Origin of the sequence: Streptomyces sp. NPDC001604 (assembly GCF_042893475.1) — a bacterium.
In the GTDB taxonomy this organism is placed as follows: Bacteria; Actinomycetota; Actinomycetes; order Streptomycetales; family Streptomycetaceae; genus Streptomyces.
This window is the reverse complement of record NZ_JBIAUY010000016.1, coordinates 1-111332: the sequence shown is the minus strand read 5'-3', so window position 1 is coordinate 111332 and position 111332 is coordinate 1. Positions and strand designations below refer to the sequence as shown.

108 protein-coding genes, 4 pseudogenes and 1 riboswitch (1 of these 113 running past the window's edge) are annotated in these 111332 nt (G+C 70.9%); of the genes and pseudogenes, 58 read left to right on the top strand and 54 right to left on the bottom strand.

What is annotated here, in order from left to right:
* On the top strand, nt 1-365 hold the end of the coding sequence (locus ACFY1E_RS34445) for a hypothetical protein (RefSeq protein WP_389083060.1). The gene continues 799 nt to the left of window position 1, outside the view; the window shows 365 of its 1164 coding nt (coding positions 800-1164); its start codon lies beyond the left edge, outside the window; the stop codon is at nt 363-365.
* Between the two features lie 36 nt (nt 366-401).
* On the opposite strand, the gene ACFY1E_RS34440 is transcribed toward ACFY1E_RS34445, so the two are convergent.
* On the bottom strand, nt 402-1631 hold the full coding sequence (locus ACFY1E_RS34440; RefSeq protein WP_389083058.1) for an MFS transporter: 1230 nt from the start codon (nt 1629-1631) through the stop codon (nt 402-404).
* Nucleotides 1632-1765: 134 nt separating this feature from the next.
* Between ACFY1E_RS34440 and ACFY1E_RS34435 the strand changes: the two genes are divergently transcribed.
* The 8 genes and pseudogenes from ACFY1E_RS34435 to ACFY1E_RS34400 all read left to right on the top strand — a co-directional run bounded on the left by ACFY1E_RS34435 (nt 1766) and on the right by ACFY1E_RS34400 (nt 9120).
* A complete protein-coding gene (locus tag ACFY1E_RS34435; RefSeq protein WP_389083055.1) occupies nt 1766-2359 on the top strand; it encodes a TIGR03086 family metal-binding protein in 594 nt (197 codons plus the stop codon).
* 84 nt (nt 2360-2443) lie between these two features.
* The gene (locus ACFY1E_RS34430) at nt 2444-3196 is read left to right on the top strand and encodes an MBL fold metallo-hydrolase (protein WP_389083053.1); all 753 of its coding nucleotides are present in this window, start codon (nt 2444-2446) and stop codon (nt 3194-3196) included.
* Between the two features lie 159 nt (nt 3197-3355).
* On the top strand, nt 3356-4084 hold the full coding sequence (locus ACFY1E_RS34425; protein WP_389083050.1) for a GntR family transcriptional regulator: 729 nt from the start codon (nt 3356-3358) through the stop codon (nt 4082-4084).
* Nucleotides 4081-4992 (top strand): dihydrodipicolinate synthase family protein, encoded by a 912-nt coding sequence (locus ACFY1E_RS34420; protein ID WP_389083048.1) that lies wholly within the window; start codon nt 4081-4083, stop codon nt 4990-4992. The genes ACFY1E_RS34425 and ACFY1E_RS34420 overlap by 4 nt, the downstream gene beginning before the upstream one ends.
* Entirely contained in the window at nt 4989-6719 is a 1731-nt protein-coding gene (gene araD / locus ACFY1E_RS34415) for an L-arabinonate dehydratase (RefSeq protein WP_389083045.1), read from the top strand. The genes ACFY1E_RS34420 and araD overlap by 4 nt, the downstream gene beginning before the upstream one ends.
* Nucleotides 6720-6791: 72 nt before the next feature.
* Nucleotides 6792-7008, top strand: a pseudogene (locus ACFY1E_RS34410) (hypothetical protein); the annotation flags it as partial.
* Nucleotides 7005-8165, top strand: a complete 1161-nt coding sequence (locus tag ACFY1E_RS34405; protein WP_389083043.1) for a Gfo/Idh/MocA family protein — start codon at nt 7005-7007, stop codon at nt 8163-8165. The pseudogene ACFY1E_RS34410 and the gene ACFY1E_RS34405, both read left to right, overlap by 4 nt.
* A gap of 157 nt (nt 8166-8322) precedes the next feature.
* Complete coding sequence (locus ACFY1E_RS34400; RefSeq protein WP_389083040.1) at nt 8323-9120, top strand: HAD family acid phosphatase; 798 nt, start codon at nt 8323-8325, stop codon at nt 9118-9120.
* An 87-nt stretch (nt 9121-9207) separates the two neighbouring features.
* On the opposite strand, the pseudogene ACFY1E_RS34395 reads toward ACFY1E_RS34400, so the two are convergent.
* The 3 genes and pseudogenes from ACFY1E_RS34395 to ACFY1E_RS34385 form a co-directional block, all read right to left on the bottom strand.
* Nucleotides 9208-9449 (bottom strand): annotated as a pseudogene (locus ACFY1E_RS34395) (polysaccharide lyase family protein); the annotation flags it as partial.
* Between the two features lie 44 nt (nt 9450-9493).
* Nucleotides 9494-10333 (bottom strand): hypothetical protein, encoded by an 840-nt coding sequence (locus ACFY1E_RS34390; protein WP_389083038.1) that lies wholly within the window; start codon nt 10331-10333, stop codon nt 9494-9496.
* Nucleotides 10330-10896, bottom strand: coding sequence for a SigE family RNA polymerase sigma factor (locus tag ACFY1E_RS34385; protein ID WP_389083035.1), 567 nt, complete (start codon nt 10894-10896; stop codon nt 10330-10332). Before ACFY1E_RS34385 ends, ACFY1E_RS34390 begins: the two co-directional genes overlap by 4 nt.
* 239 nt (nt 10897-11135) lie before the next feature.
* Here ACFY1E_RS34385 and ACFY1E_RS34380 point away from each other — a divergent pair, with 239 nt between their 5' ends.
* Complete coding sequence (locus tag ACFY1E_RS34380) at nt 11136-12587, top strand: NCS2 family permease (protein ID WP_389083033.1); 1452 nt, start codon at nt 11136-11138, stop codon at nt 12585-12587.
* A gap of 10 nt (nt 12588-12597) precedes the next feature.
* Here the strand turns inward: ACFY1E_RS34380 and ACFY1E_RS34375 are convergent, their stop codons facing one another.
* The 3 genes from ACFY1E_RS34375 to ACFY1E_RS34365 all read right to left on the bottom strand — a co-directional run bounded on the left by ACFY1E_RS34375 (nt 12598) and on the right by ACFY1E_RS34365 (nt 15392).
* Nucleotides 12598-14049, bottom strand: coding sequence for a peptidoglycan D,D-transpeptidase FtsI family protein (locus ACFY1E_RS34375; RefSeq protein ID WP_389083031.1), 1452 nt, complete (start codon nt 14047-14049; stop codon nt 12598-12600).
* 65 nt (nt 14050-14114) lie between these two features.
* Entirely contained in the window at nt 14115-14600 is a 486-nt protein-coding gene (locus ACFY1E_RS34370) for a GNAT family N-acetyltransferase (protein WP_389083028.1), read from the bottom strand.
* An 18-nt stretch (nt 14601-14618) separates the two neighbouring features.
* A complete protein-coding gene (locus ACFY1E_RS34365; protein WP_115908899.1) occupies nt 14619-15392 on the bottom strand; it encodes an IclR family transcriptional regulator in 774 nt (257 codons plus the stop codon).
* Nucleotides 15393-15556: 164 nt separating this feature from the next.
* Here ACFY1E_RS34365 and ACFY1E_RS34360 point away from each other — a divergent pair, with 164 nt between their 5' ends.
* Nucleotides 15557-17086, top strand: a complete 1530-nt coding sequence (locus tag ACFY1E_RS34360) for an aldehyde dehydrogenase (NADP(+)) (protein WP_389083025.1) — start codon at nt 15557-15559, stop codon at nt 17084-17086.
* Nucleotides 17087-17124: 38 nt separating this feature from the next.
* Nucleotides 17125-17733 carry a DUF1349 domain-containing protein gene (locus tag ACFY1E_RS34355; RefSeq protein ID WP_389083023.1) on the top strand — a complete coding sequence of 203 codons (609 nt, stop codon included), beginning with the start codon at nt 17125-17127 and terminating at the stop codon, nt 17731-17733.
* Nucleotides 17734-17817: 84 nt separating this feature from the next.
* Here the strand turns inward: ACFY1E_RS34355 and ACFY1E_RS34350 are convergent, their stop codons facing one another.
* Complete coding sequence (locus ACFY1E_RS34350) at nt 17818-19185, bottom strand: MFS transporter (protein WP_389083020.1); 1368 nt, start codon at nt 19183-19185, stop codon at nt 17818-17820.
* 70 nt (nt 19186-19255) lie between these two features.
* Here ACFY1E_RS34350 and ACFY1E_RS34345 point away from each other — a divergent pair, with 70 nt between their 5' ends.
* The 4 genes from ACFY1E_RS34345 to ACFY1E_RS34330 all read left to right on the top strand — a co-directional run bounded on the left by ACFY1E_RS34345 (nt 19256) and on the right by ACFY1E_RS34330 (nt 22689).
* The gene (locus tag ACFY1E_RS34345) at nt 19256-20251 is read left to right on the top strand and encodes a GlxA family transcriptional regulator (RefSeq protein WP_389083018.1); all 996 of its coding nucleotides are present in this window, start codon (nt 19256-19258) and stop codon (nt 20249-20251) included.
* Nucleotides 20248-20754: a GNAT family N-acetyltransferase gene (locus ACFY1E_RS34340; RefSeq protein WP_389083015.1), complete on the top strand. Its 507-nt coding sequence runs from the start codon at nt 20248-20250 to the stop codon at nt 20752-20754. Before ACFY1E_RS34345 ends, ACFY1E_RS34340 begins: the two co-directional genes overlap by 4 nt.
* A 69-nt stretch (nt 20755-20823) precedes the next feature.
* Complete coding sequence (locus tag ACFY1E_RS34335) at nt 20824-21540, top strand: DsbA family oxidoreductase (protein ID WP_389083013.1); 717 nt, start codon at nt 20824-20826, stop codon at nt 21538-21540.
* Between the two features lie 99 nt (nt 21541-21639).
* Entirely contained in the window at nt 21640-22689 is a 1050-nt protein-coding gene (locus ACFY1E_RS34330) for an aminotransferase class V-fold PLP-dependent enzyme (protein WP_389083010.1), read from the top strand.
* 90 nt (nt 22690-22779) lie between these two features.
* Here the strand turns inward: ACFY1E_RS34330 and thpD are convergent, their stop codons facing one another.
* The 5 genes from thpD to ACFY1E_RS34305 all read right to left on the bottom strand — a co-directional run bounded on the left by thpD (nt 22780) and on the right by ACFY1E_RS34305 (nt 27580).
* Nucleotides 22780-23667, bottom strand: coding sequence for an ectoine hydroxylase (gene thpD, locus ACFY1E_RS34325; protein WP_389083008.1), 888 nt, complete (start codon nt 23665-23667; stop codon nt 22780-22782).
* A 7-nt stretch (nt 23668-23674) separates the two neighbouring features.
* Nucleotides 23675-24085, bottom strand: coding sequence for an ectoine synthase (locus ACFY1E_RS34320; protein WP_030933607.1), 411 nt, complete (start codon nt 24083-24085; stop codon nt 23675-23677).
* 30 nt (nt 24086-24115) lie between these two features.
* Entirely contained in the window at nt 24116-25387 is a 1272-nt protein-coding gene (ectB, locus tag ACFY1E_RS34315; protein ID WP_389083005.1) for a diaminobutyrate--2-oxoglutarate transaminase, read from the bottom strand.
* 115 nt (nt 25388-25502) lie between these two features.
* On the bottom strand, nt 25503-26009 hold the full coding sequence (gene ectA / locus ACFY1E_RS34310; RefSeq protein ID WP_389083002.1) for a diaminobutyrate acetyltransferase: 507 nt from the start codon (nt 26007-26009) through the stop codon (nt 25503-25505).
* Nucleotides 26010-26479: 470 nt separating this feature from the next.
* Nucleotides 26480-27580 (bottom strand): pyridoxal-phosphate-dependent aminotransferase family protein, encoded by a 1101-nt coding sequence (locus ACFY1E_RS34305; RefSeq protein WP_389083000.1) that lies wholly within the window; start codon nt 27578-27580, stop codon nt 26480-26482.
* Nucleotides 27581-27769: 189 nt separating this feature from the next.
* Here ACFY1E_RS34305 and ACFY1E_RS34300 point away from each other — a divergent pair, with 189 nt between their 5' ends.
* From ACFY1E_RS34300 to ACFY1E_RS34280, 5 genes are all read left to right on the top strand, one after another.
* Complete coding sequence (locus tag ACFY1E_RS34300) at nt 27770-28627, top strand: transporter substrate-binding domain-containing protein (protein WP_389082997.1); 858 nt, start codon at nt 27770-27772, stop codon at nt 28625-28627.
* Nucleotides 28628-28630: 3 nt separating this feature from the next.
* Complete coding sequence (locus tag ACFY1E_RS34295) at nt 28631-29467, top strand: amino acid ABC transporter permease (protein WP_389082995.1); 837 nt, start codon at nt 28631-28633, stop codon at nt 29465-29467.
* Nucleotides 29464-30255, top strand: coding sequence for an amino acid ABC transporter ATP-binding protein (locus ACFY1E_RS34290; RefSeq protein ID WP_389082992.1), 792 nt, complete (start codon nt 29464-29466; stop codon nt 30253-30255). The genes ACFY1E_RS34295 and ACFY1E_RS34290 overlap by 4 nt, the downstream gene beginning before the upstream one ends.
* Nucleotides 30256-30276: 21 nt before the next feature.
* Entirely contained in the window at nt 30277-31368 is a 1092-nt protein-coding gene (locus tag ACFY1E_RS34285; protein ID WP_389082990.1) for an amidohydrolase family protein, read from the top strand.
* 187 nt (nt 31369-31555) lie between these two features.
* Nucleotides 31556-32482 carry an SCO1860 family LAETG-anchored protein gene (locus tag ACFY1E_RS34280; RefSeq protein ID WP_389082987.1) on the top strand — a complete coding sequence of 309 codons (927 nt, stop codon included), beginning with the start codon at nt 31556-31558 and terminating at the stop codon, nt 32480-32482.
* A 77-nt stretch (nt 32483-32559) separates the two neighbouring features.
* Here ACFY1E_RS34280 and cobC read toward each other — a convergent pair whose 3' ends face one another.
* The 6 genes from cobC to cobM are packed head-to-tail and all read right to left on the bottom strand — an operon-like array spanning nt 32560 to nt 38859.
* A complete protein-coding gene (gene cobC / locus ACFY1E_RS34275) occupies nt 32560-33618 on the bottom strand; it encodes an Rv2231c family pyridoxal phosphate-dependent protein CobC (RefSeq protein ID WP_389082985.1) in 1059 nt (352 codons plus the stop codon).
* The gene (locus ACFY1E_RS34270; RefSeq protein ID WP_389082982.1) at nt 33608-34534 is read right to left on the bottom strand and encodes a sirohydrochlorin chelatase; all 927 of its coding nucleotides are present in this window, start codon (nt 34532-34534) and stop codon (nt 33608-33610) included. Before ACFY1E_RS34270 ends, cobC begins: the two co-directional genes overlap by 11 nt.
* Complete coding sequence (locus tag ACFY1E_RS34265; RefSeq protein WP_389082980.1) at nt 34531-35121, bottom strand: precorrin-8X methylmutase; 591 nt, start codon at nt 35119-35121, stop codon at nt 34531-34533. Before ACFY1E_RS34265 ends, ACFY1E_RS34270 begins: the two co-directional genes overlap by 4 nt.
* Complete coding sequence (gene cobJ, locus ACFY1E_RS34260) at nt 35118-36809, bottom strand: precorrin-3B C(17)-methyltransferase (RefSeq protein ID WP_389082978.1); 1692 nt, start codon at nt 36807-36809, stop codon at nt 35118-35120. The genes ACFY1E_RS34265 and cobJ overlap by 4 nt, the downstream gene beginning before the upstream one ends.
* Entirely contained in the window at nt 36806-38044 is a 1239-nt protein-coding gene (gene cbiE, locus ACFY1E_RS34255) for a precorrin-6y C5,15-methyltransferase (decarboxylating) subunit CbiE (protein ID WP_389082976.1), read from the bottom strand. Before cbiE ends, cobJ begins: the two co-directional genes overlap by 4 nt.
* Nucleotides 38041-38859, bottom strand: coding sequence for a precorrin-4 C(11)-methyltransferase (gene cobM / locus ACFY1E_RS34250; RefSeq protein ID WP_389082974.1), 819 nt, complete (start codon nt 38857-38859; stop codon nt 38041-38043). The genes cbiE and cobM overlap by 4 nt, the downstream gene beginning before the upstream one ends.
* Before the next feature lie 118 nt (nt 38860-38977).
* On the opposite strand from cobM, the gene ACFY1E_RS34245 reads away from it, so the two are divergent.
* A complete protein-coding gene (locus ACFY1E_RS34245) occupies nt 38978-39706 on the top strand; it encodes a ZIP family metal transporter (RefSeq protein WP_389082972.1) in 729 nt (242 codons plus the stop codon).
* Nucleotides 39707-39717: 11 nt separating this feature from the next.
* Here ACFY1E_RS34245 and cobI read toward each other — a convergent pair whose 3' ends face one another.
* The 10 genes from cobI to ACFY1E_RS34195 form a co-directional block, all read right to left on the bottom strand.
* Nucleotides 39718-40473 carry a precorrin-2 C(20)-methyltransferase gene (gene cobI / locus ACFY1E_RS34240; RefSeq protein ID WP_389082970.1) on the bottom strand — a complete coding sequence of 252 codons (756 nt, stop codon included), beginning with the start codon at nt 40471-40473 and terminating at the stop codon, nt 39718-39720.
* Nucleotides 40458-41987 (bottom strand): cobyrinate a,c-diamide synthase, encoded by a 1530-nt coding sequence (locus ACFY1E_RS34235; protein ID WP_389082967.1) that lies wholly within the window; start codon nt 41985-41987, stop codon nt 40458-40460. The genes cobI and ACFY1E_RS34235 overlap by 16 nt, the downstream gene beginning before the upstream one ends.
* Nucleotides 41950-42549: a cob(I)yrinic acid a,c-diamide adenosyltransferase gene (cobO, locus tag ACFY1E_RS34230; RefSeq protein WP_389082965.1), complete on the bottom strand. Its 600-nt coding sequence runs from the start codon at nt 42547-42549 to the stop codon at nt 41950-41952. The genes ACFY1E_RS34235 and cobO overlap by 38 nt, the downstream gene beginning before the upstream one ends.
* The gene (locus ACFY1E_RS34225; protein WP_389082963.1) at nt 42549-44552 is read right to left on the bottom strand and encodes a putative cobaltochelatase; all 2004 of its coding nucleotides are present in this window, start codon (nt 44550-44552) and stop codon (nt 42549-42551) included. The genes cobO and ACFY1E_RS34225 overlap by 1 nt, the downstream gene beginning before the upstream one ends.
* Complete coding sequence (gene cobN / locus ACFY1E_RS34220; protein ID WP_389082961.1) at nt 44549-48202, bottom strand: cobaltochelatase subunit CobN; 3654 nt, start codon at nt 48200-48202, stop codon at nt 44549-44551. The genes ACFY1E_RS34225 and cobN overlap by 4 nt, the downstream gene beginning before the upstream one ends.
* Nucleotides 48199-49710 (bottom strand): cobyric acid synthase, encoded by a 1512-nt coding sequence (locus ACFY1E_RS34215; protein WP_389082958.1) that lies wholly within the window; start codon nt 49708-49710, stop codon nt 48199-48201. The genes cobN and ACFY1E_RS34215 overlap by 4 nt, the downstream gene beginning before the upstream one ends.
* A complete protein-coding gene (locus ACFY1E_RS34210) occupies nt 49707-50768 on the bottom strand; it encodes a cobalamin biosynthesis protein (protein ID WP_389082956.1) in 1062 nt (353 codons plus the stop codon). The genes ACFY1E_RS34215 and ACFY1E_RS34210 overlap by 4 nt, the downstream gene beginning before the upstream one ends.
* A gap of 105 nt (nt 50769-50873) precedes the next feature.
* A riboswitch (cobalamin riboswitch) is annotated at nt 50874-51016 on the bottom strand.
* 150 nt (nt 51017-51166) lie between these two features.
* Nucleotides 51167-51394: a hypothetical protein gene (locus ACFY1E_RS34205; protein WP_115908926.1), complete on the bottom strand. Its 228-nt coding sequence runs from the start codon at nt 51392-51394 to the stop codon at nt 51167-51169.
* Between the two features lie 34 nt (nt 51395-51428).
* On the bottom strand, nt 51429-52688 hold the full coding sequence (locus ACFY1E_RS34200) for an anion permease (protein WP_389082954.1): 1260 nt from the start codon (nt 52686-52688) through the stop codon (nt 51429-51431).
* A 153-nt stretch (nt 52689-52841) separates the two neighbouring features.
* A complete protein-coding gene (locus ACFY1E_RS34195) occupies nt 52842-53591 on the bottom strand; it encodes a lysozyme (protein ID WP_389082951.1) in 750 nt (249 codons plus the stop codon).
* Between the two features lie 196 nt (nt 53592-53787).
* Here ACFY1E_RS34195 and ACFY1E_RS34190 point away from each other — a divergent pair, with 196 nt between their 5' ends.
* From ACFY1E_RS34190 to ACFY1E_RS34160, 7 genes are all read left to right on the top strand, one after another.
* The gene (locus tag ACFY1E_RS34190; RefSeq protein ID WP_389082949.1) at nt 53788-54519 is read left to right on the top strand and encodes a class II aldolase/adducin family protein; all 732 of its coding nucleotides are present in this window, start codon (nt 53788-53790) and stop codon (nt 54517-54519) included.
* A gap of 109 nt (nt 54520-54628) precedes the next feature.
* Nucleotides 54629-55747, top strand: a complete 1119-nt coding sequence (locus tag ACFY1E_RS34185; RefSeq protein WP_389082946.1) for an alpha/beta hydrolase family protein — start codon at nt 54629-54631, stop codon at nt 55745-55747.
* 674 nt (nt 55748-56421) lie between these two features.
* Nucleotides 56422-57672, top strand: a complete 1251-nt coding sequence (locus ACFY1E_RS34180) for a hypothetical protein (protein ID WP_389082943.1) — start codon at nt 56422-56424, stop codon at nt 57670-57672.
* 143 nt (nt 57673-57815) lie between these two features.
* A complete protein-coding gene (locus ACFY1E_RS34175; RefSeq protein ID WP_389082941.1) occupies nt 57816-57989 on the top strand; it encodes a hypothetical protein in 174 nt (57 codons plus the stop codon).
* 90 nt (nt 57990-58079) lie between these two features.
* Nucleotides 58080-59678 (top strand): ribosomal protection-like ABC-F family protein, encoded by a 1599-nt coding sequence (gene abc-f / locus ACFY1E_RS34170; protein ID WP_389082938.1) that lies wholly within the window; start codon nt 58080-58082, stop codon nt 59676-59678.
* A gap of 361 nt (nt 59679-60039) precedes the next feature.
* A complete protein-coding gene (locus tag ACFY1E_RS34165; RefSeq protein ID WP_004002281.1) occupies nt 60040-60261 on the top strand; it encodes a helix-turn-helix domain-containing protein in 222 nt (73 codons plus the stop codon).
* A 130-nt stretch (nt 60262-60391) separates the two neighbouring features.
* Nucleotides 60392-61195: an enoyl-CoA hydratase/isomerase family protein gene (locus ACFY1E_RS34160; RefSeq protein ID WP_389082936.1), complete on the top strand. Its 804-nt coding sequence runs from the start codon at nt 60392-60394 to the stop codon at nt 61193-61195.
* 111 nt (nt 61196-61306) lie between these two features.
* Here the strand turns inward: ACFY1E_RS34160 and ACFY1E_RS34155 are convergent, their stop codons facing one another.
* On the bottom strand, nt 61307-62020 hold the full coding sequence (locus ACFY1E_RS34155) for a nucleopolyhedrovirus P10 family protein (RefSeq protein ID WP_389082933.1): 714 nt from the start codon (nt 62018-62020) through the stop codon (nt 61307-61309).
* 88 nt (nt 62021-62108) lie between these two features.
* Between ACFY1E_RS34155 and ACFY1E_RS34150 the strand changes: the two genes are divergently transcribed.
* The 5 genes from ACFY1E_RS34150 to amaP are packed head-to-tail and all read left to right on the top strand — an operon-like array spanning nt 62109 to nt 64482.
* Complete coding sequence (locus ACFY1E_RS34150) at nt 62109-62606, top strand: Asp23/Gls24 family envelope stress response protein (RefSeq protein WP_389082931.1); 498 nt, start codon at nt 62109-62111, stop codon at nt 62604-62606.
* A 43-nt stretch (nt 62607-62649) separates the two neighbouring features.
* Nucleotides 62650-62835, top strand: coding sequence for a hypothetical protein (locus ACFY1E_RS34145; RefSeq protein WP_389082928.1), 186 nt, complete (start codon nt 62650-62652; stop codon nt 62833-62835).
* The gene (locus ACFY1E_RS34140) at nt 62832-63251 is read left to right on the top strand and encodes an Asp23/Gls24 family envelope stress response protein (protein ID WP_389082926.1); all 420 of its coding nucleotides are present in this window, start codon (nt 62832-62834) and stop codon (nt 63249-63251) included. The genes ACFY1E_RS34145 and ACFY1E_RS34140 overlap by 4 nt, the downstream gene beginning before the upstream one ends.
* Nucleotides 63248-63898, top strand: a complete 651-nt coding sequence (locus ACFY1E_RS34135; RefSeq protein WP_389082923.1) for a DUF6286 domain-containing protein — start codon at nt 63248-63250, stop codon at nt 63896-63898. Before ACFY1E_RS34140 ends, ACFY1E_RS34135 begins: the two co-directional genes overlap by 4 nt.
* Nucleotides 63899-63903: 5 nt before the next feature.
* Complete coding sequence (gene amaP / locus ACFY1E_RS34130; protein WP_389082921.1) at nt 63904-64482, top strand: alkaline shock response membrane anchor protein AmaP; 579 nt, start codon at nt 63904-63906, stop codon at nt 64480-64482.
* Between the two features lie 30 nt (nt 64483-64512).
* Here amaP and ACFY1E_RS34125 read toward each other — a convergent pair whose 3' ends face one another.
* The 5 genes from ACFY1E_RS34125 to ACFY1E_RS34105 all read right to left on the bottom strand — a co-directional run bounded on the left by ACFY1E_RS34125 (nt 64513) and on the right by ACFY1E_RS34105 (nt 69275).
* Nucleotides 64513-65268, bottom strand: coding sequence for an SDR family oxidoreductase (locus ACFY1E_RS34125; RefSeq protein WP_389082918.1), 756 nt, complete (start codon nt 65266-65268; stop codon nt 64513-64515).
* A 5-nt stretch (nt 65269-65273) separates the two neighbouring features.
* Nucleotides 65274-67061 carry a glycoside hydrolase family 15 protein gene (locus tag ACFY1E_RS34120; RefSeq protein WP_389082916.1) on the bottom strand — a complete coding sequence of 596 codons (1788 nt, stop codon included), beginning with the start codon at nt 67059-67061 and terminating at the stop codon, nt 65274-65276.
* Nucleotides 67062-67130: 69 nt separating this feature from the next.
* Complete coding sequence (locus ACFY1E_RS34115) at nt 67131-67922, bottom strand: SURF1 family protein (RefSeq protein WP_389082914.1); 792 nt, start codon at nt 67920-67922, stop codon at nt 67131-67133.
* 49 nt (nt 67923-67971) lie between these two features.
* Nucleotides 67972-68205, bottom strand: a complete 234-nt coding sequence (locus ACFY1E_RS34110; protein ID WP_351481643.1) for a hypothetical protein — start codon at nt 68203-68205, stop codon at nt 67972-67974.
* Nucleotides 68206-68285: 80 nt separating this feature from the next.
* Nucleotides 68286-69275, bottom strand: coding sequence for a DEDDh family exonuclease (locus ACFY1E_RS34105; protein WP_389082912.1), 990 nt, complete (start codon nt 69273-69275; stop codon nt 68286-68288).
* A gap of 181 nt (nt 69276-69456) precedes the next feature.
* Here ACFY1E_RS34105 and ACFY1E_RS34100 point away from each other — a divergent pair, with 181 nt between their 5' ends.
* The 5 genes and pseudogenes from ACFY1E_RS34100 (at nt 69457) to ACFY1E_RS34080 (ending at nt 72634) form a co-directional block, all read left to right on the top strand.
* Entirely contained in the window at nt 69457-70254 is a 798-nt protein-coding gene (locus ACFY1E_RS34100) for an acetoacetate decarboxylase family protein (protein ID WP_389082910.1), read from the top strand.
* A pseudogene (locus ACFY1E_RS34095) lies at nt 70251-70463 on the top strand (SDR family NAD(P)-dependent oxidoreductase); the annotation flags it as partial. The gene ACFY1E_RS34100 and the pseudogene ACFY1E_RS34095, both read left to right, overlap by 4 nt.
* 6 nt (nt 70464-70469) lie before the next feature.
* Nucleotides 70470-70724: pseudogene (locus tag ACFY1E_RS34090) on the top strand (amidohydrolase); the annotation flags it as partial.
* A gap of 24 nt (nt 70725-70748) precedes the next feature.
* On the top strand, nt 70749-71462 hold the full coding sequence (locus tag ACFY1E_RS34085; protein WP_389082907.1) for a VIT family protein: 714 nt from the start codon (nt 70749-70751) through the stop codon (nt 71460-71462).
* Nucleotides 71463-71587: 125 nt separating this feature from the next.
* On the top strand, nt 71588-72634 hold the full coding sequence (locus ACFY1E_RS34080) for a zinc-dependent alcohol dehydrogenase family protein (RefSeq protein WP_389082905.1): 1047 nt from the start codon (nt 71588-71590) through the stop codon (nt 72632-72634).
* A 3-nt stretch (nt 72635-72637) separates the two neighbouring features.
* Here ACFY1E_RS34080 and ACFY1E_RS34075 read toward each other — a convergent pair whose 3' ends face one another.
* From ACFY1E_RS34075 to ACFY1E_RS34060, 4 genes are all read right to left on the bottom strand, one after another.
* Nucleotides 72638-73642 carry a CopD family protein gene (locus ACFY1E_RS34075; RefSeq protein ID WP_389083339.1) on the bottom strand — a complete coding sequence of 335 codons (1005 nt, stop codon included), beginning with the start codon at nt 73640-73642 and terminating at the stop codon, nt 72638-72640.
* Nucleotides 73643-73748: 106 nt separating this feature from the next.
* Nucleotides 73749-75113, bottom strand: coding sequence for a CoA transferase (locus ACFY1E_RS34070; RefSeq protein WP_389082902.1), 1365 nt, complete (start codon nt 75111-75113; stop codon nt 73749-73751).
* 84 nt (nt 75114-75197) lie between these two features.
* Nucleotides 75198-76721, bottom strand: a complete 1524-nt coding sequence (locus tag ACFY1E_RS34065) for a S8 family serine peptidase (protein WP_389082899.1) — start codon at nt 76719-76721, stop codon at nt 75198-75200.
* A gap of 108 nt (nt 76722-76829) precedes the next feature.
* Complete coding sequence (locus tag ACFY1E_RS34060; protein ID WP_389082897.1) at nt 76830-78356, bottom strand: S8 family serine peptidase; 1527 nt, start codon at nt 78354-78356, stop codon at nt 76830-76832.
* A 252-nt stretch (nt 78357-78608) separates the two neighbouring features.
* Here ACFY1E_RS34060 and ACFY1E_RS34055 point away from each other — a divergent pair, with 252 nt between their 5' ends.
* From ACFY1E_RS34055 to moaA, 3 genes are all read left to right on the top strand, one after another.
* On the top strand, nt 78609-78965 hold the full coding sequence (locus ACFY1E_RS34055) for a DUF485 domain-containing protein (RefSeq protein WP_351481623.1): 357 nt from the start codon (nt 78609-78611) through the stop codon (nt 78963-78965).
* Nucleotides 78962-80587: a cation acetate symporter gene (locus ACFY1E_RS34050; protein ID WP_389082894.1), complete on the top strand. Its 1626-nt coding sequence runs from the start codon at nt 78962-78964 to the stop codon at nt 80585-80587. The genes ACFY1E_RS34055 and ACFY1E_RS34050 overlap by 4 nt, the downstream gene beginning before the upstream one ends.
* A 179-nt stretch (nt 80588-80766) precedes the next feature.
* Entirely contained in the window at nt 80767-81756 is a 990-nt protein-coding gene (moaA, locus tag ACFY1E_RS34045) for a GTP 3',8-cyclase MoaA (protein WP_389082892.1), read from the top strand.
* On the opposite strand, the gene ACFY1E_RS34040 is transcribed toward moaA, so the two are convergent.
* Together ACFY1E_RS34040 and ACFY1E_RS34035 are read right to left on the bottom strand one after the other, a co-directional pair.
* Nucleotides 81753-81971, bottom strand: a complete 219-nt coding sequence (locus ACFY1E_RS34040; protein ID WP_389082890.1) for a hypothetical protein — start codon at nt 81969-81971, stop codon at nt 81753-81755. The two genes, moaA and ACFY1E_RS34040, sit on opposite strands and share 4 nt — an antisense overlap.
* Nucleotides 81972-82208: 237 nt before the next feature.
* Entirely contained in the window at nt 82209-82607 is a 399-nt protein-coding gene (locus ACFY1E_RS34035) for a DUF3099 domain-containing protein (RefSeq protein ID WP_389083337.1), read from the bottom strand.
* Nucleotides 82608-82853: 246 nt separating this feature from the next.
* On the opposite strand from ACFY1E_RS34035, the gene ACFY1E_RS34030 reads away from it, so the two are divergent.
* Nucleotides 82854-83132, top strand: a complete 279-nt coding sequence (locus ACFY1E_RS34030; RefSeq protein ID WP_351481612.1) for a GlsB/YeaQ/YmgE family stress response membrane protein — start codon at nt 82854-82856, stop codon at nt 83130-83132.
* A gap of 114 nt (nt 83133-83246) precedes the next feature.
* Here the strand turns inward: ACFY1E_RS34030 and tyrS are convergent, their stop codons facing one another.
* The 3 genes from tyrS to ACFY1E_RS34015 are packed head-to-tail and all read right to left on the bottom strand — an operon-like array spanning nt 83247 to nt 87486.
* Complete coding sequence (tyrS, locus tag ACFY1E_RS34025) at nt 83247-84515, bottom strand: tyrosine--tRNA ligase (RefSeq protein ID WP_389082887.1); 1269 nt, start codon at nt 84513-84515, stop codon at nt 83247-83249.
* Between the two features lie 56 nt (nt 84516-84571).
* Nucleotides 84572-85966, bottom strand: a complete 1395-nt coding sequence (locus ACFY1E_RS34020; RefSeq protein ID WP_389082884.1) for a metallopeptidase TldD-related protein — start codon at nt 85964-85966, stop codon at nt 84572-84574.
* Nucleotides 85963-87486 carry a TldD/PmbA family protein gene (locus tag ACFY1E_RS34015; protein ID WP_389082881.1) on the bottom strand — a complete coding sequence of 508 codons (1524 nt, stop codon included), beginning with the start codon at nt 87484-87486 and terminating at the stop codon, nt 85963-85965. The genes ACFY1E_RS34020 and ACFY1E_RS34015 overlap by 4 nt, the downstream gene beginning before the upstream one ends.
* Nucleotides 87487-87742: 256 nt before the next feature.
* On the opposite strand from ACFY1E_RS34015, the gene fabG reads away from it, so the two are divergent.
* From fabG to ACFY1E_RS34000, 3 genes are all read left to right on the top strand, one after another.
* On the top strand, nt 87743-88462 hold the full coding sequence (gene fabG / locus ACFY1E_RS34010) for a 3-oxoacyl-[acyl-carrier-protein] reductase (protein ID WP_344403694.1): 720 nt from the start codon (nt 87743-87745) through the stop codon (nt 88460-88462).
* A gap of 5 nt (nt 88463-88467) precedes the next feature.
* Nucleotides 88468-89235, top strand: coding sequence for an enoyl-ACP reductase FabI (fabI, locus tag ACFY1E_RS34005; RefSeq protein ID WP_389082879.1), 768 nt, complete (start codon nt 88468-88470; stop codon nt 89233-89235).
* A 192-nt stretch (nt 89236-89427) separates the two neighbouring features.
* On the top strand, nt 89428-89775 hold the full coding sequence (locus ACFY1E_RS34000; RefSeq protein WP_389082877.1) for a hypothetical protein: 348 nt from the start codon (nt 89428-89430) through the stop codon (nt 89773-89775).
* Here ACFY1E_RS34000 and ACFY1E_RS33995 read toward each other — a convergent pair.
* The gene (locus ACFY1E_RS33995) at nt 89756-90445 is read right to left on the bottom strand and encodes a FadR/GntR family transcriptional regulator (protein ID WP_389082874.1); all 690 of its coding nucleotides are present in this window, start codon (nt 90443-90445) and stop codon (nt 89756-89758) included. The genes ACFY1E_RS34000 and ACFY1E_RS33995 overlap by 20 nt on opposite strands.
* Nucleotides 90446-90515: 70 nt before the next feature.
* Between ACFY1E_RS33995 and ACFY1E_RS33990 the strand changes: the two genes are divergently transcribed.
* The 4 genes from ACFY1E_RS33990 to ACFY1E_RS33975 all read left to right on the top strand — a co-directional run bounded on the left by ACFY1E_RS33990 (nt 90516) and on the right by ACFY1E_RS33975 (nt 92943).
* Nucleotides 90516-91814 carry a CynX/NimT family MFS transporter gene (locus tag ACFY1E_RS33990; RefSeq protein ID WP_389082872.1) on the top strand — a complete coding sequence of 433 codons (1299 nt, stop codon included), beginning with the start codon at nt 90516-90518 and terminating at the stop codon, nt 91812-91814.
* A gap of 43 nt (nt 91815-91857) precedes the next feature.
* Nucleotides 91858-91974 carry an SGM_5486 family transporter-associated protein gene (locus tag ACFY1E_RS33985; protein WP_097262240.1) on the top strand — a complete coding sequence of 39 codons (117 nt, stop codon included), beginning with the start codon at nt 91858-91860 and terminating at the stop codon, nt 91972-91974.
* Between the two features lie 178 nt (nt 91975-92152).
* A complete protein-coding gene (locus tag ACFY1E_RS33980; protein WP_030947837.1) occupies nt 92153-92359 on the top strand; it encodes a hypothetical protein in 207 nt (68 codons plus the stop codon).
* Between the two features lie 65 nt (nt 92360-92424).
* Entirely contained in the window at nt 92425-92943 is a 519-nt protein-coding gene (locus ACFY1E_RS33975) for a SixA phosphatase family protein (protein WP_389082870.1), read from the top strand.
* Between the two features lie 109 nt (nt 92944-93052).
* On the opposite strand, the gene serB is transcribed toward ACFY1E_RS33975, so the two are convergent.
* Together serB and ACFY1E_RS33965 are read right to left on the bottom strand one after the other, a co-directional pair.
* Nucleotides 93053-94267, bottom strand: a complete 1215-nt coding sequence (gene serB / locus ACFY1E_RS33970; protein ID WP_389082868.1) for a phosphoserine phosphatase SerB — start codon at nt 94265-94267, stop codon at nt 93053-93055.
* 483 nt (nt 94268-94750) lie between these two features.
* Nucleotides 94751-96550, bottom strand: coding sequence for a streptophobe family protein (locus ACFY1E_RS33965; RefSeq protein ID WP_389082866.1), 1800 nt, complete (start codon nt 96548-96550; stop codon nt 94751-94753).
* 241 nt (nt 96551-96791) lie between these two features.
* On the opposite strand from ACFY1E_RS33965, the gene ACFY1E_RS33960 reads away from it, so the two are divergent.
* Nucleotides 96792-99308 (top strand): FHA domain-containing protein, encoded by a 2517-nt coding sequence (locus ACFY1E_RS33960; protein WP_389082864.1) that lies wholly within the window; start codon nt 96792-96794, stop codon nt 99306-99308.
* A gap of 95 nt (nt 99309-99403) precedes the next feature.
* Here ACFY1E_RS33960 and ACFY1E_RS33955 read toward each other — a convergent pair whose 3' ends face one another.
* The 3 genes from ACFY1E_RS33955 to ACFY1E_RS33945 all read right to left on the bottom strand — a co-directional run bounded on the left by ACFY1E_RS33955 (nt 99404) and on the right by ACFY1E_RS33945 (nt 102224).
* Entirely contained in the window at nt 99404-100144 is a 741-nt protein-coding gene (locus ACFY1E_RS33955; RefSeq protein ID WP_389082861.1) for a transglycosylase SLT domain-containing protein, read from the bottom strand.
* A 341-nt stretch (nt 100145-100485) separates the two neighbouring features.
* The gene (locus ACFY1E_RS33950; RefSeq protein WP_389082859.1) at nt 100486-101529 is read right to left on the bottom strand and encodes an S-adenosylmethionine:tRNA ribosyltransferase-isomerase; all 1044 of its coding nucleotides are present in this window, start codon (nt 101527-101529) and stop codon (nt 100486-100488) included.
* Nucleotides 101526-102224, bottom strand: a complete 699-nt coding sequence (locus ACFY1E_RS33945) for an SDR family NAD(P)-dependent oxidoreductase (protein ID WP_389082857.1) — start codon at nt 102222-102224, stop codon at nt 101526-101528. The genes ACFY1E_RS33950 and ACFY1E_RS33945 overlap by 4 nt, the downstream gene beginning before the upstream one ends.
* A gap of 226 nt (nt 102225-102450) precedes the next feature.
* Here ACFY1E_RS33945 and ACFY1E_RS33940 point away from each other — a divergent pair, with 226 nt between their 5' ends.
* The 3 genes from ACFY1E_RS33940 to ACFY1E_RS33930 all read left to right on the top strand — a co-directional run bounded on the left by ACFY1E_RS33940 (nt 102451) and on the right by ACFY1E_RS33930 (nt 104648).
* Nucleotides 102451-103596 (top strand): GAF domain-containing sensor histidine kinase, encoded by a 1146-nt coding sequence (locus ACFY1E_RS33940; RefSeq protein WP_389082855.1) that lies wholly within the window; start codon nt 102451-102453, stop codon nt 103594-103596.
* Complete coding sequence (locus ACFY1E_RS33935; protein WP_389082852.1) at nt 103589-104230, top strand: response regulator; 642 nt, start codon at nt 103589-103591, stop codon at nt 104228-104230. The genes ACFY1E_RS33940 and ACFY1E_RS33935 overlap by 8 nt, the downstream gene beginning before the upstream one ends.
* A 169-nt stretch (nt 104231-104399) precedes the next feature.
* Nucleotides 104400-104648, top strand: a complete 249-nt coding sequence (locus ACFY1E_RS33930; protein ID WP_365844201.1) for a chaplin — start codon at nt 104400-104402, stop codon at nt 104646-104648.
* Between the two features lie 172 nt (nt 104649-104820).
* On the opposite strand, the gene ACFY1E_RS33925 is transcribed toward ACFY1E_RS33930, so the two are convergent.
* Nucleotides 104821-105609: a hypothetical protein gene (locus ACFY1E_RS33925; protein ID WP_389082850.1), complete on the bottom strand. Its 789-nt coding sequence runs from the start codon at nt 105607-105609 to the stop codon at nt 104821-104823.
* 141 nt (nt 105610-105750) lie between these two features.
* Between ACFY1E_RS33925 and ACFY1E_RS33920 the strand changes: the two genes are divergently transcribed.
* The 3 genes from ACFY1E_RS33920 (at nt 105751) to ACFY1E_RS33910 (ending at nt 108143) form a co-directional block, all read left to right on the top strand.
* Entirely contained in the window at nt 105751-106542 is a 792-nt protein-coding gene (locus tag ACFY1E_RS33920; RefSeq protein WP_389082847.1) for an ABC transporter ATP-binding protein, read from the top strand.
* Between the two features lie 93 nt (nt 106543-106635).
* Nucleotides 106636-107067: an NfeD family protein gene (locus tag ACFY1E_RS33915; RefSeq protein ID WP_389082845.1), complete on the top strand. Its 432-nt coding sequence runs from the start codon at nt 106636-106638 to the stop codon at nt 107065-107067.
* 131 nt (nt 107068-107198) lie between these two features.
* A complete protein-coding gene (locus tag ACFY1E_RS33910; RefSeq protein ID WP_115908977.1) occupies nt 107199-108143 on the top strand; it encodes an SPFH domain-containing protein in 945 nt (314 codons plus the stop codon).
* Nucleotides 108144-108207: 64 nt separating this feature from the next.
* Here the strand turns inward: ACFY1E_RS33910 and ACFY1E_RS33905 are convergent, their stop codons facing one another.
* The 3 genes from ACFY1E_RS33905 to ACFY1E_RS33895 all read right to left on the bottom strand — a co-directional run bounded on the left by ACFY1E_RS33905 (nt 108208) and on the right by ACFY1E_RS33895 (nt 110223).
* Nucleotides 108208-108714 (bottom strand): HNH endonuclease, encoded by a 507-nt coding sequence (locus tag ACFY1E_RS33905; protein WP_389082842.1) that lies wholly within the window; start codon nt 108712-108714, stop codon nt 108208-108210.
* A gap of 144 nt (nt 108715-108858) precedes the next feature.
* The gene (locus ACFY1E_RS33900; RefSeq protein WP_389082840.1) at nt 108859-109398 is read right to left on the bottom strand and encodes a YbhB/YbcL family Raf kinase inhibitor-like protein; all 540 of its coding nucleotides are present in this window, start codon (nt 109396-109398) and stop codon (nt 108859-108861) included.
* Nucleotides 109399-109440: 42 nt separating this feature from the next.
* The gene (locus tag ACFY1E_RS33895; RefSeq protein WP_389082838.1) at nt 109441-110223 is read right to left on the bottom strand and encodes a sporulation protein; all 783 of its coding nucleotides are present in this window, start codon (nt 110221-110223) and stop codon (nt 109441-109443) included.
* A gap of 137 nt (nt 110224-110360) precedes the next feature.
* Between ACFY1E_RS33895 and ACFY1E_RS33890 the strand changes: the two genes are divergently transcribed.
* A complete protein-coding gene (locus tag ACFY1E_RS33890) occupies nt 110361-111002 on the top strand; it encodes a DNA-3-methyladenine glycosylase (RefSeq protein ID WP_389082836.1) in 642 nt (213 codons plus the stop codon).
* The last annotated feature ends 330 nt before the right edge of the window (nt 111003-111332 follow it).

The window sequence follows — 111332 nt, the reverse complement described above, 5'->3', positions numbered from 1 at the left end:
GGGCGGTGCGCGCGGCGGCCCCCGACGGCTTCCAGGTCCTGCTGCACGCCGACCCCGTGACGTACCACGTCGGAGCCAATCCCGGCGTGGACCCCGCCCACATCCTCTCCGTCGCGGACGGCGTGGTCGTACCGTGCGCGGGCGGCACGGACCTGCTGACACCGTTCGCCGAGCGGGGCAGGGCAGGGGCCGTCATCGCCGCCAACTTCCCCGTGGTCTCCGGAATGGGCGGCAGCCCGGCCACGCTGGCCGCGGACGCGGCGCAGGCAGCACGCCAGGGAGCGACCGAACTGCGGCTGTACCACGCGGGGTTGGCGTCGGACGGCGACTTGGAGGCGGTGCGGTCGGCTCTCGCCACGCGCTGAGGGGGCCGGTCCGCGGGCGGGTGAACTGCGGCTGCGTCACGCGGGGTTGGCGTTGGAGCGTGTCCTGGAAGCGGCGTGGTCGGTGCTTGTCGGGCGTCGGAGGAGTCGGACGGCCGTGGGCAGCAGAGTTGCACCCAGGGCTACTTGGAGGAGGCGGTAGTCCGTGAGTTCGACCAGGGCTGCCCCTGTGGCCAGACCGAGCACGTTCGGTGTGAAGAGGAGTGTGTTGGCCGTGGCGGCCGTGCGGCCCAGCAGGGCGTTCGGTGTCTCGTGCTGTACTGCGGTCAGTGCGGCGATCAGGACGCAGGGGAGCCCTGCTCCGATCGCCGCGCTGCACAGCAGGGCCACCGGGTCCGAGGGGATGGCCCGGGCGGCGGTCGCGACGCCCGTGAGGGCGATCCCGTAGGCCGCGAAGCGGTGTCCGCCCAGGTGGCGCAGGGTCGGGCCGGAGACCAGGCCGACGGCCACCGAGCCGACGCCCTGCACGGCGTACAGGACACCTGCGTAGGCAGGGGAGTGGCCGAGGCCGTCGATGACGGCGTAGAGCAGTGCTCCGGACAGGCCCGCGCAGAACATCGTGGTGCCGCCCGCCAGGACGAGGGGGCGCAGTCGGGCGTGCTTCCGGAGGTACCTGACGCCCTCCGCGGTCCCTCCCCGGTGGCCGGGCGATCGCGGGTTCTCTTCGCGGACCCGCAGCAGGGCGTACAGGCCCGTGGCCAGCACGAACGTGACGGCGTCCAGCAGGGCGACGCCCGGGCCGCCGTACTCTGCGAAGAGGGCCGCGCCCGCGAGTGGGGCGACCAGCTTCATGCCCTCGGTCGCCGTCATGCGCAGCCCGTTGAAGTCGCCCAGCAGGGACGGGTCGACCGCTGCCGCGACGAGGGCCGACTCGGCCGCGTCATGGACGACGCCCGCGGCGCTGTACATGAACAGAACCGTGTACAGCAGCCACAGCCGGCTCGGGGAGTCGACGGTGAAGAGGGTGAGCAGGAGGGCGGCCGGCAGCAGGTTCGCGCCGATCAGCAGGGGTTTGCGACGGAGCCGGTCGGCGAGGGTGCCGAGCAGGGGACCGGCGAGCGTGGGCGCCCACATGGCGAGCAGGCACAGCGCGGCCAGTCCGTCGGAGCCGGTCAGCTCCTTGACCCATACGCCGGACGCCAGCCACAGCGCCGACGTCCCGAAGCCGGAGATCACCACACCGGCGAGATACAGGCCCGCCCTGCGGTCACGCAGGACCCGCACGATCGCCCATGTCGATGTCGTCATGCCTGGCCATGGTGGGTCTAAGGCCCCCGGCCGGGTATGAGGCAAGTGCCCTACAAATGCCTTGACCGGGCTGCGATGAGTTTCGGGGACGTGGTCGGTCCACATCGACGAGACACGACTGTGAGGAGCAGTGCATGAGTGACACGACCCTCGACCTCGGACCCCAGACCAGCGTCATCGCGCGGCTCGCGGAGGGCGTGAGCGACGAGCAACTGGCGGATCCGACGCCCTGCCCCGACTGCGCGGTGCGCAACATGCTGGGCCATCTGCTCGGACTGTCCGTCGCCTTTCGCGACGCGGCCCGCAAGGACCTGGGCGTCACGACCGACACCAACCCCGGCGCCGCCGCCCCGGACCTCGCCCCCGACTGGCGCGAGGCCCTGCCCAAGGTCCTCGACGAACTGGCCGAGGCCTGGCGCGACCCGGCCGCCCGGACCGGTATGACCAGGGCCGGCGGCATCGACCTGCCCGGCGAGGTCGCCGCTGCCGTCGCCGTCGACGAACTGGTCATCCACGGCTGGGACCTGGCCCGCGCCACCGGCCAGGACTACACCCCCGACCCGGCCGCACTCCAGGCCTCCCACGACTTCCTGCTGGCCGCGGCCAACGACCCGAGCCGGGGCGGCGGCATCTTCGGGCCCGTGGTGCCCGTACCGCCGGATGCTCCGCTGCTCGACCGGGCGGTGGGGCTCAGCGGGCGCGACCCCGGGTGGGTGCCCACGCCGTGACGGGCGGGGCGGGAGCGAGCCGGCCGCGGGTGCGCCTGCCGTGAACAAGGGGCGGGGCGTACGAGCGGACCGTACGCTCCCCGCATGCCCTTCACCCTCACCGTCCTCGGCACCGCCTCCCCGCACCCGCAGCCCGGCCACCCCTGCTCCGGGTATCTCCTGCGCGGTGGGGGCGCCGAAGTGTGGGTCGATGCCGGGCCCGGCACCTTTGCCGAATTGCAGCGGCACACGGACCCGGCCCGCCTGAGCGCCATCTGGATCTCGCATCTGCACGCGGACCACAGCGCCGATCTGCTGTCGGCGGTCTACGGACTCGCGTACGGCGGACTCACCCCGCCCGCGCCCATTCCGGTCCACGCACCCGGCGACTGCGCCCAGCGCCTCGCCGGGTTCTTCGGACGCCCCGATGCCGGATTCCTCAGCGGCATCCTCGACTTCCGTACCTTGTACGACGGCCACATCGCCCGCTACGGGGACCTGCTCCTCACCTCCCGTGCCGTCGCCCACGACGTCGAGGCGTACGGACTGCGGGCCGAGTGCGAGGGGCGCGTGCTCGCCTACTCCGGGGACAGCGGACCGTGTGCCGTGCTGGGCCAACTCGCCGCCGACGCCGACCTGTTCCTGTGCGAGGTCGACATCGACGCCCATCGCGGAGGCGCACAGGTGCACTTGACCCCTGAGGACGCCGGCGAAACGGCCCGCGCGGCCGCCGCGAGCCGACTGCTCGTCACCCACGTCGGACCCACTCTGACCCGCGAGTCGGCGACGAAACGGGCCGCCGCCGCCTTCGGCGGCCACACCGCCACGGCCCGCGGGGGCGAGACCATCACCGTCTGAACCACCGAACCCCGCAACCCCGACTTCCTTTGTCAGAAGCATTGACGAAGCATGCGCCCCCTCCTACCTTCAACGCGTCGTACTTCATATCTCATATATGAGACGCGATACGCGACATCAGATACCCGAGATCTGATACGTGACTTCCGAGAGGCGCGCATGACCTCTGTGCCCACGCCGATCCCGTCCCGCACGCAGTACGTGCTGGACGCGATCAAACACCGCATCCTCACCGGGCAGTTGACGCCGGGCCAGGCCCTGGTGGAGACCGAGCTCGCCGCACAGTTCGGGGTGTCCAAGACGCCCGTGCGCGAGGCGCTCAAGACCCTCGCCGGTACCGGTCTCGTCGTGATGAGCCAGTACAAGGGCGTCACGGTGCGCATGGTGGACGCGGACATGGCGCGCGAGGTCTACGACGTGCGGCTGCTGCTGGAGCCCGAGGCGCTCCGGCGTGCGGTGCGGCGAGGGGCCTCACTCGACGCCGCACGCACGGCGCTGGCCAGGGCAGACGAGGCCGCCGACGCCGCCGAACGGTCCCTCGCCAACCGGGAGTTCCACCGCGCGCTGTACCTGCCCTGCGGCAACCCCCTGCTCGGCCGCATGCTCGACGAGGTCCGCGACCAGGCGGCCCTCGTCTCCGCGGTGGCCTGGGCGGCCTCGCCCTCCTGGGAGCGGGAGGCCGGCGAGCACCGGGAGATCCTTCGGCTCGCCCTGGAGGGCGACGCCGACGGCGCGGTCCGCGCCCTGCACGCCCATATCGCGTCCTTCGTCGAGCGAGCGTTCCCCCAGGCAACCGACCAGGTCACGAACCAGGCAGCGGACCAGACATCGGACCAGGCAGCGAACCATTTAAAGAACCAGGTAAAGAACCAGGAAGGCACCGCATGAGCAGCGCGACGTTCGAGGCGCAACGGGCTGCCCTGGCCGACGTGGTGGCGATCCCGGTGACTCCGTTCGCCGCGGACGGCACCGTCGACCAGGGCGCCCACCGGGTCCTGCTGCGTCGGCTGCTCGAAAGCGGGATCCGCATCCTCACCCCCAACGGAAACACCGGCGAGTTCTACGCGCTCGCCCCCGAAGAGCGTCGTCTCGTCACCGAGTTGACCATCGAGGAGACCGGCGACCGCGCCGCGGTCCTCGTCGGCCTCGGCCACGACGTGCCCACCGCCGTCGCCTCCGCCCGGCACGCCCGTGAGCACGGCGCCCAGATGGTGATGGTCCATCAGCCCGTCCATCCGTACGTCTCCCCGGGCGGCTGGGTCGACTACCACCGCGCCATCGCCGAAGCCGTCCCCGAGCTGGGCGTCGTCCCCTACATCCGCAACGCCCAACTGGCCGGCGCCCGCCTCGCCGAACTCGCCGACGCCTGCCCGAACGTCATCGGCGTCAAGTACGCCGTCCCCGACGCCGTCAAGTTCGCCGCCTTCGCACGGGACGCGGGGCTCGACCGCTTCGTGTGGGTCGCCGGTCTCGCCGAGCCCTATGCGCCCTCGTACTTCTCCGCGGGCGCCACCGGCTTCACCTCCGGACTCGTGAACGTCGCCCCGTCCGTCTCGCTGAACATGATCGAAGCGCTTCGATCCGGCGACTACCCGGGCGCCATGAAGGTCTGGGAGCAGATCCGCCGCTTCGAGGAACTCCGGTCCGCGAACGGCTCCGCCGACAACGTCACCGTCGTCAAGGAGGCCCTCGCCTCCCTCGGTCTGTGCCGCCGCGACGTCCGCCCGCCGAGCAGCACCCTTTCCGAGGACGCGCGCGCCGAGGTCGCCGCCATGGCCGCCGGATGGTCGACATGACCGACAGAATGCGTCCCGAGGAACTCAGAAGCCACCAGTGGTACGGCACCGAGGGCCGGCTGCGCACCTGGTCGCACAACGCCCGGATGCGCCAGCTGGGTTACGAGGCGGAGGAGTACCGGGGCCGCCCTGTGATCGCCGTCCTCAACACCTGGTCCGACATCAACCCCTGCCACGTCCATCTGCGCGAGCGGGCCGAGGCGGTCAAGCGCGGCGTGTGGCAGGCGGGCGGCTTCCCGCTGGAGTTCCCGGTCGCCACGCTCTCGGAGACCTACCAGAAGCCGACCCCCATGCTCTACCGCAACCTGCTCGCGATGGAGACGGAGGAGCTGCTGCGGTCGTATCCGGTGGACGCGGCGGTGCTGCTCGGCGGCTGTGACAAGTCGACCCCGGCGCTGCTCATGGGTGCCGCCTCGGCCGACGTACCGTCGATCTTCGTGCCCGCCGGACCGATGCTGCCGGGGCACTGGCGCGGTGAGACCCTCGGCTCCGGCACCGACATGTGGAAGTACTGGGACGAGCACCGCGCGGGCAACCTGACGGACTGCGAACTGCGGGAGCTGCAGGGCGGGTTGGCGCGTTCGCCCGGTCACTGCATGACCATGGGTACCGCCTCCACGATGACCGCGGCCGCCGAGGCCCTCGGCATGACCCTGCCGGGCGCCTCCTCGATCCCGGCCGTCGACTCCGGGCACGAGCGGATGGCGGCAGCCTCCGGGCGCCGTGCCGTGGACCTCGCCTGGACCGGGCTCAGGCCGTCCGGGATCCTCACCCCCGAGGCCTTCGAGGACGCCGTCACCACGGTGCTCGGACTCGGCGGCTCCACCAATGCGGTCATCCATCTGATCGCGATGGCGGGCCGCTGCCAAGTGCCCCTCACCCTCGACGACTTCGACCGCATCGCGCGGACCGTGCCGGTACTGGCCAACGTCCGTCCCGGCGGACAGACGTACCTCATGGAGGACTTCTACTTCGCCGGCGGCCTGCCCGCCTTCCTCTCGCGGATCACCGACCTGCTGCACCTGGACCGGCCGACGGTCAACGGCACTCTGGGCGAGCAGATCAAGGGCGCCGTCGTCCATGACGACGACGTCATCCGCACCCGCGAGAACCCGGTCGCCGCCGAGGGCGGAGTCGCCGTCCTGCGCGGCAACCTCTGCCCCGACGGCGCCGTCATCAAGCACATCGCCGCCGAGAGCCACCTGCTCGAGCACACCGGTCCCGCGGTCGTCTTCGACGACTACAAGACCCTGCAACGCACCATCAACGACCCGGAGTTGAACATCACTGCCGACAGCGTGCTGGTGCTGCGCAACGCCGGCCCCAAGGGCGGCCCCGGCATGCCCGAGTACGGCATGCTGCCGATCCCCGACCCCCTGCTCAAGCAGGGGGTACGGGACATGGTCCGCATCTCGGACGCCCGGATGAGCGGTACGAGCTACGGCGCGTGCGTACTGCACGTGGCGCCCGAGTCGTACATCGGCGGCCCGCTGGCCCTCGTCCGCACCGGTGACCTCATCACCCTCGACGTCGAGGCACGCACCCTCCATCTCCAGGTGGACGACGAGGAGCTGGAGCGGAGGAAGGCGGCCTGGACGCCCCCGCCCACCCGCTACGAACGCGGCTACGGCGCCCTGTACAACGACCAGATCACCCAGGCAGACACCGGCTGCGACTTCAAGTTCCTGTCCAGCCCGGGCGAGGTCCCAGACCCGTACGCAAGCTGAAGCGCCCCGAAAGGGGCGCGGGGAACTGCGCGACAAGCCACAGCGCACCGGCGCCGCCACGCAACCGAAAGAGGCAACAGCGATTCGGCGACGGGCGACCGCGGCAAGCTGCAGGTGACCCTGCACCACACCCAGTCCGAGTCCGTCGTGCAGTGCGCACCACGCGTCCGCTTCGGGTAGGCGCACGGCCGGCGTCGGCTGGACGCCTACCCTGCACACAGAGATCGACAGCGTCGAGGCGGCCGACCGAGAGCTGGCGCGCGGCGCGGGCGCAGGGAGGATCCCATGAGCACCGTAGACATCGTCCTGGCGGGTGCGCGCGGCCACGGCCGCTGGCACCTGGACAACATCCGCCGGCTCCAGGACAAGGGGATCGTACGGCTGGCAGGCATCTGCGAGCTGACCCCGCTGACCGCGGACGAGATCCCCGACGGCCTCGGCACGCCCGAGCAGTCCGCCGACTTCGGCGCACTCCTCGACTCCACCGGCGCCCGGATCGCCGTGATCTGCACACCCATCCCCACCCACACCGACCTGGCGCTCACGGCCGCCCGCAGGGGTGTGCACCTGCTCCTTGAGAAGCCGCCCGCGCCGTCGTACGCCGAGTTCCGGCGGATGGCCGACGGGGTCGCCGAGGCGGGCGTGGTCTGCCAGATCGGCTTCCAGTCGCTGGGCTCGCACGCCGTCCCCGCCATCCTCGGGATGGTCGCCGAGGGTGCCGTCGGCGAGCTCGTCGGGATCGGAGGGGCCGGTGCCTGGGTGCGCCCCGAGGCCTACTACCGTCGGGCGCCCTGGGCGGGCAAACGGCGCCTGAACGGCGTCGACGTCATCGACGGCGTGCTCACCAACCCCCTCGCGCACGCCGTGGCCACGGCGCTCGCCGTCAACGGCACCACACGCGCCGAGGACGTCACCGGCATCGAGCTCGAACTGCTGCGCGCCAACGACATCGAGTCCGACGACACCTCCTGCGTCCGGATCACCACCGCACCGGGCCGCAAGGTCACCGTCGCCGCGACCCTGTGCGCCGAGCGGGACGACGAGCCGTATGTCGTCGTGCACGGCACCCGCGGCCGGATCACCTACTGGTACAAGCAGGACCGCGTCCTGCTCCAGCGCGCCGGCCGCGGCCCCGAGGAGTACGAGTACGGCAGCACCGACCTGCTGGAGAACCTGGTCGACCACCTCACCGACGGCGCCGAGCTCCTGGTGACCCCGGACGCGACGGGCGCCTTCATGAGGGTCGTTGAAGCGATTCGGCAGGCCCCCGACCCGGCTCCGCTGCCGGCCGGGGCCTGGCACCTGGTCCCCGACGAGGGCCGCAGGGTCGTGCCGGGCATCGACGGACTCGTCGCGGCCGCTGCCGACACCCTCTCCCTCTACTCCGAACTCGGCGCCACCTGGGCCTCACCGAAAGAGGTGAGCACCGGGCCGGCACGTTCCTGACGACGGGGAGCACCAGGATCGGGGCGACGATGAACTGAGCCGTACCGATCCGGAACCCTTCCGTCCAGGGCGCTTGACCCGTTTTTTGCCTGAGGAAGAGGTCTCGATCAGGCAACGGGCCTCGCGCCCGCCGGGGTGACGCGCGTAGAAACCTGTCATGCATAAGCCACTGCGTATCGCGGCGATCGCCGCAGCGTGTGCCCTCGCCGGCGGCGCCCTCTACGGCGCCGGTGCGGCCACGGCCGGCCAGTCCACGGCCAACTCCACCCACGAGCCGTACAACATCGGTCTCCTGGTGAAGGACATCGACACCTACTACGGCACGACGGCCGACGCCAACGGCGTGTACCAGGCGTCTCCTGACAGCCCGTACGCCCAGGATCTGGCGCACATCGACGCCGCCGCCAGGAAGTACATAGACCGGGCCGCCCGCAAGGCGCACCACAAGGGCGAGAAGCCCGCGGTCGTCTTCGACATCGACGACACGCTGCTGCTCAGCCTCGACTACGAGAAGCGCTACAACTACACGTACAACCCGACCACCTGGGCCGACTACGTGAACAAGGCCGACCGCCCGGGCGTGTTCGGCAGCGCCGAGCTGGTCCGGTACGCCGAGTCCAAGGGCGTCGAGGTCTTCTACAACTCGGGCCTGAGCGAGGCGCAGCGCACCGCCGCCGTCGCGAACCTGAAGAAGATCGGCGCCGATGTGAACCTCGACGCCGACCACATGTTCCTCAAGGACAAGGCGAACCCGCCGGCCTATCTGAGCGCCTGCGCCACGCCGGGCACCTGGACCTGCACGACCGTGCAGTACAAGTCCGGCACCCGCAAGCACATCGAGGACGACCTCGGCTACGAGATCGTCGCCGACTTCGGCGACCAGTACTCGGACCTGGACGGCGGCTACGCCGGCCGCACCTACAAGCTGCCGAACCCGACGTACTTCGTCAGCTGAGCCCGTTCCCGTACGCGCGAAACGCCCCGCCGGTCGTCACCGGCGGGGCGTTCTTCTGCTGACCGAGGGGGGCTCAGGTCAGCAGGTCTGGGAGGTGTCCGTCTTCCATGCACTGTTAGGGACGTCGAAAGTGAAGGTGTGGTTGTTTCCACGGTACGAACCCGTGGTGAGGGAACGAGTCGAGGGCTGTGTGGGTGCTGTGGGAATGGCCGAGGCCCAGTCGTTCACGGTCACCCGCGGCCTTCCGCCTGCGAACGCGTCCGTCGCCCCACCCGCAGCGTGCGCGCCGCCGCGGCCTGCGCCTTGGCCGGCTTGAAGCAGACCAGGATGCGCGTCAGCTGGGCGATTTTTTGCGCGAGTGCGAAAGGCGTGGCTACGAGCCGCCCGCGTCGCCGGTGCGGGCCGCGAAGTCGCCACCGACCGCACGCTGGGTTCCGCCCGCCGTGGCGGTGATCGCATAGGTGTCGTGCTTGGCGTCCCGGCCGCCGCGCTGGTGGTTGTACTGCCCCGCGAACACCCACTCGCCCGTGGGGAGCGTACGGCCCGCCTTGAGCGTCCAGGTGTAGACGAGGAAGCCGTTATGCTCGCCGACCGTGAGGTCGAAGTCCTGCTCGGGCAGCGAGCGCCAGGCCCCGGTCGAGCTGACCCCGCCGGTCTGGGCGACCTTCAACTGCACGGTCACGGCGGTCAGTTGCTCGCTGGTCTTGAGTGTGATGTTGCTCTGCGCCCAGAAGTCGTTGCTGTGCGGGTCCACCGAGCCTTCCGACCACAGCGGGCCGTCGCTCTGGCCGACGCCGGGCGTCGGTACGGAGGCGGAGGGCTTGCCGGCAGGGGTGTTGCTCGGCTCGTGGGACGGCCGGGGCGTGTTCGGCGTCCGGGCCACCGGTGGGACCGGCGCACGACTCGTCGCATCGGGGGACGGCGTGGGCGTCGGGGAGACCGAGACGGTCTGCCGCTGCGGGGGAGTGTCGTCCCTCACCGCGGAGGCCACCGCGTAACCGCCGACCGCGAGCATGCCCGCGACCGCGGCCGTGGCACTCACCACCCGGGCCCAGCCCCACACCGGCGGACGGGTCGCCCGGTGGTCGGGGCGGCCGTGCTCGCTCATGCCCCGCTCGATCCGCGCCAGGATCCTGGCCCGGTCCGGGTGGTGTGCCTCGGCCGTCTCGTGCAGCCGGGCGCGCAGCTCGTCGTGCACGTCCTGCTGCCTCATCGGTCCGTTCCTCCACTCTCGCCGCCGCGCGCCATCGCCGCGTGCACCCTCTGCGGTACGCCCCGGGAACCGAGGATCTTCTGCAGCTCGGCCATCCCCTTGGACGTCTGGGACTTAACCGTACCCACGGAAACACCCAGAGCGAGAGCGGTGTCCTTCTCCGACAGGTCGAACGCGTGCCGAAGCACCACACACGCCCGTTTCCTGAACGGCAGCCTGCGCAGTGCCTCCTGGACGTCGACAAGGCCTGCTATGTCGGGATTCTCGGTCTTCTCCTCGCGCCGCGACCAGAACAGCGAGATCCGCCGGCGCTCGCGCACGGCGCTGCGGATCCGGGTGCGGGCCAGGTTGGCGACGACCCCGCGGGCGTAGGCGACCGGGTGCTCCGCGGCGCGCACCCGGTCCCAGCGGTGCCACAGTACGAGCAGCGCATCGGCGGCCAGGTCGTCGGCCGCGTCCGCCTCGCCGGTCAACAGATGGGCCAGCCGCGACAGTTCGGCGTAGTGCCGCTCGAAGAAGGCGTGAAACTCCTCGGAGGCTGCATCGTCGACGACAGTGCCCACGGGCGACCTCTCTGCGTGTGGCATGTAGATGACATGTGAGGAATGTGATCATCCGGAGGAGACCCGGACGAGATCCGGAAGCGTAGCAGTGATGAACACCCGACTCGTACGGGGCTTCGAACGTGGTCTGGCAGGCCGACTGATTCCGTAACACGGAGAAAACCTGAAACGGGTTCACCGCGGGAACACTCCAGCCAGCATCCGCACACTGATCCATCAGGCACCTAGGAGCACCCGCCATGTCCGACACCAGGAAGACGGCCGGCCGGCCGATTGCCGCGCCACCAGCGGCGAACGGCGTCGACCGGTACTTCAGGATCTCCGAGCGGGGATCCACCTTCGGCCGGGAGATACGCGGCGGCTTCGCCACGTTCTTCACGATGGCCTACATCCTTGTCCTGAATCCCATCATCCTCGGCAGCGCGAAGGACAAGTTCGGCCACAGCCTCGACACCGGCCAACTCGTCACCGCAACCGCCCTGGTGGCCTGTGTGATGACGATCATCATGGGTGTCGGCGGCAACCTCCCGCTCGCCATCGCCGCGGGCCTCGGCCTGAACGCCGTCGTCGCCTTCCAACTCGCCCCGCTGATGAGCTGGTCCGACGCGATGGGCCTCGTCGTCCTCGAGGGCATCCTGATCTGCGTCCTGGTCGTCACCGGACTGCGGAAGGCGATCATGGACGCCATTCCGCAACAGCTCAAGCAGGCGATCGGCGTCGGCATCGGTCTGTTCATCGCCTTCATCGGCTTCGTGGACGCCGGGTTCGTCAGCCGTATCCCGGACGCGGCGCAGACCACCGTGCCCGTGCAGTTGGGGGCCGTGGGCCGGCTGACCGGCTGGCCCGTCCTCGTCTTCTGTCTCGGCGTGCTGCTCACCATCGCGCTGCTCGCACGCAAGGTGAAGGGCGCGATCCTGATCAGCATCGTGACCATGACGATCGTCGCGATCATCATCGACGCGGTGGCCGACATCAAGAGCTGGGGCCTGACCACCCCGCATGTGCCCGACAAGATCGTCTCCACCCCCGACTTCGGGCTCATCGGTCACTTCAGCCTGTTCGGCGGGTTCGCCAAGGCCGGCATCCTCACCGCCGTCCTGCTGGTGTTCACCCTGATCCTGTCGGACTTCTTCGACGCCATGGGCACCATCGTCGGCATCAGCGCGGAGGCCGGACTGCTCGACGAGAACGGGCAGGTGCCGGGGATCGGCCGCGTGCTGTTCATCGACGGCGCGGCGGCGGTGGCCGGCGGCATGGGCTCCGCCTCCTCCAACACCGCTTACATCGAGTCGGCCGCCGGTGTGGGCGAAGGCGCGCGCACCGGCTTTGCGAACCTGATCACCGGTGGGCTGTTCGGGCTTGCGCTGTTCCTGACGCCGTTGCTGACGATCGTGCCGCTGCAGGCGGCTGCGCCTGCGCTGATCGCGGTCGGGTTCCTGATGATGACGCACGTCAAGCACATCGACTGGGACCGGTACGAGATCGCCATCCCGGCGTTTCTGACCATCGCCACGATGCCGTTCACCTACTCGATCACCGACGGTATCGGGGCGGGGTTCCTGGCCTACGTCCTCATCAAGGCGGTGCTCGGCAAGGCGAAGGAGGTGCACTGGCTGCTGTGGGGGGTTTCGGCGCTGTTCCTGGTGTACTTCGCCATCGACCCCGTGGAGCAGATCCTGGGCGTGAAGTAGCCGACCGGAGTCAGTTCTTGAGGGCCGCCTCCATCATGGCCTTGGCCACGGGGGCGGCCAGACCGTTGCCGCTGACCTCCGAGCGGGCCGCGTTCGACTGCTCGACCATGACCGCCACGGCGACCTCCTTGCCGCCCTCCTTGCCGAAGGACGTGAACCAGGCGTACGGCGTCTTGCTGTTGTTCTCGCCGTGCTGGGCCGTGCCCGTCTTGCCGCCCACGGTGGCGCCGGATATCCGGGCGTTCGTGCCGGTGCCCTTCTCCACCACCGTCTGCATCGCCGACTGCAGTTGCCCGGCGGTCGAGGAGCTGACGATCTCCTTGGTGTCCGCGCCGTCGTCGTAGTTCTCCAGCACGTCACCGCCGCTGTCGGTGATCTGCGAGACCATATGCGGCGAGACCAGCTTGCCGCCGTTGGCTATGGCGGCGGACACCATGGCCATCTGGAGCGGGGTCGCGGTGACGTCGTACTGGCCGATGCCCGTCAGGGCCGTGGAGGACCTGTCCATGTTCGAGGGGTAGACGCTGGTGTAGGCCCGCACCGGCACGTCCTGCTCCGTGTCGTTGAAGCCGAACTTCTCGGCCATCGCCCGCACCTTGTCCTGGCCCAGGTCGACGGCCATCTTCGCGAAGACGTTGTTGCAGGAGTACTGCAGCGCGGTGCGGATCGTCGCATCCTCGCAGGGCGCGTTCGGGTTCTCGTTGGACAGGTCGCGGGTGGTGCCCGGGAGCGTGTACGGGTCCGGGCTCTTCGTGTGCTCGTCCACCGACGAGTACAGCCCGTCCTCCAACGCCGCGGCCGCGACGACCAGTTTGAACGTCGAGCCCGGCGGCAGCGGCTGGCGCAGCGCGCGGTTGGTCAGGGGCTTGTCGGGGTCGTCGTTGAGCTTCTTCCAGGCCGCGCCCGCGGTGTTGGCGTCCGTCAGCGTCGACGGGTCGAACGACGGCGTCGACACCACCGCCAGGATCCTGCCGGTCTTCGGATCGATCGCGACGGCCCCGCCCTTCTTGTCGCCGAGCGCGTCGTACGCCGCCTTCTGCACGTCCGGGTCGATCGTCGTGACCACGTTGCCCGGGTCGGCCCGCTTGCCGGTGATCGTGTCCAGCACGGTCTTGAGGCGGCTGTCCGTCCCGTCGAGGAGGTCCTGGTAGATGCCCTCCAGCTGGGTCGGCGCATAGGCCTGCGAGGCGTAGCCCGTCACCGCCGCGTACAGCTTGCCGTCCTTGTACGTGCGCTTGTACTTGAGGTCGCTGTGCTTCGTCACCGCGGAACCGGTGATCGCATTGCCGCCCACGATGATGTTCCCGAGCGGGTCCGCGTACGTCTGGATCGCGTTGCGCCGGTTGTCCTTGTCGTCCGCAAGGGCCTTGCCGTCGTAGAACTGCACCCAGGTCGCCCTGACCAGCAGAGCGATCACCAGCAGCAGTGAGAAGACGGCGGCCCGCCTGATCGTCTTGTTCATCCCACTCGGAAGACGACCGGAAGCGGGTCGATCGTTCCCGTGTGTCCGACTTTCTCATCGGACGCTCATCCACGGCGGAGCCAGGCGTCCAGCGCGAGCACGAACTCCTCGATCTCCTCGCCGCGCGCGTTGGCGAACCCGGAGGCCCGCGCGGTCACCCGGAATCCGCACTTGCCCAGGACCCGCAGGGAGCCGGTGTTGTCGGCGGCCGCACGGGCGTACAGCGGACGCTCGGGCACCAGGGCCACCAGCTCCCGCAGCGCGGCCGTGGCGATGCCCCGGCCCCAGTGCGCACGGTCGATCCAGTAGGTGACCTCGCGCTCGCCCGGCTCGCCGTACACCGCGGCGCTGCCCACCACGTCACCGTCGACCAGGACCGTGCGCAGCACGTCCCCGGAGGCCCGGATCCGTTTCCAGTGGGCCTCGAAGGCGTCCCGGTCGGCCGGGTCCTTCGGGGTGAACGCGGCCATGTGCAGGGCCTCGGGATCGTTCATGTGGCGGAAGAAGACCGGCAGATCGCTGTCGTGCACTTCACGGAGTACGACGTCCATGACGCCGAAGCCTAGGAGTCAGAGCCTGCGGGTCGCCAGGGTCAGCCGGTCGCGCGCGTCGAACAGGGCGTCCTTGACCATCTGTTCATGGGCCGGGGTGAGCCGCGCCACCGGCACCGAGCAGCTGATCGCGTCGCGCGCCGGAGTGCGGTAGGGAATGGCGACACCGAAGCAGCGCAGCCCCAGCGTGTTCTCCTCGCGGTCCACGGCGAAGCCCTGCTCCCGCACCTGGTGCAGCTCCTCGATGAGCTTCTCCCGGTCGGTGATGGTGTTCTCGGTCAGCGCCGGCAGGGTCTCCGGGAGCATCTTGCGGACCTGCTCGTCCGTGTACGTGCTCAGCAGCGCCTTGCCCAGCGAGGTGGAGTGCGCGGGCAGTCGGCGCCCCACCCGGGTGAACGGGCGCAGATAGTGCTGCGACTGCCGGGTGGCCAGGTACACCACGTTGGTGCCGTCCAGGCGGGCCAGGTGAATGGTCTCCGTGGTGTCGTCCGACAGCCGGTCCAGGGTCGGGCGGGCCGCCGCCACCACCTCGTCGCCGTCGATGTACGAGGTACCGACCAGCAGCGCCCGCACCCCGATGCCGTACCGCGTGCCCGTCGCGTCCGTCTCCACCCAGCCCAGCTCCACCAGGGTGCGCAGCAGCATGTACAGACTGGACTTGGGATACCCGACGGCCTCCTGCACCGATGCGAGGGAGTGCATTCCGGGCCGGCCGGCGAAGTACTCGAGCAGCTCGACCGTCCGCACCGCGGACTTGACCTGTGCCCCGCCGCCTGTCTCGGCTACCGACATCGCCCTTGACCCCTTCGTTCGACGGGAAACCGAAGATATAGTCTCCAACAGCCTATTCATCATCAGAGACAGCGTTCAGTATATCGAACGACCCTGGTGGATGACCCAGATACTGCGGCAATACAAGCAGGACATACCGCAAGACATATGTGGAGGGACCCGCGGTGGCAGCAGCACCAGTCTGGAGTGTCGACCCCCGTACCGGGAAGCAGCGTGAGCAGGTTGCGGTGGAGGCCACAGCCCAGGAGGTGGACACCGCCGTCCGCGCCGCGCACGCCGCGCGCGGCGCCCTCGCCGACCGCGCGGTCCGCTCGGCCTTCCTGCGCACCGCCGCCGAGCAGCTCCAGGCGGCGAAGGACGGGCTCGTCGAGACCGCCGACGCCGAGACCGCGCTCGGCCCGGTCCGGCTCACCGGCGAACTCGCCCGCACCTGCTACCAGTTGCGGGCCTTCGCGGACATCGTCGACGAGGGCGCCTTCCTCGACGTGATCATCAACCACCCCGACGACACCGCGACCCCGCCCATCCCCGACCTGCGCCGCTACAAGGTGCCCCTGGGCGTCGTCGCCGTCTACTCGGCCTCCAACTTCCCCTTCGCCTTCTCCGTCGCCGGCGGCGACACCGCGAGCGCGCTGGCCGCGGGCTGCCCGGTCGTCGTCAAGGCACACCCCGACCACCCGGCCCTGTCCGAGCTGGTCGCCAAGGTGCTGCGCCGGGCCGCCGCCGCGCACGGCATCCCCGACGGCGTCGTCGGCCTGGTCCACGGTTTCGAGGCCGGCGTGGAGCTGGTCAAGCACCCCCTCGTCGCGGCGGCCGGCTTCACCGGTTCCGTACGGGGCGGCCGCGCCCTCTTCGACGCCGCCGCAGCACGCCCGACCCCGATCCCCTTCCACGGTGAGCTGGGCTCCCTGAACCCGGTCGTCATCACCGAGGCCGCGGCCGCCGAGCGCGCCGAGGCCATCGGCGCGGGCCTCGCCGGGTCGATGACGCTGGGCGTCGGCCAGTTCTGCGTGAAGCCGGGCCTGGTGCTCGCGCCGAGTGGCGCGGCGGGCGACCGCCTGGTCAAGTCCCTCACGGACGCGGTCAGCGACACGGACGCCGGAGTCCTGCTGGACCACCGGATGCGTGACAACTTCATCGCGGGGGTCGCCGAGCGTGCTCAGCTTCCCGAGGTCGAGTCCCCGGTGACACCGGGCGCGGGCGGCGAGCACACGGTCAGCGCCGGCTTCCTCACGGTCTCGGCGGACAAGCTGGCCGAGGAAGGCCAGTACGACCTGCTCCTCGAGGAGTGCTTCGGGCCGGTCACCGTGGTGGCCCGCTACGAGGACGAGGCCCAGGTGCAGTCGGTGCTGTCGCGGCTGCCGGGCAATCTCACGGCGACGGTTCATCTGTCGGCGGAGGAGGCGGCCGGGGAGGGCCGCGGCGCGGAACTGCTGGCCGAGCTGACGCCGCTCGCGGGCCGGGTGCTGGTGAACGGCTGGCCGACGGGTGTCGCGGTGGCCCCCGCCCAGCACCACGGCGGCCCGTACCCGGCGACCACCTCCACGTCCACGTCGGTCGGCGGCACCGCCATCGAGCGGTGGATGCGGCCGGTGACGTACCAGACGGCACCGGAGGCGATCCTGCCGCCGGAGCTCCGGGACGACAACCCGCTGGGGCTGCCCCGGCGGTTCAACGGGCGCCTGGAGCGCTAGGCGCCGAGGCGGCCCGCCGGGCCTGCGACAATCGGCTGATGGACGTGGAACTTCCCCAACTGCCTTTCGCTCTTCGCACCTACGGCCCCGACGGGCACTGGTTGTACGAGGACGGGATCCTCAGCGGATGGGCAGGCCCCCGGCAGGACCGGTTCGTGCCGCCCACCGGGGAGGCGCTGGAGCCCGCCTCCGACGCGCCCCGGTTGCTGGGGGCGCCCGAGGGGGACTTCCAGCTGATCGCGCGCGTCACGGTCGGGTTCGCCGCGGCCTTCGACGCGGGGGTCCTGTACGTCCATGTCGGCGAGCGGGCCTGGGCCAAGCTCTGCCTGGAGTACTCCCCGGACGTGCCCACCGTCTGCACGGTGGTCACCCGGGGACACTCCGACGACGCCAACTCCTTCACCGTGGACGGCAGTTCGGTCTGGCTCCGGGTGAGCCGCACCGGCCGCGCCTTCGCCTTCCACGCCTCCCGTGACGGCAGGCGCTGGACCTTCATCCGTCTCTTCACCCTGGGCAGCGAGAAGGAGACCGGCGACGCCCTCGTCGGCTTCATGACCCAGTCACCGATGGGCGAGGGGTGTGTGGTCACGTACGACCACATAGAGTTCCGCCCGAACTGGCCCGCGGATCTGCGAGACGGTAGCTGACAGACCAGCGTCTTCAGCCCGTCCGGCGTTTGAGGACGAGGCCCCTCAAGGGCCGAACGGGGGTGGGGGCGGAGCCCCCAGTGCCTACCGCAACCGAGACGTAGCCGCACAAGTCAGCGCGAGCGCCCCCGCACTGATCGCCAGGCTCACCCGCATTCCCTGCGCGAACCCGTGGGCCACCAGCGTCCCGAACACGGCGATCCCCAAACCTCCCGCCACCTGCCGGGCAGCATTGAGCACACCGGCCGCGAGCCCCGCCCGCTCCGCCGGTACCGCGTCCATCATCGCGGCCGTCAGCGGCGGCACCGTCAGCGCGCAGCCCAGGGCCAGCGGTACGAGCAGCGCGGCCGTCAGGACGGAAGACGTGCCTGCGTCGACGTACAGCAGGACCAGCAGTCCGACGACTGCCAGCGCCTGCCCCACCAGCATCGGCAGTCGCGGCCCGTACCGCCCGGCGAGCTTGCCCGCCGCCACGTTCGTCACCGCGATCAGGCCCGTCATGGGCACGAAGGCCAGCCCTGCGTGCAGCGCGGACAGGCCCTGGACCTGCTGGAAGAAGAGGGAGAAGACGAACACCACGCTGTAGAAGGCCACGCTCACCGCCGCGCCCGCCGCCACCGCCACGGCCACCGTCCGGTTGCGGAAGAGCCCCAGCGGGACGACCGGGTGCGGGCTGCGTGCCTCCACGCGGAAGAAGACCACGGCCGCCAGGACGGCGACGGCCAGGGCCGCCCACCCCGCCGTACCGCCCTCGATCACCGTGAACGTCAGGCCCATGAGCGCCACCACCGCCGTCGCCTGCCCCGGCAGGTCCAGCGGTGCGGGGCGGCGTTCGGAGCGCGGGGCCCGTACGAGCAGGGCCACGATCAGTGCCCCCACCGGCAGATTGACGAAGAAGATCCCGCGCCAGTCCCACGCGGTGGTCAGCAGACCGCCCGCCACCGGACCGAGCGCCACCGCCACCGAACCGCCCGCGGCCCATGCCGCCACCGCACGCGCACGGCGCTTCGGCTCCGGGTACGCCTGCCGCACCAGCGACAGCGAGGCCGGGAGCACGACGGCCGCCGCCGCGCCCTGCACCACCCGCGCGCCGATCAGCGACGGCAGGTTCGGCGCCAGCCCGCAGGCCGCCGAGGCGAGCGTGAAGACCGTCGTGCCGAGCGCGAACGCACGGCTCGCGCCGGTCCGGTCCGCGAAGGCCCCGGTGGACAGCATCAGCGCGGCGAAGGGAAGGGTGTAGGCGTCCACCACCCACTGCAGGCCGGACATACCCGCGCCGAGCGAAGAACCGATCGCGGGCAGCGCCACGTTCACCACGGACGCGTCGAGGCAGATCAGCGCGAAGCCGAGGAGGGCGGCGGTGAGGGTGAGCCCGGGGGAGGGCCGCTTGGGCGTCAACTCCCGTTCGGCGAGGGCGGGTTGTATGTCCTTGAGGATGCGGTCGGTCGACATGACTCCATGCTGCGGATCCGGGCCGACGTACAGTAGTGGCCCGAATGCCATGCACCCGGAGGTTCTGGCCATGTCCGACCGGCTCGCCCCGCACCGCATCGCCGTGATCGCGCCGTCGCCCGTCTCGATGTTCAACCTGGCCATCCCCGAGCTGCTGTTCGGCAAGGTCGAGGTGGCCGGTCGGCCGGGCTACGACGTGGTCATCTGCGCCGCCGAGCCCGGGCCCGTGCCCACCAGCGGAGGGCTCGACCTGTATGTGCGCGACGGACTGGAGGCCGTGCGGGAGGCGGACACGGTGGTCGTGGCCGGGACGGGCGCGCCCTACGAGCCGGACCCGCGGATCGTGGCCGCCGTCCGCGAGGCCGCCGACGCCGGCAAGCGGATCGCGTCCCTGTGCACCGGCGCCTTCCAGCTCGCCGAGGCGGGCCTGCTCCAGGGCCGCAGGGCGACGACGTACTGGGCGCACGCCGAGGAGCTGCGCCGGCGCTACCCGGAGGTCGACCTGCAAGGAGACGTGCTGTACGTCCAGGACGGGCCGTACGTCACTGCGTCCGGCTACGCCGCCGGCATCGACCTCTGTCTGCACGTCATCCGCACCGACTACGGCGCCGCCGTCGCCAACGAGGTCGCCCGGCTCGCCCTCGTCGCCCCCGTACGGCCCGGCGGCCAGACGCAGTTCACCCACACCCCGTTGCCGCCCGAGCGCGGCACCGTCTGCGCCGACACCCGCGGCTGGGCCATGCGCAACCTCGACAAGCCGCTCACTCTGACCGACCTGGCCCGTCACGCGGGTGTCTCGGTGCGCACCCTCACCCGCCGCTTCCACGCCGAGAGCGGCGTCAGCCCCCTGCAGTGGCTGCTGCACCAGCGCATCGAGCGCGCCAAAGAGCTCCTGGAGACCACCACCCTGCCCATGGACCAGGTGGCCCGCGCCTGCGGCCTGGGCACGGCCGACTCCCTGCGGGCCCACGTGGTCAGGCGCACCGGCCTGACCCCGAGCGCCTACCGGGCCCAGTTCACCCGCCTGGGAACCGAGCCCGCCGCGGCCACGTCCTCCGCTGCATGATCAGAGCGAACCGGACCGTCGACTCCCTGGTGATCAGAACCGCGCTGCCGGCCGAGGCCGCGGCCGTCGCCGCCCTGCATGTGCGTGCCCGCGCCACCTACTACCCGGACGGCCTGCCGGAGGACGGCTTCGACTGGCAGGCCGCCTGGCGGCAGGCGATCGAGCGCCCCGACGGCCAGGTGCTGTGCGCGGTACGCGATGCCCGCCTGGTCGGCATCGCCTCCTTCCGCACCCCGGAGGGCGCCCCGGCGGAAACGGTCAAGCTCTTCCAGTTCCACGTCGACCCCGACCACTGGCGTTCCGGCATCGGTGCCGCCCTGCACACCGCCTGCGTCGAGCAGTGGCGGGCCGACGGCAGGAGCGCGGCCGTCCTCGACGTGCACGTCGACAACCAGCGCGCCCAGGCCTTCTACGCCCGCCAGGGCTGGGTCCCGGACCCGGAGAACCCGCCCGCCGAGGGTGACCATCACCTCTTCCTGCGGTTCTTGGTGCCCGGGGAATGATCCCCGCTGCTTGAACGTTCATCCACTCGGCGGAGGCGGCCTCCGCAGCCCGAACGAGCTGGAGAGAACATGAAGGTCGAGATCTGGTCGGACATAGCGTGCCCCTGGTGCTACGTAGGCAAGGCCCGCTTCGAGAAGGCCCTCGACGCCTTCCCGCACCGCGACCAGGTCGAGGTCGTGCACCGCTCCTTCGAGCTGGACCCGGGGCGCGCCAAGGGCGATGTCCAGCCGGTGATCAGGATGCTCACCAAGAAGTACGGCATGAGCGAGGCGCAGGCGCAGGCCGGCGAGGAGAACCTGGGGGCGCAGGCCGCGGCCGAGGGCCTTGAGTACCGCACCCGTGACCGCGACCACGGCAACACCTTCGACATGCACCGCCTGTTGCACTTCGCCAAGGAGCACGGCAGGCAGGACGAGCTGATCCAGCTCCTCTACCGGGCGAACTTCGCCGAGGAGCGGTCGGTCTTCACCGAGGGCGACGAGCGCCTGGTGGAGCTGGCCGTCGCCGCCGGTCTGGAGGCCGAGGACGCCCGCAAGGTGCTCGCCGACCCGGCCGCGTACGCCGACGAGGTGCGCGCCGACGAGCGCGAGGCGGCGCAGCTCGGCGCCAACGGTGTGCCGTTCTTCGTGCTCGACCGCAAGTTCGGCGTCTCGGGAGCCCAGCCCGCCGAGGTCTTCACCCAGGCGCTGACCCAGGCGTGGGGCGAGCGCTCGCCGCTGCAGCTGATCGACCAGGGGGATGCGGACGCCTGCGGTCCCGACGGGTGCGCGGTGCCGCAGCACTGACAAAGCGCGCAGGTCGGGGCGGATGTATAAGCGTTGCTTAGTGAAACCACGCAAAAATCGGCAATGGACTATGGGTTCTCCCGGGCTCACAGTGGATCCATGGAGACCTTCGAGAGCCTGGTCCGTGCCGAGTTCGCCCCGAAGAACACCTATCTGAACACCGCGAGCACCGGGCTGCTGCCGGCGCGCACCGTGGCCGCCATGCGCATCGCCGTGGAGGCGTCCGCGGCCGGCGATCCGACCGACATGTTCGCGGACGTCGAGGCGAGCCGCGCCAGTTTCGCGCGGCTCGTCGGGGTGCCCGAGCGCCGGGTGGCGGCAGGGGCCTCGGTCGCCGTCTACAGCGGGCTGATCGCCGCCTCCCTGCCGGAGGGCGCCGAAGTCCTCACCGCCGAGGGCGACTTCAGCTCCGTGGTGAACCCCTTCCACGTCCGCTCGGACCTCAAGGTGCGCAGCGTGCCGCTGGAGCGCGTCGCCGAGTCCGTGCGGCCCGGGACCGCCCTGGTCGCGGTCAGCGCCGCGCAGTCCGCCGACGGGCGCGTGGCCGACCTGCCCGCGATCCGGCAGGCGGCGCGCGAGCACGGAGCACGTACGTACATCGACGCGTCCCAGGCCGCCGGCTGGCTGGACTTCGACGCGGACGCCCACGACTACTCCGCCTCCGTCGCCTTCAAATGGCTCGTCTGCCCGCGGGGCGTGGCCTTCCTCGTCGTCCCGGCGGACCTCGGCGGGCTGACCCCGCTGTTCGCCGGGTGGGTGGCGGGGGAGCGCCCTTGGGACGCCTGTTACGGCCCCATCGACGAACTGGCCCACTCCGCACGGCGGTTCGACGAGAGTCCCGCCCTCTTCTCCTACGCCGGCGCCCGCCGCTCCCTGGAACTCCTGGAGGAACTCGGCACGGACGCCGTACGCGCCCACGACCTCGCCCTCGCAGACCGCTTCCGCGCGGGCCTGGCCTCCCTCGGCCACGAGCCGGTCCCCTCGCCCGGCTCCCCGATCGTCTCGGTGCCCGGACTGGGCCGCCGCCAGGGCGAGTTGAGCAGCGCAGGAGTGGAGGTCTCCGACCGTGCGGGCAACCTGCGGGCCGCCTTCCACCTGTACAACACCGCGGCCGACGTCGACCGCCTGCTGGACGTCCTGGCCGACTGAACCCCGGCGCGCAGCACACTGGAGCGGGCGGCGTCACTGTCGTGGCCGTGAAGCCCGTGACGCCGCCCGCTCCGAAATCAGCCGCTCAGGTCACCGCACGGGAGTGAAGTCCCGTGCGCCGATGAACTCAGGGCGTCGGATCGGCGCCGCGAACGGCTCGACCGCCGTGTTCTCCACGCTGTTGAACACGATGAACACGTTGCTGCGCGGGAACGGCGTGATGTTGTCGCCCGAGCCGTGCATGCAGTTGCAGTCGAACCAGGTCGCCGAGCCGGCCCTGCCCGTGAACAGCTTGATGCCGTACTCGCTCGCCATCGCGGTCAGCGCCTCGTCCGAGGGCGTGCCCGCGTCCTGCATCTGCAGCGACTGCTTGTAGTTGTCCTTGGGTGTGGCTCCCGCACACCCGAGGAACGTCCTGTGCGACCCCGGCATGATCATGAGGCCGCCGTTGGTGTCGTAGTTCTCGGTCAGCGCGATCGAGACGGACACCGTCCGCATGTTCGGCAGGCCGTCCTCGGCGTGCCAGGTCTCGAAGTCCGAGTGCCAGTAGAAGCCGCTGGCCCCGAAGCCCGGCTTGACGTTGATCCGCGACTGGTGGACGTACACGTCCGAGCCGAGGATCTGCCGGGCCCGGCCCACGACCCGCTCGTCGCGCACGAGATTCGCGAACACCTCGCTGATCTTGTGCACCTCGAAGACGGAGCGGATCTCCTTGGACTTCGGCTCGATGATCGAGCGCTCGTCGGCCCGGATCGCCGGGTCGGTGACGAGGCGCTCCAACTCCTGCCGGTAGACGGCGACTTCGTCGTCGGTGATGAGCTGGTCGATGGCCAGGAAGCCGTCACGCTCGTACGACTGGAGGTCGCCGGTCGTGATCGGGCCCGGTGTGTCGGGAGAGCCCCACACGACGGGGTCCTGGCGCGGGGTCGACACCTCGGTGGTGCCGCGGCTGGGATAGAGATCGGTGACGGTGGTCATGGTGATGTCACACCTCCTCGGGCTCGGGCTCGGTGAGCAGCGGGTAGACGCCGTTCTCGTCGTGGTCCTCCCGGCCGGTCACGGGCGGGTTGAAGACACAGATGCAGCGGAAGTCCTCCTTGATCCGCATCGTGTGCCGCTCGTGCCCGTCGAGGAGGTACATGGTGCCGGGCGTGATCGTGTACTTCTGCCCGGTCTCGTCGTCGGTGAGCTCGGCCTCGCCCTCGACGCACACGACGGCCTCGATGTGGTTCGCGTACCACATCGACGTCTCCGTACCCGCGTACAGAATCGTCTCGTGCAGGGAGAAGCCGACCCTCTCCTTGGCGAGGACGATGCGTTTGCTCTCCCAGGTGCCGGACGCGGCCTTCACATGCCGGTCGGTACCCTCGATGTCCTTGAACGAACGGACGATCACGGTGCTTGCACTACTCCTTGCTGGTCGTTGCTAGAGGGTTTCGCGTACGGCGCGGGCGAGGATGCTGAGTCCCTCGTCCATCTCGTCGGCCGTGACGGTGAGCGCCGGGAGGAGCTTGACGACCTCGCTCTCGGGGCCCGACGTCTCGATGAGCAGCCCGAGTTCGAAGGCGCGCTTCGCGACCCGGCCGGCCCGGTCCTTGTCGTGGAACTCGAGGCCCCACACGAGTCCGCGTCCGCGGTACTCCTTGACGTCGGCGCGGTTCTCCTCGGTGATGGCGGCGAGGGCCTGCTCGACCTGCTCGCCGCGCGCCCGGGTCTGCTTCTCCATCGCGGACCCGTCCGCCCAGTACGCCTCCAGGGCGGCGGTGGCCGTGACGAAGGCGGGGTTGTTGCCGCGGAAGGTGCCGTTGTGCTCGCCCGGCTCCCAGATGTCCAGCTCGGGCTTGAACAGGCACAGCGACATGGGCAGTCCGTAGCCGCTGATGGACTTGGAGACGGTGACGATGTCCGGGGTGATCCCGGCCTCCTCGAACGAGAAGAAGGCCCCCGTCCGTCCGCAGCCCATCTGGATGTCGTCGACGATGAGCAGCATGTCCTGGCGCTCGCACAGCTCGGACAGCGCGCGCAGCCACTCGGGCCGCGCGACGTTGATGCCGCCCTCGCCCTGCACGGTCTCCACGATCACGGCCGCAGGCTTGTTGAGCCCGGACCCCTGGTCCTCCAGGAGCCGCTCGAACCACAGGAAGTCCGGCACCTTGCCGTCGAAGTAGTTGTCGAACGGCATGGGCGTGCCGTGGACGAGCGGGATGCCGGCCCCGGCCCGCTTGAAGGCGTTCCCGGTCACGGCGAGGGAGCCGAGGGACATGCCGTGGAAGGCGTTGGTGAACGAGACGATGGCCTCGCGCCCCTTGACCTTCCGCGCCAGCTTCAGGGCCGACTCCACGGCATTCGTACCCGTCGGGCCCGGGAACATGACCTTGTACGGCAGGTCGCGCGGCCGCAGCACCAGGTCCTGGAAGGTCTGCAGGAAGGAACGCTTGGCGGTGGTCGACATGTCCAGCCCGTGCGTGACGCCGTCCCGCTCCAGGTAGTCGATCAACGCCCGTTTCAGGACGGGGTTGTTGTGGCCGTAGTTCAGCGAGCCCGCTCCGGCGAAGAAGTCCAGGTACTCATGGCCGTCCTCGTCGTACATGCGGCTGCCGTGCGCACGGTCGAAGACGGTGGGCCAGCCGCGGCAGTAGCTGCGCACCTCGGACTCGAGGGTCTCGAAGACGCTGAGGTCGGGCTGGGTGATGGTCACGACGAATCGCTCCTCGTTGCGTGGGGGGGAGTGCGTGTGGGTCGTCAGTGGGGTGGGTCGTCGGTGCCGTCATCGGTGGGTCGTCCGCGTCGGGCAGAGGGAAGTCAGAGGGAAGTCAGAGGGAAAGGGGACCGATCCGGTACAGGACTTCGGGGTCGTGCGGCCCGTCGGGGAACAGGCCCTCGTCGAACAGCATTTCGCGCTCCACGAGGGCGCCGTGCCGCTCGGCGAACGAGGTGAACAGGCGCTCGGAGCCGGTGTTGCCGGGCGTGATGGTGGTCTCGACGGCGGTGATCCGGTGCGCGGCGCCGGCCCGCGCGACGACGCCGTCGAGCAGGGCGCCGGCCAGGCCGCGCCCGCGGTAAGCCTCGTCCACGGCCACCTGCCACACCAGCAGGGTGCGCGGGCGGTCCGGCCGTACGTACGCGGTGACGAAGCCGACCGGCTCCCCGCGCTCGTCGCGGGCCACGGCCGAAGTGGCCGCGAAGTCGCGACACCACAGCAGATAGCTGTACGACGAGTTCAGGTCGAGGGCCTTCGAGTCCTTGGCAATCCGCCACAACGCGGCTCCGTCCGCGACCTGCGGACGGTCGATGTGCAGATCTGCTTGAGCGGCAGTCATGCGGATTGAATTTACCGAGGGAAATTCGAAATTGCATCGCTGGAGAGGGTTACGAACGGCGGCCTTGTGTGTTATCACGCGGGCGCGAGCGGTCGCATGAGGTGGAGGCGATACCTGGGGTATTGTCCGGAAAATACGGGGCAAATCGACCGCGATGTGTAACGCGTCACAAGCATGTAACCCCCACGAGATCTGCCCGAATTCCCCCGCTTGGTGTTCGCGAAATCTTTGCGTTTAGGGCGAGGAAAAGCGGGCAGAAGAATACGGGAAGCTGTGCAGAAGTGAATTCCTGAATTGCATCCGGAGTTTGGCCTGGAATTAGAAGCCGGTCACCCCGTCGATCCGTTCCCGCGGACGGGTTGAGTTGTCTGAGCGGGATTCAGCCCCTCCGGCGTTTGAGGAGCGGGGGTCCGGGGGCCGGCCCCCGGTACGAGACGGGTAGGGGCGGCGGGGGCGAAGAAGTCCGGCGGTCACCCCCAGCTCTGCTCCACGGCCCGCCGAGTCCCCGCAAGATCAACCGTCAGCCCCAGCTCCGCCAGCGCACCGCCCAGCGCCGCCAGGCAGGACTGCACCACCCCCACCGAAGCATCGGTCCCATAGTGATTGACCCGAACCATCTCCTTGGCCAACGCACCCCCACCCGCCGCCAACGGCAGCGAAGGCTCACCCTCCAGCGCCCGAGCCACCACCTCCGACGCCACCACCCCGGCAGGCACCCTCAGCGTCGTGGCCACCGGCGCAGCCTCCCGCGCCTCGTACACATACGGCTCCAGCCCCCCACCCAGAGCCACCGCCCCCGCCCGGGTCGCCGCCGCGGCCGCCGCATGCCGGGCCATGACGGCGTCCAGCCCCACCGTCTCGATCCGCTCGACACACGCCTCCAGCGCCAGCATCTCCAACTGTGCAGGCGCATGCAGCAGCGCCTTCCGGCCGCCGTCGACCCACCGCTCCTTCCAGTCGAGGAGCGACAGATACGACCGACGCGGCGCCCCCGGATTGGCGGCCATCCGCGCCCACGCCCGCTCGCTCACCGACACCGCCGACACCCCCGCCGGCCCGCCCATCGCCTTCTGCGCCCCGATGACGCACAGATCCACACCCCACGCGTCCGGCAGCACCGGCTCGGCCCCGACGGAGGCGACGGCGTCCAGATAGAACAGCGCCCCCTGCTCCCGGACGACCTCCCCGATCTCCGCGACCGGGTTGGTGTTGCCGGTCGCCGCCTCCGCATGTACCAGCGACACGAAGTCGATCTCGGGACGCTCGGCGAACGCGGCCCGGATCTGCTCGGCGGTGACCGCCGTGTGGAAGGGCACGGCGAGGTCGATGACGGTCGCCCCGCAGTCCCGCAGCCAGTTCCCGAAGGTCTGCCCGTACGGACCCGTGATGACGTTCAGTGCCACCGTCCCCGGCCCGGCGGCCGCGCGGATCGCCCCCTCCAGCGGCAGCAGCGCCTCGCCCTGCATGATCACGACGTCCTGCTCGGTGCCGAGGAGTCGCGCCACCCGGTCCTCGATCGACGCGAAGTGCGCGGCGCTCATCGGGGGCAGATCGAGGAAAGGGTGGGTCACGGCGGTGCTCTCTTCGCTCACGAGTGGTCGGCTCGGTCGAGGGTATCCACCACCCGTGACCCCACTCCCGCCCCTCCTGCCACTTGCGACTTCTTAGGCCGGACAGCCCCGCAACCATCGGTTTGATTTGAGAGACCCAAACATCTCCTTATAATCGGAACCCTCAGTTCCCACACAGGAGGCCACCCCGTGAAGACGTTCTCCGGGCGCCGGACCCGCATTCTGGCCGCCACCACCGCGACGGCCGGGCTGGTGCTCGTGGCTGCCTGCACGTCCACCGGCAACGGTGGCGGCGGGAGCAAGACCGCCGCAGGCGGGGTCGAACTCGTCAAGGCCGGACAGCTCACCACCTGCACCCACCTGCCGTACCCGCCCTTCCAGTCGGAGATCAACGGCAAGGTGCAGGGCTTCGACGTGTCGCTGATCGACCTGGTGGCCAAGGACCTGGGCGTCAAGCAGCAGATCCTCGACACGCCCTTCGAGAACTTCAAGACCGGCGCGTTCCTCAACTCCGGTGAGTGCGACGTGGCCGCGGCCGGCATGACCATCACCGCCGAGCGCAAGAAGAACGTCGACTTCTCGGACCCGTACTTCGACGCCACCCAGGCCCTCCTGGTCGACAAGAGCAGCGGCATCACCTCGCTCGCCGACGCGAAGGCCAAGAAGGTCAAGCTGGGCGCCCAGGCGCAGACCACCGGCGAGGACTACGCGAAGAAGCAGGGCTTCGACCCGGTCTCCTTCGAGTCCTCCGACGCCGTCCTCAACGGCCTGCGCACCGGCCAGGTCAAGGCCGTCATCATCGACTACCCGGTGGTCCAGGGCTGGCTCAAGGACAAGGCCAACGCGGACAAGTTCAAGGTCGCCGACAACCTCAACACCGGTGAGCAGTACGGCTTCACGGTGAAGAAGGGCAACACCAAGCTCCTCGCCGCCATCAACAAGGCGATCAAGGACGCCAAGGCGGACGGCACGTACAAGAAGCTGTACGAGAAGTGGATCGGCCCGTACAACCCCTCCGCCGCCTCCCCGTCCCCCGCCGCGTCCTGACCCATGACCACCGACACGGACGTACAACTCCCGCCCCGGAAAAAGGGCCTGACGCGCAGTCAGAAGCGCAGTCTGTCACGCGGCGCGCAGTACGTCGTCTTCGTCGCCGCCGTGATCGCCTTCGCGGTCTCGGCGGACTGGGGGCGGCTGAAGAACCAGTTCGCGCAGGGCAGCATCGCCCGGCAGATGTTCCCGGACGTCATCACGATGGCGCTGAAGAACACCGTGCTGTACACGCTGTCCGGGTTCGTCGTCGGCCTGGCGCTCGGCATGGTGATCGCGCTGATGCGGCTGTCGTCGGTGGGCCCGTACCGCTGGCTGGCCGGCATCTACATCGAGATCTTCCGCGGCCTGCCCGCCCTGCTGATCTTCATCTTCATCGGGGTCGCCGTCCCGCTGGCCTTCCCCGGCACGGAGATCGTCGGCGGCACCTACGGCAAGGTGGCCCTGGCACTCGGCCTGGTCGCCGCCGCCTACATGGCCGAGACGATCCGCGCGGGCATCCAGGCGGTGCCCAAGGGCCAGATGGAGGCGGCCCGTTCACTGGGCTTCTCGCCGGGCCGCGCCATGGTCTCGATCATCATCCCGCAGGCCTTCCGCATCATCCTGCCGCCGCTGACCAACGAGCTCGTCCTGCTCTTCAAGGACTCCTCGCTCGTCCTGTTCCTCGGTGTCACCCTGGAGGAGCGCGAACTGTCCAAGTACGGCCGTGACCTGGCCAGTACGACCGCCAACTCCACGCCGATCCTGGTCGCGGGCCTGTGCTACCTGCTGATCACCATTCCGCTCGGCTTCGTCGTACGCCGTATGGAGGCGAAGGCCCAGGAGGCCGTCAAATGAGCCGTCCGGAAATCGAAGTACGCGGCCTGCACAAGTCCTTCGGCGACAACGAGGTGCTGCGCGGCATCGACCTGGAGATCGGCCAGGGCGAGGTCGTCTGCGTCATCGGCCCGTCAGGCTCGGGCAAGTCGACCCTCCTGCGCTGTGTGAACCTGCTGGAGGAGCCCACCAAGGGCCAGGTCTTCGTGGGCGGCACCGAACTCACCGACCCCGACGTCGACATCGACGCCGTACGCCGCCGTATCGGCATGGTCTTCCAGCAGTTCAACCTCTTCCCGCACCTCACGGTGACCGAGAACCTCACGCTGCCGCAGCGCCGGGTGCTTCGGCGGGACAAGGCGAAGGCCGCGCAGGTGGCCGCCGAGAACCTGGCGCGCGTGGGCCTCTCCGAGAAGGCGGACGCCTACCCCGCCTCCCTCTCCGGCGGCCAGCAGCAGCGCGTGGCGATCGCCCGCTCGCTGTCCATGGGCCCCGAGGTGATGCTGTTCGACGAGCCGACCTCGGCACTCGACCCCGAGCTGGTCGGGGACGTCCTGGCCGTGATGCGCATGCTCGCCGACGAGGGCATGACCATGATGGTCGTCACGCACGAGATGACCTTCGCCCGCGAGGTCGCCGACCGGGTCGTCTTCATGGACGGCGGCACGATCGTCGAGGACGGCACGCCCGACCAGGTCATCGGCAACCCGAGCCATGAGCGCACCCGCCATTTCCTGTCCCGGCTCCTCGACCCGGCGATGGCCCAGGTGGAGGAGGAGACCTCGGACCAGGTGGGCAAGGCCGACTAGCCGGTCACTAAGGTGCGGTACATGAGCGATCGCGCGGTGCTGCACGTGAAGGGCCGGGTCCTCGTCGGGCCCGAGGACGTCCGGGACGAGCTGTGGGTGGTCGACGGCCGCATCTCCTACGGACGCCCCGGCGGCGCGGACGACATCCGTACCGTCGAGGGCTGGGCCCTCCCCGGGCTCGTCGACGCCCACTGCCACGTGGGCCTCGGCCCGCACGGGCCGGTCGAGCAGGACGTCGCCGAGAAGCAGGCGCTCACCGACCGCGAGGCGGGCACCCTGCTCATCCGTGACGCGGGCTCGCCCTCGGACACCCGCTGGGTCGACGAGCGCGAGGACCTCCCGAAGATCATCCGCGCCGGACGCCACATCGCCCGCACCCGCCGCTACATGCGGGGCTACGCCTGGGAGATCGAGCCGGACGAACTGACCGCCTACGTCGCCCAGGAGGCCCGCCGCGGCGACGGCTGGGTGAAGCTGGTCGGCGACTGGATCGACCGCGACCTCGGCGACCTGGCCCCCAGCTGGCCCCGGGAGGCCGTGGAAGCGGCCATCGCCGAGGCCCACCGCCTCGGCGCCCGCGTCACCGCGCACTGCTTCGCCGAGAACTCCCTCCAGGACCTGGTCGAGGCCGGCATCGACTGCATCGAGCACGCCACGGGCCTGACCGACGATCTGATCCCCCTCTTCGCCGCGCGCGGCGTCGCGATCGTCCCGACCCTCGTCAACATCGCGACCTTCCCGCAGCTCGCCGACGGCGGCGAGGAGAAGTTCCCCAAGTGGTCGGCCCATATGCGGCGGCTCCACGAACGCCGCTACGACACCGTCCGCAACGCCTACGACGCCGGCATCCCCGTCTACGTCGGCACCGACGCCGGCGGCCACCTCGCGCACGGCCTGGTGGCGGGCGAGGTGGCGGAGCTGGTCACCGCCGGCATCCCGCCCGTCGAGGCACTGTCGGCGACCACCTGGGGCGCGCGGAAGTGGCTCGGCCGGCCCGGCCTGGAGGAGGGGGCCCCGGCCGACCTCGTGGTGTACGAGAGCGATCCACGGGCCGACGTACGTGTACTCGAGGCCCCACGGCGGGTAGTGGTGAACGGACACGTCGTCGGCTAGCCGAGCCGGTCGACGCGGGGCGCTGGGCGATACGGCGGTGAAAGCGTGGAACGCCTGTGCCTGGGGATTCGAAAATGTTCACGGCGAACGCACGATGGGGTGAAGTGGCGCCGGAATGGCGTCAGGGCACCCCTGGTGCGCAATTCTTGACGGGTCCCGAGCAAGAATCCTCTGAGGGGTCCCCACCTTGAACGGCAAGAACTTCCGCATGCCCGCACGCCGTCTCGCCACCGTCGCGACGGCCACGGCCCTCGCCGCAGGTCCCGCGGCGCTGGCCGGCGCGGGCGCCGCGCACGCGACCGGCGACCAGGGCCGGGCGAGCGCCGTCGTCCTGCGCACCGGGCTCGACGTGTCCCTGCTCAACAAGACCGTGAACGTCCCCCTCTCGGTCTCGCTCAACCAGGTCGAGGCGCCCGAGAGCGCCGAGAAGACGGCGCTGAGCGCCGAGCTGGACGGCGTGAACGGCGGCAGGCCCTTCAGCGTGCTGGACGCGAGGACGGCGAAGTCCGCGGCGAGCGTCACCTCCGCCAGGGCCGAGGGCTACACCAACCTCGCCCACGCCAGCGTCCACGTCCCCGGGCTGCCGCTGCTGTCCCTCATCGAGCTGGAGCAGGTCACCTCGAAGGCGGTCTGCGAGGCCGGGAAGAAGCCCGTCGCCTCCTCGAACCTGGGCGGCTCGGTGACCGTCCTGGGGAAGAAGGTCACTCTGACGACCGGCGGTACCACGGAGGTCAAGGCGGCCGGCATCGGTGAGGTGCGTCTCGACCTGTCGAGGACGGAGACGACGTCGCGTACCGCCGCCGCCACCGCCCTCGAACTCAAGGTGTCCGTCAACCCGTTGAAGCTGAACGTGGCCGAGGTCGAGGGTACCCTCACCCTCGCGAAGGCGACCTGCGAGGCCCCCGCGGGGGCGGTGCAGTCGTCGGGGGCGACCGGCACGGGCACGGACCCCGCCCCCGCGGGCGGCTCGGGCGGCGCCAAGGCGCAGGGCGGGGAGTCCGGGCTTGCCGAGACCGGCGGTAGCTCCATGACGCCGTACATCGCCGGTGGGGCGATCGCCCTGGTCGTGGCGGGCGGCGGAGCGGTTGCGCTGGCGCGGCGGAGCCGGAGCTAGGCGCTCCGCTGGGGGCGGGGATGTGCGGTCGTTCGTCTGCCGGTGCGTTGTGGCTGGTCGCGCAGTTCCCCGCGCCCCTAAAGGGGCGCCAGGGTCAGCGCCCGGTCCAGTGCCTGGAGGAACGTGTTGACCGTCGTCCTGTCCCGCACCGCCAGGCGCAGCCACTCCTCGCCCAGGCCCGGGAATGTGTCGCCGCGGCGCACCGCGAAGCCCAGGTCCCGCAGGTGCCCGCGTACGGCGGCTGCCCGGGGCAGTCGTATGAGGACGAAGGGGCCCTCGGCGGGCTGTGTCACGTGCAGTCCGGCCGAGGTGAACTTGCCGAGGCCGGTGATGAGATGGGCTCGGTCGGCGGCGATGCGGTGGGCCGCGTGTGCTGCCTCCGCCAGGGCCTGCGGTCCCATGCAGGCCTCGGCGGCGGCCAGCGCGGGGGTGGACACCGGCCACAGGGGCTGGGCGCGCTCCAGTTCGGCGATCGTCTCGGGGGCGGCGAGAACGTAGCCGATCCGCAGGCCGGCCAGCCCCCAGGTCTTGGTGAGGCTGCGCAGGACCACCAGCCCCGGCACGTCCGTCCGCCCCGCCAGGGCTTCCCGCTCACCCGGCACCGCGTCCATGAACGCCTCGTCCACGACCAACGTCCGCCCGGGACGGGCGAGTCGGGCAGTGGACGCGGCCGGGTGCAGGACGGACGTCGGGTTCGTCGGGTTGCCGATCACCACCAGGTCCGCGTCCTCGGGGACCGCCGCCGGGTCGAGACGGAAGCCGTCCTCCTCGCGCAGCAGCACCCGGTCCACCGTGTGGCCCGCGTCCCGCAGCGCCGCCTCCGGCTCCGTGAACTGCGGGTGCACGACGACCGGCCGCCGTACCTTCAGGGCGCGGGCGAGCAGCACGAAGGCCTCGGCGGCACCGGCCGTCAGCAGCACCCGCTCCACCGGCAGGCCGTGCCGTGCCGCCACCGCCGTCCGCGCGGCCCGTCCGTCCGGATAGGCCGCGAGGGAGCCGAGCGAGCCCGCGATGCGCTCGCGCAGCCAGGCGGGCGGGGTGTCCGCCCGGACGTTCACCGCCAGGTCGACCAGGGCCGAGCCGTCGTCGCGCACCTCGGCGTCACCGTGGTGACGGAGATCGTGCTCAGTGCGCATGGGCGTGTCCGCCGTGGTGGTGGTGACCGTGGTGATGGTGACCGTCGTCGTCCGGGTGGAAGTGCGGCTGCTGCGGCAGCCCCACCTTGTCCTCGAAGCCCGGCAGCGCGATCCGGTACACGCACGAGTCGCAGTTCATGCGCAGATCACCCTTGACGGCCTCCTCGTACCGCTCCATCACCAGATCGAGCAGCTCCGGCTCCGGGCCGATGACGTCCGCGGAGCGCACCTCGACCTCCGGGTGCGCGGCCGCCCAGCCCTCCGTCTGCTGCCGCACCCGGTCCGGCAGGATGCCGGTGAACAGGAAGTAGGGGAGGACGACGATCCGGCGCGCCCCCAGCTTCGCGCAGCGGTCCAGGCCGCTCGGCACGTCCGGCGCCGCCAGCGACACGAACGCCGTCTCCACGCCCGCGTATCCGCGCCCCTCCCACAGCAGCCGCGCCGCCTTGTACACCTCGGCGTTGGCGTCCGGGTCGGTCGACCCGCGCCCCACCAGCAGCACGGTCACGTCGGCCCGGTCCTGAGGCGTCCGCGCGGTCCCGCCGAGCGCCTCGTCCAGCCGCCGTTCCAGGACCTTCAGCAGCGAGGGGTGCGGGCCCAGCGGACGCCCGTACGTGTAGGAGATCCCCGGGTGGCGCTCCTTCTCGCGGGACAGGGCCGCGGGGATGTCGCCCTTGGCGTGCCCGGCGGAGACCAGCATCAGCGGTACGGCGGCGAAACGCCGTACTCCCCGCTCCACCAGTTCGGCGACCGCCTCGCCGAGCGGGGGCGGCGACAGCTCGATGAAGCCGCCCGCGACGGGCAGGTCGGGGTGGCGGTCGCCCAGCTGCCGTACGAAGTCGCGGAACGCCTCGGCTCCGGCCTCGTCCCGGGTGCCGTGACCGGCGATGAGCAGGGCGGGCGGCGGGGTGGTCACGATGTCTCCTCGGAGTACGAAGTAGGGTGGTACAGCAGGGCGTTCAGGGCGGCCGACGCGACCGCGGAGCCGCCCTTCTCGGACACGTTGCTGACGGCGGGCAGTCCGCTCTCGCGCAACGCGGCCTTGGACTCGACCGCGCCGACGAAGCCGACGGGCAGGCCGATGACGAGGGCGGGGGCGGCGTCCAGGGTCAGCAGCTCCTCCAGGGCGGTCGGCGCGTTGCCGATCACCCAGAGGGCGCCCGGACCGACCTGCTCGTAGGCGAGCCGTATCGCGTGCGCCGAACGGGTCAGTCCGGGACCGGCGACGGCGTCCCTGAGCCGGCACACCGTCTCGCGCCGGGTGATCCCGGCCGCGACCATCTCCACGTCCACGACGACGGGCGCCCCGCCGTGCAGCGCGGCGTACGCCTTTTCCAGGGCGGCCTCGTCCATGACGAGATCCGTCGCGTAGTCGAGGTCGGCGGCGGAGTGCACGACCCGCTCCACCACCGCCCGCGTCAGCGGCGGGAAGTGCGAGGTGTCCAGGCGGGCCCGCAGCCGCCGGTAGGACTCCAACTCGATGGGATGGACCACACGGTTCACCGGTCGGCCTCCTGCCAGCGGTAGCCGCGCGGCGTCACCATGCGCCCCGCGATCTCACGGGTCGCCGTGTTGCCCACCGTCACGACCGTCATCATGTCGACCGTCGCCGGGTCCAGGGAGCCCAGGTCGGTCACCCGGCTGGATTCGTCCGGCCGGGACGCGTTCCGTACGACACCGACCGGCGTCGTCGGCTCGCGGTGCTCCGCGAGGATCGCGAGCGCCTTCGGCAGCTGCCAGTCCCGGCCGCGGGAACGGGGGTTGTAGAAGGTCACCACGAGGTCCGCCTCGGCCGCGGCCCGCACCCGCCGCTCGATGACCTCCCACGGCGTGTGCAGGTCGGAGAGGCTGATGGACACGTGGTCGTGGCCCAGCGGCGCGCCCAGAATCGCCCCGGCCGCGAGCGCCGCGGTGACGCCCGGTACACCGATCACGTCGATGTCGTCGGAGGCCTCGGCGAGCGCGGGGGAGGCCATGGCGTACACGCCGGCGTCGCCGCTGCCGATCAGCGCGACCGCCTGACCCTTCCGGGCCTCGGCGACCGCGCTCCGGGCCCGCTCCTCCTCGGCGCCGAGCCCGGACTCCAGGATCCGGGTGCCGGGCTGCAGCAGGTCGCGGATCTGGTCGACGTACTGGTCGAGCCCGACGAGCACGGAGGCGCGCCGCAGTTCGGCGGTGGCCCGCGGGGTGAGCAGATCGCGGGCGCCGGGGCCGAGCCCGACCACCGCGAGCCGCCCGCGCGCCGCACGTCGTACGACGGCGCAGGTCGCCATCGAGGCGTGCCCGTCCGCACGGGCCGACTTCCGCTTGGGGACGAGGAGTTCACCGCCGCGGGCGAGTGCGGAGGCCTCGGCGACCGACGGAGTGCCCACGGCGTTGAGCGGGGCGTCGGAGGGGTTGGGGACCTCGACCGTCGCCAACTCCTCGGCGGAGTACGTCACCAGGGGCACCCCGAGCTGCGCGGCTGCCTCGATGATGCCGGGCTCCTCGCGCTTGGCGTCCACGGTGGCGAGTTCGGCGACGCTACGGGGAGACAGTCCCGCGTCCCGCAACGCGCTCTCGACCAGCCCGAGCACCTCGTCGGCCGGGGCGCCCTTGGACGCTCCGACGCCGACGACGAGGGACGGCGGACGCAGCAGCACCTCACCGTCGGCGGCTTCGACCGCGCGGTCCGTCAGCCGGACGGTCCGCGTGCCCTCCGCCGCGAACGGCAGCGGCGGCAGCGGCCACGCCACTTCGGCGTCCAGCGCGACCGGATCGCCGTCCAGCAGCGCCCGCGTCACACCGGCCACGTCGCCTTCCACCGGGAGGCCGAGCGTGTCCAGGCCGGGGATCCCGACGGCATCCGTCGCCGTGGTCACCACGGGCTCGGCACCCAGCAACTCGCCCACGTGCTCGGCGAGTTCATTGGCCCCGCCCCCGTGCCCGCCCACCAGCGACACGGCGAACCGCCCGCCCTCGTCGACGCACACCACACCGGGGTCGCTCTTCTTGTCCCCCAGCAGGGGCGCCACGAGCCGGACCACCGCGCCCGTGGCCAGGAAACACACGAGCTGCTCGCACTCCGCGAACGCGGCCCGTACGGCGTCCCCGACGGGACCCTCGTACACCCGCGTGCGGTCCGGCCACGCCGCGGCCAGCCGGTCGCGCGCCGCCGCCCCCGCCGCGGTGGCGGAAATGAGGCCGATCACAGGGCAACTCCTTCATGAGAAACGGGGGTTCTGGCCCCCCACAGCAGGAAAACCGGATTGGTCGCCGCCAGCCGGGTCACGTCCCCCGGCAGCGGTGCCAGCCGCGAGGACTGCAGCAGCACCCCGTCGCAGTCCAACCCGGCCTCGGTGAGCGCCGTGCGCACCGCGGGCACCCGGTCCAGCGCGGCCATGGCGACCACGACCGTGCGCCGGGCCCGCCGCGCGCACGCACGCACGATGTCCGGCAGTTCGCGCCCGCCGCCGCCCACGAACACGGCGTCGGGATCGTCGAGTTGATCCAGAGCGTCCGGCGCCGCCTCGTGCACCACGTGCACGTCGACGCCGTGCGCACCGGCGTTGGCGCGGATCCGCTCCACCCCGTCCGGGGCCTTCTCGACGGCGCTGACGGCGGCGCCCAGCCGCGCGCACTCCACGGCCACGGAACCGGAGCCGGAGCCGACGTCCCAGACCAGGTCGCCGGGGCGCGGCCCGAGCCGGGCCAGGGCCAGCGCCCGTACCTCGAACTTGGTGATCATCGAGTCGCGGTGCGCGAACCCGCCCTCGTCCAAGGCCCACCCGGAGGGCCCTACGGCCGCCCCGGCGAGCGTCCGTACGGGACCGAGCGCCCGCGTCTCGTCCAGGCACAGGACGACACTCACCGCCGTCCCCCAGTCGCGGCGCGCTGCCTCGGCGGGGGAGACCCGCTCCAGGCGCTCCTCGTCGGAGCCCAGCGCGGAGGCGACGACGAGGACCCGGCCGGGTGAGGTGCGGGCGAGTGCGGCGCCCAACTCGGCCGGACCGGCGCCGGGCCCGGTCAGCACGGCCACCTTCGGGTGCGCCCGGCACACGTTGACGGCCGTCCGCGGATCCCGCCCGTGCGCGCTGACGACGACCGCGTCGTCCCAGGTCAGCCCCAGCCGCGCGAAGGCGGTGGCCACGGACGAGACACCCGGGCGTACGTCCAGACGTTCCGCGCCGAACCGCTCGGCCAGCGCCCGTACGATCCCGAAGAACCCGGGGTCGCCGGAGGCCAGCACGACCACCCGCCGGTCCTTGCCGACGTACTCCTCCATGGCGTCCAGGGCGGGCGCCAGCGGCCCGAGCACGATCCGCTCGGCCGCCTCGGGCAGCCGTACGGCGTCCAGGTGCCGTCGCCCGCCCACGACGAGCTCGGCCCCCGCCACCGCTTCGAGGGGAACGGGCGCACCCGTCCCCGTACCGACGACCGTGATCACGTACTGGCACCCCGCGCACGCAGGGCCCTGCGGGCCTCCGGGTCGGCCTTGCGGTAGCCGTGGAAGTGGCCCGGGTGGTACAGGTGCGAGCGGGTGCCCTCGGCGTCCAGCGCCGGGCCGACCAGGAAGAGGGTGTGCTTCCAGAGCTTGTGCTCCTTGACCGTCTCCTCCAGCGTCCCGATCGTGCACCGCACGATGAGCTCCTCCGGCCAGGTCGCCTGGTACGCGACGACGACCGGCGTGGACGTCGGATAGCCGCCCTCCAGCAGCTCCCGCACCAGCTGCCCGCTGCGCGCGGCGGACAGGAAGATCGCCATGGTGGTGCCGTGCTTGGCGAACTCCCGCACCTCCTCACCGGGCGGCATCGGCGTCTTGCCGCCGCCGAGCCGGGTCAGCACCACGGACTGCGCGACCTCCGGGATGGTCAACTCGCGCTGCGCGAGCGCGGCGACGGCCGAGAACGCGGACACACCGGGCACGACCTCCGTCTCGATGCCGATCCGCGCACACCGGTCGAGCTGCTCCTGCGTACCGCCCCACAGAGCGGGATCCCCGGAGTGGATACGGGCGACCTTCAGGCCGGTGTGCTGAGCCCGCTCGTAGACGGCGACGACGTCCTCAAGCGACATCGTCGCCGAGTCGAGGATCTCCGCGTCCTCGCGCGCGTGCTCGAGGACCTCCGCCTGCACCAGGCTCGCCGCCCAGATCACGACGTCGGCCTCGGCGATCGCACGCGCGGCACGGAACGTCAACAGGTCGGCGGCGCCGGGGCCGGCACCGACGAAGGTCACCTTGCCGGTGGGGGCATCGGCCATGGGAACGGTCCTCTCTAGCAAAGCGCTGGGGTCTGGCTCTTGGTGTCGTGTCACGAGTGCGGTGTGGTTATTGCCGTCGGACGTGCGTGAACGGGGGTTGATCGGATAGCAAGGGCGTATGGCGGTCTTCGTCGCGCTCGGCGCGTTCCTGATGACGCTGGCCGGCGGCTGGACGGCACAGCGTGTGACCGACCGCCGCCACCTGGTCCTGGGCCTGGCCGGCGGACTGATGCTGGGTGTCGTCGGCCTGGACCTGCTGCCGGAGGCGCTCAAGGCGGCGGGCGAAGAGGTCTTCGGTGTACCGGCGGCCCTGCTCCTTTTCGTGGCCGGCTTTCTGCTGGCCCATCTGGTGGAACGACTGCTGGCCGCCCGCCAGGCCTCGCACGGCGGGGAGGAGAGCAACGGACGCGCGCCCGAGGTGGGCCTCACGGCGGCCGCGGCGATGGTCGGTCACAGCTACATGGACGGCGTGGCGATCGGCGCGGCCTTCCAGGTCGGCGGCGGCATGGGCACGGCGGTCACGCTGGCGGTGGTCGCCCACGACTTCGCGGACGGCTTCAACACGTACACGATCACCAGCCTGTACGGAAACGCCCGCCGCAAGGCCCTGACCATGCTGTTCGCGGACGCGGTGGCCCCGGTGGCCGGCGCGGCCTCGGCGGCGTTCGTCACCGTCCCGGAGGGCCTGCTCGGCGGCTACCTCGGCCTGTTCGGCGGTGTACTCCTCTATCTCGCCGCCGCCGAGATCCTCCCCGAGGCGCACCACGAGCACCCCGCCCGCTCGACGCTGCTGTGCACGGTGGCGGGGGCGGCGTTCATCTGGCTGGTGGTGGGCCTGGCCGGGTGAGCCGGCGCCGGTCACAGCTTGCCGCCGCGCCCGCCGTCGCGCGGCGCGGGCGCGATGAGCGTGGAGAGGTAGGGGAGGGGCTCGCCGTCGAGCTGGGACGCCGGCCGGATGGACTCCGACTCCAGCCCGAGCGCGGAGCCCCACACGGCATCGTCGATCCGCCCGGTCTCGCGCAACGCCTCGGCGACCTCGCCGGCCTGCCGCCCGAACTTGTAGGCGACGACGGTGCCCGGCCCGCTGAGGGCGTCCTTCAGCACGGCGGCCCCGGCGGTGACGGGCACGAGGGTGAGCGGCTCGGTGCCTTCGGTGAGCACGGCACCCGAGCGCGCCGCGAGATCCTGCATGGCGGTGATCCCCGGGACGGTCTCGATGCCGGTCCCCGGCACCAGCTCGGCGATGGTCTGCGCGAGATAGGTGAAGGTCGAATAGACGTTGGGATCGCCGATGGTGGCGAACGCGACGACACCACGCTCCCGCAGCAACTGCGCGACCCGCTCCCCGGCCGCGTCCCAGGCGGCCTCCCGCCGCCCGCGGTCACTGCGCTCGTTCAGCGCGAACACCACGCGGACGACTTTCTCCGCGGGCACGTAGTGCAGCACGGTGGCCTCCGCCCGCCCCCGCTCCAAGGTGTCCATGACGGGCACGACGACGACATCGGCGGCCCGCAGGGCATTGACCCCCTTGACGGTCACGAGCTCGGGGTCACCGGGACCCACCCCGACCCCGATCAACCTGCTGCTGTTGCTGCTGCTCATGACGTCCGGCACCTCTCCACGAACCGACGGGCGACACCGGGCTCGGACGCCCAGTGCGTGTGCAGATAACTGGCGTGCACACCTTGTTGTACGAAGCCTTCGACCCGCGGCGCAGGGGCGCGCACACCCCAGGCGGGAGCCGCCCCCGCCCCCGGCTCGACGACCGTCCGATGAAACTCGTGCCCCCGCATCCGGGTCCCGGCGGGCGCCAGCACACTGTCACCGACGGCCACGGCGTCCCGGTACCCGAGGGTGAGCCGCCCGCTCATCCGCGCCCTCGCATCGAGCACCCCGCACATGGGCTGCCCGTCGAGCTCCCGGCACAGATACAGCAGCCCGGCACACTCGGCGGCAACGGGAGCTCCGCCCTCCGCGAGCGCGGCGACGGCTTTGCGCAGCGGTTCGTTGGCGGACAGCTCGCTCGCGTACACTTCGGGAAACCCGCCGCCGATGACCAACCCGCGTGTCCCGTCGGGCAGTTGCTCATCGCGGAGCGGATCGAAGGGAACGACTTCGGCACCTGCGGCAGCGAGCAGTTCACTGTGCTCGGCGTAGGAGAACGTGAAGGCAGCCCCACCGGCAATGGCAACCACCAGCCCCTCCGGCGTTCGAGGACGAGTCGCACAATCCAGTCCGTCCGGCGTTTGAGGACGAGGCCGTTCAGGCCGAAGCGGGGGTCTGGGGGCGGCAGCCCCCAGGGTCGGGACGGGAAGGGGCGGCGGGGGCGAAGAAGCAAGCGCCTCAGCCGCATCCCAGGCCGCACACGACAAAGCACCGGCACTCCGCGCCAGCCCCGCCAACGCCTCAAGATCGCACCCGGCGGAAACCTGCGCCGCCATGGCGGCAACCGCCTCCACAGCCGCAGCCCGCCGCTCGGCAACAGGCACCAAACCCAGGTGCCGCGAGGGCGTATCCACCTGCGCAACCCGCCGCAGCACCCCCAACACAGGCACCCCGGCCGAATCCAACGCCTCCCGCAACAACTCCTCATGCCGATCCGAAGCGACCTTGTTCAAAACCACGCCCCCGACCCGCACCTCCGGATCCCAGGACGCAAACCCATGCACCAACGCCGCCACGGACCGGGACTGCGACGACGCATCGACCACAAGCACCACCGGCGCCCCGAGCAGCTTCGCCACATGAGCGGTGGACGCCAGTTCACCCTCCCCCGCGGCCCCGTCGAACATCCCCATCACACCCTCGACGACGGCGATGTCACACCCACGGGCCCCGTGCAGGAACAACGGCCCGACCAGCTCCGGCCCGCACAGATACGCGTCGAGGTTCCGCCCCACCCGCCCGGTGGCGAGCGCGTGATACCCGGGGTCGATGTAATCCGGTCCCACCTTGTGCGGGGACACGGCAAGCCCCCGCGCGGCGAACGCGGCCATCAACCCCGTGGCAACGGTGGTCTTCCCGCTGCCCGAGGAGGGCGCGGCAATGACCAGCCGGGGGACGGAGGACAGGGAGGAACTCACGACGACATCACCACTCGATGCCCCTCTGCCCCTTCTGCCCCGCATCCATCGGATGCTTGACCTTGGACATGTCGGTCACGAGATCGGCGAACTCGACGAGCTTCTCGGGCGCGTTCCGCCCGGTGATCACCACATGCTGGGCCCCCGGCCGGTTCCGCAGCACGTCCACGACCTCGTCGGTGTCCACCCACCCCCAGTGCATGGGGTAGGCGAACTCGTCCAGCACATACAGCTTGTACGTCTCCGCGGCGAGGTCCCGCTTGACCTGCTCCCAGCCCTCCCGGGCCTTCTCCTCGTTGTCCATCTGGGAGTCCCGCTGCACCCAGGACCAGCCCTCGCCCATCTTGTGCCAGTCGACGGTCCCGCCCTCGCCGGAGGCGCCGAGCACCCGCAGCGCGTTCTCCTCGCCGACCTTCCACTTCGCCGACTTGACGAACTGGAACACCCCGATCGGCCACCCCTGGTTCCAGGCCCGCAGCGCCAGCCCGAAGGCGGCCGTCGACTTGCCCTTCCCGATGCCCGTGTGGACGACGACCAGCGGCCGGTTACGACGCTGACGAGTCGTCAGCCCGTCGTCCGGCACCACACTCGGCTGCCCCTGCGGCATTACGCGGCCCTCCTCTTCGTCCCACCCTGTACGTCCCTGACCAGCCCGGCGATGGAGTCCGCCCGCAACTCGTCGAGCGTGACCGCCGTCCCGCCCAGCTCACCCGCGAGCTGCCCGGCCAGCCCCAGCCGCACGGGCCCGGACTCGCAGTCGACGACCACGGAGGCGACCCCGTCGGCCGCGAAGAGCCGGGCGGCCCGCCCGGCGAGCGCGACCGGCTCCGGGCCGCCGGTGGCCCGCCCGTCCGTCACCACCACGACCAGCGCCCGTCGCGCCGGATCCCGCAACCGCTCCACCCGCAGCACGTCGTGCGCGCGCAGCAGCCCCGCCGCGAGCGGCGTCCGCCCACCGGTCGGCAACGACTCCAGCCGTACGGCCGCGGCGTCCACGGACGAGGTCGGCGGCAGAGCGACCTCGGCGGCCGACCCCCGGAACGTCACCAGCCCCACCTTGTCCCGGCGCTGATACGCGTCCAGCAGCAGCGAGAGCACGGCCCCCTTCACGGCACTCATCCGCTGCCGGGCCGCCATCGACCCCGATGCGTCCACCACGAACAGCACGAGGTTCCCCTCGCGCCCCTCCCGGGTCGCCTGCCGCAGATCGTCCCGCCGTACGACCAGCCCCGGCCCCGACCGCCCCCGCGCCCGCTGATGCGGCGCGGCGGCCTGCACGGTCGCCGCCAGGTGCAGTTTCGTCAAAGCGCCCTGGGGGCGCCGGGCCCCGGTGGTACGCCCATGCTCCGTCCGCGCCCGCGAACGCCGCCCGGCGGCCCCCTCACCGATCCCGGGCACGCTCAGCACCTTGGTACGGAAAGGCTCCGAGGCCCGTACGGCGGACTGCTCTGCAGCCCCCGACGCCTGCGGCTGCCCGCCCTCCCCGGCCTCGGGCCGCGTGTCGCTGTCACCGCCCTGAGGACCGTCCGAGTCCCCGGAGGGCGGCTGCCCGCCACCGCCCGGTCCGCCACCGTCGGGGTCAGGGTCGGGATCGTCGTCGCCGGAGAACTCCTCCAGCGTCTCGTCGAGCTTGTCCTCGTCGAGCCCCGGCGCGTCGAAGGGATTACGACGGCGCCGGTGCGGCAGCGCGAGCAGTGCCGCCTGCCGTACGTCCTCGGCGAGCACCTCGGTCCGCCCCGCCCAGGCGGCCAGCGCGGTGGCCGTGCGCGCCATCACGATGTCGGCCCGCATGCCGTCCACCTCGAAGGCGGCACAGGTCGCCGCGATCTGCCGGAGCGCCCCGTCGCCCAGTCGCACCGAGGGCAGCAACTCCCGTGCAGCGACGATCCGTTGACGTACGGAAGCCTCCTCGTCCGCCCAGCGGGCCACGAAACCGGCCGGATCGTCGTCGTAGGCGAGCCGTCGCCGTACGACCTCCACCCGCTGGTCCGGCTCCCGGGAGGCGGCGACCTCGACGGTCAGTCCGAACCGGTCGAGCAGCTGCGGCCGCAGTTCGCCCTCTTCGGGGTTCATCGTGCCGACGAGCAGGAAGCGCGCGGCGTGCCGCACCGAGACGCCCTCGCGCTCGACGTACGACGCACCCATCGCGGCCGCGTCCAGCAGCAGGTCGACGAGATGGTCATGAAGCAGGTTGACCTCGTCGACGTAGAGGATCCCGCGGTGTGCGTCGGCGAGCAGGCCGGGCTCGAAGGCCTTCACGCCTTCAGACAGTGCCCGTTCAATGTCGAGGGCGCCGACGAGGCGGTCCTCCGAGGCGCCGACCGGCAACTCGACCATGCGGGAGGGGCGCTCCGTGCCCGGCCCCGGCTCGTGCGGGCCGTCCGGGCAGGACGGGTCCGGTGCCGCGGGGTCGCAGGAGAAACGGCACCCGGGGACCACGGCCACCTCCGGCAGCAGCGCCGAGAGCGCGCGCACGGCCGTCGACTTGGCGGTGCCCTTCTCGCCGCGCACCAGCACACCGCCGACCGCCGGTGACACGGCGTTCAGCAGCAGCGCGAGCCGCAGGTCGTCCTGGCCGACGACGGCCGTAAAGGGGAAGGGGGTGGTCACTGGTCGCCCTCCAAGTCGCCTTCCAGCTCCAGGTACGTGGCGCGCAGCCGCTCCAGCGTCTCCGCGTCCGGCTCGGCCCACAGGCCGCGGTCGGCGGCCTCCAGCAGGCGCTCGGTGATGCCGCGCAGCGCCCATGGGTTGGACTGCTTCATGAACTCCCGGTTCTCCGGGGCGAAGACGTACTCGGCGCTGAGCTTCTCGTACATCCAGTCGTCGACGACACCGGCCGTGGCGTCGTAGCCGAAGAGGTAGTCGACGGTCGCCGCCATCTCGAAGGCGCCCTTGTAGCCGTGCCGCCGCATGGCCGCCATCCAGCGCGGGTTGACGACCCGCGCGCGGAAGACGCGGTGCGTCTCCTCGCCCAGCGTGCGTGTCTTCACCTGGTCGGGGGTCGCGGAGTCGCCGACGTACGCCTCGGGGCTCTCGCCCGTCAGGTGCCGCACCATGGCCACCATGCCGCCGTGGTATTGGAAGTAGTCGTCGGCGTCGACGAGGTCGTGCTCGCGGGTGTCGACGTTCTTCGCGGCGACGTTGATCCGCTTGAACGCCGTCTCCATGTCCCCGCGCGCCGCGCGCCCGTCGAGCCCGCGCCCGTACGCGTAGCCGCCCCAGACGGCGTACACCTCGGCCAGGTCGGCGTCGGAGCGCCAGTTGCGGGCGTCGATCAGCGGCAGCAGCCCGGCACCATAGGCGCCCGGCTTGGAGCCGAAGATCCGGGAGGTCGCGCGCCGCCGGTCGCCGTGCTGTGCCGTGTCCTCGTCGGCGTGGGCGCGCACGTAGTTCTGCTCGGCGGGCTCGTCCAGCTCGGCGACCTTGCGTACGGCGTCGTCGATCAGCCCGACGACGTGCGGGAACGCGTCCCGGAAGAAGCCGGAGATACGGACGGTGACGTCGATGCGCGGCCGCCCGAGCTCCGCCAGGCCGATCACCTCGAACCCGGTCACCCGGCGCGAGGCGTCGTCCCAGACGGGACGGCAGCCCAGCAGGGCGAGGATCTCGGCGATGTCGTCGCCCTGCGTGCGCATCGCGGACGTGCCCCAGACCGTCAGGCCGACGGACTTCGGGTACTCGCCGGTGTCCTGCAGATACCGCTGGACGAGGGAGTCGGCCAGCGACTGGCCGACCTCCCAGCTCAGCCTGGAGGGAATGGCCTTGGGGTCGACCGAGTAGAAGTTCCGGCCGGTCGGCAGGACGTTGACCAGACCGCGCGTCGGCGAACCGGACGGACCGGCCGGGACGTAACCGCCGTCGAGCGCCTTCAGGATGTGGCCGATCTCGTCCGTCGTACGGGCCAGCCGCGGCACCACCTCGGTGCAGGCGAACTCCAACACCGCGACGGCATCCGGGAGTTCGGTCCCGATCACCCCACGCACGAGAGCCGGGGCGAGCGTGACGTCCCAGTCCCGCGCCTCCATGCCCTCCGCGATCCGCCGGCACAGCTGCTCCAGCAGGTCGATGGCGTCGGCGGCCGTACGGGACGGACCCTCGACGAGATCGCTCAGCTCCACCGGCACCTTCACCGGCGCGCCCGGCTCGGCCAGCAGCTCCTTCTCCACCAGCCCGAAATGAGCGGCCAGCGAGGCCCTGAGCCCCGGCAGCGCGTTCGCCTGACCGCCCCACACCTGCGAGGCACGCAGCACGGCCAGCACGAGGTTCACCCGCGGCTCACCGACCGGCCCGCCGCCCAGGATGTGCAGGCCGTCGCGGATCTGCACATCCTTGATCTCGCACAGATAGCCGTCGATGTGCATGACGAACTCGTCGAACTCGTCCTCGTCCGGCTGCTCGTCCACATGCAGGTCGTGGTGGAGCTCGGCCGCCTTGACCAGCGTCCAGATCTGCGCGCGCACGGCCGGCGCCTTCGTCGGATCCAGGTCGGAGACGAGCGCGTACTCGTCGAGCAGCTGCTCCAGCTTGGCCAGATCGCCGTAGGTGTCGGCACGGGCCATCGGCGGTACGAGGTGGTCGACGACCGTGGCATGCCCGCGCCGCTTGGCCTGGGTGCCCTCACCGGGGTCGTTGACGATGAACGGGTAGATCAGCGGCAGCTCACCGAGCACGGCGTCCGGCGCGCATCCGCCGCTGAGCCCGAGCCCCTTGCCGGGCAGCCACTCCATCGTGCCGTGCTTGCCCATGTGGACGATCGCGTCGGCGCCGAACGTGTTGTCGAGCCAGCGGTAGGCCGCCATGTAGTGGTGCGAGGGCGGCATGTCGGGGTCGTGGTAGATCGCGATGGGGTTCTCGCCGAAGCCGCGCGGCGGCTGGATCATCACGACGACGTTCCCGAACTGGAGGGAGGCGAGGACGATGTCCTCCCCGTCGACGTACAAGTTGCCCGGCGGCTCGCCCCACGCCTCCAGCATCCCGTCCCTGAGCTCCGGGTCCAGTTTGTCGAACCACGCCCGGTAGTCGGCCAGCGGCACACGCGCGGGCGCGGCGGCCAGCTGCTCCTCGGTCAGCCACTCGACGTCGTGACCGCCGGCGTTGATCAGCCGGTGGATCAGCTCGTCACCGTTGTCGGGATGCCCCTCGACGACGTACCCGGCGTCCCGCAGCGCGTCCAGCACCCGCACCGCCGACGCGGGCGTGTCGAGGCCGACCGCGTTGCCGACCCGGGAGTGCTTCGTCGGGTACGCGGTGAAGACGAGCGCCAGCTTCTTGTCGGCGTTCGCCTTGTGCTTCAACAGCGCATGCCGTACGGCGATCCCGGCGACCCGCGCGGCCCGCTCCGGGTCGGCGACGTACACGGGCACGTCGTCGGGACCCTGCTCCTTGAAGGAGAACGGGACGGTGATCAGCCGCCCGTCGAACTCGGGGATCGCGACCTGCATCGCCGCGTCCATGGGGGACAGGGCGGCATCCGACTCGTCCCAGGCCTCACGGGACGAGGTCAGGCAAAGACCTTGCAGGACGGGCACGTCGAGGTCGGCGAGCGCCCCGATGTCCCAGGCCTCCTCGTCACCGCCGGCCGAGGCCTGCGAGGCATGGGTGCCACCGGCGGCGAGGACGGTGGCGACCAGGGCGTCGGTCCGGCCGAGGATCTCGTACAGCCCGGCGTCCGCGCCGCGCAGCGAACCGCAGTACACGGGAAGGGCGTTGGCGCCCTTCGCCTCGATGGCGTCGCACAGGGTGTCCACGAACGCGGTGTTGCCGCTCAGCTCATGGGCCCGGTAGAAGAGCACGCCGACGGTCGGCCGCCCCTCGACGAACTCCCGCTCGCCGTGGACGCCGTACTTCGGCATCTTCTGCGGCTCGACGAACCCCTCGCCGGTCAGCAGCACGGTGTCGGACAGGAACCGGGCCAGCTCGGTCAGGTTGGCGGGCCCGCCCTCGACGAGGTACCTGAGCGCCTCCGCCACGACACCGGCGGGCACGGACGACTCGGCCATCAACTCCGCGTCGGGGACGGCCTCCCCGCCGAGCAGCACGGTCGGGACCCCGGACGCCCTGAGCGCGGCGAGCCCGTCCTCCCAGGCCCGCTTCCCGCCCAGCAGCCGTACGACGGCGATGTCGGCGCCGTCGAGGAGGCCGGGCAGCTCCTCCGTCACATCCACCCGGGTCGGGTTGCCGATCCGGTAGTCGGCACCGGACGCGGCCCGAGCGGCCAACAGATCCGTGTCGGCGGTCGACAACAACAACACTGTGCTCATGCGGGCGCTCCCGGTGGAATGAAAGGCAGTCCTTGCGGCGCGCCCGACTCGATGAGCCGCCACAGCGCGTCCGTGTCCGCGTGTTGTTCGATCAGGTCGCCGAGCCGGTCGAGCTGCTCCTCGCGCAGCGCGGCGAACGAGGTGTCGGGCGCCGGTACGAAACGACGGCCCGCGGCGGCCGCCACCTCGCGCAGAAAGGCCCGCCGGAACCCGTCCGACTCCAGCGAACCGTGCCAGTGCGTGCCCCAGGTCTGCCCGACCCGGACGCCGTCCAGGAAGGCTTCCCCTCCGCCTATGTCGGCGACACCGTGATGGATCTCGTACCCCTCGACGTGCTCGCCGAGGGCTTCCCCGACCGGCCGGGTGAGGGTCTTCTCGCGGGCGAAGCGCACCCGCACGGGCAGCACTCCGAGCGCTTCCACATGCCCGCGCCGGCTCTCGACCTCGTCCTCGATGTGCTCGCCGAGGACCTGGAAGCCACCACAGATGCCGAGGACGGGCCGCTGTTCGGCGGCCCTGCGGACCAGAGCGTCCGCAAGTCCCCGCTCCCGCAGCCACTCCAGGGCCTTCACGGTCCCCCGGGTCCCCGGTACGACGACGAGGTCGGCGTCGGCGAGTTCCTCGGGCCGGTCCACGAACCGCACCACGACGCCCGGTTCGGCGGCCAGGGCGTCCACGTCGGTGAAGTTGGACATCAGCGGGATCGCGCACACGGCGACCCGCAGCACGTCCTCACCGACGGGCGGTGCCACGTTCGACTCCCGTACCGTCCCCCGAAGGGAGACCCGCAGCCCGTCCTCCTCGTCGATGCCGAGACCGTGCTGGAAGGGCAGGACGCCGTAGGTGTGACGTCCGGTGAGGCCGTGCAGCATGTCAAGGCCGGGCTCCAGGAGGCTGACGTCCCCCCGGAACTTGTTGACGAGGAACCCGGCGACGAGTTCCTGGTCCTCGGGGGAGAGCAGGGCGACGGTCCCGAAGAAGGAGGCGAAGACCCCGCCGCGGTCGATGTCACCGACCACGAGCACGGGAAGCCGCGCGTTACGGGCGATCCCCATGTTCACGATGTCGGTCCGGCGCAGGTTGATCTCGGCGGGAGAACCCGCCCCCTCACAGATCACGGCGTCATACGTGCCCCGCAACTCGGCGAGACAGTCGAGGACGGTGCCGAGAAGCTTCTGCTGGCGCCCCCCGTGATACCCGCGTGCGCTCAGCTCACCCACCGGCTTGCCCATCAGCACGACCTGACTGCTCTGCTCGCCACCGGGCTTGAGCAGCACGGGGTTCATCAGCGCGGTCGGCTCGACCCGGCAGGCCTGCGCCTGCATGGCCTGAGCCCGCCCGATCTCGGCACCCTCACGCGTCACGAACGAATTCAGGGACATGTTCTGCGCCTTGAAGGGCGCCACCTTTACCCCCTGCCGCACCAGCCAACGACAGATCCCGGCGGTGACGACACTCTTCCCGGCATCGGAGGTGGTACCGGCAACGAGAAGCCCCCCGCCGCTCATGACACGCCCCCCTGCTGTGGCCCTGGCTGTGGGCAGTCGTTCCGCAGGGCGATGGGGGTCCCCCCGCTCGAGCGAAGCCGAGAGTGGGGGAGGGTGGGCACAGCCCCCACCGCCGGGCGCCGTGCGACCCGCCCCCGCAGCACCGCCCCGGCCGCACTGACCCCCAACGCCAGCCACCCCACCCGCCGCGACAACCGCACGGCACGCTCAATGTCGCCGACTTCCACGGCACGCCCCTCCCCGTTCAGCACAGGCCGATGCTCAACACGCCCCCCATACGACAAGGTCCCGCCGAGCCGCACCCCGAGCGCCCCCGCGAACGACGCCTCCACGGGCCCGGCATTGGGGCTCGGATGCTTCGCGGCGTCAGAACGCCAGGCGCGTACGGCCCCCCGGCCGTCACCCCCGGCAGCGGCGGCCAGCACGGCGGTCAGACGGGCCCCCGGCCACCCCGCCACATCGTCCAGCCGCGCCGAAGCCCACCCGTACCGCCGGTACTTGGCCGACTTGTGCCCCACCATGGCGTCGAGCGTGTTGACGGCCCGGAACCCGAGCAGCCCCGGCACCCCGCCCACGGCCCCCCACACCAGCGCCCCCACGACGGCGTCGGAGGTGTTCTCGGCAACGGACTCCACCACGGCCCGCGCGATCCCGTCGGCGTCCAGGGCCTGCGGATCCCGCCCGCACAGATGCGGCAGCCTGGCCCGGGCGGCCTCGACGTCCCCGGCCTCCAGCGCCCGCCCGATGCCACGGGCCTCGCGCGCGAGCGAAGTCCCCCCGACGACGGCCCAGGTGGCGGTCGCGGTCAGCGCGAGGGAGGCGGTGCGGGACGGACGTACGGCCCGCTGCGCGACGACACCGAGCGCAAGGGCGCTCCCGGCGCACACGGCGGTGTGCAGCGCGCCCCACCCGCGATGGTCCCGCCACAACACCCGCTCCACGGCCCCGGCGGCCCGTCCGAACAGGGCGACCGGATGCCCACGGCGCGGATCGCCGAGCAGATGGTCACTGAGGAGGCCGGCGGCGGCGCCGTACGCGAAGACGCGATCGGCACGCATCGGCTCAGCCGGCCGTGGGGTGGGGCAGCGACCTGGTCCTGGTCCTGTACGTCACACGGCAGGCTGGCATGGCGACATGTCCTCACTCAGGGTGTCCACGCCCTGGTTCGACGAGACCGGCGGTGAGAGTTCCTGGCTCCCGGGGCTTACTACCCCGGTGACAGTGGCGGGACCGCGCCGGACTTGCACCGGCTTCCTCTCGCGCCGCCGTAGATGGCTTCGGCAGTCCACCACGCCCCCGAACGGCAGTCAACTTGCCGTTGACCTGCGACGGGGGAGTGTGCTGAGGCCCACACCCGGCGCTCTGAACTGGGCATGAAAAACCCGCGGGGCGCGGACGCACGTATGTGTGCTTCCGCGCCCCGCGGGACGGTGGGGAAAGACGGTCCGGCGGCCGCTCAGGCCTTGGTGACCACCAGATGGATTCCGTACGCGACCGCCGCCGCGCAGCCCGCGAAGGCCACGTATGCGCCGGCCACCGCCAGGGACGCCGAGTTGCCCTGTGCCACGGCCCGTTCGCGGCGCGACAGGCCCATGATGCCGAGGGTGAACAGGGCCACGAGGCCCACCGTGACCGCGAGGCTGACGCCGAAGACGGAGCCCAGGGCTGCCCAGTCGATCTTCATACTGCTTCTCTTCCTTCGTACCGGGTGGGCGGGCTCAGACGGCCGCGGCCGGCGGGGTGGCCGGGTCGGGGACGGCGGTCACGGGGGCCGGGGCGGGGATCGTGGCCGTCAGATCCTCGGTCACCGTGCCGGCCGGAGGCGGGGTCACGGCGGCGATCGCCGTGGTCACCACGCCGGCCGGCTCCTCGCTCTCGTTGACGTTCGACGCGTCGATGACCTCGCGCCGGGAGATCTTCCAGATGGCCGCACTGGCGGCGACCAGGAAGACGGCGACGACGGCGGTGCCCCAGTCACCGAGATCCGTCACGGACTCCGCGCCCGCACCGACCAGCGCAGCGGCCGGCAGCGTCAGGCACCAGGCCACGAGCATGCGGGTCGCCGTCGACCAGCGGACCACTCCGCCCTTGCGGCCGAGGCCCGCGCCCATCACCGAACCGGAGACCGAGTGGGTGGTGGAGAGGGAGAAGCCGAGGTGCGAGGAGGCCAGGATGACCGTGGCCGCACTGGTCTGGGCGGCGAAGCCCTGCTGCGGCTGGAGCTCGGTCAGGCCCTTGCCCATGGTGCGGATGATGCGCCAGCCGCCGAGCCAGGTGCCGAGCGCGATGGCGAGGCCCGCGGAGAGGATGACCCAGGTGGGCGGGTCGGAGTCGGGAGCGACGGCGCCGCCGGCGACCAGGGCGAGGGTGATGATGCCCATCGTCTTCTGTGCGTCGTTGGTGCCGTGGGCCAGCGAGACCAGGCCCGCGGAGGCGATCTGGCCGACGCGGTAGCCCTTCTCGGCGGCCTTGCCGTCGGCCTGCTTGCCGACAGTGCCCAGGGAATACGACAACCGGGTCGCGAGCAGCGCTGCGAGGCCCGCGACGATCGGGGCGGCGAGCGCCGGGAGGAGCACCTTGGTGACGAGCACGTCACCGTGCACCGCGCCCATGCCGGCCGAGGCGATGGTGGCGCCGATCAGGCCGCCCATCAGGGCGTGCGAGGAACTGGAGGGAAGCCCGACGAGCCAGGTCAGCAGGTTCCAGAGGATCGCGCCGACCAGCGCCGCGAAGATGACCTCGGGACGTATGCCGGTCTCGTCGACGAGACCCTTGGAGATCGTGTTGGCGACCTCCACGGAGAGGAAGGCACCCGCAAGGTTCAGTACGGCGGACATGGCCACCGCGACCTTGGGCTTGAGCGCGCCGGTCGAGATGGTGGTGGCCATCGCGTTGGCGGTGTCGTGGAAACCGTTCGTGAAATCAAACGCGAGTGCGGTTACTACCACAATCGCGAGGATCAGCGAGAAGTTTTCCATTTACCCAGGCAATCGTTCGAAGTCAACGGTCGGTTGACCGTAGGCAACCTGGGTGAACGGAAGATGAACTGAGGGCGGCTGCACGATGTCCGGATGAGGGGGTCGCCGCTCCGCCCTGTCCCGGCGACCCCCCGGTCCCGCGGTGCCCCTTGGTCAGTAGCCCCGGGCGAACTTCCTCAGCTGGGTCTGGGACCCGTTGAAGAGATTCTGGTCACCCGGCAGTCCGCCGCTGTTGTCGTACTGCCAGAACGTCCAGAACGACCAGCCGGCCGGCAGGGAACCGGAGGTCCCGGACTCATGGCGGGCTATCCACAGCGCGTGGTTCGACGCGAACGCGCCGCTTCCGCCGGTGCATGTGTTCCACCAGTGGGTGGTCGTGTAGATCACCGGGTGGCGGCCGGTGAGCCGCTTCACCTCGCCGCTGAACGACTTGATCCAGCTGACCATGCGCGCCTTGCTCAGGCCGTAGCACCTGTGCTTGGCGCTGTACGGGTTGTATTCGATGTCGAGGGCGGGCGGCAGCGTCCAGCCGTCCGCCCTCCAACTGCCGCCGTGGTTCACGAAGTACGCCGCCTGCGCCTTGCCCGACGACTTGTCCGGCAGCGCGAAGTGGTACGCGCCGCGGATGATGCCGGCGTTGCGGGCGCCGTTGTACTGCTGGCCGAAGTACGGGTTGCGGTAGTTAGTGGACTCGGTCGCCTTGACGTAGACGAACCTGGCGCCCTTGGCCTTCGCGCTCGACCAGTCGACGTTCTTCTGGTGCGAAGAGACGTCGTGCCCCTGCGGCAGACTCGCCGCCGAGGCCGGAAGCCCGGCGAGAGCCGCCCCGGTGACGGTGAGTGCCGCCACGGAGACCGCGAGGACGCGGGTGCGGCGGCGCAGCGGTTTGTGATCACGAGCCATGTTTCCCCCCGGAATGGCGACGTGCACGACAAAACAACGGGAGATTACTGGAAGGTCGTCGAATGCCCGATGATCTCCGGCCAAGCATGGAGAGAGGCGGATATGTCCCTATAAGGGGACTTTCGGAGGCGGGTCTTCCGCCCTAAAGTGCCCCCGCCCGACGGCGCGGCGGAGGTGCGCCTGGCAGGATCGCGGCATGGCTGAGCAGCGGCGGGACCAGCGAGACGAACGGGATGCGCGGGACGGTGTGCAGGACGTGCCGGAGCGGCGGGGGAGGGGCGTGAGTGCCGAGGTGGCGCACGCCTGGGAAGCGCTCATGGCGACCGCCCGCCGCACGGTCGCCGACGGCCTCGTCGTCGGCACCTCCGGCAATGTCTCGGTGCGCGTCGGGGACACCGTGCTGGTCACACCCTCGGGCGTGCCCTACGACCGGCTCACGCCCGAGGACGTGACCGGCGTCGACCTCGACGGCCGCCAGGTGCTCGGCACGCTCGTCCCGACGAGCGAACTCCCCATGCACCTTGCGATCCACCGCACCACCGACACCCGCGCCGTCGTCCACACCCACGCCGTGCACGCGACGGCCGTCTCGACCCTCGTCCCCGAACTCCCGACGATCCACTACATGGCCGGCGCCCTCGGCGGACCCGTCCGAGTTGCCCCCTATGCGACATACGGCAGCGACGAGTTGGCCGAGAACATGCTCCACGCCCTCGTCGACCGCACCGCCTGCCTGCTGCAGAACCACGGCACGATGGCGTACGGCAGCACCCTCGACCAGGCCTACGACCGCACGGCCCAGCTGGAGTGGATGTGCCGGCTGTGGCTGACGGCGTCCTCGGTGCCGGGCATGTCCCCGACGCTGCTGTCCCGGGAGCAGATGGCGGAGGCGGGGGAGAAGCTGCGGGGCTACGGGCAACGGAAGTGATGCCCGGGAAACCGCACTCCGGATGAGCGGGCACACCCCGCCGCAGTCCGCATCACCCCGCCCCGTCCTCCCGCTGGCCGGTGGCCGGGTCCGCCAGGACACTGGACGGGTGCGCACAGTCAAAGCGACGGCCGCAGCCGTCACCGTAGCCCTGGCGGCCGGCGCGGCAAGCGTGGCCGCCGGCCGGTTCGCGAGCGACGCGGCGCTCAAGGCGCCGCCGGGCCGGCCCCTGCCCACCGAACCCCAGCTCACCGTGCACGCCACGGCCGCCGGCCAGATCGCGCTCACCCGCGACCTGGCGGCCATGCGCCCCGGCACCTACGGCCTCGCCGGCGACGGCACCCACGCGGTCGTCGGCCCCGTCCTCGCCACGGCAACGCACTCCGCCGACACCGTCGTCCGCCGCCTGGAACGGGTCACCCACGGCACCCTGGAACCCGGCGACAAGGTGTGGCTGACCCCGAACCTGCACACCGGCGACCCGGGCAGCGCCCTGGGCCTGCCCCACACCGACGTCGCCATCCCCGGCGAACTCGGCTCCCTGCCCGCCTGGTTCGTGCCGGGCGTGCGGGACACCTGGGTGATCGCCGTGCACGGTCTGGGAGCCACCCGCGAACTCCCCATGAACATCATGGAGTTCCTGCACCGCCAGCGCTTCCCGGTGCTCGCCCTCGCCTACCGCGGCGACCCCGGCGCACCCCGCTCCCCGGACGGCCTGAGCCACCTAGGCGAGACGGAGTGGCGCGACGTGGACGCCGCGATCCGGCACGCCGTCAGCCACGGCGCCAAACAGGTCGTGCTGCACGGCTGGTCGACCGGCGCCACCATGGCACTGCGCGCCGCCGCCCACTCCGGGCTGCGCGACAGCATCTCCGGACTGGTCCTGGACTCCCCGGTGCTCAGCTGGGCCACGACGCTGCGCGCCCTCGCCGCCGCCCGCCGCACACCGGGCGCACTGCTGCCGCTCGCCGTCCGGGCCGCCCAGGGACGTACCGGCATGGAGCGCGAGCGCACCGCCGCGGCCGAGCAGCTCACCGTGCCGACGCTGATATTCCACGGCCCGGACGACACCCTGGCCCCCTGGGAGTACTCCCGCCGGCTCGCCCACGCCCGTCCCAACCTGATCGCGCTGCGCACGGTCCCGAACGCCCCCCACTCGGCGATGTGGAACGCCGACCCGGAGGCCTACGAAGAGGCCCTGCGCCGCTTTCTGACCCCGCTGATGTGACCGCTTCCATCGGTCCCTCAACCCGCTCGCCCACTCTTTCGGTCCGGGCTTCTTCCGGTTGGTGTGTTCGTTCCTCCGGTGTTTCGGCCTGCTTGTGCGTCCTTCGGTCGGGGCTTCTTCCGGTTGGTGTGTTCGTTCCTCTGGTGCTTCGGCCTGCTTGTGCGTCCTTCGGTCGGGGCTTCTTCCGGTTGGTGTGTTCGTTCCTCTGGTGCTTCGGCCTGCTCGTGCGTCCCTCGGTCCGGGCTTCACTCGGCTCGCGCACTCGTTCCTTCCGACCCTTCGCCCCGCCCCGCGCGTCCCTTTCCGTCGGCGCCTCACCCCGCTCGTGCGACCCCGTCCGACACCCCTGCCCGCGGCGCCGGACCCGAGCGGAGCTGAACAGTCGGCACCATTCCGTTCAAGGCCGTACCACTGGCCTGTTCCCGTCCCCGAGCCGCCCGCCGGACCCCGTGCGTTGGCCAGTCCCGTCGCCCGCCGTGACATTCCGTTTGGGTTTTCGGACCGTCAACCGGAAGACTGCACCCGTGACGTCCCGTATCCCGCGCGACTCCAGGCTTCGACTCGTCGGCCCGCGATCCCTGTCCGCCGCCCCCAGAGCCGTGAACCAGCGCCGCCCGCGCCGCGCCGCACCCCGCCCCCCGGAGGGCACCCCGGCACCCGCGGAGCTGGCCAGAATGGCTCGCTCGCAGCTGGCCGCCGCGGCCCGCGTCGCCCGCTGGGCCGACGCCGCGCTCGGCCCGGGCAGCGACGGCGCGACCGCCGACGGCAAGGCCACCCTCGCCGACGCGACCGCCGAACGGGCCGCCCGGGAGCTCGGCCTGACCGTGGCTCAGGTCCGCGCCGACTGGGACACCGCCCGCCTCGCCGGCCTCGTCGAGGTGCACGGCGACAGCGCCCGCCCCGGCTGGCGGCTGCGCGCCTGGAACCGCGACGACAGCGCCGTCCTGCGCGGCTGGGTCGCCCTCTTCGACGCCTGGTCCCTCGCCCACGGCGAGCCCGCGGACCACGAGCCCGCCGCCGTCGCCGAGGTCGTCTCGGCCATGCCCCAGGTGCTCTCCTTCCTCCAGCTGTCCGCCGGGCCCGTCCCGGTCGACCAGCTCCTCGACCTCCTGGAGCAGCGGGTCACCGAACTGCGCACCGAGCGCTGCGAGATCCCCTACGGCCCCCAGCCCGAGCCCGCCGAGCAGCCCGCGGCCCTCGACGCCCCGCTCGCGCCCCTCCTCGACTGGGCCCTGCACGCCCTCGCCTCCGTCGGCGCCCTCACCTACGGCGGCGGACAGGCCACCCTCACCCCGCTCGGCAGCTGGGCCGTCTGGGTCAAGCTGGAGCAGATCTGCGTCGCCGCGCAGAGCCCCGCCGGGAACATCGAGGTCGCCGCCGACGAGATGCTCCGCGGCTGCGCCCAGCTGCGCCCCAACGCCGCCCGCGCCGAATACCGCGCCTGGCTCGCCGCCCGCCCCGTCGGCAGCGCCGTCACCGAACTCATCGCCGCCGCCCGCGGCGACGACGCCCTGCTGCGCGGCCTCGCCTTCGAGGCACTGCGCGTGGTCGGCGCCCCCGCCGAGCCCGACGTCCGCGCCGTCGCCGACGAGCCCACCCTGCGGCCCTACGCCCTGCTGTGGCTGGCCGAGCACGACGGCGTCGACCCCGAGGACGCCCACGAGGTCCTCACCCGCGAGGAGGCCACCTGGCTGTGGGTGGACACCGCCGCCGCGGTCGCCGACCACGGCGAGGCCCCGATGCTCGTACGTCACCTGGAGTCGGCCGTGCAGCCGACGGTCCCCCTGCTCCTGGAAGAGGTACGGGCCGTGGGCCACCCCCGGACCGTCCAGGTCCTCGTCGCCCTCGCGGCGGCCCACCCGGACCCGGCCCTGGCGAAGGCCGTCCGCCGGGCTGCCTTCCAGGTGCACACGGGCGGTAGCTGAGGAGGGGGGCGGGCAGCGGCTTCAGGGCGGGCGGTCGGGCAGCGGCTCTTTCAGGGGCGCGGGGCTGTGACCATCAGCGGCTCCGCCGCGGGGCGCGACCAGCCACGACGGCGCCGCAGTCGCACAACGGCCCCTCCCGGCACATGACCAGGCGCTCGGCGCAGGGCCTACGTGCCGTACGTCACGCCGAAGCGCTGATCGTCGCCCAGCCCTGCCCGGCGTCGTCCTGGACGCCCCAGCTCATCGCCGTCGACGACGCGGGCCGCAGGCGACTCGAACACCCGAACACAGAAAAAGTGCTTGCACGGCCCCGTTAGACTTGGCCCATGGCCATTCTCCTCGCGCATTAGACGGCGGGAACGCCTCAGCCGCCCACCCGTCAACCCTTTCTGCCCTGGAGCCTGTCCGTGATCTCCGCCTCCGGTATCGAGCTGCGCGCCGGTGCCCGCGTCCTCATCGAGTCCGCCTCCTTCCGCATCGCCAAGGGCGACCGCATCGGCCTGGTCGGCCGCAACGGCGCCGGCAAGACCACCCTCACCAAGGTCCTGGCCGGCGAGGGCATCCCGGCCGGCGGCACGGTCACCCGCTCCGGAGAGGTCGGCTACCTCCCCCAGGACCCCCGCACCGGCGACCTCGACATCCTCGCCCGCGACCGCATCCTCTCGGCGCGCGGCCTCGACGTGCTGATCCGCAAGATGCGCGAGAACGAGCAGCGCATCGCGAACGGCCAGGGCGCCACCCGCGAGAAGGCCCTCAGGCAGTACGAGCGCCAGGAGACCGAGTTCCTCACCAAGGGCGGGTACGCCGCCGAGGCCGAGGCCGCCACCATCGCCGCCGCGCTCAACCTGCCCGACCGGGTGCTCGGCCAGCCGCTGCACACGCTCTCCGGCGGTCAGCGCCGCCGTATCGAACTGGCCCGCATCCTGTTCTCCGACGCGGACACCCTGCTGCTCGACGAGCCGACGAACCACCTCGACGCGGACTCGATCGTCTGGCTGCGCGACTACCTGAAGACCTACCGCGGCGGCTTCATCGTGATCTCCCACGACGTCGACCTGGTCGAGACGGTCGTCAACAAGGTGTTCTACCTGGACGCCAACCGCGCCCAGATCGACATCTACAACATGGGCTGGAAGCTCTACCAGCAGCAGCGCGAGGCCGACGAGAAGCGCCGCAAGCGCGAGCGGGCCAACGCCGAGAAGAAGGCCGCCGCCCTGCACTCGCAGGCCGACAAGATGCGCGCCAAGGCCACCAAGACGGTCGCCGCGCAGAACATGGCCCGGCGCGCGGACAAGCTGCTCTCCGGCCTGGAGGCGGTGCGCCAGAGCGACAAGGTCGCCAAGCTGCGCTTCCCCGAGCCCGCGCCCTGCGGCAAGACACCGCTCACCGCCGAGGGACTGTCGAAGTCGTACGGCTCGCTGGAGATCTTCACCGACGTCGACCTGGCCATCGACAAGGGCTCCCGCGTCGTCATCCTCGGCCTCAACGGCGCCGGCAAGACGACCCTGCTGCGTTTGCTCGGCGGCGTCGAGAAGCCCGACACCGGCGAGGTGATCCAGGGCCACGGCCTCAAGCTCGGCTACTACGCGCAGGAGCACGAGACCCTCGACCCGGAGCGCTCGGTCCTGGAGAACATGCGCTCCTCCGCGCCCGACCTGGACCTCGTCGAGGTCCGCAAGGTGCTCGGCTCGTTCCTCTTCTCCGGCGACGACGTCGACAAGCCGGCCGGGGTCCTGTCCGGCGGCGAGAAGACCCGCCTGGCCCTCGCGACCCTGGTCGTCTCCTCCGCGAACGTGCTGCTCCTTGACGAGCCGACCAACAACCTCGACCCCGCCAGCCGCGAGGAGATCCTCGGCGCCCTGCGCACCTACAAGGGCGCGGTCGTCCTGGTCACCCACGACGAGGGCGCCGTCGAGGCGCTGCAGCCCGAGCGGATCATCCTGCTGCCGGACGGCGTCGAGGACCTGTGGGGCGCCGACTACGCGGACCTGGTCGCCCTCGCCTGAGCCCGTTGGACGTCAGCGCAGCTTGATCGAAGGCGTGATCCACAGCGTATGGATCATTCGGCCGATCCGTGATCCATCATCTGTGTGAGATCTCCTCGTACCGAGGTGTGTCCTACATCCATTTCGCGGCCGAGCCCTTTATCGACAAGGGCTCGGCCGTCGTACGTCTCTGACCTGGCACTTCATAAAAGAACCCGTTCGGCGGTACGAACGCAGCCGGGAGGAATTACAGATTCCGCTTGTGGGGATGCGCTCCTGTCGTCAAAACCCTGTCTCACGGACCTTGCCGAATGGGTGGCCATGAAAGCCCGGAGGGGTGATCATGAGGGGACCAGAGCGCACTTCCCATGAGGAGGCACGGGTGGCCGAGACTCTGAAGAAGGGCAGCCGGGTAACCGGCGCCGCGCGCGACAAGCTCGCGGCAGACCTGAAGAAGAAGTACGACTCCGGTGCGAGCATTCGGGCGCTGGCCGAGGAAACCGGCCGCTCGTATGGCTTCGTACACCGGATGCTCAGTGAGTCGGGCGTCACGCTCCGTGGGCGTGGCGGGGCGACGCGGGGCAAGAAGGCCGCCTCGTCCTGATCCCCGGGCGGCCCATCGGCTTCGATGGTGGCCACCCGGTCGGTCGGCAGATCGGCCGGGTGGTTACTGTGCAGTCACTTAGCTTTGCGCTTTAGCTTGCTCTGCTGACCGCACTCATCGGAGGCACTCCATGGCTTCGCCCGCCCAGGACCTCGGTCCGGTACTCGACAAGGACGGCGTACGGCTCACCGTCGACGACGCGATCGCCACGGTGACGCTGACCAACCCGGCCAAGCGCAACGCGCAGAGCCCCGCGATGTGGCGTGCGCTCGCCGAGGCCGGGCGGGTCCTGCCGGGCTCCGTCCGTGTCGTCGTGCTGCGCGCCGAGGGGCAGTCCTTCTCGGCCGGGCTCGACCGGCAGATGTTCACGCCCGAGGGAATCGAGGGCGAGCCGACGTTCATCGACCTCGCGCGCAGCAGCGACGGTGAACTCGACGCGAGCATCGCCGAGTTCCAGGCCGGTTTCACCTGGTGGCGGCGGAGCGACCTCGTGTCCATCGCCGCCGTCCAGGGCCACGCCATCGGTGCGGGCTTCCAGCTCGCGCTCGCCTGTGACCTGCGCGTCGTCGCCGACGACGTGCAGTTCGCCATGCGCGAGACCAGCCTCGGGCTGGTGCCGGACCTGACGGGGACGCATCCGCTGGTGGGGCTGGTCGGCTATGCCCGCGCGCTGGAGATCTGCGTCACCGGGCGCTTTGTGTCGGCCGAGGAGGCCGTCAGCACGGGGCTCGCCAACCTCGCGGTGCCGGGCGATCAGCTCGACGGGGCGGTGCGGGATCTGGCCTCGGCGATTCTGGCTGCGCCGCGGGACGCCGTGATCGAGACCAAGGCGCTGATTCGGGGGGCGCAGGGACGGTCCTACGACGAGCAGCGTGCCGCCGAGCGGGCTGCGCAGGCGCGGCGGCTGCGGGATCTTGCCGGCCTCGGCGAGTGAGCCTCCGGCGGTGCGGCGGTTTGTTGTCGGTCGTCTGCGGGCCCGTCGTGGCTGGTCGCGCCCCGCGGCGGAGCCGCTGATGTCACAGCCCCGCGCCCCTTTTGGGGCGCGTCAGCTGACCGCAGTTACCAGTACCGCCACCGTGGGGTGATCCGGTAGCGACTCTGCGACCGCCGCACGAACCGCGCGGGCCACGTCCATGGCCCGGTGGTTCGCGTTCACCGCGATCTCCACGCGCGCGTGGCGGTGCGCGAGTGCGCCCTCCTCCTGGAGGTCCGTGATGTGCACCGCCGCCCGCCCGAGGCCCCCCGTCAGATGGGCGACCCCCGGGACCATCAGGGCGGCGGACGCCGCGCGCAGTTCGTCCGCGTCGTCGGGCTCCGCGGCGCGTGGCGGCTCCGGGGCCCGTACCGGGGCGGGGTCCGGTTCCTCGTCCAGCAGGGCGGTGACCCGCAGGTCCACCTCGGCGAGAGCCAGGCCGAGCAGTTCTGTCGCCGCGGCCGCCAGTGTCGTACGTACGAGGGCCGCCCTGATCGGCAGCGGCTCGGACGCCGTCGTGGCGAAGTCCGCCGTCACGCGCAGCGGTCCGGGTGGAAGGGCGCTCGGCGGGGGCGGTACGGCGGGGTCGTCAGCGGTGTCCGGGTCGGCGAGCGCGATGCGGAGCGCGTCCAGCCGCACCCCGCGCAGTTCCCCGGCCGCGCGTCCGAGCACCGCCTCGGCCGCCTCCTGCGAGATCCATGCGCCGTCGTGCGGCCCGCCCAGCGGCAGAAGTCTGCCCAGGCCCAGCTGGTGCCGTACCGCGTGCGCCCACCGTTCCGTCGTCATTCCTCCAGCCTGCCGCATCCCCGGCGCGCGGCGGCGCAACCCCACTTACCGTGGTCGTAGGACGACGAACCGAAAGGGACGTGCGGCGATGACCGATATGACGGAACAGGGCCGGACGAGGAACCCGCAAGGGACGAGCGAGGTGACGGACCCCCCGCCGCTGCGCAAGGCGCAGCCGACGCGGCGCGGCGGAGGAGACCCCGCCACCCGGGGGCGGACGACGATCGCCGACGGGGTCGTGGAGAAGATCGCCGGACTGGCCGCGCGGGACGTGGTCGGCGTGCATGCGCTCGGCAGCGGGCTCAGCCGCACCTTCGGCGCTGTGCGCGACCGGGTGCCGGGCGGCTCGAAGTCCGTGACGCGGGGCGTCAAGGTCGAGGTCGGCGAGGTGCAGACGGCACTGGACCTGGAGATCGTCGTCGACTACGGGGTCTCCATCTCCGACGTCGCCCGCGCCGTGCGGGAGAACGTCATCGCCGCGGTGGAGCGGATGGCGGGCCTCGAGGTCGTCGAGGTCAACATCGCGGTGAGCGACGTGAAGCTGCCGGAGGAAGAGGACGAGGAGCCGGAGCCCCGGATCCAGTGACCGGCCGGCGGCCGGACAACCGCACCACTGAGGGGAGCGCACGATGAGCAGGGCCGTGGTCGGCATGATCGCCGGAATGGCGCTGGGCTTCGCCGGATACTTCGGCGGCTTCGGCGCCTTCCTGCTGGTGGCCGCCCTGGGCGCCGTCGGGTTCGTCGTCGGCCGGTTCCTGGAGGGGGACCTGGAGATCGGCGAGCTCTTCCGTACGCGCGAGGACCGCCGGCGGTGAGCACGGTGAGCGACGGTGTCGGGGAGCTGCGCAGACCCACGGCCACCGTCGCGCCCGGCGAGCGCGGGGCCACCAGGATCGCCGACCGGGTGGTCGCCAAGATCGCCGCCCAGGCGGCCCGGGAGACCCTCAGCGGCCAGTCCGAGGACAGCTCTCCCCCGCACGCCACCGTCGTCGTCCGCCCCCACTCTCAACTTCGTCCGAGCGGGGGGACCCCCGTCGCAGCCGCACACGTGCACGTCCACATCGAACTCGACTATCCCTGCGACATCGGCGCCCGCTGCGCGGATGTGCGTCGACATGTCGCTTCGCGGGTAGGCGCGTTGGTGGGCATGGAGGTGCCGGAGGTCGCCGTCCACGTGGAGCGGCTGCATCTGACCCCGGCACACGGCGTGGCACAGGGGAGGACGCGATGAGCGAGCCCCAGGGCTCCGAGGGCACCACACAACGACTGCCGGTCATCGAGAAGGCACCCGTCGACGAACCGGCCTACGGGCCTCCACCGTCCGGCCGCGACGGCGACCAGGGCCGTTTCTGGTCGGCGCGCCGCATCCCTGCGGGCATCGTGGCGCTCGTGGTCCTGGCGGTCGCGGGCCTGTTCCTGTACGACATCGCGGCCGTACGGGCGCACCGGCCCGCGATGGCCTGGCGGCGCGAACTCGCCCGGCAGCTCGCCGAACGTCATCTCGACGACACCTGGGTGCTCGTCGGCGCCGGGGTGGCCGCCGCCCTCGGCCTGTGGCTGCTCGTGCTGGCGCTCACGCCCGGCCTGCGCGGGGTCCTGCCGATGCGGCGCACCCACGTCGACGTCCGCGCCGGACTGCACCGCGAGGCGGCCGCCTTCGTGCTGCGCGACCGCGCCATGGAGGTCGCCGGCGTCCAGTCGGTACGGGTCCGGATGCGCCGCACCCGCGCCGATGTGTACGCCCTCTCGCACTTCCGCGAACTGGGCGACGTGCGCGCCGACCTGAACGCCACGCTCGACGACGCGATCAGCGGCCTGGGGCTCACCCACCCGCCCGCGCTGTCCGTGCACGTACGGCGTCCCGGACGGAAGGGGTGAGGGCGATGCCCAGGATCGTCAACCGGGTACTGATCGGCATCGTCGGACTCGCCCTGCTCCTGCTGGGCGGCTCCGTCCTGGCCGTCGGACTCGGCGCTCCGCCACCGTCCTGGTGGATCCACGACGGCCGGCACGACGTCCTGCTCAGCGATGCCGAACGCACCCGCTGGCAGGGCTCCGGCTGGTGGTGGCCGACCGTCATCGCCGCACTGGCCGTCCTGGTGCTGCTCGCCCTGTGGTGGCTGACCGCGGTCCTGCGCCGACGCCGCCTCACCGAGGTCCTGGTGGACACCGGCGACGGCGAGGGCGCGCTGCTGCGGGGCCGGGCGCTGGAGGGCGTACTCGCGAGCGAGGCGGGCGGGTTGGAGGGTGTGGCGCATGCCCATGTCCAGCTGACCGGCCGCCGCACCGCCCCCGAGGCGCGCGTGCAACTCCACCTGGAACCGCACGTGGACCCGGGAGCGGCTCTGAACGACCTCACGACCCGGGCCCTGGCGCACGCACGCAATTCCGCGGGTCTCGCCGCATTTCCCGCCGAGGTGCGGATGAAGGGCGTCAAACACCGTGCGGAAAGGGTGAGTTGATCCCGCCGGGCCCCGGTCCTTCGACGGCTCTCAGAATCCGTGCCGCATTCCGCCGTCGACCGGGACCATGATTCCCGTCAGATAGGAAGCCGCCGGGGACAACAGGAAGGCAGCCGTACGCCCGAACTCCTCCGGCGTGCCATAACGCCGCAACGGGATACGGGATTCGTTGGCGGCCCGTGTGGCCTCGGGGTCCGCGGACAGTCCGTCCAGCTCACGCACGCGGTCCGTGTCGATACGGGACGGCAGCAGACCCACGACTCGAATTCCGCGCGGGCCCAGCTCGTCGGCGATCGACTTGGCGAAACCGGCCAGCCCGGGCCGCAGTCCGTTCGAAATCGTCAGCCCCGGAATCGGCTCGTGCACCGAACCGGACAGCACGAACCCGATGACACCGCCCGCGTCGAGTGCGGCGGCCGCCGCCCGCGCGAGCCGGACCGCTCCCAGGAACACCGAGTCGAACGCCGCCTGCCACTGCTCGTCCGTGTTGTCCGCGAGGAACCCGGGGGCCGGCCCGCCGACGCTGATGAGGATGCCGTCGAAGCCGCCGAACCTCTCACGGGCCGCCGCGATCAGCCGCTCCGGGGCCTCGGGGTCGGCGTTGTCGACGGCCACCCCATGGGCCTCGGGCCCCAGCTCGGCCGCCGCGTCGGCGACCCGCTTCTTGTCCCGCCCCGTCACGACCACCTTCGCGCCGTCCGCGACGAGCTCACGCGCGGTGGCGTTGCCGAGGCCCCGCGTGGCTCCGGTGACGACGTACACCCGGTCCTTCAGTCCAAGATCCATGGGCCCTATCCTGCCTCGTCGTCCCCGAACAGGGCGAGGGCGGTGTTCACCAGGCCGACGTGGCTGAAGGCCTGCGGGAAGTTGCCGAGCTGGCGGTCGTCGACGGGGTCGTACTCCTCGGAGAGCAGTCCCACGTCGTTGGTGAGCCCCACCAGCCGTTCGAACAGCTCCCGTGCCTCCTTCGTGCGGCCCGTCATGTGCAGGGCGTCCGCGAGCCAGAACGAGCACACCAGGAAGGTGCCCTCGTCGCCGGGCAGCCCGTCGACCGTCGTCTCGTCGGTGCTGTAGCGGCGCAGGAAGCCGCCGTGGTCCAGTTCCTCGCGGATCGCGTCGATGGTGCCGGCCACCCGCGGGTCGTCCGGAGGCAGGAATCCCACGCGCGGGATGAGCAGGAGCGCGGCGTCGAGTTCGCGGGAGCCGTAGTACTGCGTGAACGTGTTGCGTTCGGCGTCGAAGCCCTTCTCGCACACCTCGCGGTGCACCTCGTCGCGCAGCGTGCGCCAGCCGTCCAGGTCGCCGCGCAGCTTCGGGTTCTCCTCCAACGTGCGCACGGCACGGTCGGCGGCCACCCACACCATGATCTTGGAGTGGACGAAGTGGCACCGGCCGCCACGCACCTCCCACAGCCCCTCGTCGGGCTGCCGCCACTCCGCGTACAGCCAGTCCATCAGGGAGGCCTGGATCGCCCACATGTGCGGCTTGACGGACAGGCCCGACTTCCGGGCCAGCCACAGCGAGTCCAGCACTTCGCCGTACACGTCCAACTGCAACTGGTTCACGGCCTCGTTGCCGATCCGTACGGGCGTCGAATCCGCGAAGCCGGACAGCCACGGCAGATCGAACTCGGGCAGCCGCCGCTCGCCCGCCAGGCCGTACATGATCTGCAGGTCGGCCGGGTCGCCCGCGACCGCGCGCAGCAGCCAGTCCCGCCACGCCTCGGCCTCCTCGTGGTAGCCGCAGGCCAGGAGCGCGCCGAGGGTGAGGGTGGAGTCGCGCAGCCAGCAGTAGCGGTAGTCCCAGTTGCGCACCCCGCCCAGCTCCTCCGGCAGGGAGGTGGTGGGGGCGGCGACGATGCCGCCGGTCGGCGCGTAGGTGAGGGCCTTGAGAGTGATCAGTGAGCGCAGCACGGCGTCGCGGTGGGGACCGTTGTAGCGGCATGCGGCGGACCACTTCTGCCAGTCCTTCACGCTGGAGCGCAGCGCCTTGTACGGGTCGATCCGGGGCGGACGGGGGTGGTGCGAGGGGTGCCAGGTGAGCACGAACGCGACCTTCTCCCCCTTCTTGACGGTGAACTCCGAGTGCGTGCCGTAGTCCTCACCCCAGGTGTGCACCGCGGGTTCGGTGCGCAGCCACACCGAGTCCGGGCCGGCGATCGCCACCCGCCGGCCGTCGGACTTGCGCATCCACGGCACGATCGAGCCGTAGTCGAAGCGCAGCCGCAGCGTGCTGCGGACGGTCACCTTGCCGTGCAGGCCCTCGACGATGCGTACGAGGTCGGGGGCGCGGTCGCGCTGGGGCATCAGGTCGGTGACGCGCACCGCGCCCTCGTCGGTCTCCCACTCGGTGTCCAGGACGAGGGTGCCGGGGCGGTAGGCGCGGCGGGTGCAGTGGCCCTTGGCACCCTTGGGCGCGATGCGCCAGTGGCCGTTCTCCTTGTCGCCGAGCAGCTTGGCGAAGCAGGCCGGCGAGTCGAAGCGGGGCAGGCACAGCCAGTCGACGGAGCCGTCCCGGCCGACCAGGGCCGCGGTCTGTTCGTCGCCGATGAGGGCGTAGTCCTCGATACGGGGGTGCACGGAGTTGCGGGTTCCCGCACGGGCCGCGGGGCAATCCGGGGTGGGGCCGGGGGAGTGACCGGCGGGTGGCTACACCGCTGCTGGTTCCGTTTCCTCCGCCTGCTCCTTGGCGGCCGCTTCCTCCCGGTCACGGCGCTCCCGGCGTACCAGCACCCACCAGCCCACCGGGACACCGGCGGCGAACAGCCACCACTGGATCATGTACGCGTAGTTCAGCGGGGCGTCCTCGCTGCCGGGGTCGGAGATCTGCTCGGGGCTGTTGCCCTTCGCCTCCGGTGCCGTCTGCTCGATGTAACCGCCGAGGACCGTGGCCCCGAGCCGCCGGGCCTGCTCCTCGCTGTTGATCAGCATGACCTGCCGGTCCGGCAGCCCCTTGATCTCCTTGATGCCGCTCGCCGCGCTCGTCTCGTCGGCCTTCAGCCGCCCCTTGATGGTGACCGTGCCGGCGGGCGGTGCGGGGATCTTGGGGAAGCTGGTCTGCGCCCCGTTCGCCGGGATCCAGCCGCGGTTGACCAGCACCACCTTGCCGTCCGTCAGGACGAACGGGGTCAGGACATGGAAGCCGACCTCGTCGTCGGAGTTGGTGCGGCGCCTGACGACTTCCTCGCGGGCGGTGTCGAAGGTGCCCGTCGCGGTGACGGTGCGGTATTTGTCCGCACTGGTGACCGCATGCCCGGGGGAGGTGAGCTGCTCCACGGGGACCGGCTTGGCGTGCAGCGCCGCGGAGACCAGGTCGTTGCGGGCGGTGCGCATCTCGTAGCGGTGCTTCTGCCAGATGCCCAGCCTGATCATCGTGGGGATCAGGAGCAGGGCGATCAGGGTGAGAATCACCCACTGCCGGGACAACAGGAAGCGGTACACCCCACGACCGTACAACTCGGTCGTGGGGTGCATGAGGCCGGGTGGCGGGTCAGACCTTGTCGACGATGCCCACCTTGCCCTCCGCGCGGGCGCAGTGCGCTCCGCAGAACCACTGGCCGTCGACCTCGACCCCCTGCCCGATGATCTGCACACGACAGTGCTCGCACACGGGTGCCATGCGGTGGATCGCACAGGAGAAGCAGTCGAAGACGTGCACCGCTCCCTGCGCATGCACCTCGAAGGTCATTCCGTAGTCATTGCCACATACTTCACAGGTCGCCATGGGCCACAGGGTGAGCCGTCGCCGCCGCGCGGGCGAGCGGGCGGCGGGCGAGTCGCACGGCAATCACCCGTCCGTACGGGTCATCCGTCGGCGGGCTCCACATCCCTGAGCAGCTGCCCGAAGGCCGCCTCGTCCACCACCGGGGTCCCGTACTGCCGGGCCTTGACCACCTTCGACGTGCCCGAGTCCGGGTCGTTGGTGACGAGCAGGCTGGTCAGCCGGGACAGGCTCGTCGCGACATGCAGCCCCGCCTCGACCGCGCGGTCCTCCAGCAGCTCCCGCTCGACGGAGGTGTCCCCGGAGAAGGCGATCCGCATGCCCTGTTTGAGCGGTTTGCCGTCTTCGTAGCGCCCTGGGTTGGGATACGGGCATGCGGGCCTTTTGCGGGAGGGGCGCCAACTGCTCGGCCGATAGCTGCCGTAGCCCCCGCTCTGCTGTCCGATCCGGGGCGCGGGCCGGTCCGCCCACTCCGTCAGCGGCCGGCACTCGTGCAGCGGCAGCCGTACGCCACCGGCCGCCGCGGCCGCGAGGCTCGGCCGGAACGCCTCCGCCAGCACCCGCGCGTCGTCCAGCGCGTGGTGCGCACGCTGCTGCACGACGCCGAAGTGCGCGGCCAGCGACTCCAGCTTGTGGTTGGGCAGCGGCAGACCGAGCTCCTTGGAGAGCGCGATGGTGCACAGCCGCTGCCGCACCGGCGCCTCGCGCTGCGCACGCGCGTACTCCCGCGCGATCATCTGCCAGTCGAAGACCGCGTTGTGCGCGACGAGCACCCGGCCCTCGAGGCGGGTCGCGAACTCCTCGGCGATGTCCTGGAAGAGGGGCGCGCCCTCGAGCGCCTCGCTCGTCAGACCGTGGATCCACACCGGCCCCGGGTCGCGCTCCGGGTTGACCATCGTGTACCAGTGGTCCTCGACCTCGCCGCGCGCGTCCAGCCGGTAGACGGCCGCGGAGATTATCCGGTCGTCCCGGGCCAGCCCTGTGGTCTCCACGTCAACGACCGCGTATCCCTGCGGATACGCGGCCGGCCACGCTGTGGGGGAGGACGCTGCGGTCGTACGGTCTTCGAGCATGGTCCCTGAGGATACGGCCCGGCACTGACAGTCCTGTCCGTCAGGTGGCGTTCCCCGCCGGTCTGTTCGAGTGCCGCGAATGGCGCGAATGTCTGTGCCCCCGGCTGTGGACCCTTTCGGCGGCCGGTGCGACCGTGCTGCCCGCCCGGCGTGTGACGGTCGACGGAAGGGCGGTACGGCTATGGCACGCGTACGGTACGGGGCACGGACCGAGGCGGAGATGGCCGCCGCGCGCACGGCGGCGGCGAAGCTTCCCGACATCTGGTCCACCGGGGTGGTGGCCCTGTGGGAGACCGACCCGGACGCTCTCGCCGCGGTGCTGCCGCCGCCCCTGAAGCCCACGGGCCGACCCCTGGTACGGGTGAACATCAGCCGGGTCGACCTGCCCGGACACCGGCTCGGCGCGGGCTCGTTCGCGGTCGCCGCCGCGCACCCGGGCGTCGACGGCTGGTATCCGCTCGTCATGCCGATGACCCGGGAGCGGGCCCTCACCGGCGGCCGCGAGGTGTTCGGGGAGCCCAAGAAGCTGGGCGAGGTGACGGTCGAGCGCGAGGGCCTCGTCGTGCACGCCTCGCTCGCCCGGCACGGCATCGCCTTCGTCGAGGTGCGCGGCGCGGTGAGCGGACCGCTGCCGCTGCCGGAGCCGAGCCGGAAGACCGACTTCTGCTTCAAGTTCCCTCCCGCGGTGGACGGTTGGGGCTTCGACGGCGATCCGGTGCTGGTGCACTGCCTGCGCAACGAGAAGGTGCGCCGACTGGAGCGGGTCACCGGGGATGTCGTCCTGCGCGAGTCCGTGTACGACCCGGTGGCCGACCTCCCGGTCCTCGGGCCCGTCGACATCACCATCGGCGAGAAGACCAGCGACCAGCGCGGCAAGGTCGTCGAACGGGTCAGTGCCCAGGCCCTGTTGCCGTACATCCACCAGCGCTACGACGATCCGCGGCAGATCCTCGACGCGCCTCCCCAGGGGCGTGTGTGACGGACCTTCAGGCGGGACAGGTCGCCGTGGTCACCGGGGCGGCGAGCGGCATCGGGCTCGCCATGGCCCGGCGGTTCGCGGCCGAGGGCCTGACGGTGGTCCTCGCAGACGTCGAGGAGGCCGCCCTGGAGAAGGCGGCCGCGGACCTGCGCGCGGAGGGCGCCGTTGTGCACGCGCGCGTGGTCGACGTCGGCGAGCGTCAGGAGGTCCTGGACCCGCACGACGAGGGCACCTGCCCGTACTCCAGGGAGGGCCTGCGCATCGCCTACGCGGGCGTGCCGTGCGAGGAGGTCGCCGCCATGGTCGGGGGCAACGCGGCCCGCCTGTACGGCTTCGACCTGGACCTGCTGGATCCGATGGCGGCGAAGGTGGGGCCGACGGTGGCCGAGTCGGCCGAGCCGCTCGCCGAACCGCCGGCGGACGCGACGAGCCCGGCGTTCGCCCGGGGAGCGTCGGTACGAGTGTGGTGAGGCCCGCGGTGGGATCCTCCCGGTGTGACGGAACCAACGCACGCCGGCGAGGCCCACGGGGGCGCACTGGGTGAGCGGCTCAACTGGCTGCGCGCGGCCGTGCTGGGCGCGAACGACGGCATTGTCTCCACCGCGGGCCTCGTCGTCGGTGTGGCCGGCGCGACGGACCACCGCTCGGCCCTGCTCACCGCCGGGCTCGCGGGCCTGCTGGCCGGGTCGATGTCGATGGCCGCCGGGGAGTACGTGTCGGTCTCCACCCAGCGGGACTCCGAGATGGCCGCACTCGCCCTGGAACGGCGGGAGTTGCGCGAACAGCCCGAGGCGGAGCTGGAGGAACTCACCGCGCTGCTGCAGGAGCGGGGCATGTCCCGCGAGGTGGCCAGGGAGGCGGCCGAGCAGCTGACCGAACGGGACGCACTCAGGGCGCACGCGCGCGTGGAGCTCGGCATCGACCCCGACGAGCTGACCAATCCCTGGCACGCGGCCTGGGCGAGCTTCCTCGCGTTCACCGTCGGCGCGCTGCTGCCGCTGCTGGCGATCGTCCTGCCGCCCGTTCACTGGCGGCTCCCGGTCACCGTGGTCTCCGTGCTGGCCGCCCTGGTCCTCACCGGCTGGACCAGCGCACGCCTCGGCGGCGCCCGGCCCGGGCCGGCCGTGCTGCGCAATGTGGCGGGCGGGGCCCTGGCCATGGGGGTCACCTACGCGGCCGGGACGCTGCTGGGGGCGGCCGGGGTCTAGCGCGCCCGATTCCCGCTGGTCGGCGCCCCCTCGCCGAGCGGTCGGCGTCCACGGCGGCGTACCGTGAAGTGCGCCCGACCACCCCCCGAGCGCACCCATGACACCGCACGAGAAGGACCCTCGCCATGCGCGCCACCACCATCCACGCCCCGTACGACATGCGCGTGGAGGACGTGCCCGAGCCCGTGGTGCAGCTGCCCACCGACGCCGTGGTGCGGGTGCTGCGCGCCTGCATCTGCGGCAGCGACCTGTGGGCGTACCGCGGCGAGGCGCCCCGGCAGCCGGGGCAGCGGATCGGGCACGAGTTCCTCGGTGTCGTGGAGGAGACCGGCAGCGAGGTCTCGAACGTCCGGCGGGGTGACCTCGTCGTCGCGCCCTTCATGTGGTCCGACGGCGTCTGCGACTACTGCCGCGAGGGTCTCACCACCTCCTGCGAGCACGGCGGCTTCTGGGGCTCGGTCGGCCACGACGGCGGCCAGGGCGAGGCCGTGCGCGTGCCGTTCGCCGACGGCACCCTCGTACAGCTCCCCAAGGACGCGGCCTCCGACGACCACCTGCTGTCCGCCCTGCTGACCCTCTCCGACGTCCTCGGCACCGGCCACCACGCGGCCCTCGGCGCGGGCGCCCGCGCGGGAGCCACGGTCGCCGTCGTCGGTGACGGAGCCGTCGGACTGTGCGCGGTGCTCGCCGCCAGGCGACTGGGCGCGGAGCGGATCATCGCCCTCGGCCGCCACCAGGTCCGCACCGACATCGCGCGCCGCTTCGGCGCCACCGACGTCGTCGCCGAACGCGGGGAGGCGGCCGTCGAGGCCGTGCGCGAACTCACCCGCGGACAGGGTGCACACGCCGTCGTCGAAGCCGTCGGCACCGAGCAGTCCATGCGTACGGCGGTCAACATCACGCGGGACGGCGGCGCGATCGGCTTCGTCGGCGTGCCCCACGGCAGCGGCACCGGTGTCGACCTCGGCGTCATGTTCGACCGGAACATCGCACTGCGCGGCGGTGTCGCACCGGTCCGCGCCTACATCCCGGAGCTCCTGCCCGACGTCCTGGACGGCACCGTCGACGCCTCACCGGTCTTCGACCTGACGGTGGATCTGGAGGGCGTCCCCGACGGCTACAAGGCGATGGACGAGCGCACGGCCCTCAAGGTGCTCGTCACCAACGACTGACCGTCACGACCAGCGGATCGGCAGCGGCAGCGCCGTCAGCAGCCCCGACACCAGGACCACCACCCCGAGGGCGGCGACCTCCATGCGCGCGGGGGAGCAGGCGGTCAGCGGGTCGGCGGCGCGGCGCATCCGGATCCGGGCCCACAGGGCGAGCAGGGCCACGGTGGCCACCAGGATCACCTTGGCGAGCAGGGTGCGCCCGTACGCCGTCGTCGTCAGCTGGTCCAGGATCGTGTGCGACGGCATGCGGCGCAGCGAACTCCACACCCCGGTCGCGGTGATGGCGGCGAGCAGAACGGCCGCCACGCGCGCGTAGAGCCCCAACAGGGCCGCGCCCGTCTCGGAGGGGCCCCACCGGCGCAGCGTCCGCAGTGTGTGCAGCAGACTCCCCGACCACAGCGTCGCGCACGTCAGGTGCACGGCCGTCAGCCCCGACCCGAGCAGCGGGCTGTGTTCCGTCGTGGGGTGAGCCCGCAGTGCTTCCGCAGTGATGATCGCGGCCAGCGGCCAGACCTGGGTGGCGGGGCGGCGCGAGAGGGCGCAGATGCCGGCCGCGAGGAAGGCGTTGACCTCGACCAGCGCGAGCCTGCCGTCCCGCGAGTCGTAGAGGCCGCCGACGTTGATGTCGGCCAGGCTGTGCGGCACCAGGTTGCCGGTGGACACGACCGAGGCGAGACCCAGTGCGGCGACGAAACCGGCGGCGGCCGCATACGGCGCCCAGCTGCGGGGCGCCACTTCCGGAGCGTTGGGCAGCGAACGGGCCAGACGCTTGACGAACAACTCGCCCACCGGCACGCACAACGCGGCGAACAGCACCGCACGCAGCAGGGCGATGCCGCTGACCCCGGGTGCGGCGGCCTCCCCCGTGCCGTGCAGCGCGACGGAGGGGCCCAGCAGCGGTATCAGCGCGGCAAGGGCCACCAGGACGAGCACGGCGACGGCTCGGCCGACCCGGGGGCGCCGTACGGGCTCCCCCGCCTCGGCTTCCCCGGCCGTGGGCTTTATCAAGGTCACCTCACGATGTTCGCCAGCCGCCACAGAACCGGGCAAGTGGAGTAAGACAACTGGGGTACGGCATTCTGCTCACGGGTACGCTTTCGGGCCCTCCCGTGACTCAGACCCAGCGCGCGGGATCCGTCCCCAAGGGCACCGGCGGCCGCGCCCAGTCGGCCGGCCCGCCCGCGAAGGACACCGGCGGCAGCGCGTACCGCAGCCGCCCCAGCGAGCTGTCCGTCTCGGCGAGCCAGGGACCGGGCCCGTCGTACGAGTCGTCGCCCGCCGCACCGGCCTCGATGCCGTTCACGAGCCACTCGGCCGTCCGCGCCAATGCCAGCTGTACGAACCGGCTGCCACCCTCGTACGACTGCTCGGTCAGCGCCCGCAGCACCGCCGCCGCCAGCAGATAGCCCGTCCCGTGGTCGAGCGCCTGCGCGGGCAGCGCCCCCGGCTGCTCGGGCGAGCCCTCGACGGCGGAGATCCCCGACGCCACCTGCACCAGGCTGTCGAAGCCCCGCCGCCCCCTCCACGGCCCGTACGCGCCCCAGGCCGACACCTGCGCCACGACCACCCCGGGCCGCCGCTCCGCCAGCGCGTGCGGCGACAGCCCGAACCGGTCCAGGGTGCCGGGCCGGTACCCGGTGACCACCACGTCCGCCGCCGCGAGCAGCTCCTCGAAGGTGTGCCGGTCGGCCGTCAGGTCCAGCGTCGTCGACCGCTTACCGAAGCCCGTGTCGGCGTGCTGGTCGGGCAGCTCGGGCAGCTGCCGGGGGTCCACGCGCAGCACGTCCGCGCCCAGCAGGGCGAGCGTGCGGGTGGCGACCGGGCCGGCCAGCACCCGGGTCAGGTCGAGGACGCGCAGTCCGGCCGCGGGCAGCAGGGGAGACCCGTCGAGCGGGGCGAGCACGCGTGCGGGCGCGGAGCCGAGCCGTGCGCGCTCCACCAGGGGCCGCGCGGCCACCTCCACGGCCTGCTCGTGCGCGGCCCACTCCTCGGGGGTGCGCAGTGCCACGGCCAGACCCCCGGCCGCGTACATCGCCTCCTCGACCTCCGGCGCGGACCGCTCGGCCAACGCGGCTTCGACGGCAGCCACGTCGTCCGGCACACCCAACGCGTCCAGCAGCCGTGCCCGGTGGTGCGGATAGTTCGCGTGCGTCCGCACCCATCCGTCCGCAGTCCGCCAGAACCTCGACAACGGCGCGAAGCCGACCGGCGCCCGCCCGTCGACCAGCAGATGTCGCTCGCTGTGGAAGGCCGCGGCGACGGCGCCGTCATCCACCAGGACCGCGGGCACCTCGGGGAGCCCGCTCCGCCGTGCGCCCAGCTCGGCAGCGGCGAGCGCGCAGGCCCCGACGCAGGCCCGCGCCATATCCCGTACGGGAAGGCGCCCCTGGAGAGCGCCCTCCCGCACCACGGCCGACACCCGCGGGAGAAGGGCGGCATCGCCGCCCAGTGCAGACCATGCGAACTTGATTGCAGTCATGACTGCACTATGCATTATTGACTGAATCAATATATGGAGGGTGGTCCGGCGGCCTGCGTCCCGCTTGTGTCTGCTTCGTCCCCGCTACTTGCTCACTGCGGCCAGCGCGTCCACCGTGCCCCAGCCGTAGAAGCCGTTGTAGTTCCTCGGTCCCTCGCACACCGCGTCGACCTTGCCGTCCCCGTCGATGTCGTACGGGTCCGTGCACGCCGTGCGGTCGGCCTCGGCGTACAGCAGGGCCTTCACCAGGGCGGCGGAGGCGTGCGGATGGGATGACTTGATCAATGCGGCGACCGCTGCCACATGCGGTGAGGCCATCGACGTACCGGCCATGTAGCCCCACTTGCCGCCCGGCAGCGTGCCCAGGATCAGCCCGCTGGTGGCCGGCGGGGCCGGGGCCTGGTAGCGGGTCGAGTCGCCGCCCGGAGCGGCCACGTCGATGATGCCCAGACCGTAGTTGGAGAACGACGACTTGATGCCCTTCGCGCCGGTCGCCGCCACGGTCACCACACCCGGCAGCTGGGTCGGTATGTCGAGGCACTCGGACGGGTCGACCACCCGGTCGGAGGGGGTGCCGTCGTTCGGCGAGGACGGGTCAGTGATCGAGTCCGAGGCAAGGTCGTACTTCTCGTTGCCGGCCGCGGCGACGTTGACCGTGCCCCTCCGCTCGGCGAACCGTGCGGCCCGGGTGACGGCGTCCACGAGCGCCTTCTGGTCCGGGTCGTCGGTGCAGTTGAAGTACCAGGGATCGGTGTAATAGCTGTTGTTGGTGACGTCGACGCCGTGCTCGGCCGCCCACACGAACCCGCAGACCACGGCCTCGGTGTAGAAGTAGCCGTCCGGGTTCGCCACCTTGATGCCGGCGACCTTCACGCCCGGAGCGACACCGGTCATGCCGACACCGTTCTTCGCGGCCGCGATCTCGCCGGCCACGTGCGTGCCGTGCGGGCTCTCCGAGGCGCTGGGGCGCCAGGCGCCGTCGGTCGTGTCCGGCTTGCCCGAGACACAGTTGACCGAGGCGTTCCGGTTGAAGTTCGGCGCGATGTCGGGGTGCGTGTCGTCGACGCCGGTGTCGATCACGCCGACCGTGACCTTCGGGCTGCCCAGCGACTTCTCGTGCGCCTTGTCCGCCTTGATGGCGGCGAGATCCCACTGCAGGGGCTCCAGCGGGTCCTGCCCGTCGGCGGCCTGAACACCCTTCAGCTCCTCGGCCGTCAGCGCCTTCGGGGTACCCATGTCCGTCGTCGACTGGGCGGGCAGCGGTGCGTTGCGGGTGTTGCCGGCCGACTCCACCCCGTGCACGGTGCGGATGGTCCTGGCGAAGCCGGGGTTCGCCGAATGGACGACGATCACGCCGATCTCGTCGTACGACGTCACGATCGTGCCGCCGGCCTCGGCGATCGCCTTCTTCACATACGCCGGAGCTCCATGGCCGGGGCGGACGTTGACGACATAGCTGAGCGAACTAGCGTCGGCGGCGGTCGTGGCGGCAGGCGCGCTGTCCGCCACCGCGACCGTGCCGTTCGGCAGGAACGCGAGGGCCGTCGCCATCGCCGTCCCGAGCGGGATCGCGATGGCACGGCGGTAGCGCGGGTGAGGCGCTGTCATGTGTCGGTGTCTCCAGTTCGTTCGCGGTGCGAGCGGTGGGTGCGGACCGTGCGGACGGTCCGGGGCGGCGCGGTCCCTGTCACCGCGCCGCCCGAGCAGGCACTGGATCTACTTCACTGCGCGCAGCGCGTTGACGATACCGAAACCGTAGAATCCGTTGATCCGTTTGCCGCCCACGCAGGTGGCGTCCACGACGCCGTCGCCGTTCCCGTCGTACGGGTCGGTCGGGCAGCCCGGGTTGTCGGCCTGCGCCTTGAGGAGGGCCTGCAGCTGGGCCGGAGTGGCCCACGGGTGCGTCGACTTCAGGAGCGCGGCGACGGCCGCGACATGCGGTGTGGCCATCGACGTGCCCTGCAGGAAGCCGTAGGTGTTGTTCGGCAGCGTGGAGAGGATGCGGCCGTTCTTCGACGGCGTGTCGGGGATCTTGTACTTGTCGCCGCCCGGCGCCGCGACGTCGATGACACCGTCGCCGTAACTGGAGTAGTACGACTTGGCGCCCGTGACACCGGTCGCGCTGACCGTGACCACACCCGGCAGCTGGGTCGGCACGTCGAAGCACTTGTGCGGGTCGACCGTCCGGGTGACCGGCGTCGAGTCGTCGGGGCTGGAGGCGTCGACGAGCGCGTCCGAGTCGAGGTCGTTGTTGGAGTTGCCCGCGGCCGCGACATTGAGCGTGCCCTTGTGCTGTGCATACAGCTGGGCCCTGTTGACCGAGTCAACAATGGCACGTTGATCGGGGTCGTCCATGCAGTTGTACTGCCACGGATCAACGTAGTAGCTGTTGTTGGTGATCTCGACGCCGTGGTCGGCGGCGAACACGAAGGCGCACACCACGCTCTCGGGGAAGAAGAGCTGGTTCGCGTCCGGCTGGGCCACCGTGATGCCGGAGACCTTCACACCGGGCGCGACCCCCGCGACACCGATGCCGTTGCGGGCCGCGGCGATCTCGCCCGCCACATGGGTGCCGTGGTAGTGCTCGGCGTCCACCGGCCGCCAGGAGCCGTACGTCGTGTCCGCCTTGCCGCTCACACAGTTCGCGGACTGCGAGGCGGAGAAGTTCGGGGCGATGTCGGGATGGGTGTCGTCGACGCCGACGTCGATCACGGCGACGGTCACGTTCTTGCTGCCCGGGTCGACCTCGGCCGCCTTGTCGGCGCCGATCGCCCTGAGGTCCCACTGGTCGGCCTCGAGCGGCTCCTCGCCGGCCGTCGAACTCCCCGCGATCTTCGCGGCCTCGGCCTTGGAGAGGTACTGCACCGCCCCCTCGTCCGTCGTCCCCGCCGCCGTCACCGGCGAGGTGCGCGAGGCCCCCGCGGACTGCACACCGGGCGCCTTGCGTATCTGCTGGGCGAAGGAGGGGTTCGCGGAGTGGACGACGATCACGCCGATCTTGTCGTACGCCACGACGACGGTGCCGCCGGCCTTGGCTATCGCCTTCTTGACCGACTCGATCGTGCGATGGTCCGTCTTGGTGTTGACGAGATACGCGAAGTTCTCCGCGTCGGTCGCCTGTGCCGTGGACGCCGTGCGCGGGGCGGCCTGTGCGGCCGCCGGCAGGAAGCCGAGCGAGGCGGTCAGCGACAGCACGACCGGTACGGCGAGTGCGAGCCGGCGTCTGGAACGCAGATGAGCCATGGGGTCTCCACATCATCCGGAAACGGAACCGCCCGAGACGCAGGTGCTGCTCGGGCAGGTACATGACGGGCGGTGCAGGCCGAAGCTATCTCCCGGCGCCGCTGGTCAGCAATGAGTTGCCCAAGGTGAGTTCGGAAACAGGTCAAGGGAGTTGAACCTGTCCTCGCGTGGCGCCGTGACCTTGGACAGGGAGCACGAGGACACTCGCCCCCGATCCCCGTCACAACCGCACCCGCAACGCGAGGAGACTCCGTGGCCACCGAGACACCGCCCCCCTCGAAGACCCAAGCCCGACTTCCCTCCACCGAGGAGTTCGTCGCGGAGCAGGAGAGTGCGGAGTTCGGTGAACTGCGCCGCTCCCACCGCTCCTTCGCCTTTCCGCTCACCGTCGGCTTCATCGCCTGGTACCTGCTCTACGTCCTGCTGTCGAACTACGCGGACGACTTCATGGGCACCAAGCTGTTCGGCAACGTCAACGTCGCCCTGGTGCTCGGCCTCGCCCAGTTCCTCACCACGTTCCTCATCGCCTGGTGGTACTCGCGGCACGCCGCCGCAAAGCTCGACCCCAAGGCCGAGGCGATCAAGTCCCGTATGGAGGGCGACGCATGAGCATCGCGCAGCAGACCGTGCTGGCCGCGGGTGAGGCCAGTCAGCACCGGCCGCTGATCATCACCCTGTTCTCGGTGTTCGTCGCCGCGACCCTCGTCATCACCGTATGGGCGGGCCGCCAGACCAAGGACGCCGCCGACTTCTACGCGGGCGGCCGCCAGTTCACCGCCTTCCAGAACGGCCTGGCCGTCTCCGGCGACTACATGTCCGCCGCGTCCTTCCTCGGCATCGCGGGCGCGATCTCGCTCGCCGGCTACGACGGCTTCCTGTACTCCATCGGATTCCTGGTCGCCTGGCTGGTCGCGCTGCTCCTGGTGGCCGAGCCGCTGCGCAACTCGGGCCGCTACACCATGGGCGACGTCCTCGCCTACCGGATGCGCCAGCGGCCCGTCCGCACCGCGGCCGGCACGTCCACCATCGTCGTCTCGATCTTCTACCTGCTCGCCCAGATGGCGGGCGCGGGCGTCCTGGTCTCGCTGCTGCTCGGCATCACCAGCGACGCCGGCAAGATCGGCATCGTCGCCCTCGTCGGCGTCCTGATGATCGTGTACGTCACCATCGGCGGCATGAAGGGCACCACCTGGGTCCAGATGGTCAAGGCCGTGCTGCTCATCGCGGGCGCCCTGCTGCTGACCTTCCTGGTGCTGCTGAAGTTCCACTTCAACATCTCCGACCTGCTCGGCAAGGCCGCCGACAACAGCGGCAAGGGGTCGGCCTTCCTGGAGCCCGGCCTGAAGTACGGCCTCACCTCGACGTCCAAGCTGGACTTCATCTCCCTGGGCATCGCCCTGGTGCTGGGCACCGCGGGCCTGCCGCACATCCTGATCCGCTTCTACACGGTGCCCACGGCCAAGGCCGCCCGTAAGTCCGTGAACTGGGCGATCGGCCTCATCGGCGCCTTCTACCTGATGACGCTCGCGCTGGGCTTCGGCGCCGCGGCGCTCATCAAACCGGACGAGATCATCGCCTCCAACAAGGCGGGCAACACGGCGGCACCACTGCTTGCCCTGCATCTGGGCGGTGTCGACTCCAACTGGGGCGCCATCCTGCTCGCCTCCATCTCCGCGGTCGCCTTCGCCACGATCCTCGCGGTCGTCGCGGGCCTGACCCTCGCCTCCTCGTCGTCGTTCGCCCATGACATCTATGCGAACGTCATCAAGAAGGGCGAGGCCACCGAGAAGCAGGAACTGCGCGCGGCCCGCTGGGCGACGGTCGCCATCGGTGCCGTCTCGATCTGCCTCGGCGCCCTCGCCCGCGACCTGAACGTGGCAGGTCTTGTCGCCCTCGCCTTCGCAGTCGCCGCCTCAGCCAATCTGCCGACCATCCTCTACAGCCTCTTCTGGAAGCGGTTCACCACCTCCGGGGCCCTGTGGTCGATCTACGGCGGCCTGATCACGGCGGTCGGCCTGGTGCTGTTCTCGCCGGTGGTCTCCGGCAAGGAGACGTCGATGTTCCCCCACGTCGACTTCCACTGGTTCCCGCTGGAGAACCCGGGCATCATCTCGATCCCGGTCGGCTTCCTGCTCGGCGTCATCGGCACCTACCTGTCCAAGGAGGAGCCCGACAAGGGCAAGTACGCGGAGCTGGAGGTCCGGTCCCTGACCGGCACCGGCGCCCACTGACGGCAGCCGGAAACGGCCCCTGGCCCGGCCGCGTCGTAGGTCCCTACGACGCGGCCGGGCCGTACCTCGTGGGATCGGGCCGCTGTTGTTGTCAGTGACGTCACGTAGGCTCACAAGTGACGGAAAATGATGGACCAGCACTGATCCGTATCTGATCAGCTACGAGGGAGGGGGCCCACGTGCTCATCGACACCTACGGCCGAGTGGCCACCGACCTGAGGGTCTCGCTGACCGACCGGTGCAATCTGCGATGTACGTACTGCATGCCCGAAGAGGGGCTGCAGTGGCTGGCCAAGCCCGACCTGCTCACCGACGACGAGATCGTCCGCCTGATCGACATCGCCGTCACCTCCCTGGGCATCGAGGAGGTCCGCTTCACCGGCGGCGAACCCCTGCTGCGCCCCGGCCTGGTCGGCATCGTCGAGCGGGTCGCCGCGCTGCACCCCCGCCCCCAGATGTCCCTGACGACGAACGGCATCGGACTCAAGCGCACGGCGACGGCCCTGAAGGCAGCGGGCCTGGACCGGGTGAACGTCTCGCTCGACACCCTGCGCCCCGACACCTTCAAGACCCTCACCCGCCGGGACCGGCACAAGGACGTCATCGAGGGCCTGCAGGCCGCCCGCGACGCAGGCCTGACCCCGGTCAAGGTCAACACCGTCCTGATGCCGGGACTGAACGAGGACGAGGCCCCGGACCTGCTCGCCTGGGCCGTGGAGCACGACTACGAGCTGCGCTTCATCGAGCAGATGCCCCTGGACGCCCAGCACGGCTGGAAGCGCGAGGGCATGGTCACCGCGGGCGACATCCTGGCCTCGCTGCGCACCCGCTTCGACCTGACTCCGGAGGGCACGGACGAGCGCGGCTCGGCCCCCGCCGAGCGCTGGGTCGTGGACGGCGGCCCGCACCGCGTCGGCGTCATCGCCTCCGTCACCCGCCCGTTCTGCTCGGCCTGCGACCGCACCCGCCTCACCGCCGACGGCCAGATACGCACCTGCCTGTTCGCACAGGAGGAGACCGACCTGCGCGCAGCCCTGCGCTCCGACGCCCCGGACGAGGAGATCGCCCGCATCTGGCGACTGGCCATGTGGGGCAAGAAGGCGGGAGCAGGCCTGGACGACCCGTCGTTCGTCCAGCCGGACCGCCCGATGTCGGCGATCGGCGGCTAGGAGTTCTCGGGCGCTTCCCAGTCGTCGAACTTCACGACGTCCTTGAGGAAACCCCGCACCCCGAGGAACTGCGACAGATGCTCCCGGTGCTCCTCGCACGCGAGCCACGTCTTGCGCCGCTCCGGTGTGTGGATCTTCGGGTTGTTCCACGCGAGCACCCACACGGCATCGGCACGGCAGCCCTTGGCGGAGCAGATCGGGTTCTCGTCACTCACAGGTTCGTCTCACAACCGGGCTGAACAAGGCGCGGAAAAAGCCGCCGAACAAGGCGACGCCGAGCAGCCACGGGGGGAGCTGCCCGGCGTCGGTCTGTCGCTCCGACGGGGGATGCGGAGCGCCTACGAAGTATGTCACGGGTAACCCGTCGCCCGGCACCTGAACAACATGATTGATCTGAGCTTTTCTTGAGCTTGGTGCGGAGCCGCCTTCCGTTTGCGAGCCCTGCGCCATGGTCACGCCCGGTCGTGCGGCTCGCTTCGTGCGCCCGGTGCGGGCTCGGCCGCGAGATCTTCCGGGAATGGTTCCGCGAAACCGTCCTTCGTCCGCGGCGGCGCAATCATCGGACGCATCGGGACACTCACGAACGTCGACGGAAGCGAAGGCGCGTTCTCCCGGCCCGCGTTTGCGATCACCACGGCGATGTAGGGCAGGACCGCTCCGAGAACCAACGCCACGATCGCGACAGGTCGTTCGACGTTCCACAGCGAGGCCGCGAGGATCACCGACACCGTACGGATCGACATAGAGATGACGTACCGGCGCTGCCGGCCGCGCACGTCCTCTTCGAGGCTCGCCCGAGCTCCGGTGATCCGGAACACCTGGCTGTTGCCGACGCCATGCAGCTTCCGCATCACATTCCACCATCCGCCCGCATCGGCCCGTCCCCGTCCCCGTGCCCGGTCCGCCCCCGGTCGGGGAACGGTGCCCGGACACGTCCAACGTTACGCCGCGCCTGCGCCGCCTACGAGACCGGGTCACCTCCCACCTGGCCGAACGGCCTCAGCCGTAGCGCGTACAGCCCCGCCCGGCATGCGCCGTACGGTGCCCGGGCCGACACTGGGCGCAAGGCTTGCATCGAGCCGTACGAGGAGGCAGCCATGGGCTGGTTGTGGGCCATCATCGTGGGATTCGTACTGGGTCTGATCGCCAAGGCGGTCATCCCCGGCAAACAGCACAGCCCCCTCTGGCTGACCACCATCTGCGGCATGCTCGGCGCGATCGCAGGCAACGCCATCGCGCGTGGCTTCGGCGTCGAATCCACCCGAGGCATCGACTGGAGCCGCCACGCCTTCCAGCTCGTGGCCGCCGTCATCATCGTCTTCCTGGTCGACATGGCGTACATGGCCACACTGGGGAAGCACAAACAGCGGGCGTGAGCTTCAGCGCCCCTATTAAGGGGCGCGGGGCTGTGTCCATTGCGGCTCCGCCGCGTGGGCGCGAACAACCCCGACGAAGCCGCAGTCCGCAGCAGGCCCGCGCCCCTACGGCGCTTACGCCCCGGCGACCTCGACGGCGGCAAGATTCTTCTTGCCCCGCCGCAGCACCAGCCACCGCCCGTGCAGCAGATCCTCCTTGGCGGGAACGGCGTCCTCGGACGCGACCTTCACGTTGTTCACGTACGCCCCGCCCTCCTTCACGGTCCGCCGCGCAGCCGACTTGCTGGCCACCAGCCCGACCTCGGCGAACAGGTCCACGACCAGGCCGGGCTCGGCGACCCGGACGTGCGGCACCTCGGACAGCGCCGCCGCCAGCGTCCGCTCGTCCAGCTCCGCCAGCTCGCCCTGTCCGAAGAGGGCACGGGACGCGGCGATCACCGCGGCCGTCTGGTCGGCGCCGTGCACCAGCGTCGTCAGCTCCTCCGCCAGCGCGCGCTGAGCGGCACGGGCCTGCGGACGCTCCTCGGTCTGCTTCTCCAGCTCCTCGATCTCCTCGCGGGACCTGAAGCTGAAGATCCGCAGGAACTTGGAGACATCCCGGTCGTCCGCGTTCAGCCAGAACTGGTAGAAGGCGTACGGCGTGGTCATCTCGGGGTCGAGCCAGACCGTGCCGGACTCCGTCTTGCCGAACTTGGTGCCATCGGCCTTGGTGATCAGCGGAGTGCCCAGCGCGTGCACCACGGCCTCGGGCTCGACCCTGTGAATCAGGTCCGTGCCCGAGGTGAGGTTGCCCCACTGGTCGCTGCCGCCGGTCTGCAGCGTGCACCCGTACCGCCGGTACAGCTCCAGGAAGTCCATGCCCTGCAGGATCTGGTAGCTGAATTCGGTGTAACTGATGCCTTCCTGGGACTCCAGCCGCCGAGCGACGGCCTCCTTGCCGATCATCTTGTTCACGCGGAAGTGCTTGCCGATGTCCCGCAGGAACTCGATGGCCGACAGACCCTGCGTCCAGTCCAGGTTGTTGACCATGACCGCGGCGTTCGGTCCCTCGAAGTCCAGCAGCGGGGCGATCTGCGCGCGCAGCCGCTCGACCCACTGGGCGACGACCTCGGGGGCGTTGAGCGTGCGCTCGGAGTTCGGCTTCGGGTCACCGATCAGGCCGGTGGCCCCCCCGACCAGGCCCAGCGGACGGTTGCCCGCGTCCTGGATCCTGCGCATCGTCAGGATCTGCACGAGGTTGCCGAGGTGCAGGCTGGGCGCGGTCGGGTCGAAGCCGCAATAGAACGTGACGGGACCGTCCGCGAACGCCTTGCGCAATGCGTCCTCGTCAGTGGAGAGGGCGATCAGCCCGCGCCACTTCAGTTCGTCGACGATGTCCGTCACGGTTCTCGTATCTCCTTGATGATCTTCGGGCAGTCGAGCGACCACCGGCTACGAGGTTATACGCCCTGACTGACAGAGCTCATATTGAAGTCGGGCACCCGCAGCGCAGGCATCGCAGCCCTAGTGAACCAGTCGCTCCACTCCCTCGGCAGCGTCTTTTCCGTGCGCCCGGCCTCGGTGGCCCGCCCGAGCAGGTCGACCGGCGACTCGTTGAAGCGGAAGTTGTTGACCTCGCCGCTCACCTCGCCGTTCTCGACGAGGTAGACGCCGTCCCTGGTCAGGCCGGTGAGCAGCAGCGTGGCCGGGTCGACCTCGCGGATGTACCAGAGGCAGGTCAGCAGCAGCCCCCGCTCGGTGTTCGCGACCATCTCCTCGAGGGAGCGGTCGTCGCCGCCGGTCAGGATGAGGTTGTCGATCGAGGGAGCCACCGGCAGCCCTGTCAGGCCCGCGCTGTGCCGGGTGGTGGTCAGGTGGGCCAGTTCGCCCTGCCGTACCCAGTCGGTGGCCGCGAGCGGCAGGCCGTTGTCGAACACCGACTGGTCGCCGCCGGAGGAGTGCGCGATCACGAAGGGCGCCGACTCCAGGCCCGGCTCGTTCGGGTCGCTGCGCAGGGTCAGCGGCAGCTCGGTGAGCCTGTCGCCGACGCGTGTGCCGCCGCCCGGCTTGGAGAACACCGTGCGGCCCTCGACCGCGTCCCGGCCGGACGCCGACCACATCTGGTAGATCAGCAGGTCCGCGACGGCGGTCGGCGGCAGCAGCGTCTCGTACCGCCCGGCGGGCAGCTCGATCCGCCGCTCGGCCCACCCGAGGCGTACGGCGAGTTCCGCGTCCAGCGCGGCCGGGTCGACGTCCTTGAAGTCACGCGTGGAGCGGCCCGCCCAAGCCGAGCGGGTACGGTCCGGGGACTTGGCGTTCAGCTCCAGCGTCCCGTTGGGCTGGTCGTGCCGCAGGCGCAGGCCCGTCGACGTACCCACATAGCTCGACACCAGCTCGTGGTTGGCGAAGCCGTACAACTCGCGGCCGCCCGCACGCGCGCGTGCGAACGCCTCACCGAGTGCCGGCGCGAACTCGGCGAACACGGTCGACGAGGTCTCGGCGGGCGGGTCCACGAAATCCGGCGACTGCGCCACGCCCGTGACCAGCGGCTGTGCGTCCTCCGCCGGTCCGGCGCCACGGGCGGCGGCCTCGGCGGCCCGCACCAGCGGCTCCAGGTCGTCCGCGGTCACGGCCGAGCGGGAGACGACACCGGAGGCGGTGCCTTCCTTGCCGTCGACGGTCGCGACGACCGTGAGGGTACGCCCGCGCGTGACGCCGTTCGTGGTGAGCGCATTGCCGGCCCAGCGCAGGTTGGCGGTCGACTGCTCGTCGGCGATGACGACACAGCCGTCGGCGGTGGACAGCTCCAGCGCCCGCTCGACGATCTCGTGCGGCTTGTTGCTGCGGGCGCTCATCGACCGGCCTCCTGCGTGGTGTTGAGGATGTTGACGCCCTTGAAGAGCGCGGAGGGGCAGCCGTGCGAGACGGCGGCGACCTGGCCCGGCTGGGCCTTGCCGCAGTTGAAGGCACCCCCGAGGACATACGTCTGCGGGCCGCCCACCGCGGCCATCGAGCCCCAGAAGTCGGTGGTCGTCGCCTGGTAGGCGACATCCCGCAGCTGCCCGGTGATCCGACCGTTCTCGATCTTGAAGAACCGCTGGCCCGTGAACTGGAAGTTGTACCTCTGCATGTCGATGGACCAGGAACGGTCACCGACGACGTAGATGCCCCGGTCGACCCCGCCGATCAGGTCCTCCGTCGCCATGCCCGCCGGATCCGGCTGCAGTGACACATTGGCCATGCGCTGCACCGGCACGTGTCCGGGGGAGTCGGCGAACGCGCACCCGTTGGACCGCTCGAACCCGGTCAGCTTCGCGATCCGTCGGTCCAGCTGGTAGCCGACGAGCGTGCCGTCCTTCACCAGGTCCCAGGACTGGCCCTCGACGCCCTCGTCGTCGTAGCCGACGGTCGCAAGTCCGTGCTCGGCGGTGCGGTCGCCGGTGACGTTCATCAGCTCGGAGCCGTACCGCAACTTGCCGAGCTGGTCGAAGGTGGCGAAGGAGGTGCCGGCGTAGGCGGCCTCGTAGCCGAGGGCGCGGTCCAGCTCGGTGGCGTGGCCGATGGACTCGTGGATGGTCAGCCACAGGTTGGAGGGGTCCACGACCAGGTCGTACAGGCCCGCCTCCACACTCGGCGCGCGCATCTTCTCGGCGAGCAGCTCCGGGATCTGCTCGAGCTCGCTCTCCCAGTCCCAGCCGGTGCCGGTGAGGTACTCCCAGCCGCGTCCCACGGGCGGCGCGATCGTCCGCATCGAGTCGAACTCGCCGCTCGACTCGTCGACCGACACGGCCGTCAGCTGCGGGTGCAGCCGTACGCGCTGCTGTGTGGTCACGGTCCCGGCCGTGTCTGCGTAGAACTTGTTCTCGTGCACGGTGAGCAGCGAGGCGTCGACATGGTTGACGCCGTTCGCCGCGAGCAGCTGCGCGCTCCAGTCCGCCAGCAGCGCCGACTTCTCCTCGTCGGGCACGGAGAACGGGTCGATCTCGTACGACGAGATCCAGGTCTTCTCGGCGTGCACGGGCTCGTCGGCGAGTTCCACCCGCTCGTCGGAACCGGCCGCCTTGATCACCTGGGCGGAGAGCTTCGCCATCGCCACCGCCTGCGAGGCGACCTTGGCGGCGGCGTCCATGCTCAGGTCCACCCCCGATGCGAAGCCCCAGGTGCCGCCGTGCACGACCCGTACCGCGTACCCGAGGTCGGTGGTGTCCGACGAACCGGCGGGCTTGGCGTCCCGGAAGCGCCAGGACGCGCTGCGCACCCGCTCGAACCGGAAGTCCGCATGCTCGGCACCCAGGGCACGCGCGCGTGCCAGCGCCGCGTCGGCCAGGGCCCGTAGAGGAAGTGCCGTGAAGGCTTCGTCGATGGTATGAGGCACCGAGGTCTCTCCTTGTTGTCGTGACCTGTGAACGGACCGGCGGTTGCTCCGATCATTTCGCGTGACCGGGCCGCGGACCACAGGTTTCGAGCCGGTACCGGGAACTTTCTGTAGGGACCCGACAGTGAGTCCCGTAAGCCACTGTCGGTGCCCGATTGTCCGCGGGAGCACCGGGACCGATAGGTTTTCGAGGAAGCCGCCTGTCATCCAGGTGTTCGGGCGGGGGGTATCAGACCGCTATCGAAAGGGTGATCCGTTGAGCCGCTCGGTTCTCGTCACCGGAGGCAACCGGGGCATCGGCCTCGCCATCGCCCGCGCATTCGCCGACGCCGGCGACAAGGTCGCGATCACGTACCGCTCGGGTGAGCCGCCGGCTGCCCTGACGGAATTGGGCTGCCTGGCCGTGAAGTGCGACATCACCGACACCGAGCAGGTGGAGCAGGCCTACAAGGAGATCGAGGCCGAGCACGGTCCGGTCGAGGTCCTGATCGCCAACGCCGGCATCACCAAGGACCAGCTCCTGATGCGCATGTCCGAGGAGGACTTCACCTCGGTCATCGACACCAACCTCACCGGCACCTTCCGCGTGGTCAAGCGCGCCAACCGCGGCATGCTGCGCGCCAAGAAGGGCCGTGTCGTCCTGATCTCGTCGGTCGTCGGGCTGTACGGTGGCCCCGGCCAGGCCAACTACGCCGCCTCCAAGGCCGCCCTGGTCGGCTTCGCGCGTTCCCTCGCCCGTGAGCTGGGTTCGCGCAACATCACCTTCAACGTCGTCGCGCCCGGCTTCGTCGACACCGACATGACCAAGGTGCTCACCGACGAGCAGCGCGAGGGCATCGTCAAGCAGGTGCCGCTCGGCCGTTACGCGCAGCCGGAGGAGGTGGCCGCGACGGTGCGGTTCCTCGCCTCGGACGACGCCTCGTACATCACTGGAGCCGTCATTCCCGTTGACGGCGGACTGGGAATGGGTCACTGACAACCATGAGCGGAATTCTCGAGGGCAAGCGCGTCCTGATCACCGGTGTGCTGATGGAGTCCTCCATCGCCTTCCACGCCGCCAAGCTGGCCCAGGAGCAGGGCGCCGAGATCATCCTGACCGCGTTCCCGCGGCCCACGCTGACCGAGCGCATCGCCAAGAAGCTCCCCAAGCCCACCAAGGTCATCGAGCTCGACGTCACCAACGACGAGCACCTGGCCCGCCTGGCCGACCTGGTCGGCGAGGAGCTCGGCGGCCTCGACGGCGTCGTGCACTCCATCGGCTTCGCGCCGCAGGACGCGCTCGGCGGCAACTTCCTCAACACGCCGTTCGAGTCCGTGGCCACCGCCATGCACGTCTCGGCGTACTCCCTGAAGTCGCTGACCATGGCCTGTCTGCCGCTGATGCAGAACGGCGGCTCGGTCGTCGGCCTCACCTTCGACGCGCAGTACGCCTGGCCGCAGTACGACTGGATGGGCCCGGCCAAGGCCGCCCTGGAGGCCACCAGCCGCTACCTCGCCCGTGACCTGGGCAAGCAGAACATCCGCTGCAACCTGATCTCCGCGGGCCCGATCGGCTCCATGGCCGCCAAGTCCATCCCGGGCTTCAGCGACCTGGCCTCCGTGTGGGACAGCCGCTCCCCGCTGGAGTGGGACCTCAAGGACCCGGAGCCGGCCGGCAAGGGCATCGTCGCGCTGCTGAGCGACTGGTTCCCGAAGACCACGGGCGAGATCGTCCACGTGGACGGCGGTCTGCACGCCATCGGCGCCTGACACTCCGCTGAGCCTCGGCCGACACTGAGGGCCCGCACCCTGCCGGGTGGGGGCCCTCGGCGCGTGCCCCGCCCTCGCCGAGATATCACCCGTTCGGGCTATGTGACCGGGCGGGCCGGGACCGGACTGCGCACCCTGGAGTACGTGTTCAGCACGTGATTCCCTCCCCAGCGCGGCCGAGGAGGTCCCCTTGTGCGCATCGTCCGCAACCTGGCCTCAGTGACCGTCGCCGTCGCTCTCGTGATGTCCCTGCCGTACGAGGCGACGCCCCACGCGCGTGTGAAGCCCGGGAAGCCGCCGGCGCCGCAGCTCTTCGGCGCCGAGTGCCGCGCCAGGGTGACCGGCTCCCACGTGACCGCGTACTGCCACAACCCCTATCCGCTGACCGACGGCGTCAGCCTGCATGTCGAGTGCGCCCGCTGGTGGGACCTCGACACCGACGGCACCCCCGTCGACACCGAGCCGGCGATGACCGTACGGCTCACCGGCCGGTGCTGGAAGGAAGTCGGCTCGGTGTGGATCAGTCACCAGAGGCGCTGAACCGTCCCGGACGGCACAGGAACGGATAGCTCGCGGCCTCCGCACCGGCCGCCTCGGCGTCGCCCGTGCGGATCGCGTCGACCAGGCGGGTGTGCTCCATGTACGTCTCCGGGGTGAGCTCCTGGCCGACGTCCTCGCGCAGCCAGTCCCGCAGCACCTCGCCGAGGTCCGCGTACATCTGGGTCATCACGTCGTTGTGCGAGGCCGCCACCACGGCCATGTGGAAGGTCGCGTCCGCCGTCACGAAGGCCTCCGTGTCACCCGACTCCCAGGCCTCCTCGCGCCGTACGAGCAGCGCGTCCAGCTGCTTGAGGTCCTTCTCCGTGCGCCGCCCGGCGGCGAGCCCGGCGGCGGCCGACTCCAGCGTGGAGCGCAGCTCGGCGATGTGCCGCGGGTCCGCGTCGGCGAAGCGGCGGTGCATCACGCCCGCCAGCTCGCTCGTCGCCACGACATAGGTGCCCGAGCCCTGACGGATGTCCAGCAGGCCGTTGTGCGCGAGGGCGCGGACGGCCTCGCGGACCGTGTTCCGGGCCACCCCGAGCTGCTCGACCAGCTCGGGCTCCGTCGGGATGCGGGAGCCGACCGGCCACTCGCCCGAGGTGATCTCGAGCCGCAGCGCGGCGATGACCTGCTCGGACAGCGCGGAACGGCGGGGGTGACTCAGGGGCATGGCACACCTTCGCACGCGGCGGGCGGGTCCGTCCGACCCGGGGATGGACAACCAATCATCCAATGATTCTATGATGGACGGCATGGCAAGTGAGGAAACCCGGACGAAGACGTTCGCGACCGTGTCCGGTTCGGCCGCGGGCGAGCCCCGACGACCCGCCACGCGCGCGTGGACGACGAGACTGCTCGTGCTCGGCATCGTCCTGTCGGCCTTCAACCTCCGCCCCGCCATCACCAGCCTGGGCGCGCTCCTCGAAGAGGTCCGCGACGGGCTCGGCATGAGCGGCAGCGTGGCCGGCCTGCTCACCTCCGTGCCCCCTCTCTGCTTCGCCGTCTTCGGCGTCACGGCCCCCCGCCTCGCCCGCCGCTTCGGACCGGGCGCGGTGGTGTGCGCGGGCATGGTCGCCATCACCGCCGGCCTGCTCATACGGCCGTACGCGGGCGGCACGGCCGGCTTCCTCGCCGCCAGTGCGCTCGCCCTCATGGGCATCGCCGTCAGCAACGTCCTGATGCCGGTCATCGTCAAGCGCTGGTTCCCCGACCGGGTCGGCTCCATGACCGGCCTCTACTCGATGGCGCTCGCCCTGGGCACCGCCGCGGCGGCCGCGGTGACCGTGCCCATGACCGAGGCGCTGGGCGGCAGTTGGCGGTCGGGACTCACGGTGTGGGCGGCCCTCGCGGCGGCCGCCGTACTGCCGTGGATCCCGTTCGTACGGCAGCGGGGCGCGGCGCCAGCCGAGCAGCCGGCCCGGCGGCAGGAGCACGCGCGCGTGGAGGCGCCCGCGCTGCGGATCACCCGCAGCCGCACCGCCTGGGCGCTCGCCGTGTTCTTCGGGCTGCAGGCCACCGCCGCGTACATCACGATGGGCTGGATGGCACAGATCTTCCGGGACGCGGGCGTGCCCGCGGGCACGGCGGGACTGCTGCTCGCCGTCACGATGGTGATGGGCGTGCCGCTGGCCTTCGTCATCCCACGCGTCGCCGCCCGGCTGCCGCACCAGGGGCCGATCGTGCTCGCGCTGGGCGGATGCGGCCTGGCCGGGTACGCGGGCCTGTACCTCGCACCGGCCGCCGGCGCCTGGGCCTGGGCGCTGCTGCTCGGCGTGGCCAACTGCTCCTTCCCGCTGGCCCTGACGATGGTCGGCATGCGGGCCAGGACCGGCGCGGGCGTCGCCCAGTTGTCGGCGTTCGCGCAGAGCACCGGCTATCTGATCTCCATCCCCGGCCCGCTCCTGGTGGGCGTGCTCTACCAGCACAGCGGCGGCTGGGGGCTGCCGATCGCGCTGATGGCCGCCCTGATGGTCCCGCAGATGGTCGTGGGCGTCCTGGCGGGGCGCAACCGCACGGTGGAGGACGAGGCGGCCCGCTGACCCCGCCCGAACCGCCGCGGGCGCCGGATGCGAGACTTGCCGTATGCCAGTGCTCGACCCGAACCCCCAGAACGGCCAGAAGAAGATGCTGCTCGTCTTCGGCTCGTTCCTCGCCATCTTCGTGATCATCGCCGTCATCGCGACGATCGCCTCGCCGTGACCGCCCGCCGGGCGGCCCGCTCGGCCCATGGTGGGGCTGGCACCACCATCCCCTAGGGGGTGAGTGTCAGGGTCAACTGGGTGGATCTCCGGATGGGTTGAGGGCTCCCGATTCCGTAACTTCGAGGTGTGACCGCGTAAGGCGGATCACCGAGACCCGAAGACCAGCGGAGGCACCCATGTCGGCCCAGTCGCACACCCGGCCCCACCCGGCGACCACGGCCGGCGTCGACATCCGGCTGCCCTGGTGGGCCCTCGCCCTGCCGACGCTCGCCTTCATCGTGCTGCTGGCTCTGATGCTGAACCCGTCGGACGCGCAGGCGGCGGCGGGTGACCCGGCGATCACCCACCTCTTCGAGCGGGCACAGCAGCTCATAGGCCGCTGAGCACCGGTTCGGCCGCCAGTCAACTCCCTGCGCCCCATGGCCTGTTTCATGCGAAGCTGGGTTCCATGAGCGTCGCAGAACCCCGCAGGATCGTCCTCTTCCGGCATGCGAAAGCCGACTGGCCACAGGTGACCGACCACGAGCGCCCCCTCGCTGAGCGGGGCCGCACGGACGCCGCAGTCGCCGGACGCAAGCTGGCCGACACCGGTATCCCCTTCGATCTGGCCCTGTGCTCCACCGCGATCCGGACCCGAGAGACCTGGAAGCTCGCCGTCCATGAATTCCCGCACCGGCCGAAAACCGTCTACGAGGAGCGGATCTACGAGGCCTCACCCGGCGAGCTGATCGCGCTGCTCAACGAGACCCCCGACGACGTGCAGAACGCCGTACTCATCGGCCACAACCCGGGCGTGCAGGGCCTCGCCGAGATCCTGGCAGGCTCGTCCGAGGGGGACGCGGGCGAGCGGATGAACCGCCGGGGCTTCCCGGCCGCCGCCTTCGCCGTCCTGTCCTTCGAGGGGCCCTGGAAGGGCCTGGAGCCGGGCGTGGCCACGCTGCTGGACTACTGGGCCCCGACCGAGTAACCGAGACGGCGGGACCAGCAGACGACCGACGAAGCGAGCAGGCGACACGACGACCGAGGGGCCCGGCACCACCACGGTGCCGGGCCCCTCGACGTGCCGATGGGGGCGACTACTCCTCGTCGTGCGTGTCCGCGGCCTCGACCTCTTCGCGGGTGACGCCGAGCAGGTACAGGACCGTGTCCAGGAAGGGCACGTTCACCGCGGTGTGCGCGGCCTCCCGTACGACAGGCTTGGCGTTGAAGGCGACGCCGAGGCCGGCCGCGTTGAGCATGTCCAGGTCGTTGGCGCCGTCGCCGATCGCCACGGTCTGGGCGAGTGGTACGCCCGCCTCCGCGGCGAACCGGCGCAGCAGCCGCGCCTTGCCGGCACGGTCGACGATCTCGCCGGTGACCCTGCCGGTGAGCCTGCCGCCGACGATCTCCAGCGTGTTGGCCTGCGCGAAGTCGAGCCCCAGCCGCTCCTTCAGATCATCCGTGACCTGGGTGAATCCTCCGGAGACCACGCCCACTTGGTAACCGAGCCGCTTGAGCGTACGGATCAGGGTCCGCGCCCCCGGCGTCAGCCGCACCTCGCTGCGCACCTTGTCCACCACGGACGCGTCGAGCCCCTCCAGGAGCGCCACGCGCGCGTGCAGCGACTGCTCGAAGTCCAGCTCCCCGCGCATCGCGGCCGCGGTCACCTCGGCGACCTTGTCCTCGCAGCCGGCGTGTGCCGCGAACAGCTCGATCACCTCGTCCTGGATGAGCGTCGAGTCGACGTCCATGACGACCAGCCGCTGAGCCCGCCGGTGCAGCCCCGCCGCGACGACCGCCACATCGACACCCAGTGCCGCGGCGTCCGTCACCAGGGCCGTGCGCAGCGGCTCGGTCTCGACGCCGGACACCGCGAACTCGACCGCGGTGACGGGGTACTTGGCGAGGCGGAAGATGCGGTCGATGTTGCCGCCCACGGAGGCGATCTTCGCGGCGATCCGGGCGGTCGCCTCCGCCGTGAGCGGGTGACCGAGGACCGTGACCAGTGAGCGTCCGAGGCCGCGCGGACGGTTGTCGCCCCGCCCGGAGATGATCTCCGCCTGCATCTTCATCGACTCCGCCCAGCTGTGGACGGTGGCCCGCAGCTCCCCCTCCAGCCCGTGCGGCGGCGGGGTCACGAGCGCGCACAGCGTGAGCCGGCCACGGGTGACGACCTGCTCGATGTCGACCACGTCGACGGAGTAGGCGGCGAGGGTGTCGAACAGGCCGGCCGTGATGCCCGGCCGGTCCTTGCCGAAGATCTTGACGAGGAGGGTGGGGACGTCAGAGGTCGAGGTCTGCGATGCGCTCATGGTGTACCCACCGTATCCGGCACCCAGTGCCGCCCGCCGCCGCGGTCCGCCTGCCGGACACGGAACAGTGGGTGTCGAGCAGATGTCGAAGGCCTTACGCGCCGACCACGACCGCACCGAGAGCACCGGCGTCCCGGGGGCGGGTGCCTTGGGGGCCCGGTTGCGGCGGAACGCCCGGATCCGCTTCCGCGGCCTGCCTAGCTGGCGGGGTCGCAGCGGGCGGTGACGACCTGCTCTGGGCGGCGTACGTGTGCGGGGGGCCGGTTGCGTGGGGGCCGGTGTCCCCGGTTCCGCGGTCCGGCTGGGCTGGCGGGAGGCGCGGGGGCGACCACTGCCACGGCCGTTTCGGCTGCGGACAGGTGCCGTTTCGGCTGCGGACAGGTGCCCCAGCTCATCGGGGGCGGTATATCCGGCTCAGCGTCTGCCTCTGACTGGCGGAAGCCTCAGGGTTGGCCAGGGCGGCCCCGGCGGTCCCCTCGGAACTCAGCGGTCGTTCTTCGGACGCCCCGGAGGGGGCGGCGGCTGGGGTGGGGGCGGGCCCTCGTTCGGGCCGGGGTTCGGGCGGTTTCCGCGGCGGGGGCGGGGCGGGGTGCCCATCGGGCGGGCCACCGTCGGGGCGCCGTACATGTCGCTGCCGGCGGGCGGCTGTCCATGGCCGGGGGCGCCCGGCGCGCCCTGCCGGTCCGGCGGTCGCGCGTCCTCCGGCTCCCGCAGCTCGTCCGGCAGCTGCAGATACGGATTGGTGGTGGGGTTCGGCGCCCGGTACGGCGTACTGGGCGTGTACGGCCCCGACGCGGCCCCGGCGGCAGGGACCCCGCCCCCGGTTTCGGGGGCGTACACCCCCGCGACCTCGCCGCTCAGCGCCAACGGCGCCGCCCGCCGTCCCGCCGCGCCGGTCGCCCACGCCAGCAGCGCCCCGGCAGCCCCCGCCCCCGCACCCCACAGGGCGCCCAGCAGCAGCGCCATGCCGAGGTGCCCCTGCAACTCGACCCCGGCGCCGAACGCATCGAAGCCCAGCACCGACAGCGAGGCGTCCACCGACACCTCCGTCAGCCACGCGAGCAGCGGCAACGTCAGCGCCGTGACGATCCCCAGCCGCACCGCGCACCGCCCGGCGAAGGCGAGGGCGCCCGGACCAGCCTGCGAAGCCCCGGCCCCCACCGGCGTCCGCACCGCGGCCAGCACCCCCGCCAGCAGCATCATCACGGCCGCCGCCACCCCCAGCAGCCACACCCGCCCGTCCAGGTCCGCCAGCCGTGCCAGCGTCACCGACCGGTCGGTCTTCGCGGTGAGCAGACCGTCCAGCGGATGTGGCAGGAATTTGGTCAGTACGCCGGTCGCCTTGCCGTCGAACGGCACGAACAGACCGATCGGGATGCCCAGCCAGGTGCCGTTGGGTGCGCCCAGCAGCGCGGCGCCGAAGATCCGCTTCGGGTGGGCGTCACCGATCGCCGCGTACACCCCCGCCGCGAACGCCGCCGCCACCGCCACCAGCATCACCGTGACGATCGCCGACGCCGCCGGCCGTACGACCCGGTGCAGGGCCTCCCAGCCGCGCGGCAGGGGAGTGCGGCGCGAGGCCAGCAGGGCGATCAGCAGGATGCCGGCCGACCAGCCGAGCCCGCCCAGCAGCGTGGGCGCCGTGTCGACGGTGAAGCCGACCGCCGCCTTCGCATGGATGAGGTTGCCGATGTTGTCGGGCAGCAGCCCGCCGATGTTCCCGATGTCACCGAGACCGGGGATGTCGACGCCGCCCCCACCCCCGCCGCCTCCGCCGGGCAGCTTGTCGAGCCCCAGCGAACCGCCGTCGATGGTGATGACGTCGTGCCCCGCCCACGCCAGCCCGCCCAGCGTCGCCACGAACAGCGCCACCACCGCGCCCGCACGCGCGAGGAGTTCGGCCGGCGCGATCACAACTCCCGCCGCCCGCAAGGACCGTAGGAAGAACCACGACAGCAGGAGCGCGCCGACCAGGCTCACTCCCAATGGCGTGATCGTGACGGCCGTATGCGCCTGAGCACCTTTCAGGCCGAACGCGGACACGTCGCCGGACGGTGTCACCGAACCACCTGCCCCAAGTGCCACGACCGCCGCGGTCATCGGCCCCAGCGAACCCGACGCGTCCGCCTCCAGCAGATGCAGGCCGAGCGCCGCCGTACCCGCCATCCCGATCAACGCCCAGCTCACGGAGGCGATCGCGGACAGCAGGACGTCCCCCCACGGCACCCTGGTGCCGCTCCCGACGGACTCGACACTCGACGACGTGCCCATGGACGCACTCATGGCAGACCCCCCGATCCGCATTGCGGCACGGCGGCCGCGCATGTCCCCCTCGCGTGGATTACCACTCTCCGGGCCGTTTTCAACCCCGTCAACGGAACCAATCGATGCGCATGTGCGTGGTGGTGCACAAGGCCCGACTTTCGGTCAGAGGGGCGAGCCTGAAATAGTTCCCGACGATGTTCGACATCCCTAGACTCCCTGTGTTGGGGGTAACTCGGGGGACTACTCAGTGGGGCATGGAGTGCCGGAACTCGTACTGGAATTGAATGGACGTACCTGGACGCTCGACCCGTCCAGGCCGTACACCCTCGGACGTGATCCGCAGGGGGACATCGTGCTCGACGACGCCAGAGTGTCCTGGCGTCACGCCACGATCAGCTGGAGCGGCCGCAGTTGGGTCATCGAGGACCAGGGCTCCACCAACGGCACGTTCGTGCAGGGGCAGCGGATCCATCACATGGAGATCGGCCCCGGCTCCGCGGTGCACCTCGGCAACGCGACCGACGGCCCGCTGGTCAACGTCACCGGCGCGGCGGCCGCGGTCGCCCAGCCCCAGCAGCAGCCGTACGCCGCCCAGGGTGCGGGCCCCGGCTGGGCCCAGCAGACACCGCAGCAGGCACCGCCCCAGCAGCAGGCCCCGCAGCCCGGCTGGCAGCAGCCGCAGCAGGCCGCCGCCGCGATCCCGCAGCAGCAGGGCCCCGTTGGCGGTGCGGGGGCGCCGCCGGTCTACGGCGACCGCAGCCCCACCACGTTCCACCAGTTCTCCATCGGCCGCGTGATGCGCATCGGCCGTGCCCTGGAGAACGAGCTGGTCGTCTCCGACCTGCAGGTCTCCCGGCACCACGCCGAGTTCCACTCGACGCCCGACGGCCGCATGGAGATCCGCGACCTCGGCTCGCACAACGGCACCTATGTCAACGGCCAGCAGATCCCCAAGGGCGGCTCGGCGCTGCTCGGCCCGACCGACATCGTCGGCGTCGGCCACTCCACGTTCCGGATCGTCGGCGACCACCTCGAGGAGTTCGTCGACACCGGTGAGGTGTCCTTCTCGGCCCGCCATCTGACCGTCACGGTCGACGGCGGCAAGCAGATCCTCAAGGACGTCTCCTTCGGCGTCCCCGAGAAGTCGCTCATCGCGGTCATCGGACCCTCCGGCTCCGGCAAGTCGACCCTGCTCAAGGCACTCACCGGCTACCGGCCCGCCAACCAGGGCGATGTCCTCTACGACAACCGGAACCTGTACAAGCAGTTCGCAGAGCTGCGCCAGCGCATCGGTCTGGTCCCGCAGGACGACATCCTGCACAAGGAACTGACCGTCAAGAAGGCCCTCAAGTACGCGGCCAAGCTGCGCTTCCCCGCCGACACCACGGCCCAGGAGCGCGAGAACCGCATAGACGAGGTGCTGCGCGAGCTGAAGCTCGACATCCACAAGGAGAAGAAGGTCACCTCCCTCTCCGGCGGCCAGCGCAAGCGCGTCTCGGTGGCCCTTGAGCTGCTCACCAAGCCGTCGCTGATCTTCCTGGACGAGCCGACCTCCGGTCTGGACCCGGGCATGGACCGCGACGTCATGCAGCTGCTGCGCGGCCTCGCCGACGACGGCCGTACGGTCCTCGTGGTCACCCACTCCGTGGCCGAGCTGGCCCTGTGCGACAAGCTCCTGGTGATGGCCCCGGGCGGCGCGGTCGCCTACTTCGGCCCTCCCGAGGAGGCACTGAACTTCTTCGGCTACGACAGCTGGGCCGACGTCTTCTCCGCCTTCGAGAACTACCGCGACTACGACTGGGCCGGACGCTGGAAGGGCTCGCAGCACTACCAGATGTACGCCGCGGACATCGACGCCGTTGCACCACAGTCCGTACAGATGCCTCCGATGCAGGCGATGAAGCCGCCGAAGCCACAGGGCTGGATGAGCCAGTTCGCCACCCTGGTACGGCGCTATGTCTCGGTCATCGCCTCCGACAAGGGCTTCCTCGCCCTGACGGTGATCCTGCCGCTCGTCCTCGGCTCGGTGAGCCTGCTCATCGACTCGGGCAAGGACCTGCTGGTCAACACGGAGATCAACCCGACCACCCAGCAGCCCGTCCCGAACGGCACGGCCACCACCGTCCTGCTGATCCTCGCGGTCGGTGCCTGCTTCGCGGGTGCCGCCAACTCCGTCCGTGAGCTGATCAAGGAACGGGTCATCTACGAGCGGGAGCGCGCCACCGGCCTGTCCCGCTCCGCGTACCTGATGTCGAAGGTCTTCGTGCTCGGCTTCATCACGGTGCTGCAGGGCCTGATGGTCGGCATGATCGGCTTCGCCAGCCGGAAGATCCCGACGGAGGGCCTGGTCCTCAAGAATCTCCCGCTGCTGGAGCTCACCATCCCGGTCATGGCCCTGGGCTTCACCTCGATGATGTTCGGCCTGATCATCTCGGCCCTGGTGAAGACCTCCGAGAAGACCATGCCGCTGCTGGTCATGTTCGCGATCGTCCAGGTCGTCTTCACCGGCTGTCTCTTCGCCCTGAACGGCGCGATCGGGGTCAACCAGTTCTCGTATCTGATGCCTTCGCGCTGGGCCGTCGCCGCCGCGGGCGCCACGCTCGACTTCAACCGGATCAGCCCGCCCGGCAAGGGCAAGCCCAACGACCCGCTGTGGGAGCACACCGTGGGCGCCTGGACCATGGACATGATCGCCCTGATCGCGCTCGGTGTGATCTGCGCCTTCTTCGTGGCCCGCTTCCTGCGCCGCCACGAGCCGGAGGTCATGCGCAAGTAGGCGGTCCGCTACGTGGGCTCTCGTACGACGCCGAAGGGCGGCACCCCCAGCGGGTGCCGCCCTTCGGCGCTTGCGTGAAGAGGTCCGCGCCGACCTCAGTACGCGCTGTTGACGTTGTCGATCGAGCCGTACTTGTCGGCCGCGTAGTTGGCGGCGGCGGTGATGTTGGCGACCGGGTCGTAGATGTTCCAGGACGTGCCGGCCACGTGGTAGGCGCTGAAGGTCGGCGGGATGACCTGCAGCAGGCCCTTCGACGGGATGCCGTTGATGGCGTTGATGTCCCAGTCGTTGATGGCGTTCGGGTTGCCCGAGGACTCCCGCATGATGTTGCGGTACAGGCCGTTGTAGCTGCCCGGTATGCCCTTGGACTGCATGATGTCGAGGGCGTTCCTGATCCAGCCGTCGAGGTTGTTCGGGTAGGTCTTGACGGCCGGCTTGATCGCGGCACGGTGGGCGGCCCGGCTCGCGGCCTCCTTCGCCTTGCGCGCGGCCTCGGCCTTCTTGGCCGCGGCTGCGGCGGCGGCCTTCTTCGCGGCAGCCGCGGCGGCGGCCTTCTGCTTGGCCTTGGCCTCGGCCTTCGCCTTGATGGCCTCGGCCTTCAGGCTGGCACCGGCGAGCTGGTCGGTGACGCTGGCCTTGACGTCCTTGATCTGGTCGGAGCCGTACTCCACCTTGGCCGTCGAGACGGTGGCCTCGTTCGTGGTCGTCTCGGCGTTGCTGGGTACCGCGGAGAACGCGAGAGCGGCGGCACCGAGGGTGGCGACACCGGCCATCGCGACCTTCTGGTGACGGGTCAGCGAACGACTGAGACGGCGAATGTTGGTGTTCTTGAGCATGGCAGATGGACCTCTTCGAATAGCGCGGAGGTCGCTCAACGTCCTGCGGGGGACATGGGTCCGGCCCGCACAAACGCCGCGGGGGGAACCCGCGGCGCTGAGCGACGGCAGCCATTCTTAGCGGCCGCAAAATGTCGTGGCAAAGGTGTGACGTACGATCCCCGGTAGTGGATCGGGTGGGGGCAAAAACGGACAGACTGGACCGTTCACCCCGCTCATGGCGGGAGGGTCTGTCTCCTATCGCCCTTCGTACGTGATCTGCGCCCTATGCGCGGGCTCACATCGTCCCCGCGGCAGTCTCACCATGAGTTGCTTGAGCAATGCACTGTGTAAGGGGCCTCCTACGGGAGGATGAGGTGGACGTCCCCGAACTCGTGCCACAGGTAGAGCCCGCGCAGCGCCTCCTCGTAGCTGCGGTCGATCGCGGCCCGCCCGGCGATCGCCTCCAGCATCAGCAGATGCGAGGCCTCCGGCTCGTGCAGCCCGGTCAGCAGCCCGTCCACCACCCGTACCCCGCGCTCCGGGGTGACAACCAGATCCGTCCACCCTTCCCGCGCGCGTACGACGCCGTCCGGCCCCGCCGCCGACTCGACCGCCCGCACGGCCGTCGTCCCGACCGCGACCACCCGCCCGTCGCCCGCCCGGGCGGCATTGATCAGCCGAGCCGACGCCTCCGGCACGGAGAACCGCTCCGGATACGGCGGCTCGTGCACCTCCGCCGAGGCCACCCCGGTGTGCAGGGTGATCGGTGCGAACTGCACACCCCGACTCACCAGCTCCGCCACCAGCCGCGCCGTGAAGGGCCGCGCCGCACTCGGCATCTCCGCACTGCCCGCCCCGTCGGCGGTCGGCAGCGCGAACACCGTCTGGTACACGGACAGCGGCTGGTCCCGCTCCGTATAGGAGTAGCGAATGGGCCGCCCGTGCTCCCGCAGCAGCCCGAGGACCCCGGCTCCCGACACCCGCGCCCACCACAACCGGTCGCCGCGGGCACTCACCGGCTCCTCGAGGACCAGCCGCACGCCCCCCGGCAGCCGCACCTCCAGGCCCGCGGGCCCGCCCGCACGCGCGCGCGTGGTGCCCTTCCCGTCCGGATCCCGCAGCTCGACCGCCCACCGCCCGTCGTCCCCGCGCGTGGAGAAGTGCACCACCACGCGCGCGTGCCCGGCCCGCCCGTCCACCGCGGCGGCCAGCGTGGGCGAGGTGTTCACGACGAGCAGATCCCCGGCCCGCAGCAGCCGAGGCAGCTCAACGAACGCATGGTGCGACACCTCGCAGCCGTGCGACAGGAGCAGCCGTACGGCATCCCGCTGCAGCCCCGCCCCGCGCTGCTCGACCGGAATCCGGGCCGACAACTCCTCCGGTACGTGCACGGCCACCGTCATCGCTGCCCCTCCAGCAGCGCCGGAGCCGCATACCGGCCGCTCGCCGGACGCTCGTCCAGCAGCCGCAGGAACGCCGGCACCACACTCGCCGGTGCCGGCCGTGGATCACCGTCGTCCGGTACGGCCGCCGCATACAGGTCCGTGGCCATGTCCCCGGGGTCCACCGCCCAGACCCGCAGCCCGGGCTCCTCCTCGCCGAGGACCGCCGCAAGATGGTCGAGGGCCGCCTTCGAGGCGCCGTACCCGCCCCATGTCTCATAGGCCTCGGCGGCCGCGTCCGAGCTGACCGCGATCACCGTGCCCGCCTCGGACGTCCGCAGCAGCGGCAGCGCCTCCTGGACCAGGCCCAGCGCTGCCACCACATTCACCTCCAGCGCCCGCCTGAACCCCTCCAGAGGCAGCTCCTCCAGCCGTACGAGCGGCTCGGCGCCCAGCGCGCTGGCGTTGTTCACCAGCAGATCGATGCCGCCCAGCTTCTCCGCGGCCGCCACCAGCTCCGCCCGGTGACCGGCGTCCGTGACGTCCCCGGGCACGGCCCTCACCCGCGTGCCGTACGCGGACACGGCCCCCGCCGCCTCGGTGAGGGCTTTCTCCGTCCTCGCGTCGAGCACCAGATCCCAGCCGCGCGCGGCCAGCGCCTCGGCCAGCGCCCTCCCCAGCCCCTTCGAAGCCCCTGTGATGATCGCTACCGGCATGACACGCCCCCTCGTCTCGGCCGCCCGTCGATCGGCGGTGACCTCAACGTAGGAACCACGCCACCCGCCCCGCCTCGGACGCGGGCCCCAACCAGCCGGGGCCCTTCGGACTACGCCGCGCGTCCCGGGCCCCGGACCTAGTCCGCCCGCCCTAGGCCCACCGGCGCAGGCTCCGCCGTCACAGGTCCGATCCCCGTTGTCACACCCCGCCGGTACCTTGAAGGGCATGAGTCACGGCCCCCGGTCCGGCCTCACCGCGGTGAGTTCCGCGCTGCTGGCCATGAGCAGGCATCTCGAGGTGCGCGACGTCCTCAAGACGATCGTCGCCTCGGCCCGCGAGCTGCTCGATGCGCAGTACGCCGCCCTCGGCGTCCCCGACGACCACGGCGGCTTCGCCCAGTTCGTGGTCGACGGCGTGAGCGACGCCCAGTGGAAGGCCATCGGCCCGCTCCCGCGCCAGCACGGCATCCTCGCCGCGATGCTGCAGGAAGCGAAGATCGAGCGCCTCGCCGACGTCCGCAAGGACCCCCGCTTCGAAGGCTGGCCCTCCGCCCATCCCGACATGTCCGACTTCCTGGGCCTGCCCATCAGGGACGGCGACGAGGTCATCGGCGCCCTGTTCCTGGCAAACAAGAACTGCCCCAAACAGGAAGGCAGCTGCGGCTTCACCGAGGAGGACGAGGACCTGCTCGCCATCCTCGCCCAGCACGCCGCGATCGCCCTCACCAACGCCCGCCTGTACGAGCGCAGCCGCGAGCTGACCATCGCCGAGGAGCGCTCCCGCCTCGCCCATGAGCTGCACGACGCGGTCAGCCAGAAGCTCTTCTCCCTGCGCCTGACCGCCCAGGCCGCCGCCGCCCTCGTCGACCGCGATCCCTCCCGCGCCAAGGGCGAGCTGCAACAGGTGGCCGCGCTCGCCGCCGAGGCCGCCGACGAACTGCGCGCCGCCGTCGTGGAGCTGCGCCCCGCGGCCCTCGACGAGGACGGCCTGATCGCCACCCTGCGCACCCAGATCCAGGTCCTCGACCGCGCCCACAGCGCGCGCGTGACCTTCGACAGCTGCGGCGTGCGCGCCCTGCCCGCCGCCCAGGAGGAGGCCGTCCTGCGCGTCGCCCAGGAGGCCCTGCACAACGCCCTGCGGCACTCCGGGGCACAGCACGTGGACGTGACCCTGACCCGGCGCGAGGGCGGAACGGTCCTGCGCGTCACGGACGACGGCAACGGCTTCGACCCGAAGTCGATACGCCGCGCGGGACGCCACCTCGGGCTGGTGTCCATGCGGGACCGCGCAAGCGGGGTCGGCGGTGTGCTGACCGTGGAGTCGGCGCCCGGAAAGGGCACCACGATCGAGATGGAGGTCCCCGGTGGCTGACGCAATCAAGGTGCTGCTCGTCGACGACCACCAGGTGGTCCGCCGCGGTCTGCGCACGTTCCTCGAGGTGCAGGACGACATCGAGGTCGTGGGCGAGGCGGCCGACGGCGCCGAAGGAGTCGCCCGGGCCGAGGAACTGCAGCCCGACGTCGTGCTGATGGACGTCAAGATGCCCGGCATGGACGGCGTGGACGCCCTGCGCAAGCTGCGGGACCTGAACAATCCCGCGCGCGTGCTGATCGTCACCAGCTTCACCGAACAACGCACGGTGGTCCCGGCCCTGCGCGCGGGCGCCGCCGGATACGTCTACAAGGACGTGGACCCGGACGCGCTGGCCGGCGCCATCCGCTCCGTCCACGCCGGGCACATCCTGCTCCAGCCCGAGGTCGCGGGCGCCCTGCTCTCCCAGGAGGAGGCCAACTCGGGCCAGGGGCGAGGCGGTTCGCTCACGGAACGGGAGCGCGAGGTACTCGGCCTCATAGCGGACGGCCGCTCGAACCGGGAGATCGCGCGCGCCCTCGTCCTGTCCGAGAAGACCGTGAAGACCCATGTCTCGAACATTCTGATGAAACTCGACCTGGCGGACCGCACGCAGGCGGCCCTGTGGGCCGTCCGCCACGGTGTGACCGGCTGAAACACGCTGCGCGCCAGGACGCCGCGGCAATACGGAGGGTTCCGCTCCGGACTGAGATTCATACCGTCGTGGGAATGTCCCCCGGATGGCGCATCCTCCGAGGATCTCCGCCGTTCTTCAGTGCGTGCTGCGGCGATTGCCGCAGCAACCGCTAGGGAGGGCTTGGAAAGTGAAGAACCTGAAGAAGGCAGCGGCTGTGACGATGGTGGCCGGCGGTCTGCTCGCCGCCGGAGCCGGCATGGCCTCCGCCACCAACGGCGGCGCGCACGCCGACGGGACGGCCGTGGGCTCGCCCGGCATCCTCTCGGGCAATGTGGTCCAGGCCCCGGTGCACGTCCCGGTGAACGTCTCGGGCAACAGCGTGAACGTCGTCGGTGTGCTGAACCCCGCCTTCGGCAACCTGGCCGTCAACCACTGACGAGGCCACACCGCACGCACTGACTCCGGCCTCCCGGGCACCCCGGGAGGCCGGTCAGTTTGTCTTTCAGCCCGTCCGGCGTTTGAGGACGAGGCCGTTGAGGCCGACACGGGGGCCTGGGGGCAGAGCCCCCGGACGCGACGACAACCGCCGGCCACAAAACCGCCGGCGCTCACCGCACCCCCCGCTCCCGCTCCTCCACAACGGAGTTGTACGCGGCGACCAGCGCCCGCCGAGCCGTCCGCTCCACAGGCCGCAGCGCCTCGGCCCGCGCCCCCATCTCACCGGCGCTCACCGCACCCCCGTGCCCGTTGCCGTGAGCAAGGGAAACCAGCAGCCCCACCCGCTGCGCCAGCTCCAGCACCCGCACCGCCCGCGGCGGATAACCCGGCGCCAGCACCTCACGCCCCCGCTCGGCCCGCGCCCGGTACGCATCGATCGCCGCCTCCGCCACCGGCCCCGACCCGGCCACATCCAGCCGCGCCAGCACCTCCGTCGCCTCCCGCAACGCCTCCGCCAGCTCCCGCTCGGCCTCACCCAGCGAGGGCACATCGGCCGGCGGAGCCTCCCGCACCGGCAGACAGTGCCACACGACCTCCACGTGCACATCGCCGTCGGGCCCGGCCTCGTACACCTCGGGCACCAACCCGAACGCGGCGCCATGGCAGACCACAGCCTCCTCGGCGTCCATCGCCCGCGCATTGAACTCCGGCGGCCCGCTCAGCCCCAGCGGATGCCCCGGCGCGGGCAGCGCGACCCGCAGCCCCGTGACGCCGAGCGCCCGCAGCCGGCCCAGTGCCAGCGTGAGCCCGACGGGCGCCGACTCGCCGGGCAGCCCCTCCATGCGATGCACGGCATCGTCCCCGACGATCGCCAGCACGGCGTCGTCCGGCGAGACAAGTCCGGCCAAAAGGGCGTTTCCCCAAGCGGCAAAGCGTCCTGAACGCGGTTCCGAGAGCATGCCCCCACCCTAAGGACCGGACCGATGGAATGGGCCGGGCGGCCGGTGGCGTAGATTTCATCGAGGGCTGCGCCCGAAAAGCGCGCACGCGACAGCCGAGACGCCGAGACCGGTCACACTGCAAGGGGAGACAACGCGCTCATGAGCGATGTTCTGGAGCTTCAGGACGTATCCGTGGTCCGGGAGGGCCGGGCTCTGGTGGACCAGGTCTCCTGGTCGGTGAAGGAAGGCGAGCGCTGGGTCATCCTCGGCCCCAACGGCGCCGGCAAGACGACCCTCCTGAACGTCGCCTCCAGCTACCTCTTCCCCAGCAACGGCACCGCCTCCATCCTCGGCGAGACCCTCGGCAAGGTCGACGTCTTCGAGCTGCGCCCCCGCATCGGCATGGCCGGCATCGCCATGGCCGACAAGCTCCCCAAGCGCCAGACCGTCCTGCAGACCGTACTCACCGCCGCCTACGGCATGACCGCCGGCTGGCACGAGGACTACGAGGACATCGACGAGCAGCGCGCCCGCGCCTTCCTCGACCGCCTCGGCATGACCGAGTACGTGGACCGCAAGTTCGGCACCCTCTCCGAGGGCGAGCGCAAGCGCACCCTCATCGCCCGCGCGCTGATGACCGACCCCGAGCTGCTCCTCCTCGACGAGCCCGCCGCCGGCCTCGACCTCGGCGGCCGCGAGGACCTGGTCCGCCGCCTCGGCCGCCTCGCCCGCGACCCGATCGCCCCCTCGATGATCATGGTCACCCACCATGTCGAGGAGATCGCCCCCGGCTTCACCCACGTTCTGATGATCCGCCAGGGCAAGGTCCTCGCCGCCGGCCCGCTGGAGCTCGAGCTCACCTCCCGCAACCTCTCCCTCTGCTTCGGGCTCCCGCTCGTCGTCGAACAGGTCGGCGACCGCTGGACCGCCCAGGGCCTGCCGCTGTCCTGACTGTGTGAAGCCCGCGCGAAAACACGGGCAAGAACCCCACCCAGCCACATCGCGCCCTGTCCGAGGCAGGACCCGCGGTCCTACCATGACCATGTGAACGACATCGACGCATGGGTGTGGTGGCTCGTCGGCGCGGCTGCGCTCGGAATCCCGCTCGTGGTGACCGCGATGCCGGAGTTCGGCATGCTCGCAGTGGGTGCCGTCGCAGCCGCCGTCATGGCCGGAACGGGCTTCGGTTCCGTGGCCCAGGTACTCGCCTTCGTCGTCGTCTCGGTCGCCCTCATCGCCGTAGTACGCCCCATCGCGGTCCGGCACAGTGCGCAACGCCCCCAACTGGCCACGGGAGTCGAGGCGTTGAAGGGCAAGCAGGCCGTCGTGCTCGAGCGCGTCGACGGCTCCGGAGGCCGTATCAAGCTGGCCGGCGAGGTCTGGTCGGCACGGTCGCTCGACGCCGGCAGCGCCTACGAAGTGGGGCAGGAAGTGGATGTCGTGGAGATCGAAGGAGCCACCGCGATCGTCATCTGACCTCGTAGGACTCAACTGAAGCGAACAGCCCACGAGTTGTGCGACGGTCTGTCAGACTCGACCAGCAAGATCTTCAACAACCATAAGATCTTCCGAAAGCGCCGAGGCGGAGAAGGGTACGGGGAACGACGATGGAACCGGTCATCATCGTCCTGATCATTCTGGTGGTGTTGGTCTTCATCGCCCTGATCAGGACCATCCAAGTCATCCCACAGGCCAGCGCCGCCATCGTGGAGCGCTTCGGCCGCTACACGCGGACACTCAACGCGGGCCTCAACATCGTCGTCCCGTTCATCGACACCATCCGCAACCGCATCGACCTCCGCGAGCAGGTCGTGCCCTTCCCGCCGCAACCGGTGATCACCCAGGACAACCTGGTCGTCAACATCGACACGGTCATCTATTACCAGGTGACCGACGCCCGGGCCGCGACCTACGAAGTCGCCAGCTACATCCAGGCCATCGAGCAGCTCACCGTCACCACGCTCCGCAACATCATCGGTGGCATGGACCTCGAACGGACCCTGACCTCCCGCGAGGAGATCAACGCGGCCCTGCGCGGCGTCCTCGACGAGGCCACCGGCAAGTGGGGCATCCGCGTCAACCGCGTCGAGCTCAAGGCCATCGAACCGCCCACCTCCATCCAGGACTCGATGGAGAAGCAGATGCGCGCCGACCGTGACAAGCGCGCAGCGATCCTCACCGCCGAAGGTACGCGCCAGGCCGCCATCCTCACCGCCGAAGGTGAGAAGCAGTCCCAGATCCTGCGCGCCGAGGGTGAGGCCAAGGCCGCCGCCCTGCGCGCCGAGGGCGAAGCCCAGGCGATCCGCACGGTCTTCGAGTCCATCCACGCCGGCGACCCCGACCAGAAGCTCCTCAGCTACCAGTACCTCCAGATGCTCCCGAAGATCGCCGAGGGCGATGCCAACAAGCTCTGGATCGTCCCCAGCGAAATCGGCGACGCCCTCAAGGGCCTCTCCGGCGCCATGGGCAACTTCGGCCCGTTCGGCGGCAACTCGGGCGGCGGAGGCACAGAGAAGGCCCCGGAACGCCGAGAGAAGCCGTCGATCGACTGACGTGTCGTTGTACGACAGCGGGGCTCACCTCCGACGGAGGTGAGCCCCGAGTTCTGCGTATGGTCTAGGCGGCAGGCTGGGCCAGCCAGTCCGGAAGCGCCTCGAAGTCCTCACTGCCAAGCGTCAGCAGCATCGCGTCCTGAGGCGTCGGCTCGAACGGCTGCCGCAGCAACGGCATACCCGCCTGCTCCGGAGTCCGGTCCGCCTTGCGGTGGTTGTCCTCCGCGCACGAGGCCACCGTATTCAGCCACGAGTCCTGACCACCCTGAGCCCGAGGCACAACATGGTCCACGGTGGTCGCCCTGCGGCCGCAGTACGCGCACCGGTGCCGGTCCCTGACCAGCACGCCCCGCCTCGACCACGGAGCTTGTCTTCGGAACGGCACCCTCACATACCGGCACAACCGGATCACCCGGGGCACGGGTATGTCGACCGCGGCTCCACGCATCCGCAGCTCGGGGTGGGCCTGCTCGACAACGGCCTTGTCCTGCAGCACCAGAACGACGGCCCGATTCAACGTCACCGTCGACAGCGGCTCGAAGCTCGCATTCAGTACCAGCGTGTCCCGCATCCCAGCCCACCTCCCGTGCAGTCGGCCCACCCCCTGGCGGGCTTGGATCAACTCTGGCCGGGCACGCCGAGATGGACAACGCAATAAAAACTGCCCGCCCCTGATCAATTCCAAGACCAGGGGCGGGCAAACGTTCCATGAACGTCAGTCTTCGGCGGGCACCTCGTACTCACCGATCAGCTGGGCACGCGCGATCGCGTGGAACCGCAGATTGAACCCGACGACGGCGGGAGAGGCATCGGAGTCCGGACCCAACTTCTCCTGATCCACGGCGTACACCGTGAACACATACCGGTGCGGCCCGTCCCCGGGCGGCGGAGCGGCCCCGCCGAAGTCCTTGCTCCCGTAGTCGTTGCGCACCTGCACCGCACCCTCGGGGAGCCCCTCGAACTTGCCGCTGCCCGCACCGGCCGGCAGCTCGGTCACCGAGGCCGGGATGTCGAACACGGTCCAGTGCCAGAACCCGCTGCCCGTGGGGGCGTCCGGGTCGTAGCAGGTCACGGCGAAGCTCTTGGTCTCGGCAGGGAAGCCCTCCCACCGCAGCTGCGGCGAGGTGTTGCCGCCCGCGTAGACCTGAGCGTCCTTGAGCGTGGCGCCCTCCTCGACGTCCTCACTCGTCACCGTGAACGACGGCACGGGCGGATGGAAGTCATGGGGGAGCGGCCGCCGCTTGAGCTCGGTCACCTCGGTACCTCCTGATCGATGACGGAATCAGCAGTTCCGAGCCTAGAACCAGTTGCGCTTGCTTCCGACCTCGGACAGCCACTGGTTGAGGTACGCCGCCCAGTCGGTCCCATGGAAGTCGTGCAGACCCACCTGGAACGACCGGAACGTGTCACTGCCCTCGCTGAACAGACCGGGCTTCTTGTCCATCTCCAGGATGACGTCCATGGCGTGCTCGTCGGCCACAAAGCTCAACTCGACCTGGTTCAGACCGCGGTACTGCGACGGCGGGAAGAACTCGATCTCCTGGTAGAAGGGCAGCCTCTGCCGCGTACCCCGGATGTGTCCGCGCTCCATGTCCGCACTCTTGAAGCGGAAGCCCAGCTGGATGAACGCGTCCAGGATCGCCTTCTGCGCCGGCAGCGGGTGCACATTGATCGGGTCCAGGTCACCGGAGTCGATGGCCCGCGCGATCGCCAGCTCCGTCGTCACTCCGATGTTCATCCCGCGCAGGGCCTGCCCGTCGATCATCGTGACCGGTGTCTCCCACGGGATCTCGAGCCCGAACGGCACCGCGTGCACGGCCCCGGCCTGCAGCTCGAAGGCGCCACCGAGCTGCACCTTGGTGAACTCGATGTTCTGCTTGTACTCCTCGTCGCCGCTCTCGACCTCGACCTTGGCCTGCAGCCCCACGGACAGGCCCTCGATGTCCTGGTTCACGGACCCGCCCTGGATCCGCACCTCACCCTGGACGACGCCGCCCGGGACGACGTTGACCTCGGTCAGCACCGTCTCGACCGAAGCCCCGCCGGCCCCCAGGCTCGCGAGCAGCTTCTTGAACGCCATGTCTCTCCCTATACGTGTGGACCCTTGATCCCTACAAACGCGATCCGGGCAAGGCCGGTTCCGCACCACACCCTGGCAAGCAGAGAGAACCTTGACCAGCCCTTGGCCTCCACCCGTCTGGACTAGGCTCGTGCCCCATGATCGCGCCACCGGACCGTACGCCACTCCCCAGGGAGTTCTTCGACCGCCCCGTCCTGGAAGTCGCCCCCGACCTCCTGGGCCGCATCCTCGTGCGTACGACACCGGACGGGCCGATCGCCCTGCGCCTCACGGAGGTCGAGGCCTACGACGGCCCGAACGACCCCGGCTCCCACGCCTATCGCGGCCGTACGGCCCGAAACGGCGTGATGTTCGGTCCGCCCGGGCACGTATACGTCTACTTCACCTACGGCATGTGGTTCTGCATGAACCTGGTGTGCGGCCCGGAAGGGAAGGCGAGCGCGGTCCTGCTCCGGGCCGGCGAGGTCATCGAGGGCGCCGAGCTCGCTCGTAAACGTCGACTCTCGGCCCGAAACGACATGGAACTGGCCAAAGGGCCCGCACGCCTGGCCACAGCCCTGGACGTGGCCCGCGATCTCGACGGTACGGACGCGTGCGCCCCGGGGGACACCCCGTTGCGGATCCTGACGGGCACCGCGGTCACCCCCGACCAGGTACGCAACGGTCCACGCACCGGCGTGGCCGGTGACGGGGGCGTGCACCCGTGGCGCTTCTGGGTCGCCAACGACCCGACGGTGAGCCCCTACCGGGCCCACGTTCCGAGGCGCCGCTCAAGTTGACGCGTCCTGGGAAGGTGCGTAATGTAGCCCGAGCCGCTTGAACCGGGTACGGCAATCGCCAGCAGCCGGAAGCGGCCAAACCACTACCTACGATCACCCCTCGGCGGGGTCGAATTCGGTGTGCCCGCATGCCTGAATTCGGACTCGCGGAACTCGATTATGAGTTTGCCGGAGGAATCGGTTAACGTAGTGAATGTCGAAAGGCCCCGCCGACAGGGAATCAGGCCCGAAAGGATCTGATAGAGTCGGAAACGCAAGACCGAAGGGAAGCGCCCGGAGGAAAGCCCGAGAGGGTGAGTACAAAGGAAGCGTCCGTTCCTTGAGAACTCA

What these genes read in the sequence shown, in the direction of transcription:
- ACFY1E_RS34440 (WP_389083058.1), bottom strand. Translation starts at nt 1,631, where the DNA reads ATGACGACATCGACATGGGCGATCGTGCGGGTCCTGCGTGACCGCAGG.
- ACFY1E_RS34435 (WP_389083055.1), top strand. Translation starts at nt 1,766, where the DNA reads ATGAGTGACACGACCCTCGACCTCGGACCCCAGACCAGCGTCATCGCG.
- ACFY1E_RS34430 (WP_389083053.1), top strand. Translation starts at nt 2,444, where the DNA reads ATGCCCTTCACCCTCACCGTCCTCGGCACCGCCTCCCCGCACCCGCAG.
- ACFY1E_RS34425 (WP_389083050.1), top strand. Translation starts at nt 3,356, where the DNA reads ATGACCTCTGTGCCCACGCCGATCCCGTCCCGCACGCAGTACGTGCTG.
- ACFY1E_RS34420 (WP_389083048.1), top strand. Translation starts at nt 4,081, where the DNA reads ATGAGCAGCGCGACGTTCGAGGCGCAACGGGCTGCCCTGGCCGACGTG.
- araD (WP_389083045.1), top strand. Translation starts at nt 4,989, where the DNA reads ATGACCGACAGAATGCGTCCCGAGGAACTCAGAAGCCACCAGTGGTAC.
- ACFY1E_RS34405 (WP_389083043.1), top strand. Translation starts at nt 7,005, where the DNA reads ATGAGCACCGTAGACATCGTCCTGGCGGGTGCGCGCGGCCACGGCCGC.
- ACFY1E_RS34400 (WP_389083040.1), top strand. Translation starts at nt 8,323, where the DNA reads ATGCATAAGCCACTGCGTATCGCGGCGATCGCCGCAGCGTGTGCCCTC.
- ACFY1E_RS34390 (WP_389083038.1), bottom strand. Translation starts at nt 10,333, where the DNA reads ATGAGGCAGCAGGACGTGCACGACGAGCTGCGCGCCCGGCTGCACGAG.
- ACFY1E_RS34380 (WP_389083033.1), top strand. Translation starts at nt 11,136, where the DNA reads ATGTCCGACACCAGGAAGACGGCCGGCCGGCCGATTGCCGCGCCACCA.
- ACFY1E_RS34375 (WP_389083031.1), bottom strand. Translation starts at nt 14,049, where the DNA reads ATGAACAAGACGATCAGGCGGGCCGCCGTCTTCTCACTGCTGCTGGTG.
- ACFY1E_RS34370 (WP_389083028.1), bottom strand. Translation starts at nt 14,600, where the DNA reads ATGGACGTCGTACTCCGTGAAGTGCACGACAGCGATCTGCCGGTCTTC.
- ACFY1E_RS34365 (WP_115908899.1), bottom strand. Translation starts at nt 15,392, where the DNA reads ATGTCGGTAGCCGAGACAGGCGGCGGGGCACAGGTCAAGTCCGCGGTG.
- ACFY1E_RS34355 (WP_389083023.1), top strand. Translation starts at nt 17,125, where the DNA reads ATGGACGTGGAACTTCCCCAACTGCCTTTCGCTCTTCGCACCTACGGC.
- ACFY1E_RS34350 (WP_389083020.1), bottom strand. Translation starts at nt 19,185, where the DNA reads ATGTCGACCGACCGCATCCTCAAGGACATACAACCCGCCCTCGCCGAA.
- ACFY1E_RS34345 (WP_389083018.1), top strand. Translation starts at nt 19,256, where the DNA reads ATGTCCGACCGGCTCGCCCCGCACCGCATCGCCGTGATCGCGCCGTCG.
- ACFY1E_RS34340 (WP_389083015.1), top strand. Translation starts at nt 20,248, where the DNA reads ATGATCAGAGCGAACCGGACCGTCGACTCCCTGGTGATCAGAACCGCG.
- ACFY1E_RS34335 (WP_389083013.1), top strand. Translation starts at nt 20,824, where the DNA reads ATGAAGGTCGAGATCTGGTCGGACATAGCGTGCCCCTGGTGCTACGTA.
- ACFY1E_RS34330 (WP_389083010.1), top strand. Translation starts at nt 21,640, where the DNA reads ATGGAGACCTTCGAGAGCCTGGTCCGTGCCGAGTTCGCCCCGAAGAAC.
- thpD (WP_389083008.1), bottom strand. Translation starts at nt 23,667, where the DNA reads ATGACCACCGTCACCGATCTCTATCCCAGCCGCGGCACCACCGAGGTG.
- ectA (WP_389083002.1), bottom strand. Translation starts at nt 26,009, where the DNA reads ATGACTGCCGCTCAAGCAGATCTGCACATCGACCGTCCGCAGGTCGCG.
- ACFY1E_RS34295 (WP_389082995.1), top strand. Translation starts at nt 28,631, where the DNA reads ATGACCACCGACACGGACGTACAACTCCCGCCCCGGAAAAAGGGCCTG.
- ACFY1E_RS34290 (WP_389082992.1), top strand. Translation starts at nt 29,464, where the DNA reads ATGAGCCGTCCGGAAATCGAAGTACGCGGCCTGCACAAGTCCTTCGGC.
- ACFY1E_RS34285 (WP_389082990.1), top strand. Translation starts at nt 30,277, where the DNA reads ATGAGCGATCGCGCGGTGCTGCACGTGAAGGGCCGGGTCCTCGTCGGG.
- cobC (WP_389082985.1), bottom strand. Translation starts at nt 33,618, where the DNA reads ATGCGCACTGAGCACGATCTCCGTCACCACGGTGACGCCGAGGTGCGC.
- cobM (WP_389082974.1), bottom strand. Translation starts at nt 38,859, where the DNA reads ATGGCCGATGCCCCCACCGGCAAGGTGACCTTCGTCGGTGCCGGCCCC.
- ACFY1E_RS34245 (WP_389082972.1), top strand. Translation starts at nt 38,978, where the DNA reads ATGGCGGTCTTCGTCGCGCTCGGCGCGTTCCTGATGACGCTGGCCGGC.
- ACFY1E_RS34235 (WP_389082967.1), bottom strand. Translation starts at nt 41,987, where the DNA reads ATGCGGGGCAGAAGGGGCAGAGGGGCATCGAGTGGTGATGTCGTCGTG.
- cobO (WP_389082965.1), bottom strand. Translation starts at nt 42,549, where the DNA reads ATGCCGCAGGGGCAGCCGAGTGTGGTGCCGGACGACGGGCTGACGACT.
- cobN (WP_389082961.1), bottom strand. Translation starts at nt 48,202, where the DNA reads ATGAGCACAGTGTTGTTGTTGTCGACCGCCGACACGGATCTGTTGGCC.
- ACFY1E_RS34215 (WP_389082958.1), bottom strand. Translation starts at nt 49,710, where the DNA reads ATGAGCGGCGGGGGGCTTCTCGTTGCCGGTACCACCTCCGATGCCGGG.
- ACFY1E_RS34210 (WP_389082956.1), bottom strand. Translation starts at nt 50,768, where the DNA reads ATGCGTGCCGATCGCGTCTTCGCGTACGGCGCCGCCGCCGGCCTCCTC.
- ACFY1E_RS34205 (WP_115908926.1), bottom strand. Translation starts at nt 51,394, where the DNA reads ATGAAGATCGACTGGGCAGCCCTGGGCTCCGTCTTCGGCGTCAGCCTC.
- ACFY1E_RS34200 (WP_389082954.1), bottom strand. Translation starts at nt 52,688, where the DNA reads ATGGAAAACTTCTCGCTGATCCTCGCGATTGTGGTAGTAACCGCACTC.
- ACFY1E_RS34195 (WP_389082951.1), bottom strand. Translation starts at nt 53,591, where the DNA reads ATGGCTCGTGATCACAAACCGCTGCGCCGCCGCACCCGCGTCCTCGCG.
- ACFY1E_RS34190 (WP_389082949.1), top strand. Translation starts at nt 53,788, where the DNA reads ATGGCTGAGCAGCGGCGGGACCAGCGAGACGAACGGGATGCGCGGGAC.
- ACFY1E_RS34180 (WP_389082943.1), top strand. Translation starts at nt 56,422, where the DNA reads ATGGCTCGCTCGCAGCTGGCCGCCGCGGCCCGCGTCGCCCGCTGGGCC.
- ACFY1E_RS34175 (WP_389082941.1), top strand. Translation starts at nt 57,816, where the DNA reads ATGACCAGGCGCTCGGCGCAGGGCCTACGTGCCGTACGTCACGCCGAA.
- ACFY1E_RS34160 (WP_389082936.1), top strand. Translation starts at nt 60,392, where the DNA reads ATGGCTTCGCCCGCCCAGGACCTCGGTCCGGTACTCGACAAGGACGGC.
- ACFY1E_RS34155 (WP_389082933.1), bottom strand. Translation starts at nt 62,020, where the DNA reads ATGACGACGGAACGGTGGGCGCACGCGGTACGGCACCAGCTGGGCCTG.
- ACFY1E_RS34150 (WP_389082931.1), top strand. Translation starts at nt 62,109, where the DNA reads ATGACCGATATGACGGAACAGGGCCGGACGAGGAACCCGCAAGGGACG.
- ACFY1E_RS34145 (WP_389082928.1), top strand. Translation starts at nt 62,650, where the DNA reads ATGAGCAGGGCCGTGGTCGGCATGATCGCCGGAATGGCGCTGGGCTTC.
- ACFY1E_RS34135 (WP_389082923.1), top strand. Translation starts at nt 63,248, where the DNA reads ATGAGCGAGCCCCAGGGCTCCGAGGGCACCACACAACGACTGCCGGTC.
- amaP (WP_389082921.1), top strand. Translation starts at nt 63,904, where the DNA reads ATGCCCAGGATCGTCAACCGGGTACTGATCGGCATCGTCGGACTCGCC.
- ACFY1E_RS34125 (WP_389082918.1), bottom strand. Translation starts at nt 65,268, where the DNA reads ATGGATCTTGGACTGAAGGACCGGGTGTACGTCGTCACCGGAGCCACG.
- ACFY1E_RS34110 (WP_351481643.1), bottom strand. Translation starts at nt 68,205, where the DNA reads ATGGCGACCTGTGAAGTATGTGGCAATGACTACGGAATGACCTTCGAG.
- ACFY1E_RS34105 (WP_389082912.1), bottom strand. Translation starts at nt 69,275, where the DNA reads ATGCTCGAAGACCGTACGACCGCAGCGTCCTCCCCCACAGCGTGGCCG.
- ACFY1E_RS34100 (WP_389082910.1), top strand. Translation starts at nt 69,457, where the DNA reads ATGGCACGCGTACGGTACGGGGCACGGACCGAGGCGGAGATGGCCGCC.
- ACFY1E_RS34080 (WP_389082905.1), top strand. Translation starts at nt 71,588, where the DNA reads ATGCGCGCCACCACCATCCACGCCCCGTACGACATGCGCGTGGAGGAC.
- ACFY1E_RS34070 (WP_389082902.1), bottom strand. Translation starts at nt 75,113, where the DNA reads ATGACTGCAATCAAGTTCGCATGGTCTGCACTGGGCGGCGATGCCGCC.
- ACFY1E_RS34065 (WP_389082899.1), bottom strand. Translation starts at nt 76,721, where the DNA reads ATGACAGCGCCTCACCCGCGCTACCGCCGTGCCATCGCGATCCCGCTC.
- ACFY1E_RS34060 (WP_389082897.1), bottom strand. Translation starts at nt 78,356, where the DNA reads ATGGCTCATCTGCGTTCCAGACGCCGGCTCGCACTCGCCGTACCGGTC.
- ACFY1E_RS34050 (WP_389082894.1), top strand. Translation starts at nt 78,962, where the DNA reads ATGAGCATCGCGCAGCAGACCGTGCTGGCCGCGGGTGAGGCCAGTCAG.
- ACFY1E_RS34035 (WP_389083337.1), bottom strand. Translation starts at nt 82,607, where the DNA reads ATGCGGAAGCTGCATGGCGTCGGCAACAGCCAGGTGTTCCGGATCACC.
- ACFY1E_RS34030 (WP_351481612.1), top strand. Translation starts at nt 82,854, where the DNA reads ATGGGCTGGTTGTGGGCCATCATCGTGGGATTCGTACTGGGTCTGATC.
- ACFY1E_RS34020 (WP_389082884.1), bottom strand. Translation starts at nt 85,966, where the DNA reads ATGAGCGCCCGCAGCAACAAGCCGCACGAGATCGTCGAGCGGGCGCTG.
- fabI (WP_389082879.1), top strand. Translation starts at nt 88,468, where the DNA reads ATGAGCGGAATTCTCGAGGGCAAGCGCGTCCTGATCACCGGTGTGCTG.
- ACFY1E_RS33995 (WP_389082874.1), bottom strand. Translation starts at nt 90,445, where the DNA reads ATGCCCCTGAGTCACCCCCGCCGTTCCGCGCTGTCCGAGCAGGTCATC.
- ACFY1E_RS33990 (WP_389082872.1), top strand. Translation starts at nt 90,516, where the DNA reads ATGATGGACGGCATGGCAAGTGAGGAAACCCGGACGAAGACGTTCGCG.
- ACFY1E_RS33985 (WP_097262240.1), top strand. Translation starts at nt 91,858, where the DNA reads ATGCCAGTGCTCGACCCGAACCCCCAGAACGGCCAGAAGAAGATGCTG.
- ACFY1E_RS33980 (WP_030947837.1), top strand. Translation starts at nt 92,153, where the DNA reads ATGTCGGCCCAGTCGCACACCCGGCCCCACCCGGCGACCACGGCCGGC.
- ACFY1E_RS33975 (WP_389082870.1), top strand. Translation starts at nt 92,425, where the DNA reads ATGAGCGTCGCAGAACCCCGCAGGATCGTCCTCTTCCGGCATGCGAAA.
- serB (WP_389082868.1), bottom strand. Translation starts at nt 94,267, where the DNA reads ATGAGCGCATCGCAGACCTCGACCTCTGACGTCCCCACCCTCCTCGTC.
- ACFY1E_RS33965 (WP_389082866.1), bottom strand. Translation starts at nt 96,550, where the DNA reads ATGAGTGCGTCCATGGGCACGTCGTCGAGTGTCGAGTCCGTCGGGAGC.
- ACFY1E_RS33955 (WP_389082861.1), bottom strand. Translation starts at nt 100,144, where the DNA reads ATGCTCAAGAACACCAACATTCGCCGTCTCAGTCGTTCGCTGACCCGT.
- ACFY1E_RS33950 (WP_389082859.1), bottom strand. Translation starts at nt 101,529, where the DNA reads ATGACGGTGGCCGTGCACGTACCGGAGGAGTTGTCGGCCCGGATTCCG.
- ACFY1E_RS33945 (WP_389082857.1), bottom strand. Translation starts at nt 102,224, where the DNA reads ATGCCGGTAGCGATCATCACAGGGGCTTCGAAGGGGCTGGGGAGGGCG.
- ACFY1E_RS33940 (WP_389082855.1), top strand. Translation starts at nt 102,451, where the DNA reads ATGAGTCACGGCCCCCGGTCCGGCCTCACCGCGGTGAGTTCCGCGCTG.
- ACFY1E_RS33925 (WP_389082850.1), bottom strand. Translation starts at nt 105,609, where the DNA reads ATGCTCTCGGAACCGCGTTCAGGACGCTTTGCCGCTTGGGGAAACGCC.
- ACFY1E_RS33920 (WP_389082847.1), top strand. Translation starts at nt 105,751, where the DNA reads ATGAGCGATGTTCTGGAGCTTCAGGACGTATCCGTGGTCCGGGAGGGC.
- ACFY1E_RS33910 (WP_115908977.1), top strand. Translation starts at nt 107,199, where the DNA reads ATGGAACCGGTCATCATCGTCCTGATCATTCTGGTGGTGTTGGTCTTC.
- ACFY1E_RS33905 (WP_389082842.1), bottom strand. Translation starts at nt 108,714, where the DNA reads ATGCGGGACACGCTGGTACTGAATGCGAGCTTCGAGCCGCTGTCGACG.
- ACFY1E_RS33895 (WP_389082838.1), bottom strand. Translation starts at nt 110,223, where the DNA reads ATGGCGTTCAAGAAGCTGCTCGCGAGCCTGGGGGCCGGCGGGGCTTCG.
- ACFY1E_RS33890 (WP_389082836.1), top strand. Translation starts at nt 110,361, where the DNA reads ATGATCGCGCCACCGGACCGTACGCCACTCCCCAGGGAGTTCTTCGAC.